The sequence below is a fragment of the uncultured Parabacteroides sp. genome (assembly GCF_905196875.1).
GTDB lineage: Bacteria > Bacteroidota > Bacteroidia > Bacteroidales > Tannerellaceae > Parabacteroides.
Genome location: NZ_CAJJWO010000006.1, coordinates 1 through 115,343, shown reverse-complemented (window position 1 = coordinate 115,343; position 115,343 = coordinate 1). Strand labels below are relative to the sequence as shown.

Here is a 115,343-nt window from a genome sequence, read left to right as displayed (position 1 = left end):
TGTCATGCAGAAGCTGTACGATCTGGCCGCTTGTTTCCGGGTCGAGATTACCGGTCGGTTCGTCCGCCAGTATCAGTTTCGGATCATTCAGGAGTGCTCTTGCTATGACGATACGCTGCTGTTCGCCACCCGACAGTTCGTGCGGCATTTTATATCCTTTATTATGCATGCCGACCTGGTGGAGCACATCGTCGATACGCTCTTTTATTTCGCTCTTCTTCTTCCATCCGGTAGCCCGCAAGACGAACTCCAGGTTTTTGATCACCGAGCGGTCGGTAAGCAGTTGGAAATCCTGAAAAACAATCCCCAGTTTCCGCCGAAGATAAGGTATATCCTTCCGCTTCATCTTACAGAGGTTGTAATCCATCAGCCAGGCTTCGCCCTGGCCGATCGGGATCTCGCAATACAAAGATTTCAACAGACTGCTCTTTCCGGAACCCACTTTTCCGATGACATAGACAAACTCTCCGTTACGAAGCGTAAAAGAGGCATTATGCAGTATGACATTTTCATCGCGGCAGATCTCTACATCTTCCAGTCTGAGCAGAATTGTATCTTCCATAGTAATTTATGCTTTATGTCTTTTCTTTAATTCACGTGCCAGGTCTTCCAGACGGAGGCCTTTGCTTGTAAGTAATACGATCAGATGGTAGACCAGGTCGGATGCTTCATAGATAAAGCCTTCTTCTGTTCCGTTTGTTGCTTCGATCACTGTTTCGACAGCTTCTTCTCCTACTTTCTGAGCCATACGGTTCACCCCTTTCAAAAACAGGGAAGTAGTGTAAGAGCCTTCCGGCATTTCCTGACGGCGCTGTTCGATAAAGTCCTGAAGATATTTCAGGAACATGATGTCTTCAATGTTCTTTTCACCAAAGCAGGTATCGGCACCCGTATGGCAAACCGGACCGGCCGGATTCGCTTTGATCAGGATCGTGTCGTTATCGCAATCTACCATCATACTAACCACCTGCAGGGTATTGCCGCTGGTTTCACCTTTCATCCACAAACGATTCTTGGTGCGGCTGAAGAATGTCACCTTTCCGGTTTCTTTTGTTTCCTCGTAGGCTTCTTCATTCATGAAGCCCAGCATCAATACTTTGTTGGTATTGTTATCCTGAACGATTGCCGGGATAAGTCCGCCCATTTTTTCAAAATCTAATTTCATCTTATTCTAATGATTATATTCTTACATTGATTCCTTCCGCATGAAGGTATTGTTTTAAATCGGATATAGCTATCTCACCGAAATGAAATACGCTGGCAGCCAAGGCGGCATCCGCTTTCCCTTCTGCGAATGTATCACGAAAGTCTTTCATCTTTCCGGCTCCCCCGGAGGCTATGACCGGAATATGCAGCTTACCGGCCAATGTCGATAATGCGTCGTTGGCATATCCGTTTTTCACGCCGTCGTGTGTCATACTGGTGAACAGGATTTCTCCGGCTCCCCTATTTTCCGCTTCAGTAGCCCATTCGTACAGGTGCTTCTCCGTCGGGATACGCCCCCCGTTCAGGTAACAAATCCAGTCGCCATTCTCATGATTGGCATCGATTGCCACCACACAGACCTGGCTTCCGAAATTCTTCGCAATCTCTTCGATCAACGAGGGATTGCGTAATGCTGCCGAGTTGATCGAAACCTTATCGGCTCCGGCACTCAACAGGCGGTCCACATCTTTCAATTCATTAATTCCGCCACCTACCGTAAACGGAATACTGATATTTGCGGCCACTTTCTTCACCAATTCGGTAAATGTCTTACGTCCTTCGTGTGAAGCGGTTATATCCAGGTAGACAAGCTCATCGGCTCCCTCCCGGCTGTATTGTGCCCCCAGTTCAACAGGATCTCCTGCATCACGAAAGTTCACAAAATTAATTCCTTTTACTGTTTTTCCATCCTTGATATCCAGACAGGGTACTATTCTCTTCGCCAACATACTTTGATCTCCCTTAATTATCAGGTAAAACGAAGCAGATCCTTCAAATCGATCTTTCCTTCGTATATAGCCTTGCCGAAAATTACCGCCGGTATTCCCGCCTCAGCCAATTTTTCTATATCTTCAATAGAACTGACTCCGCCACTGGCTATGATATATATAAAAGGTAGTGCATCCCGTATTTCCTTATACAATTCGATAGCCGGTCCCTGCAACATTCCATCCCGGCTGATATCCGTACAGATCACTTTGGTGATGCCTTTGTCGTAATATCCCTGAATAAAAGGTATCAGTTCCTCTTTAGTTGTTTCTTCCCATCCGCTGATCGCTATTTTTTTATCCTTCGCATCAGCACCCAATATAATCTTTTCACTTCCAAACTTGGTTATCCACGATGTGAATACCTCCGGATTCTTTACGGCAATACTGCCACCTGTCACCATCTGTGCCCCGCTTTCGAAAGCAATCTCCAGGTCATCTTCCTGTTTCAGTCCGCCTCCGAAATCAATTATCAGCGAAGTACGCGTAGCCAGTTTCTCCAGTACACGATAGTTTATGATCCGTCCCTGACGTGCTCCATCCAGGTCAACCACATGCAGGCGGCGGATACCATGTGCTTCGAACATCTTCGCTACTTCAAGCGGATCTTCGTTATACACTTTCTTCGTGTCGTAATCGCCTTGCGTAAGACGTACACATTTGCCGTCAATCAAATCTATAGCTGGAATAAGCTCGATCATATATCTTTATAGTTTTAGAAAATTCTTTAGAATCACTTCACCGACAGAACCACTCTTTTCCGGATGAAACTGCGTCGCATAGAAGTTATCCTTATGCAACGAAGCACTGAACGGAAGAATATAATTAGTGGTTGCAGTCGTATACTCATTAACCGGTACATAATAACTATGTACAAAGTAAACAAATTTGTTCTCCAATTGTGCGGTAAATAAACCTCCTTTAACCTCCGTGATCGTGTTCCACCCCATATGAGGAACCTTGTCTTCATGACGGTGAGGTATGAATCGCTTCACTTCCGTATCGAAAATCCCCAGGCAGTCTGCATCCCCTTCCTCAGAATGACGACACAATAATTGCATACCCAGACAAATACCCAGTACGGGTTGTTTCAGATCCTTGATAATAGCATCCAGTTTATGCTCTTTCAGATAATCCATTGTAGTGAATGCTTCTCCTACGCCCGGGAAGATCACTTTATCCGCTTTATGCAATAATTCCGGATCGGCTGTAATCACAGGACTTACGCCCAATCGTTTCAGTGCATAGCTCACTGAGTAAATATTTCCGGCATTATACTTAATAATGGCGACGTCCATTTTTTATTCCGTTTTTATATTGAGTTGCAAAAGTAACAAATTATCATAACATATTCCCCTTTGATTAATGAAAAGTTGCCAAACAGAGTGTAAATGTGACAAACCTGTTTTAAATCGCCTTATGAAGAACTCCGGTCGTTCTAAAAACAGCTAAAAAAAAATCAATTCTTAATCTCCTGCATATCAGGTACGATTAAAAAAAACGCATATTTTCTTCCCATGAAGTATTGCAAGATTAAAAATAATACTTACCTTTGCACCGCAATCGAGAGAGATTGATATTAAAAAGAGGTTCGGTAGTTCAGTTGGTTAGAATACATGCCTGTCACGCATGGGGTCGCGGGTTCGAGTCCCGTCCGGACCGCCTCTTTTAATTATAATTTCCTTTATTTGTTTTGGTTCGGTAGTTCAGTTGGTTAGAATACATGCCTGTCACGCATGGGGTCGCGGGTTCGAGTCCCGTCCGGACCGCTTTCGAAAGAAGCAAAAGATAGTAAAGCTCTGTAATTTAATAATTACAGGGCTTTTTCTTTTTCCTCACTTTGGCAAAAAATGGCAATTTAGAGTAGTTAGATAATTTCATTTCGGTTGCCAAGGTTTATGGAGTATTTGTCCTATATAAGTAATAGCGACCGTTAATGTTCGAATCTGAATTGATTTACCAATTATTATTAGAATTACAGCTATTAGTATCATCATAATGCCAACAGCCAACCGTAGAGTGAATATTTCTTTGAATATAGTAATACCGATAACCACCGCAGTGAGTGGTTCCAATGCGCCCATGACAGCAGTAGGTGTTGAACCTATTTGGCGTACTGCAATTACCATAAATACTAAGGATATAACAGTAGGAACCAATGCAAGCATTATAGCAAACATCCACATAGAAGAGGTTGTAAGTAACTGTAAATGGTTGTTGCTGTCAAAAAATGATTGAACCATGATAGTTAATGTACAAAATAGCAGAACATAAAACGTTAACTTTATAGATGACATTCTTAAAGAGGATTTATTTACAGCAACTATATAAAGTGCATAAGAAAGGGAGGATAGCATAACAAGCGATACTCCCGTTGCATTTAACACGCTACCATTATTCCCTTTGTATAACAGTCCTATGCCCCCAATAGCCAAAAGAATAGATATAACCGTAATTAAAGATGTTTTTTCTTTAAAGAAAATAGCCATGATGACAGTTACAATAACAGGATATACGAACAGAATTGTAGACGCTATTCCTGCATCCATGTAGTGGAAACTTAGAAACAGGGTCAGCGAAGATACCGCAAACAAAATCCCTAACCCTGCCAAAATCCCTAATTCTTTTCGTGTAACCCTGAACGATTTATTTTGTATAAACATTAACCCACCGAGAAAAAAAGTAGCAAGTAAGAAGCGGTAAAATAATACAGAGTTAGCGTTTATTCCGGCTTCATAAAGAGATAATGCCCCAAGTGGATTTGTACCATAGCTGATTGCTGCAATAATCCCACAAATTGAACCTTTAAATTTAGCATCCATTTTATTATGTAATTTATCTATAAAATTAAAGCCAGTGCAGGGATTAATATACCTGCTAATAATTCAATTCCCCCTATTCCGAACAAACCTCGTTTACCTTTATTCATTAGAATACCGCTTATACATATCAATATAAGGCATACCGCAGATAGGTCTGAGAAATATGTCCACCATGTTCCCGGGTTATAATGGAGAAATGAGAGTTGATAAAAAACTGGTCTTTTCTTTATTCCTTCATAAACAACATTTCCTGTTTGAGTATTAAGAACATAGAATGAACCACTTTTCAAGAAAACTTTCACCGTTGAGCTATTCGGATAAAAATGTTTGATATAATTATCTTGCTCGCCTACTTCTTTTAACAACTGTATTATTTCATTTTTATTAAATTTATGGGTGGTAGGGAATGTTCCCTTCACCGTATAATTGTTTACAGTCATATAGTATTTCGGATTAAAATCCTTTAAATGATTCATCGTTATGCCGGATACTGCATAAATAAGAATCACTCCCATAAAGAAAAAAGATAGATGAAAATGAACCGTCCTGCAATACCGTCGGAACGAATTACGTGTAACTAATTTATTTTTTATTTCTTTATCCATATACTGGTTATTTCTGAAATAAAGAGTTGGTGTTTAGAAGGCTCGTTGTTATAAGATTCTTCCATAATTTTCTCTTTATAAGGTTGAGTCAAATTTGTATAGTCCATCTCTTGAACGAACATTTTCTTACATTCTATAATCATTCGAGCCTCTTCAAAACTCATTAGTCCGGAAGGGGTTTCCAATGGGGTCAACCCCGCTTCTGACACTTTATCAGTATCTCGTCCCGATTTTGTTCCACAAATTCTAAGTGCTCCCCGATATTCTTCTGTAAAAAAACTTAGTGTAAAACTTTCTTCTCGTTGCAAAAATTGATAAGTATGCCTTGAATCACGGACTACAATAAAAGTAGATGGTCTGCTCCACATATCGCCAATCGCTCCCCACGATGCTGTCATTGTGTTATAAGAACTTTTATTCCCTGCTGTCACCAGCATCCATTGCTTACCTATTAAGTCTATTACGTTATCAGGAAGGTCGGTTGCTTCCATCCGGTCATAACGAGATTGCCAACCTGTGGTACTCGTGCTATCTTCATTCTGTGTGAAGACTACTTTGTCTGATTTTTTACTGCTTTCCATACATGAAGTAATTAAAAATGTACCTAAAATCATTGAAAATAATGCTATCTTTTTCATTTTCTGTTATTTAGTTAATGATTATTTTGCAAAGGTAGACGGAAATAGGATTAAAATACTTGTATTTTAATTGCATTATTTTGTATATTTGCGCTATGAGAAAGTGCAGCCAGTTTGAATCATTAAAGATTATAGATGTAATTGAGGAAGAATATTCTTGCGAATTACATGCCCAAGACCATTTTGAAATCATCTATATTCATTATGGGTGTGGGGGGCATGTCTTTAATGAAGTTACAATTCCATATGAAAAAGGGGATTTATTTCTGCTTGCACCCGGTGACCGCCACTATTTCACAGTAAAAACTGTAACGCGCTTTACCTATATTAAATTTACTTCAAGCTATTTTGAGACTTATAACCGCTCCTATAAGTCCTTTTCACGAGAAATAACTCCAACTTCCATCATGGAAATTCAATGGCTGAAAGAGGACAAGATAACGGTGAGTGAACCTTGCCAGACTATATTGAAGAACATTTTTGAGAATATTATCCTATATAATTCAACGATTAACGTACTTCGTTCGTCTATTGTGTATTATCATATTCTTTCCATTTTCGGAATGATAAAAGAATACATTGAGAACCGAAATATTGAATTAAAGAAGAAAACTCCAACTAATGCTCATATAGCAGCATACATTCAAGAGAATATATCTAATCGTGACTGTATTTCCATCAATATGATTGCTAAGAATTGTAATATTTCGCCATCTTATTTCAGTACTTATTTCAAGCGGAATTTCGAGATAAGTTATAGAGAATATATCGAAAAGATGCAATTACAACTCATCAAGCGCAGATTAGAAACCGGAGAAATCAAGTTAAAAGAAATAGCGGATGAATTTGGTTTTACAGATGTAAGCCATTTATCCAAATTTTTTAAAAGGCATGAAGGTATTAACCCTTCTGCTTATAAAAACGTAGGAAAATAGGAGATTGTATTCCATATAGATATAATGATATTTCACATTGTTGAACTTGATGTATCTTACTATAGGTGTGTTATGTGTTGATGTTTTTGGATTATTTAAAAAGACAGTAAATTCTGGCACTGTTTCTTTTTTATCCGAATATCCATTTTGAAGCCTTGGGAATCAGTCGGTAGAAAAGTGCGACAAACGCCCACGATATAGCAAATACCATGACTGCCGTTACCGGTATCTTTATCGAAACGGGTATGGATAACGCATTGGCAATAGCATAACCAAGCCCGACAACAAAATAATGTACCAAATAAATTCCGAGTCCGCATTTGGTGATATTCGCAAATAGGGCTACATATTTTGCGGAGCTGAATTTCACTTGACGAACCAACAGAAACAGCGCAACAGTCATCAGTACCACATTAGGAGAACAATACAAAAAGAAAAGCTCCATCTCCTGCTCCGTACAGTCGGGATTCGCAGTCATAAATTTGAAGCCGATATAGGTGACTACATAACCTATGGCAAACAAGGGGAGCGCAACCGCAATTGTTTTACTCCAGCTCCATGGCTTCACGTCTTTTGCCAGATAATACCCTAGCAGCAAATAGCCGTTAAATCCTGCAAAGTAGTAGAATGTCCCAAATGTATTCCACGCACTAAGCCCGAATAGCTCGTGCGAAAAGAAAGTGTAAGCATAAGGCATAAAGAGAGTAACCGCCCAAATGGAAAGGAATATCTTTTTTTGCGAAATAGTCGCTTTCTCGACCCAAGCCGAGAAGAAGGGCATATACAGATAGAGCCCGATAAGCATATACAAATACCACATCGGCACGGTGTAGACATTAAATTGGAAAGGAATGAGCGCAATGTTTTTCATCGCGTCGCTGAATGATTGTGAGGCATCGGATGAAGCATACGCAAATACATCCGAGATAATCGTCGGTGACAATCCCAACAAACCGGTTACCCACGGGAAAAGGTTGTACAAGACAGACCATATCAGAAAAGGCACTGCAATTCTGAAAAGCCGTTTTTTGTAGAAGTCACCTATGGATAGATTCACGGGTAATAGCAACAACCCTGTAATCATAACAAACAACGGAACACAAGGGCGGAGAAATGAACCGTAAAGAGAACCCCAAAAATTGAATTCAGGATTGGAACGAGCTTCGGCTGAGACATTAAAAGGGTCGGAACAGTGAATGCAAATCACCATAAAGATGGCGATAAATCGAAGAACATCCACCCAAACGATTCTGGATGGTTGGATTAAGTGAGTTTTTTGCGACATATCTTTGTTACTTATGTGAAAATATCCACAAAGGTACAAAATTGCCTTTCGCGACTTTTTTAACTACTTAAAGAAAACGTATTCATTTCCTTAATGCACACAATGTGACATGTGACATTCCAAGATAAGAAGCGATGTAGCCTAAATTGACACGCTGAACCAGATCCGGATTTTTCTCCACAAAATCTTTGTAACGTTCCTCTGCCGACATATACAGGCGATAAATGAGCCTTCTCTCCATCTCGACAAACGCTTTTTGGTGCAATATGCGCAACCAATTTGCAATGTCGGCATCACTTGAACACAGATTTTCGAGTTTCGCTATCGGAATATAGTAGAACAGGGAGTTTTCAAGCACTTGTACCGCTTCGTTTTCGTACCCTGGAGTTTTACCGTAAAAGCTATTTGTCGAATAGATTAGATCACCCTCTTTGCTAAACCAGGAAGTTACCTCCTTGCCTTCAACCAGATTATATGCGCGAGCGATACCTTTTTCAATGAAATAGACATTCGTGTCTTTTTTATCAGGAGCAATCAGTATTGTCTTTTTCGATATGTTGATAGGGTGCAAACAAGAGGTTAACTTTTCGATAGCATTTTCACTAACATTGAAAGTTTGCTTTATTGAGCTAATGATTCTGTCCATAGTATATATAACTGCCTAATATATAGCGCAAAGGTAGAAAAATAAGATTTTATTTTTATAGCAGAGCTACACCTTGAATTTTTTCGTTCTTTCCAATATATAATCCTAATTTTATTTCTTAAGTATTCTCATTAAGCTGGCGACATCCTGTAATAAATTCACCGTCTCAAAACGTCCTTTATAAAACACCGCCCAATTGTTGAAAACACAAGGCAGCTCCTTTGCTTTTTGTAACGTATCCACCTGGATGAAAGATACAGGAACGTCATTCATTTCACAATGTTGTCTGATAATCCCGATTTTTTGATCGATATAAGGACATTGCATATCATAATAAATTGTCAGCTCTTCGCTTTCAATCACTTCTTTCCTGGCATTCTGCGCAAACACCGGCTTGGTTCCGTCAAAAGAAAGCGCAAGCAATTCATATCCACTATCGGTCACATCTACAACCTCAAAACCGAACTTCTTTGCAAACGACTGGTCAGAAAGCCAGGATTTTTGTTTTTTTGCTCCGAGCATACAGATACCGGATTTACCCTTCTCTTTGGCATCGGCTATACAATACTCCATCAGTGATTTCCCATACCCTTTTCCTTTGTAACTACCCAGAGTCCATAAACAATAGAGGTAATAATAGTTATCACCGGTTATGGGAACCCAGGCTGTTTCCAAAGGGGCATACTCGATAAAAACCGTAGCCTTTGCTTTTAATTTCCTAAAAACATGCCCTTCATTCAGCCGCTCAGAAAGCCATTGCCGCTTTGCCTCAACACCGGGATGGGGCTTTTTAGTACGGATAATGCAGCACAAATGCTCATCTGCAAGGTTCTCCGTTGTTAAGTTTATAAAATCAGTATCCATGTGTTTATTCGTTTCAAAAGTGTAAATGTAGTAAATTTATACAGATTCTGCCATTTACCTCAAAAAACATACAATTCGTCAATCTTATTTGAAACCCGCTTCCCCACCTCATAGCTTTACCGAGAAATTATTAAACGAAAAAGATATGAAAACGAGAAAGATCATTCGGATACTGCTTCTATGTTTACTGACTTACCCTTTATATGCACAGCAAACCGAAATTAAAGTTTCCGGTAAAGTGACAGCTGTCAACAAAGTGCATACAATGATAGAATCCGAATCGAAAAAAGAGGAAGATATATATATCTTTATAAAAACAGAGAAACTGCTAAAGAAAATCTATCTCAAAGAAATACTCTTCATTACTCGACACACTCCCTGCAACTTCCTTTATGCAGGTGCACCGTTCATTCATAGTAAACCTTTCCCACATACAGGCTATCGAAGGCAATCAGTTAGTTATCGGAGAACATAAAATTCCGGTATTCCGCCCTATGCGGGAAGAGGTGTATAAAGCGATTATCAATAATCAGTTGATTACGAAATGACTTGGTCTATAAAATCTACCAAGCATTTCGCCTAATCTCCAATTTACCCAATCTGGATAAAACAACAGTATCACCAGCAAAAGCATCCCCCTGATAAACATCGTTCAGGTATATTCGATTATCCCTTTCTTTGAAGGTGTAAGGCCCCGATTGGAAAGTATCTCCACTATCATCTGTAAACCCGCTGATGGATTGAGGGGTTACGAAAACAATATCTTTGTATATCAAAGATGTTTTCATTCTATATGGCTTAATAATAAGCGACTTTTTAGTAAACAGGTTTCCCTTTTTAAATATTATCGTATCGCTTTCCTGTATATGGCCAACAAAATCATTATTCAGAAACAAAGATCCTTTATGCTCTCTGATCAAGTCTTTCCCAGCCCTGATAAAAACGGTATCATTATTTATACAACTTCCATAACCGGGAAGTCCACGGGGAAGCTGTACCTCAAATCCTCCGGTATTGTCTGTTACAAAATTCATTTTCATCATTTGCTGTGCGTTACATTTGGTGCCGACTGTATACAAACTAAAACCTATAGCCAGACATGCCGTTGTTAAAACTGATAATTTTGCCATTCTGTGTACTTTTAAGTTAAACAAATCTTTCAAAACAGATTTGAATGACAAATGAACCGGGAGTTCAGTTTTACCAATTTCCTGAACCTCCGGAACAGCTAACAAGTCACAATCCAACGCAGTAGCAATTAGCCTCAATGTATAACTTCTTGGTACCACTTTCCCTGACTCGATACGTTGCAAAGTTCGGACACTAATATTACATTTACTGACCAACTCTTCCTGGGTTAACCCTTTTGTTTCCCGAAGCCCTGCAATGTACTTACCTAATTCCGGTTGTTTCATCTTCATTCAAATTTTCGACAAGATTATGCATAACTCAAATATTCAACAAATAAAGCAGCGAACTTTCACCCGACATTTACCCGACATTTGGCTATAATGCGGTTTATTCATACAAAGTTAATAAAACATCAGGGGAAAGAATATTCTTCCTCCAATTACACCAACAAAAAAAATACAACTCTCTATTTTTCAACCCATTAAGCATATTTCATAACGCCGACAAGTTTAATAAATTTTGATATTAGCGCTTGATTACGAATGTACAACACCAACACTCTGGTTAACAAACAATTAACATACGCTCATATTAGACTTCGTTGCCGGCTATATTTTTCTCTTTAAATATAGAAAGAATATTCTTTATAAAGAATTATAAGGCTACCGCCCTTTTTCAGTTTTAAAAAGATTCAAAAAACGCACTTCATTTTGCTTGTGGTAAAGATAGGCTATCTCCGTATCCTCGCATTACCGAAAACGGCCTGTTTTATTTCAGTATTTACACAGACAATAGTTTTCAGTTACAAAAACAATTGTATTTGATTTGAAAAACAGTTGTATTTGAACACAAATACAATTGTTTTTATAGATGTAAATCAATTAAAAAACTTCCGGAAAGTTGACAATTATTCCCATTGGGTTCCATCCGGATCATTCGCACCATATCCTCCGCATATCTTTGTAAGCAAATAAGAGAAAGTATGTACAGTGAACTATATAAAAAATCAGGGAGTGATATAATCCGGGAATTAGGGAAACGGTATAGTGACTACCGAAAACGGATGGGGTACACACAAAAAAAGATAGCCTGGATGAAATAGAGAAACTTTTGCCGGAACTACCGGAAAGCCCACTAAGCTTATTAAAATTATCTTAAAAGCCCATACAAATTGACATTTAATTCATTGATATGCTATTATCTTATGTATATTTGCATACAATCAATTTCATAGAGGCCATGAAGAATATAATCGGATCGCTATTTTTACTATTATCTGTTTTTTGTTTATTTGCGTGTAGTAAAGACGAAGAACTAATCGAAGAAAAACAATATGAATTTAGTTCTATCATGTGGGCTTTGCAGGAAGGTGACGGAGAAGAACTTTTTGAAATAAAAACACCTGAACAGGTTTTCCGTAATACAGGAAATACAACAAAAGACATCGTTATTAATTCGTCTGAAAAAGTAGAAGAATCCTCTCAGTTTTTCATTGACGAAAATATATTGCCTTATTTGCCGGAAGAAGAGATAACGGTCGCTTTCCCTGATGTATTCGAATTGCTATCTTCTGATTACAAATATTTCGTTGGAGAAAGAAAAGCACCTTTCAAAAATGAAAAAACACCTCTCCCACCAAATAGAACAATTACAGAAACGATGTCGTTAGCCCCCTCATGTGAGTTACGAAACAGCTCTACTTTTACGATGAAAAAGATAAAAGCAACATATCGAATTCGTTTTGTTGAGAAAGAAGGTTTTGATAGCTATGAGAAAGAAGGCAAATGGGAAGGTGTATTTATCGTTTTCGAAAGCAGCAATACTGTTATTAATGAAATAAAATAACCGGCTTGATCTGTTCTATGAACAAGCATTACATTCCAATTGTTATAAATAGAAAAACAATATGGAAACTTTCAAAGATATTATAAACGGAGACAAACCAGTATTGGTTGACTTTTTTGCAACATGGTGCGGGCCTTGCAAAGTAATGAGTCCTACGATTGAATCTCTGGGAAAAGAATTAATCGGACAGGCACGTGTTCTGAAAATCGATGTTGATAAAAATGAAGCAGTAGCCAATGAGTACCGTATTCAGTCAGTACCCACATTAATCATATTTAAGAAAGGAGAAGCCGTTTGGCGCACTTCTGGTGTAATGGAAAAAGGTGTTCTCTTAGGACAGATAAAAAAGTTTATCGATTGATTATAAACAAAAAAGGAGCTCGATGAGCTCCTTTTACATAAACTTTTACTTCCTTATTTATTCGTTTCTTTATTGATCATATATGAAAGAACTTTTGACTTAGCCCATGTAGCTTCTGTCGTGTCTTTATTAAATTCTTTGATATAGTTAATTCTGAAATTGAAAGTCTCACTTCCTTTTGCTTTCTCTTTAGCTTCTAACGAAGAGATATAACTTCCTGCACGAATTGCATAGTTAAATACAGAAGTCCCAATTGTATTTTTACCATCTGCCTTCTTAACTACACGCAAAAAGAAATCATAAACATTTTTACCGTCTACAACTTGCGGTTCCTGAGAAGGATCAATCTGCAGAAAATACTCGTTTGTTTGATCGTTTGCCGATTTCTCATGACTAGAACCCAGGAATAAAAAATCTTTTATAGTAGCACTATATGCTCCCCCTGCAACGATCCCTGCATCAACAGTTGCTAACTCTCCTTTTTTGATTGCTGTCGGGGACGTCTTGGCTGTATCAACAGCTTCTACCCTACCGCTATTATCCAACCTGGCATATTGAGAAACAGTAGCTGTCAAATATTTCTTTCCAGAATTAGCTGGATCATCATAATTAATAGTATATGCAAAATAAATACATTCATCAGTTAAATTACTAAACGCTGAAGCATACACCGGAACATTATCACCTGTATAAGCAACATTTCCCATAGCATCCATAGAAAAACCTATTACACCATAAGTAAAACCCGATTGTTCATTACTTCCCCCATCCAAGCAAGAGGTCAACAAAACTGTAGCCATAGCTACCGCACCTAAAAACTTAAGTTTCTTCATTTTTTCTGTTCTTTTTATTTTATGTTATTAGTATTTGTTTTATTTAAAAGCCCAGACGGAATCCGGCCTGAAGACTTACATTAAATGGTTTTTCGGAACGTACGGTTTCAATTGTACTACCGTTATCGAAATAGTAGTCTACTCCTGCCTCAGCATAAAGGCTTACAAAACGAAGCAACGGGTAGCTTACACCTGCACGGGTGTTGACAGACCACAACCATTCCTTCATACGAATATGTTCGCTCTCCTTTTCGTACAACTCTTTACCTGAGTATTTTTCCGTTACCAGCTTTCCTGACACATTGACTTCCGTCATAACACCAGCTGCTGCATATACCTGGAAACGGTTCCATTCTGCAATTTTATAGGACAGAGAAACCGGAATACCGATAAAATGGAGCTTTTGGGCTGTCTTATTATAATAAACCGGAGCATCCACATCCCAGGTAGAAGACAGAAACGTATAATTCAATCCCGCTGACAATGCAAACCGGTTATTCAAATAACGACTTACTGAAAAACCTACCGAAACAGGAGTCTTATGATGTATGTTCGTCTTCGGATAAGTATTATTCTCAAAATTAGCAGCATTCAAAAATAACAACTCCTGATCCGTCAGCATTGTATTTTTCAAAGCATAAGTGTTCAAAGAGTTATTTGTTCCGGTAGTCACACTACCGCCTCCCATACCAAATCCCCACTTACGCGGAGCAGCCTCTTTTTCGACTTTACCGACCGGAGCAGCATCAGCTATCAACGACCGGGTATCAATAGAACCCACTTCCGGATGATCCTGTACAACCTCTTCGCTATCAACAACAACAGAGTCTTCATCCGGGGGTGTTATTTCAATAACAGCAGGTTCAGTATGAGCAACCTTTACAGCTGCTTTATATGTTGACCGTACCACAGCTGGCTGTTGCACTGCTGCCACAGGAGATACGGTTATGTTTTCCTTTATCGGTTCTATCGGAGTAACCGGAACTTCGACTTCTTTAGCGAGCTCCGTCTCCACCTTCTTTGTTTCCTTTTCTATCTTCTCTGCGATCGGAGCGACCTCCTTCTCCGACTTGAACATATAAACGCCTCCCGTTATCATCAGTAATGAAACGACTGCCGCAGCAGCCCAGTAACGGAGCGTTCGACGGAAAGGTACCGGTGCTTTTACCGGTAAACGATCGGCAATAGCCTCCCAGTCTCCCGGCATCGTATCCACTTCGAAATCCTGCAACTTCGAGCGGAACATATCATCAAATGTATCTCTTTCCTTTTTCATTCTTTCCTTTCAATACAAAGCGTTAATCCTCTTCTGTAACATCTGTTTGGCGCGCGTAAACTGTGAACGTGACGTACTTTCCGTAATATTCAACATCTCACTGATCTCTTTATGAGAATACCCTTCAATTGCGAACAGGTTGAATACCGTACGGAAACCGGTTGGCAACTCATGTACCAACGTCATCAGCTCCGCTGCCGACATACTCGATATAACCGAACTGTCCGGCTGGATCAATTCCGCCGTATTATCCAGATCGGTCGATTCGCGCAATACATCTGACTTACGCAAATACTCCAATGCACAATTTACAAAGATCTTTCGCATCCATCCCTCGAATGAACCAGCTCCCGAATAAGAGTCCATACTGGTAAAAACCTTTACAAAACCATCCTGCAACAAATCGCGGGCAGTCTCCCTGTCGTTCACATAACGCAGACAAACTCCCATCATTTTGCGGGAATACCTCTCGTAAAGCTCTTTCTGAGCCAGCCTGTCCCCCTTCCTACAACCTTCTATTAGTTGTGACTCGTCCATTACAAATATAATGATGTTATTCACGTACAAAACGCTGCATGTTTCATGAACTTTTTTTTCATAAAAGAGGCGGACACATAGATCCGCCCCATACAGGTATGTTTTGCAAAGATAAGATGTTCTAACGAATTTCCGTGTTAACGGATATAGACTGCTTAATTTTTTTTCGCAGGATTGACCGGACAGCCGGCACCGTCGTCGACAGGCACTGCTTCCATTCCAATCTTTTTAAAGGCTGAAGCCAATTTGGTCTTGGAAGTCTTATCTGTCTTATAGGTTACGTTTACCGTGCGAGTTTTCAAATCGCACTTCAGATCGGTTACCCCTTTCTCGAAAGCAATATTCTTTTCTACCTTTTTCTGGCAATTAGCACATTCCATTTCTTCTACGAAGAAAGTTACCGTGTCTTTTTTCTTTTTTGCATCCTGTGCATAGGCCGTAGAAAGCGTAAATACGGCACAAATCAATGCTACAACTAACTGTTTCATAATGTATTTGTATTAATTGGTGAATAATTTATCTTGTTATTTAATCGCGGCTGATGTTGAAACGCAAGCCGGCATATATCTTCCGTCCGTGAACAGGGCCCCACACCATCGAACCGTCGAAGTTATCTCCCCGTGGGTTCTCCGCATCGATGATCGGGTGAGACTGCTTGTAATCGAACAGGTTTTCCGCTCCGATATAGACAGACCAACGACGGAAATAGCGGGTGATCTGTGCATTGACAACGGTATAGGCATTAAAGTTCGATTCCCACAGCGGATTCGTCGCATCCGGAGTCGGCATACGTCCTCCTCCGTTAAACTGTCCGGTCAGGTCGAACTGCCACTTTTTCAACGGAGTCTGATAAGAGGCCGTTACCAGCCCTTTATAGTCGCTGACCAACGGTTTCTTCAGTCGTTGCGTTACACCTTCTGCATTCCGGTAATCCGTCTTGGCATCCGTGTAACGATAAGCCGCAGTCAGGGTAAATCCCCGGAAGAAAGGATAAGTCGCTTCCACCTGGAAACTGTTGGAATAAGATTTCCCATCCAGATTATAGAAACCCACAGCATGCGGATCGCTATCCATATCGACAACCACCTGCTTCAGGAAGTTGGTGTAATACCATTCTCCGTTCAAAGATAGTTCTTTTCCGAACAAAGGGATATAAAAAGACAGGTTCAGCCCCGTATTCCAGGCCTCTTCCTGATCCAGGTTGTCGGCGATATTCATTTTACGGCTACTCGACAAAAGGAAGTTATTCTCTGCCAGAATATTGGCCGTACGGAAACCTTTCCCTGCCGAAGCACGGACATGGAACCAGTCGAAGGGATTATATTTAATATGTACGCGGGGCGTAACAAAGAAATCATACAAAGAGCTGTAATCGGCACGGATACCTCCCAGAACGATCAGCTTATCATTCAGATTGTAAGTATACTGTACATAAGCTCCGGGGACAACTTCCGTACGGTCGAAGACCTTGCGCGTACCATCCTGCAACAGGTTTTCATTAAAACCGTCATAATTCATGCTCAGGCCGGTGCTCAGGCTGTGTGCGGGAGAAAACTCCTTTTCATACAGCAAACTGGCATACACATTATTCTGATACACATTATAAGGCGTACGGTCGTACATGGATTTTTGTTCATGATAAGAGCCGGAAAGGATCAGCGCCACGCTCTCCACTTTTTCCTTATCGATGATATAAGCCTGTTTCGTATACAGTTCAGCACGGTTCGTTTCCAGATGAACCTGATACGGATCAGCAAAATCATGATGTTTGGTAGCCTGTCCGCCGGTACGGTTTTCATGCAGGTAGCGGGCTCCGTACTGGGCTACATAATTATCCAGTTTATGATACCAGCGGTTCATCAGGTTCACCTGCTCCTTTAGCGGGGTATCCAGAAAACCGTCATCGTTGCCGTCATGCTGCTTTTTATCATTGGAATAATGAACCAGCAAACCGGTCGATACCTTATCGTTGATATGCCACGAAGCGTCTGCATTTCCTTCATAACGTCCGGCATCGCTTCCGAACAGGTTCACAGAGAAAATATCAGCCGTAGGAGGCTTTTTAAATTCCACATTGATCTGTCCGGCAAGGGCTTCATATCCGTTTTTGACAGAAGAAGTTCCTTTGGATACCTGTATACTTTCCATCCAGGCACCGGGCACATAGTCCAGTCCGTACAAAGAAGCCGCTCCACGGAAGTTCGGATAATTCTCGGTCAGCATTTGCACATACGTTCCGGCGAGTCCCAGCAACTTGATCTGGCGGGCTCCGGTAGCCGCATCGGCATACGATACATCGACAGACGGGTTCGTTTCGAAACTCTCGGCCAGGTTACAACAGGCGGCACGGCATATTTCATCATAGGTGATCTTCTGCGTCTGCAACACACTGGTGCGGGAGGCGATCGTTCCCATTTTACGTTCGCTGATCACGACTTCTTCCAGAGCTACTTCCCCTTTCAGGGTAATTCTCAACAGCTCATCAGGATTAGTCACCGGCATCACGAAGGTGGTATAACCGATATAACTCACGACCAGGTTATTCGTACTTTTTCTTGTTTTCAGCTTGAAAGCGCCGTCCACATCGGTCGTTGTCCCCTGCTGGGTTCCTTCCCAATACACATTGGCACCGATTACCGGCTGGTTATTATCATCAAACACATGCCCTTTTACTTCTTCCGCCCGGGCAGTGATGGCGGAGAATAATATAAATAGAGTAATATAGAGTTGTTTCAACATTGCTTTACATTTTGATTCAATAAGTATTCCGTTTTAGGATTAGCACTATAGTCCTGCACCTATCAGCACTAGTATGCTAAATTATTAGCACCATAGTGTGAGTTGGGCTAACACTACTATCCTGTTTCCATAGCGGACACAGGCTGGAAATACTCTACTAAATCAAAAGCGTAGTAAGCAGGTTCAGGTATATGCGCGGACAGACCACAGGGGGGCCATCCTGATCCTGCGCAATGTATTCTTTTATGGAAGGAACCGGGACGAGCGAGGCTATTGGAGAAGCAAACGACAAAAGGTCGGTCACTGCCGGTTGTAATTCTACTATCGGATTATTGGAACTGCTCCAGTCGAAACTGACCCGTTCCAGATCACAGCATTCATCTTCGCAGCAGCCGGAGTGGCAAACCGAAGATTCATCGGTGGTGCTGCAACAGCTATGCTCGTGCACTTCGCAACAATTATCATTCAACAATACTGCAACCCCTTCCGTGCGGCAATCACCGCAGCAATAGGTAATAAGGTTTACCCCGGCACCTCCGTAAAAAATAAGAGTCGCCAGGAAAACGATAAACAGATATGTTACAGCATTTTTCATTCGACACAAAGATAATGCTTTCGTCTATCCGCTCCTAACCGTTAATATTATTTAGGAAATTCGGAAAGATAATAATAAGTATCAGGCGATACAACACTTTCGATATGGTAACGGGTGGAAGCCGAAACGCTGAAGCTATATCCTCTCTCCGCATTCGGAGCAACCGGAAGATAAAGAACCGTATCCCGCACTCCGGTAGCCAGAATAGATTTAGCCGACAACGTATCGATAGAGTCCGTCAATGAATAATAAACCGTATAAGTCAGGTCTTCCTTTTCCACCGGTGGTTTCTGCCAGGACAGTTTCAGGTCGCTTCCCTCCTTCTCCACATGGATCTCTGCCGGAGCCGCAGGCACCCTATCGCTCAACCAGGTGAGAGGCAATAACTGTGCCGGGTATTTATAATAATTATCTTTCAACTCATTATAAAGTCCTTTCGAATTATCCAATACATTCTCGCAACGGAAAAAGGTACAGCCTGCACCTCCATAATAACGGCTGTAATCTATCTGGTCAGTAATATCGTTTACCGTCCAGTCCGCTTCATTCTTCTCCATGCGGTAAGCTCCCAGTCCCGGCACGACCAGACGTCCGTTACAATTCTCCACCCAGTTGTCTACAAACGGGAAGAAGTTTTCATGCAGATAATACATCATCGGAACGATCATGTCCTGCTTTCCCTTCTGCATCCACATCTTGGGGTCCTGGAAGACACTTTCATAAGCTGTCCAACCGGCATTGGGAACACGTTCGATCCGGTTATACTTACCCAATGGCGAACTGCTGACCTGCACCCAGGGCTTTGCCTGTTTCACCCAGTCATAAATACGATAGACCATCTTGTTGATATTCTCGCGCCGCCAGTCAGGCAATTTCTGCGATTTACCGTATTTATTATGAACGGCTTTATCCGGGAAACTCTTGGCCTGCTCCGGATAACGGATATAGTCAAACTGGATCCCGTCGATATCATATCCGTTCACCACCTCCTTTACCAGAGATAAAATATAATCGGCAGTCTCCGGCACACCCGGATCGAGATACCATTCCCCGTTATGACGTTTACACAGTTTCGGATGGCGTTTTACGACAGACAATTTCCCCTGTTCTTTGACAGCCTTCTCCGTACCAACAGGAAATGTCACAAACCAGGCATGGCATTCCATCCCCCGTTTGTGACATTCTTCTATCGCAAAAGCCAACGGATCGTATCCGGGCATTGTTCCATATTTACCTGAGAAAGTTTTGGATGCCGGTTCTATTGCCGAACGATAAATAACATCCCCCCGCAAACGAACTTGCAGAAATACGGTGTTGAAATTCGCATCAGCCAACCGGTCGAGTATATTGCATAACTCCTGTTGCTGGGCCTTTCTTCCCGCTTCCGTTGTAGCCGGCTTTTTAGGCCAGTCCAGTCCATAGACGGTAGTTAGCCAGACAGCACGTATCTCGTGCTTCGGAGATTCAACTGCTCCAACCGGATGAAGCAATAAAAGGACCAGGAATAACAGGCAATACTTTCTCATTTCCACTTATTTATTCAGCGGGGCAAAGGTAGTACTTTTTCGTTATTTTCCAATTTCCGACAAATACCGCTCAGCCTCGATAGCCGCCTGACAACCTGTTCCGGCTGCTGTAATAGCCTGACGGTAATGAGGATCGGCAACGTCGCCTGCGGCAAAAACTCCGGGCACTTTTGTACGCGGTGTTCCGGGTACAGTCTTGATGTATCCTACTTCATCCGTATCGATCCACGGTTTAAATATATCCGAGTTCGGTTTATGTCCGATAGCGAGGAAGAAACCATCGATGGCAATATCCACTTTTTCTTCATCCGATTCACCCATCCGTTTTACCAAGTGGGCACCTTCCACACCATTTTCGCCAAACAGGCCGATCGTGTTGTGCTCAAACAGAACCATGATGTTCGGCGTATTGAATACGCGTTCCTGCATGACTTTCGACGCACGCAAGAAAGGTTTACGGACAATTAGGTACACCTGCTTTGCCAATCCGGCCAGGTAAACAGCTTCCTCACAAGCCGTATCTCCACCTCCCACAACAGCAACGACTTTCTTACGATAGAAGAAACCGTCGCAGGTAGCACAGGCAGAAACACCCATTCCGGCATATTTTTGTTCATCGGGAATACCCAGATACTTGGCTGTCGCACCGGTTGCAATGATCAGGGCTTCCGTTTCAATTACTTTTTCACCGTCGATCGTCACCTTGTAAGGAGCAGCGGAAAGATCGGTTTCCGTAGCAATTCCAAAACGGATATCCGCACCAAAACGCAATGCCTGCTGCTTCAGGTCTTCCATCAGTTCCGGGCCGGTGATGCCTTCCGGATAACCGGGGAAATTCTCCACTTCCGTTGTTGTCGTAAGCTGTCCGCCCGGCTGAATACCTTCATACAATACGGGTGATAAGTTTGCACGTGAAGCATAAATTGCTGCTGTATATCCTGCAGGACCGGAACCTATAATCAGGCAACGGACCTTTTCATTTGTTGAATTGCTCATAGCGTTTATTTATTGATAATTGATAATTAATTTAAGGAATCACTCTATTGTCTTTTAACGGAGATCGATCACCTCTGCATCCGGATAGTCACCTTCCTTAAAAACAAAAAAGTCGTCCGGTTGGTTTACACCCGTTTTCAGTTTACTGATATGGATCGTATTGGTAATACCGTTTTTTGCCTCGACTTTGATTGCAGCCGGGAAGTTCGAGAACTTTTCGATCTGCAACTCCACCCGGATGATATCTCCTTTCTTCTTTGGCGTCAGCTCTATATCGTAGGCCGCTTTTCCGTTTGCAGCCGTACTTTCCCCGATATATTTAGGAGTAAAACCCTTCTTATATACACGTAATAAAATGGCGGGATTGGTAAACTGCAATTCTTCTCCGGAAGGGGTACTGACATTCACTTCGTCGTTACGTTCCACGTAGCTCCATTGCGTCTTTCCATCAAACCAGGTAATCATATCCGGAGTGACCAAGGTAAACTTATCCCCTCTCATATTAATCGTTCCTTCGAAACTTTCCGACATTTTCTGCATATCGGAACGGGTATTCAAAGCAAAGGAAGCAGAGATACCATTGGAATTCTCATAGGCAGAAGCTGCCTTATCGAGAATCGATACCGGATTTTGTGCCCTGCTTATCACTCTGACACCGAAAAGGAGACATAACAGAAGACCCACAAAAGCAATCCCCCGCCATATTCTGATTTTCTTTTCTCTTTCCATAAATAACACTTGCTGGTTAATAGATTTATTTCAAGGAGTTCAGCAGTTGTTCCAGATTATACTCGTCCTGGATCAATACCTGACGCGCCTTACTTCCTTCAAACGGTCCTACGATTCCGGCTGCTTCCAACTGGTCCATCAGACGTCCGGCACGGTTGTAACCGATCGCGAACTTACGCTGGATAAGCGAGGTGGAACCCTGTTGCTGGATAACGATCAGACGGGCCGCTTCATCAAACAATGGATCGCGATCCGACAGGTCGACAGAGCCCGGAGCTTTATCTTCGCCACCCTCTCCCACATATTCAGGCAACAGGAAGGCGGTAGCATAACCGGCCTGGCCGGAGATATAATTTACGATCTGTTCTACTTCAGGCGTATCCACAAAAGCGCATTGAACACGATTCGTTTCCCCACCCTGCGAGAACAGCAAGTCACCACGACCGATCAACTGGTTGGCACCGGGTGCATCCAGGATCGTACGCGAGTCGACCATCTGCATCACACGGAAGGCCATACGGGCCGGGAAGTTCGCCTTGATAATACCGGTAATGATATTGGTAGACGGACGCTGCGTAGCAATGATCATATGGATACCGACGGCACGTGCTTTCTGTGCAATACGGGCAATCGGCGTTTCAATCTCTTTACCAGCCTGCATGATCAGGTCGCCGAACTCGTCGATAATCACGACGATAAACGGCATGAACTTATGTCCCTTCTCCGGATTCAGGTGACGGGAGATAAATTTAGCGTTATATTCCTTTATATTACGCACATGCGCTTTCATCAGCAACTCATAACGGTCGTCCATTTCTTTACAAACGGAGTTCAGCGTCATAATCACCTTCGTGCAATCTGTAATCACCGCCTTGTCAGCATCAGGCAATTTTGCCAGGTAATGACGTTCCAGGTCGGAATAGATTCCGAACTCTACCATCTTCGGGTCGACCAGCACAAACTTCAGTTCAGACGGATGCTTTCTATATAATAAAGAGGTTATCACCGCATTCAGACCGACTGACTTACCTTGTCCGGTAGCACCGGCCACCAATAAGTGAGGCATCTTACACAGGTCGAACATAAATATCTCGTTGGTAATCGTCTTACCCAACACAACCGGCAGGTCATATTTGGACTCCTGGAATTTACGGGAAGCCACCACCGACTGCATGGATACGATCTGCGGGTCTTTATTCGGCACCTCGATACCGATCGTTCCCTTACCCGGCATCGGGGCAATGATACGAATACCCAAAGCCGACAGGTTCAGGGCAATATCATCTTCCAGGTTCTTGATCTTCGAGATACGGACACCGGTATCCGGGATTACTTCATATAATGTAATGGTCGGCCCCACCGTCGCCTTGATAGAAGAGATACTGATACCAAAACTTTCCAATGTCTGCTTGATACGTTTCTGGTTGGCCATCTGTTCTTCCATATCGACCTGATGTTCGCTCACATCATATTTTTTCAGCAGTTCGATCGGCGGGTTACGGAAACCGGACAGATCGAGCTTCGGATCGTATTCACCCAGTGAAGAAGCATCGTATACCTCATCGTCGCCAGCGGGAACTTCCACCGTAAAACGAGGATCTCCCGGAAGGTCTTCCGGATCATCGGGTTGATTTCCTGCATCCGGAATATCATATGCTTCTTCCTCTTGAGGGACTGTTACCTCAAATGTATCGTCGTTGGATATATTCGAATAGGTTTCAGTACGCGGTTCAGGCTTACGATAGCTTTCCACCTCGCCGGCAGACTCCATTTCTTTTGCCGTATCAAAAACAAAATCATCTGTTTCCGGTCGTTCGTCCGGTTGGTCGGCAATAAGATGTTCGGATGCGGTATCGTCTTCCGAAGTCGTATCGTCTTCCGTATCTTCTTTCTTTTCCCTTTTCAGACGGTTCTTCAACCAACCGAAAGAAAGCAGGCTTTGCAGGAACGGTATTGTTTTCTTGCTGCTGAATATGGCTATGATCAGGAACACTCCGGCCAGCAGCAGGATCGTTCCGGGAATACCGATATTGGTAATCATCATTTCAGACAGGTAATATCCATGTTGACCGCCTAAATAAATAAAGGTATCTTCATATCCGGTGATAAAAACAAAAGCAAAAAACAACGATCCCCAAACCAGCATAGCGGCACTGAACAGGAAACGTTTCAGCAAGGATACCTTGCGCAGGTTCATCATCTTTGCCCCGACCGACCCCAGGAAAAACAGGATCATAAAAGAAGAGATACCGAACCAGCGATTCATCAACAAATCAGCCAGGAAAGCACCGCGTACTCCCGTCCAGTTCTCCACCGATCCTCTGTTAGTCAAAAGATCCGATAGCGGAACATTCTCTATTTTGCTCTGATCGGCCCCTCCCGTAAAGAAGAAAGAGATCAGGGATAATCCGATATAAATAGTGATAATAGCTATCACCAGTCCGGTAATAAAACGGGTACGTTCACTACTGAAAAAGGCTTTCATTGCAGCGAATTTACCAGGCTCGCTGTTACTATTTTGTTTTGTTGCAGTTGCTTTCTTTGCCATATAAATCCTCGTTATAACTTGCAAATATACGGGATTATCTTCAGTCAACCAAAGGAAAAAGCGAGTTATCCGATTTGATAAATTAATCCGGATTATGTTTACCGAACAGAGTTACTTCTCCCATACCTGCGCGTCCTTCCGATACGCTATTTATAGTAATACGAAAATATTTTACATGAGTACAATTTAACTCGACTGGCTTAAACTCCCAACCAGTACATTCCTGTTCATAAACCAAAGTCCAGCCTGAGCCATCAGACGATACTTCTACTTTATGCCCATACAAGGAACTATCCTTTTGAAAAAGAATACGGCTAGCCTTGATATAAACCGGTGTATCAAAAGTAAGAGTCACCACCTGAGGAAGAGAGTCTGTATCCGCAATCCACCAACTACTGTCATCCCTGTCTACAAGATTTGTTACAGGATAAGAAGAATGGGAGCTGGTAGCCGTTACTTTTTGGGGTAGTAATACCGGAAGATTCAATAACTTCCTTTCCTTTACATTCATTCTTTCAACTACACCATCCTCTTCGTTACCTTTAAAAGAGGCATGAATACCATCCGGCAATAACTGTCCCTTATAAGGTAGGCTTTTTATAGTAGATGTACCTCCGAGTAAACCTTCAGCTTCCGCCTTAACAATAATATCTCCAGGGCATTTACTTGTCCGGATAAAAGCAAAACCAATTCCTCCTTCAACTTGTTGGCGGCTAACACCTATCCGCTCGATATCACCACCAATAATATCTCCCTCTCCATCTATCGACAATGTGATTATATCAGCAGAGTTATTTACCAATGTCCCGTTTTCATCACAAACCCTTATATAGACTGGAATCATATCACTTCCGTCCGCAATTGGCACAATATTATTATGCCGGAAAAAGACTTCCAGATGATGAGGTTTACCAGGAGTATGTACCGTATGCGTGGTTACCACCCTACCTTGCGAAATACCTTCGGCCATCAACTCGCCGGGTTCATATCCATCGAGCCGAAAAGAGAATTCCGGACTTCCTCCCTTTTTTACGATATTTGGACGAAGTAAAGCACGTTCCAAACGAGTCTGTACCGCTACAAGCTGCCTGTTTCTGTAAAGTTTCACTGCGTCGCAGTTAGAAAAAACCGTTATTTCCTGCACCGAATCTTTTCTCTCCGGTGGTGTATTCCGGGAAGCGATAAAAACCATCGGACCTTCATATAACCCTTTCTGACTAACGTTCTTATCACGCATGCTTTGCATCATATAATAACTAAACTTCGGGGCACGGTTCACATCCACAACTCCGCAATACATTGTCGTTTCTTGGCTTCCCCGATTATAATCATTATAGCTCCACAAGAAATGTCCTCCCAGACGTTCATTGGCATCCAGCATACACCAATCAAAATATCCTTTTCCTTCCAGTTGTTCATAACGGGTATTGCATTGCTTTACCTGTTCTTCTTCATTTTCGGTTATACTTACACGAGGCTTTTCTCCCGCTCCGTCTCCCCATTCGCGAGTCAGTAAGGGTTTAACGACTACCTGATCTTCCGGATAGTTACTCATGACATTTCCGTCTTTCGGGAAACGGGATACTTGCTTATAAAAAACATCATAACAATCCACAAGATCCGTATGACCGAAATAATCACCGGCAGTATACATCTGATCACCGGGATACTCCTCATGAGCTATCTCATAAAGTTTCCGAGCTATTTCTTTCGGATAACGGGTTTCATTCAACGCTGTTTCCCACAAAACAACAGAAGCATGATTCCTGTCACGTCTGATCATTCTGCTACCAACTTCGTAAACCCGGTTAATAAAAGTCGTATCAGTATTAAAATACTGCCACCCCGGAATACATTCGATAACTAACAGACCATGTTTATCGCAAGCTTCAAGAAACGCGGGATCATGCGGGTAATGGGCCGCACGCACAGCATTGTATCCTCCCTGCTTCATATCAATCACCTCTCTCTCCTGCATCGAATTTGATGCTGCATCACCAACATATGGATAAGCTTGGTGACGATTCACTCCACGCATATACAATTTTTCTCCGTTAATAAGAAAACCATCATCTGTCGTATATCGGATAGAACGTATCCCTATTTTCCGGGAAACTTCATCTACGACTTTATCGTCAATTCTCACTTCGGTTTTTAATTCATATAAACAAGGATTATAAGGATGCCATAGAGACGGTTTTTCGATCAGCAAATCTTGCTCCAAATGAATACCGGTACCGGCTTTTAACGAAAAAGGGATTTGTTTACTGACAATTTCTCTGTCATTTGAATCGACCAGACGGGTCAGAAGATATCCTTTCCGGGACATATCATACCGATTCCTGACATGTGTCTTAACATGTACCCGCGCCCGTTCTTTTGTCACTTCGGGATAAGTAACGAAAACACCACCTCCGGCCACTTCATTCTCTTCCAAAGGATCTGTGACATGCAACTTATCCGAAATTATCAGATCCACATCCCTGTATATACCACTATAATAATAAAAATCCAGACCTTCCTGAGGTTTTCCCGGAGGTGTCAACGGATCATATTCGGCTGATACCCGTACCGCCAACACATTGTTTCCGTCAAAATTCACTTTATCTGTAATATCTGCAACAAAACCGATATATCCTCCTTGATTTTCAGTTATTTCACAACCGTTGATATACACTTTGCACGAGGTCATTACACCTTCAAACGCAACACGGATATTTTTATTTTTATATGCTGAACTGATTGTGAAATAACGACGATACCAGCCTATTCCATCATAAATGACATCTCCCCCGCAATGTTTCCTTTCCAACTGCATGATGTGGGGAACGGAAACCGGTATCCAAAGAGAATCGGCTAAAACCGCCGATTCTCCTCCTTTTATATCTCCACGAAAAAAAGCCCAGTCAGTATTCATAGAATAACTAATCCGGGCTGCATTCCCCGCATAAGTTTCCACAAATGAAAACATAAATACCATCCAATAGAAAAGTAAGCCACATAAATGCTTACAGGTATCTCTTTTTATACTCATCATAATAATATACTGCAATTGTTTTATGAACGAATTAGTGCTTAGGCATTATGGCTATTTCACCGATTAGTAATGATTCATCACAAAGAGAACTTAAGGCAATACTGATATTACCTAATAATGATTCTCCCGGATTCATTCGGAGTGTGATCCATTTTCCTTTTTGCGGAATACTATCGAAAACTGTTTCCTTTCCATTAAAAAAAAGAGTTCCTTTTCTCTCTTTTTCATCGGGATTACATAATAACAATTTTATCTCCCCGCTAAAATCAAAGGGAATCTTCAAATCCAACTGTATCTTTTTACCTTGCCATGCCGAAAATGACTCATTCACAATTATATGATCACAATGAACACGATATCCATATTTATCTGTTTCATAAAAAGTAGAAGCATCCTTTTCAAGTGCCCACTCCGTTGTCCCATTTTGTTCCAGACGTCCTCCGGCTTTTACATAGAGATACGCTTTTTCAAATTCTCCGGGAGCTAAGTAAGGTGCATTTATATCGTATAATTCACGTTTCATCCAATCGTAGTCAATACTTTCACGCGGCTGAAAATCAGAAGAAGATACATATTGCATCAGACTATTTTTCAATGCCTGCGCTGCCGGTCGTTTCTCCAACGAATCCACCAAGTTATAACCACAGATTAAAATCTTACCTCCTTCTCTGCCAGCAAATTCCATAACAGCACCTAATTTCCGGTTAAAATGAAAATCATGAATCGGTTGCACAATGGGACGTATTGTATGAGGAAGTCCGTCCAGATCGAACCCACGGCCTCCTTTACAAATATCAAACCACTGGAAATCCAGATAATTATCTGTAGGGAAATCTTTGAGTGCCGGATGTGTATTCCTGATGACAGCTCCGTTTGTGAATCCTTCATTACCCTGGTTTCCTGCCTGCCAGAACGTAGGTTTCCACTGAGCATATCCCGCATTCTTGCTACTACCTAACTGATGCGCCCAAAGAATGACAGTCTTTCCTGCCTTCAAATATTCAAGAGCGTCTGTCACCGAGGTTGTTTCTATCACAAAATTATTTTTCACTTCCTTCTGTTTGCAGAAGACCCATAAATGCCAATCATTCTTAAAGACAGTACCCCGAACAGAAACTTCCAGCAAAAGTTTTTGTGAACGATCTATTTTTGCCAGCGAAACCGATAACTGCCCGACTTTATTCAACGTTGCATTTTTAATATCATAATGATCAAAAGTCCCTTTATCCCAAACGTAACCATCATCATTTCTTATTCGCCAGTCAATCTGTGCATTCTTTATATCTTTGTCGGCAAAATGTAAAACTTCGATCCCAATTTTCAATGTATCGGCAGATGTATAAATATAGGAAGGAGTCCGCATAAGCGGAACCGTTGTATTACACCAATTTTTGAACCTTTCCGGTGTAACAATACCTTTATTGTCATAAAAAGAATCCAGCCAACCTATCAAAGCAACACCTTGTCCGGGAAAGTCTTGAATACTCAGCAACTGGAACCCTCCACAATAAGGAGTTCTTAATAAAGATTCTATATTTTCTTTATACAGTGCCATAGACTGAAATCCGGATGACAATATAAATTCCTTATTCTGCTCATATACACCGCGTTGCCAGGCCAGTTCTCTGTAAGACTCCATTGACCGTGCTCTAAGGTTTCCCGTGTATTTATTTACTTCATTCCAATCAGGATAAAATACCCATTGTCCTACTTCATGTTGAATAGAAGGCAACGGAGATGCATCTCCATACCAAGGGGCATAATCCCAATTTGTAGACAACCGTCCCTCATTAATAAAAAGTAACGGATAGGGAGACGACAGATCTCCCTGAAAATTTATATCCGAATTTGTTGTAACAGGCCGTCTTACAGATGCTGTATAAAAATGCCGGGGATCATGTTCTTTCACTTCTTTGATCCAGGGATCCAATTTGTTTCTATCAAATCCCCCCAATTCATTTCCCATAGCCAGCATAACCAGAGACGGATGGTTTCCATAAGCATCGGCAATCCTTCTCAATTCCGGACGAAGGAAAGGTTCTACCTCTTCAATATCCAATGCTTTTCCCATCCATCCGTCCCGCCAAAATATTTCACTTAATACATACAAGCCCAATTCGTCTGCGGCTTCAAATGCAGCCTTAGGAGGAGTCCATGAATGGAAACGAACATGATTTAATCCATAATCTTTATAGGCCTGAAAAATACGGAGCCAACTCTCTTTATCTGTGGCCGGATATCCAGTCAGTGGAAAAACCGCACAATCAAGATTTCCTCTCAAATAACGTTTTAGACCATTTACCGTTATATAATCATCTGTTCTCCCAATGGAACGGAATCCAAAGATAACAGGCTCATAAGCATCTTTTCCAAACTTGCTTTTCGCCGAACATGTTAGTTCATACAAAGAGGGTGAAAACTCGTCCCAAAGATCAGGGTCAGAGACTTTAAGGGTTTTAACTATTACATTCTTTCCGGAAGATGCTAGGTAATCAGAATGCAATTCATCAACAACCGTTCCTGTTTTTCTGTCTTTCAATTCAAAGAACAATTCCAGTTTCTGCTTTTTTTCCGTTCGGTTCAAAACAGAAACCTCTACATCCAGTTTTCCCGTATCATCAGGAAAAGTACGAACCAACTCAATTTGTACATCCGGATGAGATGACATTTCCATTTTTCCGATTATCCCATTCCAGATAATCTGTGTTTGATCGCCATAACTATGCCCCCATTCGTTACCGATCGGATAAATTTCCCTATTGTCAATACACAAAGTCAGCGTGTACGTACCCGGAGATAATTTACCTAAAGAATAACAATGAGGAGTCAATAATGATTCCCGGCTATCGATATATTTATCATTCAACCACAATTGACTTTTCCACATGACCCGTTCAAAAAAGAGAGACACGTTTTTATTTTTCCAGTTTTTCGGTATGGTAATATCCATTTGGTACCATGCCTTTCCTATATATTTATGCAACCGGGATAATTTGCCTGTTTCGATCACATCTTCTCCATAACCTCCTTCATCGGTAATACCCGGTAATTTAATTTTATTAACCAATGTCTTTGTATACCATAATTCTTTTTCTCCGACATCAGCCGAGTCCAATGCAAATCTCCAATCACCAGTCAACGATATACGTTCCGGATTTTGGGCTGCCAGAAACAGAGGCAGTGAAAAAAGCAAGAGAATATAATAGATTATTTTTTTCATTATAGATGATATTTTACCTGTTTGAGAATAAGCAGCTTCCCCTACCTTTTTTCGTTTGACCTATCAAAAAAGGAAAGAAGATTGAGGCAAAACTGAATGATAGTTTTGCCTCAATGAATTATTTATATAATATATTTATCAGTAACCCGGATTTTGCTTTATCGCCGAAGCTGCATCAATAGTTGTCTGCGGGATCGGCCACAAATAGTTTTTTGCAGAATCAAAGATCCTTACTTCCGTTTTGATTCGCTCTTCCGTCAGTTTCAACTCTCCCGTTTCCGGATTCACTTTACCCAGACGACATCCGTACACCTGTCCGGGCATCACTTCTTCACCAATCTTCCAACGACAAACATCAAACCAGCGCAAGCCTTCCAAAGCCAGCTCGACCCGGCGTTCACGGCGTACCAGTTCTCTCATTTTAGTTTGACCTGAATAGACCGCTTTATCCACTTCCTGCATACCGGCACGAGTCCGGATTTCATTCAGAACATCATATACAGACGCGTCTATCTGGCCTAATTCCACTTTACATTCTGCATACATCAATAAAACTTCCGCATAACGCATAGCAATAGCATTCATAGCTGTATTCCACATATCAGAATAATCACTTAAATTATCCACATATTTACGAACCAGATAGCCTGTTTTAGAACGCCCGTAAGGAGCATAATAATCACCGTTGGGATCAGCCTGGTCTATCGGATCATAATATTTTCCTTCATACAGATCACCCGGACACAATATACTGGCGCTAAGACGGGGATCACGATTTTGATAGGGTTGATCCGGATTATAAAGAGGAGACTCTTCTATCGTTTTCCCATCCGTACATTCATAGACATCTACTAAACTTTGGGTCGGATTAATCGAGCACCATCCTCCGTTACTGGCCGGAGGTAATATACCCAATATTCCATTTTCATACAAATTTTCTACATACTGAACATCCATTATTACTTCCTGATTATTTTTATTAGCGATCCGGAACAGACCCCTATAATCCGGAAATAAGGAATATCCCAACTGCATAATTTCTTCACATACTTTCAAACAGTCTGCATACTGATTATTGAACAACAATGTTCTAGCCCTCAGTGTTAATGCAGCACCTCTGGTTACCCGACCAACATCACTGCCGGTATATTTAATATCCAGTTGAGGAGCAATTTCCGTCAGTTCGTCCAAAATAAATTGTATAACCTCGTCTTTCGGATTACGCGGTTTATTGGCATCTGTTATAGGCAACACTTCCTTTACCAAAGGAACATCTCCGTAAAACAGTACTTTCCAGAAATAATCCCATGCACGCAAAAAACGGACTTCGGCAGTAAGTCTGGTTCTTAAAGTTTCATCCATTGCCGGACGATGAATATTTTCCAAGAAATTATTGTAACGAACCATCTTGTCATATCCAAAATAACTCGTTCCCGGATCAGAGGGGGTCGCATACCCTGACGCCTGCACCGACCATCCTTCCCATGGAAACGGATCATGTGCATTATCAGAAGTACAATCCAAAGAAACGACTTCAGTCATTGAAAACCAGCCATCATAACATCCAAGAGCTGCTGCCATAGCATCCTTTTCTGTATTCCAGAATCCCTCATTGGATGGTTGATCCAATGGATTTCTTTCCAAAAAATCGCTGCTACACGCCGATAAAAGCAGCATAACTATTATCGAATAAATTATATTTCTCATTTTTTCACTGTATTAAATTAGAAAACAATATTTACACCAAATGTATGGGCTCTCAACAGAGGATTAGTTCCGCCATCTGTATAGGTTCTTTCCGGATCGAATCCTTTCGGGTATTTTGTAAAAGTGAGCATATTCTGACCACTGTAATAGAACCTGACCTTTTCTATGTTAAGCATTTTCAACCATTCTCTTGGAATCGTATATCCAACCTGAAGATTTTTCAACCGCAGGTAAGAGGCATTTCTCATCCAAAATGATGAATTATAATATATACTGCTGTTTTGTGACCAGGACGACAAGGGCCTCGGGAATTTCCCATCGGGATTTGTTTCTGCATCCCAGGCATCCCGAAACAAAGAAGATGGTTTCGTTTTATCTCCCATCAACTCACCTATTGCCCATGAATGCAGATAACCTTTTACATCAGCTGCTCCCTGAAAAAACAAAGATGCATCCAGATTTTTCCATGTAGCAGACAAATTCAGTCCAAATATCCATTTAGGAGTACTGCATCCTAAATAAACGCGGTCCTCTGCATCTATAACACCATCCTCTTTTATATCTCTATATTTAAAATCACCGGGGCCGGCATTTGCTCTGTTTATTACTGCACTATTTTTTACTTCTTCTTCATTTCTAAAGATACCATCTACAATAAAGCCACCATATGAATCAATAGAATATCCTTCTTGTAAAAAGGTGTATCCGTCCCAGATCCGTGCTCCGTTATTTTTTAAGTCAATAATTTCATTTTTATTGTATGCTGCATTTCCTGTAACATCGACTGTCCAATCTTTGTGCATATATTTGTATCCTATTTGAAATTCAACACCAGTATTATGTACTTCACCCGCATTTTGATAGGGAGCAGACAATCCATAAAGAGGACTAACCGGCAATTTCATTAAAATATCGTACGTCTTTTTCTTATAGGCATCTATTGAAAGAACAAACTGATTGGATAAAAAAGCCGCATCCAAACCTATATTGATTGTTTCAGTCGTCTCCCATTTAATATCTTTATTTGCTCCATCCACAGGTGCAACACCTTGATAAACAGTCCCACCTAAAACGTAATTCTTTTGTGCAAGAACCGATTGGTAAGGATAATTGGCTATCGCCTGATTTCCTAATCTCCCCCATCCACCACGAAGTTTTAAATCTGATAAAATATCTTTGGTTCCTTCCATGAACGACTCATTGATAATTCGCCAGGCAGCAGAGAAAGAAGGGAAATTTCCCCATCGTGTGCTTTCTGCTATACGGGAAGTGCCATCCCGTCTGATATTAACTTCCAATAAATATCTGTTGTCGTAAATATAACTCAAACGTCCGAAAAAAGAACGAAGAGCTATTTCGTAAGCAGAACCGGAGGCTTGCTGACCATCCGGAGAACCTGCATTCAATTCCCACAAGTCATTATTAAGGAAATTGATCCGGTATCCTTTTGTCCAGTCATAACGAGTATATTCCTGTTCGAATCCGGCCATAATACCAATATCATGAAGTCCGAAAGTTTTATCATAATTAACCAACGTCTGCAAATTAACACGCAATTGATTGCTTCGCTCATCGGTTTGACTGTTAGGACCAATATACATACTCGGATCTTCAGTTTTCCAATTATAAAACTGTTGATCTTTTTTGAAACACTCCGCCACATTAGCTTTATATTCAAACCCAACATTTTCCTGAATACTCAATCCTTTGATAGGTTCATAAGTGATATTACCTACAGCACGGCTTGAATACCATTTTTCATTATTAATATTATTAATATCCAAATTGGAAATAGGATTTCCATCCGAATTATAACCATAATAACCATTTGAATATTTATAAGGGACAAAGGGAGCGATTGTATTCACCATAGTAAATAAAGAGCCCGTCGAACCTGTTTTTGCAGAAATAGGCTCTTTCATATCTCCATACATAAGAGACAGATTTACACCGGCTTTGATCACATTGCTTATTTTCGAACTGACATTTCCTCTTATTGTATACCGATCGTATTCTGAGTTTTTCACAATACCGTCTTGCCCTAAATAACCAACCGAAAACATATAAGATGTTCCACCGTTCCCCCCACTAATTTCAGCTCTATGGTTTTGCATAAAACCTGTTTTATAAAACAGATCGTGCCAATCCGTATCTGGATAATTATCAGGATCTGAGCCATCCCTGAATTTAGCAATCTCGTCAGCTGTATATCTCGGAGCTTTTCCTTCATAAACTAATGCTTTATTATACAACTCAGCATATTCCGCAGAAGAAAGATATTCCGGCAAACTAATTGCATCCTGCCATCCGACATATCCGTCATACTTTAAACGAGGAGCCCGGTCAGAACCTTTTTTGGTGGTAATGAGAATTACACCATTAGCAGCACGGGATCCATAGATGGCAGCAGACGAAGCATCTTTCAATACAGACAAACCTTCAATATCATTCGGATCTATATCACTGATACCGCTTACCGGCATTCCATCTACCACATACATCGGATTTGAGTTATTCAATGTACCGGTACCACGGACACGAAGAGTAGGATTATCACGTCCCGGCTGACCTGTGCCGGAAGTGACAGACACCCCTGGCAATAAACCTTGAATCGCATTGGAGATATTAGTTACAGGCCTGTTTTCAATCGATTCCGAATTAACTGCGGCCACAGCTCCGATTACATTCACCTTTTTCTGTACGCCATATCCCACAACAACAACCTCATCAAGAGTCAGTAAATCTTCCTTTAAATAGATACTGATATTACTATTTTTAGGCGTTACCGATTGTGTCAAATAACCTATATAAGAAATTTCCAGAGAACTATTCTGTCCGATAGTAAGCGTAAATTTGCCATCAATATCCGTCACTGTCCCATTCTGAGTACCTTTTTCAACAACATTAGCTCCAATAACAGGCTCACTATTCTGATCATAAACAATTCCCTGCAACTGCTTTCTGTTCTGCTGGGATATCATTTCTTCCCGGTTCGACAGAATAATATAATTATTCACAAACTCATATTTCAGATTATGACCATTTAAAGCCTCTTCCAGATACTCAGAGACTTTCGCTTTCTTTTTTGTTAAAGACAATTCGAAATTTGAACGGACACCAGTTGTACTATATATGACAAGATAGTCGGTCTGTTTTTCTATTTCCTTAAATAGTTCCTCTATCGAGAGTTTATTAGATTTCAACTCGATGACAGCATTCTGTGCTTCAGTTTTAGCAGCAAACAACTGACACGCACAAACAAACATGATAAAAAAGGATAGTTTCATAATTCTGAATGTCTTTTGGTAATTTTTTAGACATAAGAAATGCGTTAACAAAGGATTTATTTTCATATCTTTGTTTTGTTAAGTAAATACTAATTTATTAATCACAAATGGGGTTACTTTTCGTCTAAATCGGTAGATGGGCCAACATCTGCCGATTTTTTTAATTTTTCATGGACTCATATTCTGACTAAATTTTAAGGTTAATAATAAATTTACTTGCTCAACACTATCTGGTTTAATTCATCATCTTTTTTAATATTGAATTTATGTATCCGCTGGATCAACCTGAGTATTTCCAATACGCCATCCCTTTGACGGAATTTTCCGACATACTCATAATTCAGTATCTCCTGATCCTTTACGATTATTTTTACATCATAATATAATTCAAGCTTCTTTATAATGCTTCCCAACTTTTGCTTTTTAAAAGTATAAATGCCTTCACGCCAAAGTAACTCATCCGGATCCATTGTCGATAATTGCATTTCTTTTCCTCTTTGAACCAGATACTGCTCCGGTGAAAGTATGACACCTTCAGTTTCCGATGTCGGGAAATAGGCTTTCACCGAACCTCGCTGAAGATAGACACTGGTATAGTCGCTTTCCGGATAGCTGAATACGTTAAACTGAGTACCCAACGCCTTGACATCTATTGTCCGGGTCGAGACGATGAAAGGAGCTTTTTCATTTTTGGCAACATCGAAAAAACCTTCTCCAGTCAAAAAGACTTTTCGCTCCTTTGTAAAGAATGAAGGATACGATAATTGAGATCCTGCATTCAGCCAGACTTTTGTTCCGTCGGGCAACGTGATTTCCGCACGTTGTCCGGCCGGAACCACCAACTCCTGTTGAAATGCGATCAACTCTTGTTGTTCCATACTATTCCCGGAGAAATAGTAAGACGCTAACATCCACGCAGACACAAAAGCGATCACTAATATTGCTGCATACCGGCCAAACGAGATCAACCACACTTTTCTTTTTTGAGAATCCACCAGTCTTCTAAAGTACCTATATTTCTCGCGTCCCTGCAGGGAATCAGCTTTTTCCGGAACCAACTCCAACATACTATGCAAATGTTGATAGTCTATGATCTGAGATTTCAGTTCAGGATCATTATAAGCTTCTTTTAAAAGCTGATCCTGTTCCTGCTTCGGTAATACTCCCTGACAATATTTTATGATTCTTTCATCCATTATTCACTGTTCTTTATATAGTAAACGAACAGAAAAAATAATCCCCCTAAAGAAATCTGATTATTTTTCTCATTTTTCTTAATTTTCCGGGAAAGACTAATTACTGTATGCCGTATTTATCATTCAATCAGCTCAAAATCATACTTTTCAAACTCATTCCCATTGATTATTACAGCAACCTGGTGAAGTCCGGGATGGAATTTCCTGGTTGTTACCACGCGAAAAGAGTGTTTTCGAGTAATTTGTGTTGTAGAATTTTCGGCGTACTCCTTTTCGCTGATCTTGTGAACTTTCTTTGTCAACGTTCCATTCGCTTTTTGGTAGTAAATTCCGTATTCAAGCCGTATTTTGGTTCTTTTATTGTTCTTATTCAATAAGTTAAAACTAAATTCCAACGAGTTTCCAACTTTAACTTTGGGTATTGAAATTTGAAAATTCTCAATGTGGACACTTTTTACTGTAGAATTAAAACCAAACAGTTCCATCATCTCCGGGTTGCCTTGTTTTAAAAGTGTCCGGCTACCGTGTTTGATAATCCAATCCACTTCCTTCGACTCTCCTTGCCATCTTTTCACCAAATCAATCACAGTTTGAGGATTATCTTTCGCTATATCATTCAAGTTATTAGCAACACTCAAGCGCACAAATCTCGCCGGATCGTTTTTAAGGTTTTCCAGAATTGGAATGATCGGGGCAGGATTTTCTTTCAAATTCGGCAAAGCCATCGCCCAGGGAAGACGCGGACGACACCCTTCTGACGCAAGCCGTCTTACTCCCCAATGTTCATGCTTCGACCAAACTAACATTTGCTGCATCATTTTATCCGGATATTTTATAATAAAAGGATGAACAGAAAATTCACAACTTGTAAACTGGGTGATTTTTTCTATCGCTTTAACAGAGGTTTCGTAATCGTCCAATCCGTATTGTTCTACATAATTATCTAAAACCGGACCATACTCCAATGTTAAGCCAAACTTCGTATCATCTATTTTTGAAAAATCAGGTTGTGTGTTTTTTACATAATCCAACAGTTCAAGTATTTTGGTGATTGCCTCTTTATAATCTGCCGGTAAAAACTTTTTCAGAATTGTTGTAATGTGCATACAACGTTGTTTAAGCTCTCTGTTTTCCCATTCATTATCCATTATTTGGGATACAAACTCACGAGCATCAAAATCTTTGATAACAAGTTTCAAATCTATCGAAAATCTATCGAAAAATTGCTCGTTGTACATGTTTTTAAAAGGTTCTGCCATATTTTTAATTTTTACGCCTTATCAAAAGGACAAAATAAACATCAATAGCGGTAAATAGTTTTTTAACTCCTCTCTTAATTTTTTATAAGCGATAGTCATCTGTGTTTCAATGGTTTTTACAGACACATTCAATTCTTCTGCTATCTCTTTCTGCTTTTTTCCTTCCAGTTTACTTAATATGAATATTTCCCGGCACCGTTCGGGAAGTGCGTTAAGTGCTTTTTCTATTATATCCTTTATATTATCCTCCGAAAGCCCGTCCACATCGAACGCTTCCAAAGAATCAAACTTCATACGGAAGGACAAATCAAAATCTTCCTGCATCCTCGAAGCTGCTTCCTGCTCCAATAGTTTACGACGCAGATAATCGATACATCTGTTCTTCACAGATGTAAATAAATAAGCTATTACGTTTATATGAAAATCCAGTGAATCTCTCTTTTGATAGAAATCAAGAAAAACATCTTGTGTAATGTTCTCTGCTTCTTCTTCAGAAAGGACATAGTCGCGTGCAAAGTGCTTAACACGCGAGTACCATGTTATATAAAAACTCTCGAAATCCATCAATCTCCTTTTAATGTCTTACGGTAAAATCCTTATCACAAACAAATGTAGATAAAAAGATTAAATACGCAAGACATGACCAGTAAGATATTAACAACGATATGAAATTCCATTCCGGTTTCATGTACCTCACCACCAGAAGCATTCGTTATCAATCAGGGAGAACCTAAATGGTCATTATGAAAACATATCCAGACGACCTATATTGTTCTCTACAACCAGTTGTCGTTCGAATGAGTTATCAAAACCTTTATTTTCGTTCAAAAAAAGATCACTACCTTTCTTAAAAATATTATCTTTAATTATAACATTACCTTCAAATTGGCAATCAAAAAAACTAAAGAAACCATTAAAGATATTTCTTTCTAAAATAAAGTCAGCAATGTTATGCCCACCCATTTGGTAGTCAATATCAGAAAGAACTATATTATCAACAAAATGCAATCCTCCTTCAAACCAACTAGAATGAATCACTAATTTGTCAATTATACAGTTACAAATATAAACCTTCTTCGAAAAAATTAAAGAAGTAAAATTTATCTCATCAATAATTGAGTTAGATATATTAATATTCTCATTATTATCTATTGAAATTGAATCAATTCGGCGAGAAGATATATTATTTATATTAATCATATTTTTCACACAATTGCACGATATGTTTCCACCACGTATAAATCCACAGTAGAATAAAGCAAAGAAATATCTTTAATAACAACCTTTACTTCCTCCCAATGCAAACCGCCAAGCCCTGCACCTATCGCTGGCAAAGCTATTGATTTTACATTTTGAGAGACTGCTAATTTACACATCACATTCAAAGCATTTTCGATATATTCTATTTTTGCTTGAGTTCGCCAAGATACTTGTGTTGCCAGATTATAAACATATCCTTCACCATAATTATAGTCAAAGACATCACCAGGATTAAATTGCCCACATTGACACAACAGCTTATACTCCTTATACATAGCTGGATATCTATTTCTAAATTGCAATGCGATACCCTTTCCCATAGCACCTGCACAATTACAACCATGAGCATAACTTGAAACACCTTTTAAAGAGAAAATGTCTCCTTCTTTAATAAAATGAACCATTACTTTCTGTTTTTAAAATTTCATCTTTATCATCTTTACAAAAAAGAAATACCAATACATGCTCTGTTGCGTCATTCCAGACCTTAGAACTTTCCTCCAGTATCTTCATATATACATTTAAGTCCATCGGCGATAATCCAGGTAAAATCCAGAAATAAATCAAGCAAAGCGTCCCAATTATAACCGAAATAACCAGGAAAATTCAAAGCTGTAGACAAATTCTTAAACAAATCATCCTTTGTATTTACCGATGGAACCCATACAAAAAAGATATCTTTAGTTACTGGTGGTTCATACGATTGCAAAAACAAAAAATTATCCATATACCACTTTTTACAAAGTTAGTTTCTATCAAATACAGTCCCATATATAAATCTGGTATTACAACATTCGTTTCAGCAACAAGACAGGAATGGTATAACCCAATATTTATCTAGCTTTATTCCTCCAAAACTACGACATCATTTGCTGATATTATCTTTATAATACCCCCTGTTGTATAAATAGAATAACACTTCAACTCATTAAATATATCTATTGGAATAATCTTATCCATTCCACTTTTATATTCTATAAGAAAAGGATCAGTATCACTAATCTCTGAAGATAAAATAAAATAATTGCCTCTAACATTCTGGTATAGATTAACACTTGATTGATGTACTTTTTCGAATATACATTTCAGATCCTTAAAATATTCATAATTTTCGGAGCCAATATCTTCATCGCTATCAAGTTCACTATTATCTAATACAAATGATAGTGAATTCTTCCCATCAACTTCATTTAAATTATAAAATATACTTTTTATCATTACATCATGATAAAAATAATCAAAAAATAATTTCATATAAATCATTATTTACAAATAAAAATCATTACACACATTAAATGAGATCAAATATAACAATTAAAACTTAATTTTCACTCCAAATCCAGGGTCTGACTTTCCTCCAGGCATATAATGTCTACCTTTCATATTTAAATGATAGTGACTTTGACTTGGTCCTTTCATCCCTGGCGGAGTCGCTGCATCTATTCTCAGTTTTTCAATAAATTCTCCATTTTTCATTATTCCATATGATGTTGAATTAGGAATATTCGCTTTGGGATTCACTACGTAATTACTCGGTATCTGATATTTTACATCATTAGGTAAAACAACCCCCTTATCAGTTACTGCATATGGCAAAGATCGAGTTTGTTCCGTTTGATCTTTAATAGTAGAGGCCAAATTACTTAACTTATCATTAGCAGCTCCAACCGCCGGTTGTTCTACATTTAACGAAGGAGTTGGTGCTTCCAACAACCTCATCTCTGGAGCAGGACGAGTCGCAGTATTGTTAAATGAAAAAGTTCCTCTCCCAAATTGTACCTCTTTGCCAGTCCAGAAATTATTTCCCTTTAGAGCAGCTATACTTCCATTTGCGATTCCACCTGTTAAAGCTCCACCGGCTATACCTATTGCATAATCTTTTAATGACATGAACGGATCACCAAAATACAAACTATTACCGGCACTTTGAACAGGCATCATAGCAGCTGTCCCCGCAGCACCTCCGGCTGCCCCAGCCAAAAATCCTCCTATTCCGCCAGCTGCACCACCAGCTGCTGCAAATGCCAGTCCTCCTGTTGCAGCACCTAGTCCACCGGCAGCTGCTCCAATTCCAAATGCGACAAAGCCATCTTTAAAACTATGCAATTGACCTGATACTGCTTTATAAATCAAATTTACAGTTCCTCCAATAATTGCACCGATAATTATATGTATAAATTCTCCATTTTCATCCACATAGCGGAGCGGATTATTCATAGCATATGCGTACCTATTAAAGTTTTGTGAAAAATCAGGAGCCTGGACATAAGGGTCCGGAGAAAGAAATCGCCCAACGACAGGATCATACAACCGAGCATTCATATTAACAATACCAAACCAAGGCAGATGCTCGTGCCCTGTGTATCCTCTACCTAAAAACAAATCCGGTTCCTCATCCGAAGCATAGACAACGCCTGTAACCGGATCTCGTAGTCGTCCCCATGCGTCATAACTTAATTCCTGTTTCAAAGTTCCATCAGAAGAAACAACCTGCATAATACTTCCCAAATAATCCCGAAGAATATAATAAAGATTGCCTCCGGAATTATCTTTTATATACACAGCTGCAGCGTTGTAATAATCACCAAACAGATAGAGCCTTTCCGAGGTTGAAGACGAACTTTGCTCCAATTCATAACACCCACCCATGTAATAGCGGGTTAATGCATGACTACCATTTTTAGCCAAAGACATTTTTACCCGATCATATTCCCCATTATAAGTAAATGCTGCTACATAGTTATTTTCACTGATTGAATTTGGACGCCAAAATGAGTTATAAGTTACCTCTTGATCTCTTGCTGGAATTCCACTCTCAGCCACAGCTCCGGATATTGCATAAGGCTTTTGATCATTCGTATACTCAAAAGTACCAACATCACTTTTACTCAAAAGATTACCTTTAGCATCATAAGAAACTAACTGATTTGTGTAATTAGTCAAGCGATTCAGATCATCATACTCAAAAAATTCAGTTTTACCTCGGGGAACATCTTTCCTATTTAACAAATTGCTAGTTGTCGGATCAAATGTATAAGCAAAATTCTGATAGGTTTTCGAAAAACCACTTGAACTTCTACCTGAAGGTAAACCGTAGGCTGTAAAATCATACTTACGAGTTATTCCACCGGTCACAACTTCTGTCGGCTGTCCATATGAATTTTCTTTAGACAATTTATAAACGGTTGTCTGACCATTCAGTTTCATTTCACTTAGGTGACCATAAGCATAAATATAATTCTCCGTAGCTAAAACACCCGACTGTGACGTGTATTTTATAGAACTAATATTTCCATCTGCATAAGTATATATTTTTTGAAGCCACTTATTATCTACTGCACTTTCTTTCCAGGTTGTCAATCGCCCGGCAACATCATAGGCAAATGTTTTTGCAGTCCCATTATTTGTCGATATACCAGTTAACTCATCCTTTTCATTATAAGTATAAGTTGTAACAAATTCCGGAGTTGTAACCGATTTCAACCGATTATATGAATCATATCCGGACTGAATGATTTTACCATCAGCATGTGTTTCTTCATATACATTTCCGGAAGTATCATACTTATAGATTGTTCTCCCTTGGCTAGGGTCATCCATGCTAGTCCGTCTCCGATATTTATCATATCCAAATGATGTCGTGACATTACCGGGAGCCACGATGGATATAGGTAGACCGTCTGCATATAAATTATAGGTAATCGTCCCGGCTGGGTCTGTTACCGAAATGAGATTATTTTGTACATCATAATTTCTTGTAGCAGATATTTTATCTTCAACAGTTGTCACGCTATTACCGTTATAACTGTAAGTTGTTTTCCTACCGGATGCTTCTACATAAGAAGTTATCCGATCAAAGTTATCATATGTATATGTATTCCATATAGAAGGGCTACTTCCGGGGAAGGGTAAAGATACTTTTTGCAAATTACCATAGGAATCATATAGTCGATCAGTATTAATAACTGTTCCGTCAAATCGGGTTTCGCTATTTCTCACATTGCGATTTAATGCATCGTAAACAGTCCGCAACACAGGTTTCCCCGTACTCGATTTTTTGATAGAATAAAGACCATTCACTCCTTCTTCCGACCATTGATAATCAGTAGTAAGAGTTGTATTATCAGGCATTGTCACTGATTTTTCTCGCCCAAATACATCATAAATATATGAAGTAGAGCCACCCCGATGATCTTTTATGGACTCTACCCTTCCTGTTGAATTATATACATACTTATTCTTTAAACCTAGAGGATTGGTTACTTCAGATAAACGGCCATAAGTATCATATAAATAAGATGTCGTCAAAGAATTCGTTGATGAATAAAGTTTTGAAGATTCCGATGTTACATTACCCTTTGCATCATATATAAATGTCTGATATTTTGACTGATTTCCATCCACATAATATATCCTTGTCAAAGGAAGCCCCGAAACATGCGAAGAAATGCTCATGCGCTCCGTATAAGTAGACGCTCCACGAGTTACCGCCACTGTCTGGTCTGTTAGAAAACCCAGATAATAACCATCACTGACTTCTACTTTTGAACTGTACACATTTGTTTTTTTTATACTTATATTCCCGGTATATGCAGTTATTTCTTGCGTTGGATATCCATAAGTATCATAAATAAACGATTTACTGGCAGAGGTTTTCTTCAACAAATCCTCCTCTACTTTACTATTTAGTCTGATTTTTACAATTTTATCTGTTTGTACATCAACAGCATAATTATAGGTTTTCTTAAATTCAGGTGAAATTTCACTTTTCAAAACACTATAACGATAAGGTTCGTAGGTCTGTACCAGACTTTGCCCTCTTTTGTTATAACATGTTATAGTTTCAAATCCCCGAAAACCTAAACCTTGACGGTGAATAACAGCATTACGATAAAGAAAACGACTGTTATCGATTTTTTCTTTATTCATATATGTTTCAAAAGAGGCTAAAACTGCTATCGGTTCGTGAATATTCACGTAAGGAAAAACAGCACCTGTTCCTTTTGAATAAACTCCAGAACCTATCCCTTCTTCATTGATTAACTGATATTTATTCTTTTCAATAACTCCCAAGCTATTTACCATACCTGTAGCCAAAACTTCCTTGCTATCATTTCTTGAAAAAGAATATTTAGTTACTTTTCCCTCCTTTAAACTGATCAACTGCGTAAAATAGCTATGTGTATTTATATTCGTTGGAACCAATATTGATCCTGTTGAAGGAAAACTTTCATAACAGGTAGAAATACCCACACTATTGTTTTTTGCCAAATACGTAAAAAATCCACTTGAACTGTATTTCACAAGATCAGTCATACCATCTCCATTGATATCCTGCATGATAAATCCCTCTTTAGCGGAACTAGGATTATAAGTCCCGCTAAATGTTGATTTGTCAAACTGACCATTACCTGTTGAGTTATAGGAAGTCCATGTATAAAGATTTGCTGCACCCGTTTCATTTGAAGGAGAAACAAGTAAATCCATCAAACCATCTCCGTTTATTTCACCTAACAACAAAGCTCGATTTGCTAAATCTGCTCTTTTTAACCCCGTATAAGTGCCTATTTTACGAGAAGACCAAGAAGTTCCTGATACATCAAATGTATAAATACTAACTCCGTTTACACCAACGTGGCAAATATCACTTTTCCCGTCACCATCATAATCCATTACAAAAAGTTTATCAGTATTATTTGCTGCAACTTTTGGATCAGTCTGCTGCGTCCCTACAAAATCAACGGAATAAGGGAAAACATGATTTTGATAAAGAATACGATTACCAGCTAAATCAAACAAATAACATGTAGAAGGTTTACTGGTATCTCCAAATGGTTGATGACAAGAGACTGCTAGTATTTCCATTTTCCCATCACCATTAAAATCTCCTGAGTAATAGTATTTTGGTTGGATACTTTTACCATCATCTGCATCTGTATAAACAGTTGGAAAACTGAAAGTTCGTGTATACTTCTTACTTAAACCAGAGTAAAGATTCGAACGATATACATGGAATGTAACCTGATCCTTATCATTCACAACCTGATTATTGATTTTAATCACATATTCTTCCTGTTGTCCTTCTATATCTGCACAAATAATATCTACAAAACCTTTTTCCGTTAATAAATTAGGCATCGGACTTGCCATATTATCGGTCAAACCTGCATACAAAAAAATCTTTTCATCTCCGGTATAATTATTATCGAATCTATTTTGAGAATGACGGAAGGAAGTTGAATGACGATAATGCTTCCAATAGGGATTTTGATTTGGCAACGAAATCAATCCATCAGCTCCACTGTCATAATCAAATTTTCCTTTGGCAACTTTGATCATTGCCGGATCATCAGCCTTATACCACTCAAGTAATTGAGTTACAGATTCAGTATAGGTATTCGCAATCACTCCCTCTCCATAATAAAAAAGCAAAGGATTATAAGAATTGCCATTCGCCCTATAATCGATTTTTGTTAAAAGTGACAAGTTGTTTTGAGTTGTATAAGACAATGCATAAGTACCTAAAACAGATGAACCTAATTTACATACAATATTTTGTAATAAATTTGTTTCATTCACTTTCAGCCCTCCACTGTAAAAAAGAACTGGATCAGGGCGAGATGTCTGATATTGAAATTCGATAGAAGCCCCATTATACACAATCTTAGATATCCGATAATGATTATCTACATAAGTATATGAATAATCGATCTTATTTCCTTTTAAGTCTGAAAGAGAAATTATTGGATAAAATAAATTGTTCACCGTATTTGCCGTAAAGCCAAAAATTCCTTTATTTCCGTCCGGATAAAAGACTTCGAAGTATTTTGTTACATTTCCTGAAATGTAAGACTTTACCTTTATATTTCCTTGCTCCGATTCATATATAATATTACTGGTTGTTTCACTTTTCTTAATTAAATGAACACCATTTAAAACAAATATATCTTCCTTATTTAATTGAATACCCTGCGACTTACCATCATAATATACAGATTTTCCACTTCTGGATATCATTGGAATACCAGATAAAGACCATCCAATTCCTACTACATTGTTTCCTTGCTGGCTATTATAAAATAATGATAAATCCGGATTAAATCCTTTCATTCCGGGATATACATCAATGGGGATATTATATGTTTTTGCACCTGTTGATGTCGTCCCTGATTGAATAACAATTTGTCCGACAGCTTTAGTCTTATCTAATACAACAGAATTAGGAACATGCATATTATCCGTCAACAAAGGAGTTATTGAAGTTCCCTCATTTGATTCACCCTGATTTCCCAATATAACAGTATCCATTTTTTGGGCAATAACCGGCGGATATAGTGATGCAAAAACAGAATCTTCATAAACTCGATAATCTTCATCTGTCCAGCCAATAAATCTGTTATTAATTACACTGTTGAGTGGATCTAATAAAGTTTGAGCTACCCCTGTGAAACAAGTGTAGATAAAAATAAGTATGTAATATATTGTATATTTATTCATAACTAAGCAAATTCTTTAATAATTAGAAGGTTACACTTAATAAACAACCCGCCTTAAAATTCTATTGCCGGAAGCATTGTAAATAAACTCAACAATTGAAGCCTCTTTCTTTTTTATATTCAAGACACCTCCTAATTCTGCTTCAAAAGAACCATTTATTAAAACAGCATCCGGTGCGGATAATGTCAAATCTCCATTATTAGTAATTGTTACATTCTTTACAATAAGAGTATTACACCCCTGAACTGAAACCGTCGAAGAGACTGTCCGGTTTTCAAACGTATTGACACATGAACCTGTAGCAAAGACAGATATACTGTCTGAAAGTTGCTCTGTTCTTAGACTATCAGATACAATCCGACCTGAATTATCACTTAGTTCTTTCCCGTTTTTTAAATCTTTCGAAGATAAGGAATTCACAAATCCAAATAACAAGAAAGATAGCATACATATCTTTATGTATGCCATAAACATATTTTCTCTTTTCATAGAAAAATCAGTTTACAAATTTCTTCAATGTATCTGCTTTCTGTCCGTCCACATACAACGCATAGATAAACGTTCCCAAACCGATCTCGGATGGATTTATTTCCAGAGTATCACTTGTGGTCGTCAAGGTTATTTTCTTTAACATTCTTCCAGCAATATCAAACACCTGCAAATATGCATTGGAAAAAGTAGAAGGCAATGTATAAGAAACTGAGGTTCCGGCTCTATTATATAATTTTGCTCCTTCAATAAGGATATTACCTGTAGATGTTGAACGCAGTAGCGATCTACTTTCCTCAGGCAAAAGGCTCTGCAAAATATCTATTTCGTTCTGCTGTGCCTGAATAGTCTGTTGCATTTCTTTGAGGCTTTCTACGATCAGAGGTATAAAACCTATATAATCGATCGACTTGACTCCATTTTCGTCTGTCTGTACCAGCTCCGGCAAAACTTTCTCTATATCTTGTGCCAAAAAACCGATTCTTTTGCGACTGGCATCTTCTGCTTCTTTCCTATCAACTGCATTCTGATAAAGTCTATCATCATTCTCTTTACCTGTCAATGGGGCATTTGAAGAAACATTTGCACCATTCTGCATATTCTGAACTTCAGTAAACTTTGATGCATCCTGTTCACGATATTTATTAATTTCAGAAAGTTTATAATTATAACTAACCCCATTTAACTGACTTACAACACTTAATGGATTTTGAAGTGTCTGAACATTCTCTTTCAACCGGGCATCCGAAGTTATATTCACACCATTTACCCGAAGATTCGTATTAAAAATAAAATTACTATTGGATGCCGGAGCGTAATATGCTACAATATTATTTGCTTGACCACTTGTAGTTAAATAGATACCTCTTTTCCCATGTAACCAAAGTTGATCCGTATCGTCCGACCCATATTCCCCGATAAAGACATTCCACCCTTGATTGGGATATTGTCCAAAATCACCGAATGTTAATTTTGAACCGGAACGCATATCACCATAAGGTCCAAATACCTGCATGGTTGTTACATTCAGAGGATCTTCTGTCGGATCTGTTCTAAGTGTCCCCACCTGGACACGTCCATTTTGCAATAATCTCAACTGGGCATTTGAGGTAAAACACAAACAAATAATTAAAACGGTTAATAGGTAAATCTTCTTTTTCATAAAAACATTTTTCATTTTATCAACAATTAAATACATAAACAGCAGAACATGGAAAATAACCAAAGGCTTTTCTATTCAATAAATCACTAAAAAACAAGCACTTATAGACCTCATAGCACTCTCTTTCAGACTTAGCTGATTATATATATAATTTCAAATTAGACAAACTAATATAAATTATAATTCCATTCTAAATCCTTTGGGCTTCGTGGATAATATTTTTTTACAGCAGAACCTTGAGGAAAAGTACAATCAACATATATTAAGTGAGTTGCAAGAACAGTAGGATTACCTATACTACGTATTGAATAACCCATATGATCATAATCAGTATCCTCTTTACCATTTACAACAACAGGCATTCCACCACAATTCCAAGAAGGATATGAAAAAAACTTCTTTCCCTCAGTATCTATATCTGCTTCTATTGTTAAGTATTGTACAGAATAAATCGTAGAAGAATTAACACCTATCTTATTCGCCATATCCTTCCCAAATTGCATTTTGGGCAAACTTTGTCTTACTATCTTTCTTGAATACCCCTTAACACCTTGTGCTAAAAATCCCTTAGAAGAAATATATGGAGAATGATCATAATACTGAAAAACAGATTCCTCTCTTCCTTTTATAAAAGAGTTAAAATCATCCAAAGAGTTAACAATTAACACTTCACTATTCTCTGCACTCGAAGAAAACTCTGTAAAATACATATTTTCAAATTTATCTTCTGCACATGAAGAAATAAAGATCATAAAAATAAAAAGACAAATAACACTTTTCATAATAAACATATTTCAATAATAAATAAAAAATCAACGGGTCAAATAAAACGCCAAATTTGTATTATATATATTAAATTTACCACATTCATCTATATCTTTTTCATCCCATGCAAAAAATATATGTTCTAAATCAAATAGTTCTTCATCATTATAATAACCCTTTGCTCTAATCACCATTGAATCCTTTTTACTCTCTCCTATTTTTATAGCTGTCAATTCGAATGATAGAAAAGTAGCATCATTATCAGTATAATATTTTGCAAAAGATTTTTTATTATCTATTTGACCAACTTCATAAATATCATTAAATAGTTTTCCATCATTATTATAGAAATGAATACTATTACAATTCCCTGCACTAACAGTAGAAGATATTGAAAAATCCAAATAAGAACCTGACTGATATATCTCAATCATATACTTTCCTTTTGGACCAAGATTTAAACAATTACTATCACTTTCCCCACATGAAATCATAGGAGTCAACAAAATAAACATCAACACTTTTAACCTAACGCATATCATATAAAAAAAATTAGCACTTATAAATATAACTAAAATCAACTACCAAATTATAAACAACGTCCTATAGGCCTTACAGACCATAAACATTATTTGTAAGGCTTAACTTCATTCAACACAATTAAAGAGTTAAGATAGAATAATTAAATAGATATTCAGATTTTTCTTCCCTTGGCCACCAATAATGAGTAAAACCAGGATTAAATATATCATCACTATCCAAAAATTTTATTTCTAATACATAAGATAGCATACAAACATTACTACCACTAGAGGTCTCGTAAGCCTCATAATCTCTATAACAATTCCATAATTGTTGACGATTTGAGGGTTTTAAAGCGCATTTAGGAGATTTAACAGGACTAAAATACTGATTTACGCCAAGTTTAACACCTACTTCCAGATATCTCCAAGCACATATATACGTTTTATTTCTTTTTATAGGATGAAATGAAGAACCACTGTAAGCATTATTTATAGCATCAGCTAATTCTGTATACATTTTAATTTTAACATAATTTTGCCCTTCAACTATCCTATAGTAATCTTTACCATAACTTGCATGATATGTAAAATCATCAATACTATAACGTGGTTGTATATGTGTTAAATTTTCTATTTTCATATACCCCCTTTTATTCATATTCACAGTAGTTACAGAATCAAGTCTAGAGAATAGTTCATCAATATTATTTTCATCATATACAACATCTCCTGCTTTTTCTCTCATCTCATCCATTGTTAAAGCATTAGAATCAATACTATTACTTGCTGCAGAATTAAAACTCATAACTCCCTCTTGCTGACAGGAAAAAAACAATAAGGAGATTAATAGATAAACATTTATTCTAAACATAATGATTTTTATATTATTTATAATAGTATATAATTCCACTCTAATTTTTCAGGTATTCTTGGATAAGCTTTCCTTACTGCTGAACCACTAAAAGATCCAGAAATATAGTAAAGATGAGTTGACAGTGTCGTTGGATTTCCTATTTTTTGTATCCGATATCCTAGTTTATCAAAATCACTAGTTTCTACATCATTACTTCCCATTATCGGTTTTGCCCCACAATTTGGAGATTCTACAAGAAAAAATCTTTTCCCTTCTGTAAAAACATCTTTCTCATATCTATCTAAGCTTACAAAATAGATAAGATAAGGTTCTACACCGATTAAAGCTGCTAGATCAGGACCAAATTGTGTTTTCTGTTCCGGTCTTACAGTGTACTTTCTTGTAAATCCTTCTTTTGTTTGGATAGGAGGATTAGCTTTTGTACTAGACAGAAATGATTCTGTCAAAATATCTATACCCATAGTATTATCATAGCCAAATAATAAATCAAGTTCTCCTAAAGAATTCACAATAGGATAGTCGTCAATTAATACGTTGGTCATTTCCTGAATCTGTTCTGATTCTAATTTATCAGAACAAGAAAAAGCAATTAACACAAATAAAAACGATAAAAAAAAAATTAATAATTTTCATATTCATATTTTTACAATTTTACACGATCACAAACATAACAGACTCACATATTATAATTATTATTCAAGATCAAAAATCCTTCATATAACAAAATCACCCAACAGCTGAGATCCTTCAGTATCTGTAAATACAATCTTATATTTTCCCTCTGAATAATTACTCATATCTATAGACAAATTCATATTATCTAAAAAAGATACTACATTATTATAAAGTATCACATTACAACTATTCATAATAGTAATATCTATTTTACCTAAATCAGATAAAAAGTAAATCTCTAAAAATGTTCCATTCAAAAAAGCCTGTACAGGTGATATTCCACGAGACGTTGGTGTAGACAAACGACCATTCAAAGAAATCGGAGAAGAACGGGCACGATTATATTTCTTTTCAAAAGAAATATATTTTTTTCCCTGACTATGAGTAATCATTAGGTTACCCATAAGAATAATTAAACACAATAGCACTTTTGTCATACTTGATAAATATTTATAAAAAACAATATCTTTTACGACAAAAGTATACATATCGATACATCTGCTCAATAGTACATTACAGATATATAACTTTTAAATAGATCAAAAAATAAATATATAGCTGATAATAAAGAGTATAAACAATAATGAATACAATTCCTTTATAAACTTTTGAACTGTTAGAAATAATCATTTATTCAATCTCTCATTCAAAAAATCATTCAAATTTCCAAAAGACTCAACCCCCAATCTCTTCCGTATCGCTGAACGTTTGGTATTAATCGTATTTACGCTAAGGTCTAAAATAATAGCGATCTCATCACTAGAGAATTTGGTATAAGTTAGACAAATAATACGAAATTCCGTTTCATCTAATTGAGGATACAATTCCCTCAACTTAATAAAAAAATCTTCGTGTAACTCATTCATTACACCATACAATACATTCCAATCCAAAGACTCCCGTCCATAAAGGATTTCATTGAATTTTTTGGGCCAAAAATCACTTTTTGCAGAATTACCTTTTTTTATATAAATTTCCAAATTAGCGGTCTTTTTTAAAATATTAAAATGACGAAGCAAATAGGATCTAAATGTTTTTTCCTTTTCGTCAAAGCTTTCAGTCATATTTTTCAGCTGTTGAAATTTTTCTTCTAATTCAGTCATTTTCTTTTTATCAGAATTATTCCTTTTATAAAAAACAAATATCACAACAAATATTACTGATAAAGCAATCACTAAATTAATTATAAGGTAAGTTCTATTCAATTTTAGCTGAACATTATGTAAACGAACTTTTTCGTAATCATATTTTTTCTGAAAATCCAATAAATTATTATTAACTTTACAAGCAAATATTGATAAAAGATTATCTGAATAGTTTTTATGACTTTCTAATGCAGCGAAATAACAACCTTGTTGTTCTTGGATACTTGAAAGTATTTCATATAAAGAAGCTTTAACAGAGAGATCTTTTATATTGTCTTTCTTTTGCAAAGATTGATTGATATAAATATAGGCTGAATCCAATTGACCATTTTGTGCATATACCTCGGCTAAAACATTATATGTTTTTATCCGATTTTCTTGATCTGATTCATAAAGTAAAGCTTCCTTCAAATAATTAACAGCTTTTAGATACTCGCCATTTCTGGAGTATAAAACACCAATATTTTGTCTAACATAAAATTGCTCCTTATACATCTTTTTCTTATCAATCAGATTTAAACACTTCACATAATAGTGTAAAGCACTATCTGGTTTCTCCAAATACTGATAACAATCCCCTATTTGAATATACGAATTAGCCTCATTCTTTATATCGATCGCCTGTTTATAAAAATCTGTTGATTTACGGAAATAACATATAGCATCTTCTATATCAAGCTGATTCAATAAAATATTCCCTATTGCACTATGTATTAAACCTTTCAACTTTGAGTTGTTGTCTTTCTCTGCATAATCTAAAGCAAAAAGATAATTTTTCAATGCTTTTTCTTTATTATCACATTCATTGTAATAGCAGCCACAATAATAAGCAGACAATGCTATATTATGAATATCCTTCTTTTTCAAATAATACTCCTTTACTGAAAGGATCGTTGAATCGGATGTAATATCCTGATACGATTTATATTCAGCCTGAATTTTCAATAAGATATATCGATTATATTCCTTCGTGTTTAATTCTTCCGGATAAAGGATAGAGCCCAATACTGATAAAGCACTGTCAGGATCAGTTTCCAAAAGAGATTCTGATTCCGAAAATATCACATCATATTTTCCAGATATGCAGGAAATGCATAAAAACATCTGAATGAATAAGATAGGTAGTATATATTTTTTCATAACTGTATATATTATTTGTGTTGTCTCTTTGTTTTTTCCAACATTCTCTCTAATCGCGAAACTACACAAATAAAATTGTTCAAACAATATATACAGCCGTTATTTTTCAATAAGATTTTCCCTTTCAATCATAATTGTCAATCCTAACAACTTATGGCATTGTTTTCGGAATGTCGAAGCCTAAAACAGTTCTTTCGGATTCATCCTTAGAAAGTCGGCATAAGGTATTCCCCCCGTACCGACTAACAATACTTTTTCAGGATTATATTTCTCTGCAAAGATTTTCATTCCTTTATTATCTGCATGTATCCCGCTCTTTACTTCTAAGGCAATCACCTTACTTCCTTTCTCGATAATAAAATCGACTTCGTTATTACCTTCACGCCAATAATAAAGCCCATAACGCTCCGATATAGAATGATTAATCAGATGAGCACCGATAGAAGACTCTACTAACCGCCCCCATTCTTTCGGATTCACAGTTACCTCAGAAAACGAAGTATCGCTTTGAGCAGTTACTAACGCATTATTATAAACTTGAAATTTAGGACTCGACGAACGTTTACGGATTATATCGCCTGCATATTTTTCCACTCCGCCCAAAAGACCACAATCTGACAATAAATTCAGATAATTAGCCAAAGTTGTCGTGTTGCCGGCATCCTGCAATTGTCCGACAATCTTTGTAAAGGAAAGGATTTGCCCGGAATATAAAGAGCCTAGTTCAAACAGACGTTTCAACAAAGCCGGCTTATCCACTCGCGTGAGCATCAAAATATCTTTTGATATACTGGTTTCAATAAGCGCATCATTTATATAATTCTTCCAACGACTTTCATCTTTTATCAATGAAGCGGAGCCCGGATAACCGCCAAAATACACATATTGTTCAATGCTCCAACCAAAAGCAACCTGCATCTCAGCGAACGACCAATGCCCCAGATAAAGAGTTTCAAAACGACCGGCTAACGACTCGGTTAACCCTTTTTGAATCAACAACCGAGAGGATCCTAACAGAATAACTTTGATATTTATCCCCTCATGTGTGTCCCGATCCCATTGCTGCTTAACAACTTCACTCCAGTTATCTATTTTTTGTATTTCATCGATAACGAGCAGATATTCCGAAGCTCCGGACATCTTCATTTGCAAGCGGGCAGTCTCCCAAACCTGTAGCAACCAGGTAGAGTTCGTAGCCAAAACAGCATCTGCCGATTCAAACAGGTATGGAATCGATATTTGAGATAACAACTGCGTTATCATCGTTGTTTTACCCACCTGACGAGGGCCAAGAATCACCTGAATGAATGTTCTTGGCTCTGATATTCTACCTTTAATCTCCTGTAAATAAGACCGTTCAAACATACAATATAAATTTACTCAATAAACTGAGTAAATTTACTCAATACTCAAATATAAACAAAATAATCTCTTAAGTTTTTCAAAATCCCATCCAATACAAATCAGCACACTGTGTCCTTTAACCGATCATCTCTCTCATTACTATTCATTGTTCGCCAACAAATACATCACCTTATTCCGGTATCCGACCCTGACAAGCACACCTTCCTCCACAAATTTTTTCAGATCAGTTTCAGCCCGATACCGGGAGCAACCGACAGCTTCCGCATAGCCACGCGGGCTGATACTGTCCCAGGTAGCAATATAACTCAATAGTTTCTTTTTACGCTCCTCCCAACTATCCGGTTTCTTTTTTTCCTTTACATACGTCAAATCTATTCCACGCAATTTTTCCCGTAAAGAAGTGGAACAACGATAGTTGATCCCGTCTACGTAAACCGTATTCTTGGTTCCATCTTTCTTACTCGGAACAGTTTTCAGTGATGGTGAGAAATATCCCAGATCATCCAACTCCACATGACAACCATCTTCCAGAGCCAGTTCGATCACCCAGGCAAATGAATCCAACACACTTTTCACCTCCGCCGAAGAAACAGCCGAACGTTCGCTTATCAATTTGCAGACTTTTTCCAGATTATAAGTGCCCTGGCTGATTGCACGTGCATGGCTCAACTTACTTCCTTTCCGACTGTTGGGTTTCGGTGTTGAATAAACTTTAAATTTTATAGCCATAGTATTATTTATTAGGTTACGTACTATTTTCATTTATATGCGATACTAATTGAAATTAGTATCGCATATAATCAGTGGTTGACAACCGTCCGCCGTATGGCTGATAATTATCGACCATACGGCTTACAACCATCAACCATACGGCCGATAATTATCAGCCATTGATTTTTCCCTGTTCAAAGATACGAAAGAATAAGGCGAATTATCCTATTGAATACTTATTTTCTATAGTCTCCCACCTCTTTTACAAGAATATTCGATTTTCAGCAGTTGAACTGCTTTTTCCAGAACAGGATCTCTCTCCTGAATGAAACTTTCAACAGTTTCTTTGACTTCAACATCCGGTATGATCCCAACTCCTACAAATATAGAACCATCAGGATATGTATCTTTTTTAGTACATATCATAGCGTGAACATCTCCCGGCAAAGTAATTTCCATAGGATTACCAGTGCTTCCACCGGTAGTCGCCCCTATCAGTTTTCCTCTTTTCATATTGCGAAATGCGACACAAAAATCTTCTCCAGCAGAAAATGTACCTTCATCCGTTAAGACAACAACAGGATTTGAGTAAATGTCTTTACCTTCAATTGGATGTATGACCGTAGCTTCGTGCCAGTCAGTCTCTTTACCCGCGGAATAAATAGGAGGCACATACGTGGAGATAGCCCATGAACTTCCCTGAAAAGACTCACGGGCAAGATGCTGCAATATATACATACCCGCTCCAGTATTACCACCGACATTTCCACGGACATCAATAATCAGTGCCGATGAAGACTTCAATTGCTTATATATACGATCAAATTGCTCCCTTAAATCTTCTCCTCCCATAAAAGAACTTATACGCAAATAAGTAATATTATCATCCAGTTCTTCATAATAAAAATAATCTTTCAGCTTTTCATCCAGATAGTCCAAAGAAGCAACAAATTTAGGATGATTTATAAATGAATCAAACATTCCTCCTTTATAAGCATTTAGAGGGATGTATGTTTCAGTCATACGTCTGGATATCGTTTCATCGAATATTCTGCCATTGGCATCTTTGAAAGTGATCGTAACAGGTTCATCAATAAATCCCCTGGTCAACTGACTGTTGAAAGCAAGCATTTTCCGCCATTGTTCTGTGGATGAAGCAATAAAGGGATACAATTCCTTTTCTGCATGCGAATGAACATCGATATTATTTATTTTCAGTATTTCCAAACCTCTGACAATGCCCCTTTGAGTAAGCGTATCATTCCTGACATCACGCACAAAAACCCAATTATCAATCAATTTTGTACGTAAAGGTATTGAATGGTTATAGATATTATAAAACTCCGGGGGAAGCAACACATCCGTATGCCCATCGTTCATGTTAACAGCAAAACGCTGCAACTCTCTATAATATGCATAATCAGTATCACTGTTCAAAATACGCGACAATGCTTCATTATAAAGACTATCATAATTTATCGGTAACTGATCCCAATAAACAAAATTATATCTTATTTCAGACCATAGCTTAGATAGGCCATACACTTTTTCATTTACTGTAAGTTTTTGTTCACTTTTTGGCTCACTCTTACAAAACACCGAAAGACTCACTAGCGATAAAGAGAATACTACGATAAAAATTCTTTTCATACTTCACTTCTTTATATTATTCGTCTATTCGACTATTTATTTCTTTTCATGGTTACAAAGAAGTAGAAGGATTTTCTCTTATTTTTGAAAAAATCACTCATCAGTAGACACATCACCTTATTTTTACACTATCAGTCGATTGGCTCACAAGCATTAACCACTGATTTTTTCACCAGTATGATAAGGTAAGGTAAACCAGAACTCTGAACCGACACCGACTTCAGAAATAACGCCAATCCGTCCACCTAGCTTTTTCACCAATGTATCGCAAATGGAAAGTCCTAACCCTGTACCCTGAACAAAGTCATCCAGTTTTACGAATCTTTGGAAAATAAGCGCGCGATCTTTCTCAGGAATGCCACAACCGGTATCGCGTACATAATATGTCATGCCGCTTTCGTCTTCTGCCGGTTTGTACCCTAATGTAATCGCACCTTCTTGTGTAAATTTTAATGCATTGCTCAGGAAATTATTGATTATCTGCGATACGATACGACGATCGATCAGCTGCTGGCAATCCACCAAGCCATCTTCCAGTTTAATAGTGAGATTATGAGACAGGTCGATATGAGACATACAGGAAAACTCCCTGAATAAATCCTTGAGATTCACTTCCTCATAAACAGGAGTTATTTCACCGGATTCGATACGAGAGATATCCAGAATGTCATTGACCAGTTGAAGCAGAAGACGGTTATTATCACGAACGATTCGCATATATTCCTGTTTCTCTACCATAGAAAGGTCTTCTTCCATCAATATCTCGCTGAAACCGATAATCGCATTCAGAGGCGTACGAATCTCATGACTCATATTAGCCACGAATGCCGTTTTCATCCGGTTACTTTCTTCTGCCTGGTTCTTGGCTTCTAACATATCCATCAGTTTTTTCTCCGACTGTTTATGCCGCTCGATACAACTTGCAGTACCAATCACCTCTATTATTTCATTGCTTACAGGATCATGGACCGGTATAAACAAGAATTCAAACCATTCATATACACTCTGGCCAGAAATGGTTGTACGGACACGCACCTGCACACTCTCCTCTGTTCCTTTCCGAAAAGAGTTTGTGAAATATTTCCGGAAAATAATCGTATCATCCGGATAAATAAAATTATAAAACTCCTCGGCACTGAATAGTTGTTGTTCCCTCTGAGAATAGCCCAGACGACTTAATAACAATTCATTATTATAAAACCTGTGGGTTTTTATATCATAGATCCAAGAATATATCTCACTCTTCTCAAGAGCCAGCGAAGTCAACATCTGATGACGTTTCAACTCTGTCTGTATCGATATCCGTTCCAAGCTGATCGCAGTAGCTTTGGCAAACAATTTAGCCAGTGACAGTTCGGCATCTGTCCAACGATTTTCATTTCTTTGACGAATAATAATAAGCACGCCCCACAATTTACCATTCGATACAATTGGTTCAGACATCGAAGCGGTATATGGTATTTTATTGGTGACAAGATAATTGAACATATCACATAGTAACTCTTCTTCGCCGAAATAACCGATACGGGTAAATCCCTGTTTATAACGGTTTATAAACTCCGGGATCGTTGAAACCAAAAAACCTTTTGGCAATAGGATCGTAGATGATTCACTCGAAACGATCTCTTTCAGACACATTTTACTGATCTCCTCATTATAAGCCAGATAGCAACATGTATCCGAATCATAATGTTCATTGATCAGTCGAAGTATACTTTGTACATCGATCGTGTTATTCTCCTGCACCATCTCCAGCATACAACTCATTATACGTTGGCTGTTCAAATCGTCATTCCTTATTTTCTCACGAAGAGACAATAACTGATTGGCTATTGCATCTTGTTTTTCATCCGGATAACAATAACCTGTTATATACCCCAAATGACCATTTCTATCAAAAACACCTATGGCTGACCAGAGATAAGCTCGTAATACACCATCCTCAGCAAGATGATGTATATAAAATTTAAATGACGGATGCTCCGGTGTCAGCCCACATATAGAGTCACGCAACACATCCGCCCGGTCTTCCGGGAGAAAATCATAAAGACAAGCATTCTCTATTTCCTCTATCTTTTTATTAAAGATGTCACATACAGACTTATTTACATTTGTAACAATTCCGTCCGGAGTCATCTGAACACAAGCCAACGGAGCTTCCTCATACGAAAACGAAAGAAACTTATTCCGTTCTTTTAAGTGTTTTATTTCTTCTTTCGACTCCTCTAATTCTTTTTGCTGATTCTGAAATAACCGGATCAGTTCATTGTGTGACAAAGTATCGTAATCCATTTGTTATGCAATTTTTATCTGGAAATAAATATCATTATGCAAATAAACAACATTTCCCGGGAATAAGCACCCGAAAACACCATAATTTTCAACGCATTTCATTCATACGACACAAATAAACAAAGATTGCCTTTTACTACGAGACCTTAATAAGAATTAATAATTCTGATTATCGCAATATATTTCTTACTTTTGCAGGTTAGAAATCTTAGGTACACCATAAGAAGTAACATGGAAAAGGAAAACAACCCCATATACGAACGTAACACGCTGGAGTTTGTAACTGTAGCACTGGAGTTTTGTACATTTGTTGAAACAGCCGCAGACAAAGGCTTTTTCGACTTTGTGAACAAAGCAGTCAAACTATTGCCGTTACTTTATCTGAAAGCAACACTTTTACCGGCAGTAGAACCGGGTGAAGATGACGAACCGGAACTAACCGTTACGGAAGATATGTACGAATCTGTCCGTCTGCGGATTGCTGGACTGCTGGGAGAAAAAGATTCCTATCTGGAAACCTTTCATCCGGACATGCAATATAGCGATACGCCTATTGCAGCTTTTATCTCCGAAAATCTGGCTGATGTTTACCAGGATACCGGAAATTTCGTTTCACTTTTCCGTCAGGGAAACGAAGAAGTCATGCTTCAGTCTATTGCCTTATGCCGTACAAACTTCCAGGAGTTCTGGGGACAGCAACTCCTCAACGCGCTGAAAGCACTTCACGCAGCCCGTTACAGTGATGATGAAATTTTTGAAACGAACGAGGAATGATGACACAATATACTCACACAATAACAAAAGAAGAAATATCGCTTCTTGAAATAGAAGAATTCTCAGGACGGATTATCGTGATCGACACAGAAAAGGACACAGATAAAGCTGTCAGCTATTTATCCGGATTCGGAGCTGTAGGTTTCGATACGGAAACACGTCCCAGTTTTAAAAAAGGAACGCGCTATAAAATTTCCCTAATGCAAATCTCTACAGACGAGGCCTGTTTTCTTTTCAGGTTGAACCGGATAGGTATTCCGCAGTCGCTGGAAGATTTTCTTGTGAATGACAAAATACTGAAAATCGGGCTTTCCCTACGTGACGACTTTGGTGCCATGCGGAAACGGACTGACATCAAACCAGCCAACTTCCTCGATTTGCAGAATTATGTCGGCCAATTCGGAATTGAAGATGCCAGTTTGCAAAAGATATATGCCATCCTTTTTGATAAAAAAATATCGAAAGGGCAACGCCTGAGCAACTGGGAAGCCGACGTACTGACCGAACAACAAAAGAAATATGCAGCCCTCGACGCCTGGGCTTGCCTAAAAATATACAACCAATTGAATCAAGATAAATAAATGAGTTACTGTAAAGTTTTTCTCAAACCGAAAAAGGAAGAGTCATTGCTACGCTTTCATCCGTGGGTGTTCTCCGGAGCTATCCAAAGCATTGAAGGTAACCCGGAAGAGGGCGACCTAGTAGAAGTGTACGGAACAAATCAGCGTTTCCTGGCTATCGGACACTATCAGATCGGCAGCATTGCCGTACGCATTTTATCGTTCAAACCGATCGCCATCGACGCGAACTTCTGGGAAGAACGCATTCGTGTCGCCTACACGCTCCGTAAAGAACTGGAACTGGCAGAAGTGGAGAACAATGATACCTACCGTCTGATTCATGGTGAAGGAGATAACCTGCCCGGCCTGGTGATCGATATATATGCTCATACAGCTGTTATGCAGGCTCATTCGGTGGGCATGCACTATGCCCGTCACGACATTGCCGAAGCATTAAAGACCGTATTAGGAAAAAATTTACAGAACATTTATTATAAATCGGAAGCGACTCTTCCCTACAAAGCCAATCTCGGAAGCGAAGATGGTTATTTATATGGAGGAGAGGTAGAAGATATTGCCACAGAGAACGGGTTGAAATTCTGTGTAGACTGGCAGAAAGGACAAAAAACCGGATTCTTTGTCGATCAGCGTGAAAACCGTTCGTTGCTGGAAAAGTATGCGAAAGGTCATTCGGTATTGAATATGTTCTGCTACACAGGCGGCTTTTCTTTCTATGCCATGCGTGGTGGTGCTGAAGTGGTTCATTCGGTAGATAGTTCAGCCAAAGCGATCTCGCTGACAAATAAGAATGTGGAACTGAATTTCCCTGGCGATCCCCGGCATAAAGCATTTGCCGAAGATGCGTTCAAGTATCTGGAAAAGATGGGAAGTAATTACGATCTGATCATTCTCGATCCTCCTGCATTTGCCAAGCATAAGAATGTATTGCGCAACGCTCTGCAGGGATACCGCAAACTGAATGCGATTGCTTTTGAAAAGATCAAACCGGGAGGTATCCTGTTTACTTTCTCCTGTTCGCAAGTGGTAAGCAAAGAAAATTTTCGTCTGGCTGTGTTCAGTGCAGCCGCACAGTCAGGACGTAGTGTACGCATCCTGCACCAACTGACACAACCGGCCGATCATCCGGTTAATATTTATCATCCGGAAGGTGAATATCTGAAAGGGCTGGTTTTATATGTAGAATAAAAAATAGATTGATTTTCTTATTCTACTTAAAACAAAATCAAATATATCATTACCCAGGTTTACGGTACTCAACGTATTCCTGGGTAATTTTTATATATAAATATACGAAAAATACTACAAATATATCATTACATTTGTAGCATTTTGTAGTTAATAGTTAATCAAAATGTAATATCCGGGAAAAGGAGTAATAGCTATATTTGCGGCATTTTACAGCGAGTGTATATTGAAATAACCCAGGAGAATGTATCAAAAAACGGATGAAATAATATGGAACCTTTGTCTTAAAGGAGATCGTAAAGCTTTTGAAGTTTTATATAGGAGATATTATCCCATATTATATAATTACGGGAAGATATATTCGAAAGATACCGATCTCGTAAAGAATTGCCTTCAAAATTTTTTCGTTAAACTAATGTGCAACTACTCTAGCTTGTCAGAAACAGCTTCCGTACGTTGTTATTTGCTGAAAGCTTTCCGGTATGCCTTGTATAACGAATTGAAATCCGAACAAATCCGTAACGGTAAACTGGTTTGTTGTCCCGATGAGATCTTAACTGTCAGATCAGATCAATTTTTAGATGAAGAAGATCTGTCTCCCCGGAATGAACTTATAAGTGCTGCCTTCAGAAAGCTGTCTTCCAAACAACAGGAGATCCTGTACCTCTATTATATCAGGGAATTAACTCATGATGAAATTTCCAATTTACTAAATATCAATTATCAGTCCAGCAAAAATCTTCTTTTCAGATCAATTGCCAAATTAAGGGATTTACTTCTCTCCGATCCTTCCATAAATGAAAAATAATACACTTCATATTAACGACTACTCAACAAGAAATGTTAAACACAGTCGTTCGAGTGTTAAATCGCAGTTTGATTGAGTACCGTCGGAGCAGACAAATTGTAATTAATATAAAAAGCACTGCTCGTATGGCTAAAAACAAAATACCAAAGACAGAGTTCGACAACGAGATGAAGCAATTCATTTCATTAGTCAAGAAACACGAACAGGTTCCCGATATGGAAATAGAGGAAGCGTGGGCAAACGTGAAAGAATTGTCATCTGCCGGGTCCATAGGAAAGGATAAAAAGAAAACCCTTCGATATGTTCTTGCCGGATTATCTGTTGCTGCATCGATAGCCATTCTTTTCCTTATTTCTATTCTTTATAATAACCAACCACAGGAAGAATCCTCTTTTCTTACTGAGCTGGAAAAAGCTGCACCTATCGATAGTTTAAATCAGATATACCTCGTCCTTTCCAAGAATCAACAAGTTAAATTAGAGAACGAGGCTTATGTCAATTATGACAAGAAAGGTGGCGTAACCGTTAATAACCAAACCCCAGAAGTTGCAGAAGATCAGGCAACCGGAGTAAATAATCTGAACCATATAATTGTTCCCAAAGGAAAACGCACCCACATAACGTTATCAGACGGAACAAAAATGTATGTAAATGCAGCCAGTCATGTAATTTATCCATCGGTTTTCAGTGATGACAAACGGGAAATAGCTGTAGAGGGAGAAGTGTTTCTGGAAGTGGCGCATAATCCGAAAGTACCTTTTATCGTGAAAACAAAAGGGTTGGATGTAAAGGTGCTGGGTACTGTTTTTAATGTAACAGCCTATGAAGCAGATGATATTTCAGTCGTATTAGTAAACGGGCGTGTAGAGGTAAACTCATCTGCAAAAGAAAAAATGATTTTAAATCCTTCCCAGATGGTTAACTGGAAAGATGGTATAATGAAAAAAGAGAAAGTGGATGTAACAAAATATATCTGCTGGAAAGATAATGTCATGCTTTTAGAACTGGAAACCGTTTCAAAGGTTTTGGATAATCTATCCCGCTATTATGGAGTGCCTATTTGGTATAATAAGAATATAGCCAACCGGAAACTCTCCGGTAAACTCGACCTCTGTGAATCCATCGATGAAGTACTGGAAATCGTAAAGGTTTCAGCCTCATTAAACGTCGAAAAGATAAATGGCGGAGGATATCATTTTTACGAATAGGGACAAAAGGGAGAATAAAGACAGATAGTATTAACAAATAACAGATTTGCCTATGAAGAAGTAATAAAGTAGAAATAAAAAAGATCGGACACTGTTGGCGCAATTATCCGATCTATTTTGAGAAATAATCCTTAGTTGTTTAAAAGATTAATATACAAAGGTATGGAAAATATCACAGCAATTAATCGAAAAAAGACTAATTACATAAAATTAGCATGTTTATTGATATCTTTAATATCATTTCCTGCGTTACTTACCCATGCATCAACTTCCTCCGAAATCTCTGGGGAAATATTAACTGTTCAGATGCAGAACAAAACATTGAAAGAAGTTTTTTCATATTTAGAGAAAAATAGTAACTATGTGTTTATATATGAAGAAGCCGTAGATCTTGGAAAAAGAATCAATGTCAATATTTCAGACAAATCCATTGAAGATATTATAAAAGAAGTCTTCTCTTCAAATGGTTTTTCTTATATTATCAAAGGCAGGCAAGTAATTGTAAAAAATGAAAAGTCGACTGGTCTGATGCCGGCACCTGTTACTGCGCAAGACGGTATTGTTGTACGAGGCATTGTGACAGACCACACAGGCATGCCGCTTGTCGGAGTGAACGTAGTCGTAAAAGGAGCAACGATCGGAACCGTAACGGATATCGACGGTAACTTCGATCTGCCGAATGTTCCGAAAGGAGCTACTCTTCTATTTTCATACATAGGTTACAAAAGTCAGGAGGTGAAAGCACTGGAAAAACTGACAGTTACCTTAAATGAGGATAACGAATTGCTGGATGAAGTAGTCGTTGTCGGCTACGGCACACAAAAGAAAGTCAATATGACCGGTGCGGTTTCTTCTGTAAAAGTGGATGCCCTGGATAATCGTCCCGTAACAAATGCAACCAATGCATTAGCAGGTTTGGCGGCAGGTTTGTCCGTTACTAATACAGGAGGTGGTACACCGGGGCTGGAAAGTCCGACGATCCGCATTCGTGGGCAGGGTACTTTGAATAATTCAGATCCGCTTGTCGTGATCGACGGTATGGCAGGCGCCAGTATCAGCGATATCAACCCGCAGGACATCGAGTCTATTTCTATCCTGAAAGACGCTGCCTCATCAGCCATTTACGGCTCCCGAGCCGCCAACGGTGTCATCCTGATCACGACTAAAAAAGGATCGGAAGGATCCGCCAGAATCACTTACAGCGGAAACGTCTCGTTTGAAAAAGTAGCCAAACGTTTGAATCTTGTTACCGATTATGCCGATTTCATGGAAATTCAGAATGCCGGTTTACTAGCAAACGGCCAGGCTCCCCGCTTCTCACAAGGTAAAATCGACGAATGGCGGAACGATGCAGGTAGAAATCCTACGATCTATCCTAATACCGACTGGCAAGACCATATCTACCGTAGTCCCTCGGTAGTTCAAAATCACACTGTTACAGCCAATGGAGGTTCCAAGACAGCCCGCTATAACCTCTCTTTCGGTTATATTAACAATCCGGGCATGATTTACCACTCGAACTACAAACGTTACCAGATGCGTGCCAACGTGGATGTCGACATTAAACCCTGGCTGACAGTCGGAGCCAACGCATACGGTTATGTAGATTACAACAATCCTTCTGCCGATACTGCCGCCGACGGTGGTGATGTTATATGGGGCTACGGTGCATTCAATACGGTACCGGGTATGACACTCTATGATCCGGAAACCGGTTTTTATGGTGGTATTCAAAACCCGGAAGAAGAAAATGTCAGCAATGCTAACCCCTATCGTCGTATGTGGTTCTACAAAGAAGATTTCCCTACGATCTCCCGCCGTACCGTAGCTAAAATGTATGGACGCGTCACTCCGGTCAAAGGCCTGACTATCGACGCTTCATATACTTATAATGCATGGGATCGACGTATAGAACACCATTTAACAGACCGCGACCTGTACCGTTTTACAGCGGACGGACCGGTTTTACTTCGTGCCGGAGTTGTTCGCACGTATATCAGAAGATACAACTATCATAATGATTTCCGGGCATCGGATATAACCGCCCGTTATGAATTCAAAGTTGATAAACTCGATGCGTCTGTTATGGCCGGTGCCAGCCAGGAATATAATAAGTATGATACTGATTATTATCTGAAATATGACCTCGTGGATGAGTCGCTGACGGCTCTCGATGCTGCATCTACGCTTGGACGTATTACCGGTAATTACAACGAATGGGCTATGCGTTCCTATTTCGGCCGTATCAATTTGGTATGGGACGACAAATACATGCTGGAAGCCAATTTACGAGCCGACGGTTCTTCCAGATTCGCACCGAACAAACGTTGGGGGTACTTTCCATCGGTATCAGCCGGCTGGCGTATCACACAGGAAAAATTCATGGAAGATTATCAGGATTGGCTGAGTTCATTGAAACTTCGCGTATCCTACGGTTCGCTCGGAAACAATGCAGCATCAAACAATTATATGTATCAGTCGCTTTACGCGGCAACGAATTACGTGTTGGGAAATGCCGTCACCGGAGGTCTTTCACAGACCACATTATCGAATACTTACCTGACCTGGGAAAGTACTTATGTGACCAACGTCGGTATCGACTACGGCTTTTTCAAGAACCGTTTAAGCGGCTCTCTGGAATGGTTCAACAGAGATACGAAAGGTATTCTGATCTCACTCCCGGTTCCATTGGAACACGGTACATCCTCTGTGCCGAACCAAAATGCAGGCGAGGTTAACAACCGAGGTATCGACCTGGAAATCAACTGGACTGACCAAATAGACAAATTGACCTACTCTGTCGGCTTCAATATGGGCTTCGTGAGCAACAAGGTTACAAAATTCCAGGGCGATATCGCCTCTATCAGCGGGGTTAAGAAGCTTCAGGAAGGTAAACCGATCAATCAGTATTATGTGCTCGATGTTGATCGAATTGTCCGTGATCAATCCGATCTGGATTATGTACAATCGCTGGTCGATAAGAACCCGAATTATTTCGCGACTTATCAACGTCCTGAACTCGGAGATTTCCTGTTTGCTGATGCTAACGGCGACGGTAGCCTGAATGCCGACGACCGTATTGAAGTCGGTCACGGCGACAGTCCGAGACTGACCTTCGGTGCAAACCTCAGTTTAAACTGGAACAATTTCGATTTCAGCATGCTTCTCCAGGGTGTAGGCGACTATAAGGTGTACTATAACAATCAGGCTTTCCGTTTCACAACCGTTATGGGACAATCGCTTATCAAGGACATTACCGACAATGCCTGGACTCCGGAAAATCCATACAACTCCAAGTATCCGATACTGCGTAACAGCGCGAACAGCAAGAATAACACAGCCAGTACTGCTTTTATTCATAATGCGGCCTATCTTCGTTGTAAAAACATCCAGTTAGGTTATACGATTCCTAAGGATATCTCATCGAAGTTCTTTGTCGAAAATTTGAAGATCTACACCAGTATCGACAACTTGTTCACCATTACCAACTTCCCCGGGTTGGATCCTGAAATTGCAGCAACTGTCGGATATCCTGCAGTTCGCCAATATTCCTTAGGTCTCAATGTTTCATTCTAAAATCAGAAAACGATGAAAGCTAAAAATATAATTTCCGTTTTTTTGGGTTCAGCCCTCTTGTTCAGCAGTTGTGAAAGCCTGGACTATACTCGTCCGGATCAGTTGTCGAGCGTTACATTCTGGAAAACAGAAGCCCATGCCAAGCAAGCTGCTGTCGGTCTGTATGAGGCTATGATGCAAACCTGGTGTTTCGGTCTGGAGTTTGCATTCGATATGTGTACGGATCTGGCTGACGGGACCAGTCCTTTTGCCGATATTTCGCGTGGGACATCGTTTGCGTCGACCAGCGGCGCCGTACAAAACCACTGGCAATATCTATATGAGTTGGTTCACCGTTCGAATACTGTGATTCGAAATGTCTCCACAATGGACATCGATAAAACCATGATCGATCAGATAGTAGGTGAAGCCAAGTTTCTCCGTGCCATGGCTTACTTCCGCATGCTCAACTGTTGGGGAGGAGTACCGTACTACGATGAAAGCTGCATTATCGAAGAAGAATTTGCAACCGTGACCAATCCGCGTAGTTCTGCTGAAGAGATCCGTCAACATGTTATCGACGACTTGACCGATGCTATCGCCAAGCTGCCTGTCAGCTGGGCTAGCAGCGACTACGGGCGTGTTACTAAAGGGGCCGCCTATGCACTTCGTGGCAAGGTTTATCTCTTCAACAAGGAATGGACTAAAGCTATTGCAGACTTTGAAGAGATCGCATACAATAAAAGTAATAACTACGGTTATGCGTTGCATCCTGATTATGAAAATCTGTTCCGCCTCTACAACGGTGCACGTAGTAATGAAATGATTTTCGCCATACAATCTATCGATGGGAATGTAGCCGGTTATGCATTGAATATCGTCGGATATTTTGGAAACAAAGCTACCATGCGTCTGATTGCCAGTAATGCTATTGTGCCTTCGACTAATTTAGTCGACTTGTATGAAAAGCCTGATGGTCAAAAATTCAATTGGGAGGAAGTGTTCCCGGGTTTCAATAACGGCAATTCGGAATTTCGCCGCAAATGCCTGGCTGTTGCCATCAATGATGCCAGTACTGAAATTACCAGCACGCTGGACTGCGATACGGCAAAAGTTTCTGCTGCGTACAACGATCGCGATCCACGTCTGTGCTGGAATGTGATCACCCCGTTCTCTCATTATCTGGGTACGGATGCCGGTTCAGTCCCAAGGGATAAACAGTTCGTAATCGTTGATCCGACAAAGGGCGGTGCACCGATGGAAGCACAATCTTTCATCCGCAACTCTGAAGGTTGGAACTCTTACTTCTGGCGTAAATGGATTCCTACGGGCAATCTGGATGGTTATTGGGGGGAATACAGCCGTACGCCTTATGAATTTCCATTGCTCCGCCTTGGTGATGTTATCCTGATGCTTGCCGAAGCTTACAACGAAAATGGCGAAACAGATAAGGCTATCGCAGAAGTCAATAAGATACGTGCCCGTGTCAATATGCCGGGACTAAACTCCGGTCCTAGCTGGATGGCTGTCAACAGCAAAGACGAGATGACACAACGTATTCGCGATGAACGGGCCCGTGAACTGGCCGGCGAAGGCCAACGTTACTGGGATTTACGCCGTTGGGGCATCCTTCAGTCGACCGTTAAGGATGCCACCGATATCCTCGGCGATCTGATGTATGAACGAGCCTATCAATCACGTCACGAAATCTGGCCGATACCGTTTGTTGAAATGGAACGCAACCCGAACCTGACTCAAAACACGGATTGGTAATTGGATCATAGACACATGATGAAACAGGCCTGTGTAATAAAACCAGGCCTGTTTTTACTTTCTAATTAGAGAAATATGGATGGAATAATAAAAATAAGGTTACTTGTCGCTTTACTAACAAGTTTACTGTTAGGCGGATGTTCCGGAAAGAGCAGACAAGAAAAAATAAATATCTATCCGATTCCCCAGGAATTGGTATTGTCAGGCGATTGGATAAAGGTACCCACGACCGGTTATCGGCTGGAAGGGATCAACCATCCAGATACGGATGCCGTGAATTTATTAAAACAATCCTTCCCGATTACAGAGCAGGCAAAACAGACAATCACTATTCGGCAGTTGGAAAAGACAGATAATGAAATACTACGTTCGGGAGCTTATACTCTGAGTGTTACCGGAAAAGGTATCCAGATCGGAATCTTCGATAACCGTTCCCTCTTTTATGCGGTACAAACGTTATCCCAGCTAATCAAAAGCGGAAAAAAACTACCTGTTTGTTCGATACGGGATTATCCGGATATTCTTTTCAGAGGAGTTGTCGAAGGCTTTTATGGCACTCCGTGGTCTTTTGAGAACCGGGTGGAACAGTTACGTTTTTATGGACGGATGAAGATGAATACTTATATTTACGGTCCAAAAGACGATCCTTATCACCGTTCACCCTCCTGGCGTGTACCCTATCCGGAAGATCAGGCTAAAAATATCCGTGAGTTGTTGGCTGTAGCAAAAAGTAATAAAGTCGATTTTGTATGGGCTCTACATCCAGGAATGGATATCCGCTGGAATGATACGGATCGACATGCTGCTATAAAGAAACTGGAGAGTATGTACGACCTGGGAGTTCGGGCATTTGCCGTCTTTTTCGATGATATCGAAGGCGACGGAACGGATGCAGCCAAGCAGGCCGCCTTTATGAATTATCTGAAACAGGAATTTGTCGACAGGAAAGGCGATATCCAACAATTGATCCTCTGTCCTACTGAATATAATAAGGATTGGGCAAAAACAGATTACCTGGATATTCTGGGGAAACATCTGGACCCTTCTATCCATATCATGTGGACAGGAGATAAAGTGGTGAGCGACATCACGCATGAAGGACTAGAATGGGTCAATAAACGGATAAAACGCCCCTGTTACGTCTGGTGGAACTTTCCGGTAAATGATTACTGCCTGGCCCATTTATTAATGGGGCCGGTATATGGACTGGATAAAAATACGGCTTCCGACATGTACGCATTTGTATCGAACCCGATGGAGTTTGCCGAAGCAAGCAAAGTCGCTCTTTGGAGTGTTTCCCAATTTACTTGGAATATGAATCGATTCGATCCGGAACAATGCTGGAGTACGGCTTGTGAATCTCTTGTTCCTGAAGCACCTGAGGCATTCCGTCTTTTCTGTGAGCATAACGCGGATATCGGTCCTAATACATGGATGTTTTTCAGGGAAGAGTCTTTCAATTCGAGCGATCTGATCAACCGATTCGAACAATCATTATCTTCCGGAAAATATTTGAAAAAAGAAGCTTTTGAGATAGCGAACTTGTTTATGCAGATAAAAAAGGTACCAGGAACCATCAAAAATTGTGCGGCAAATAAGCAATTGATAAAGGAAATCGATCCCTGGCTGACACAAACCATAAATGTCGGAGTGGCAGGTATAGCAACAATGAAGATGTTGGATTTGGCTGACAAACACGATGCTGATGGATGCCGGAAAGCATATAAAGAGGTAAAAGAAGCCTTGAATACGATTGCTGTATTCAGCCGGCCTTATCGCCGGGGAGAGCAGGATGGTATAAGAAGCGGTTCGCAGGTTTTGTTACCTTTTATCCATCAGATGCTGCAATATGTAGAGAATTCATTGCTGACAGACGAAAAACCGAAAGAGATACCTGAAGTTCTGGCCGGTTCAAAAGAAATGGGAGAGTTATCCTGTTATTGCGAAGACGATGTAGTGGGTTTGACTCCTCATTTTCCATTGGTGACTATAGCTCCCGGGGAATACTTCGGTTTCCGGGTAGAGAAAAGCAAACAACCTGTTGCACTGGTCTATGATTTACGTAAAAGTAAATCCAAAGAACGTGCTTTCCAGGGCTCTATCGATGGAAAGGTGTGGTTCACATTCCTAAAAGCAGGGGCAGACCGGATGGATACTATTCCTATCCATGAGCCACGCATCCGTTATATTCGCTGCCTCAATCAATCGCAGTCGGATATGTCGGTAGGAATCGGTAGGTTTGCTGTATTGACAAAATCCGATACACTCAGTCACAAGCAAGAATAACGTTTTACTTAATAACTAATTACGATATGAAAAAGATATTCTGTACACTTTTAGGCATGGGAGGTTTCTGTGCCTCTTTATTAATACCCGGAGGTCTGAAAGCTCAGGAAAAGAACGCCATAGAAAAGAGTGCCTTCTGGGGTAATTCGGAAGTATACCTGAATAAACAGGCTTTCCAGATGTTCGGCCTGATCGATCAGGCATTAACGGAAAACCCTCCGGTTCCGGGTGCCCCGATGATCAGGAAACTGGCTCTTTACAACCTGGATGCCATGCTTCACGAGACCAGATATGACGATAGCGAACCACTCTATGGCTTCATCGCTTCACGGGTAAATAAGGTCATTGCAGATCTTTCCAATCCGGTCAAGCAAGGGATGAAAGTTTATAAAATCTACAATGACGGCTTTGTTGCCCGTACCGGTTCGGTCACCCTGGCGTTCGATGTTGTCAGGGGAGCCTGCAAAGGAAAAATTTTGATCCCTGACGCTTTGATTCAACAAATTGTCGACCATTGCGACATTTTGTTTCTTACCCATAATCATGGCGACCATGTCGACCCGGTTGTTGTCGAAATGTTCCTGAAGGCAGGAAAGCCGGTTGTTGCACCGACAAATATATTACCGGAAAAGAAAGATATACAGCACGAACGTTCCGACAAAATGATCGATAAAAAGATGAAACTGGATAAAAACAAAAATATCCGGGTGAAAATATTCCCCGGATACCAGGATGAGTTGATGAATAATATTTATGTGGTAACGACGGATGAAAAGAAGACGGTCACCCATATCGGGGATCAATATAATAAGGAGGATATGGAATGGATTGTCAACATCAAAAAAGACATCCCCCAGCCGGATATATTGATCGTGAACTGCTGGACGCATCGGATGAGCGATCTGGTCGACGGCTTCAATCCCAGGTTGGTCGTTACCGGACATGAAAATGAGATGGGACATACGATCGACCATCGGGAAGCTTTTTGGCTGACCTTTCAGAAAATGGAAAAGATCAGCAAAGATTATCTGGTCATGGGTTGGGGCGAATGGTTTCAATGCCATTGACAGGAGAGAATGATCAATCAGAGATAAAAATAATCATAACTATATTATATGACAAAAATAAAAATGAAACTAATAGGATTCGCGGCAGCAACTATGGTTGCTTCTGTTTCCGTTAGTGCCAAGGTTCCCAAATTGAAAGTAAACAATATCGATGCGGTTATCAAAGCAATGACCATCGAAGAGAAAGCGGACCTGATCGTCGGAGCCCGTATGTATCATCTGGATGAAAATGCGGCACCTCATATTAAAGAGTCCTGGAAAGTTGTTCCCGGTGCTGCCGGACGTATTAACCCGGTACCACGTGTCGGAATCCCTTGTGTAGTTCTTTCGGACGGACCTGCCGGTTGTGGCATTTTGCCGGTCGAAGGAGAGGAAAATTATTTCTGTACCCACTTCCCTATCGAGACTTTACTGTCTTCAACCTGGGATATCGACCTGGTCAGGAATGTAGGAGAAGTGATCGGCAACGAAGCGAAGGAATACGGGGTAGACGTGCTGTTGGCTCCTGCCATCAACATTCATCGCCATCCGTTGTGCGGTCGTAACTTCGAATATTTCAGTGAAGATCCACTACTGGCGGGAAAAATGGCTGTAGCCTATGTAAACGGGGTACAAAGCAACGACATAGGAACTTCTGTAAAACACTTTGCAGTCAATAACCAGGAGACCAACCGTATGAACAACAATGCTATCGTCTCGCCCCGGGCACTGCGTGAGATATATCTGAAAGCTTTCGAGATCGTAGTTAAGGAGAGTCAACCTTGGACCATCATGAGTTCGTATAACCGTATCAACGATGTATATGCTTCGGAAAGCCCGGAACTGATCACTACTATACTTCGCGACGAATGGGGATATAAAGGTACGGTGATGACCGACTGGTGGGGAGGAGCCGACGGAGCAGCCCAGATGATTGCCGGAAACGATATGATCGAACCGGGCACAAAAGAACAGGCAGCCCACATCATAGAAGGGATAAAAAACGGGACGCTCGATGAAGCCGTGGTCGACCGCAACGTCAGGCGCATTCTGGAATTGGTAGTCAGAACTCCCCGTTTCAAAGGATATAAATATTCCAACAATCCCGACATGAAAGCTCATGCCACCGTTACCCGGCAATCAGCTACTGAGGGTATGGTTCTTTTGAAGAATGAAAAACAGACTCTTCCCTTGTCTCCGAAAGATAAGAATATTGCTTTGTTCGGTGCTGTTTCTTATAATTTTTTCTCGGGCGGTACGGGTTCGGGCGATATCCACCGCCCTTATGTAGTGTCGCTGCTGGACGGATTGAAAAACCAACAGATCGTTGTCGACGATAATATCAAAGCGATCTACCAAGCTTACAACAGGCCTCAAGAGCAAGGGGAACAAATGCGCATCAGCGAGATGCCGATGGATACAGCCATCATCAAGTATGCCGCGAAGAACAATGACATGGCTATCATCACATTCGGCCGTATCTCCGGTGAATATATCGATCGTGTTTCTTCCGACTTCTTCTTGTCGGATACTGAGCGGGAATTAGTGAAAAACGTTACCCGTATCTTCCACGAGGCCAATAAGAAGGTCGTTGTCGTACTCAATGTTGGCGGTGTGATCGAAACTCAAAGCTGGAAAGAGATGCCCGACGCAATCCTGCTGTCATGGCAGGCCGGACAGGAAGGCGGAAACTCCGTAGCCGATATCCTTACCGGCCATGCCAATCCTTCCGGTAAGCTTCCCATGACCTTCCCAGTGACTTTGAGTGATCACTGGAGCTCGTTGAATTTCCCGATAGACCAGAAGATCGATCGCCGTTGGTCGGTTAAGACGGGATTAACCCATGAAACGAAAAATGTAGACTATACCATCTATGACGAAGGTATCTATGTCGGTTACCGCTGGTTCGACACCCGGAACCTGCAGGTGAGCTATCCTTTCGGCTACGGTTTAAGCTACACGACTTTTGAATATGGCAAACCTTCGGTGAAACAGGACAATGGAAAAGTAATCGTTGAAGTAACGGTAAAGAATACGGGAAAAGTTGCCGGAAAAGAAGCGGTTCAACTCTATGTAGAGGCTCCTGCCGGCAAATTAGACAAACCCATTCATGAGCTCAAAGCATTCGGTAAAACCGGGATATTACAACCCGGAGAAAGTCAGGTAATAACACTCGTTGTCCATACAGACGACCTGGCTTCGTTCGACGAAGATGCCTGCGCCTGGGTTACCGATGGCGGTAGATATAAGTTTGTCGTAGCTGCCTCGTCACGCGATCCACGTGGCGATGTGATGGTCGATGTCAGTCCTTCGACACGCAAGGTTAGCAATGTACTCAATTTACCTGCTGCATTTAAAAAGTAATCAGCAACCAGCAGGCAATACAAACAAAAAAGGGAACCGGAAGGTTCCCTTTTTTACATGACCAAATAACCACAGAATGTTTATTTGGCAAACAACTCCTTATTTATAATTTACAGGATACCCTGTGCCATCATTCCTTTTGCAACTTTCATGAAACCTGCAACGTTTGCACCTTTCACGTAGTTGATATAACCATCCTTAGAACCGTATTTTACACATTGTTCGTGGATAGATTTCATGATACCTTTCAGCTTTTCGTCTACTTCTTCTCTCGTCCAACTCAGCTTCATTGCATTCTGAGTCATTTCCAGACCTGATACAGAAACACCACCTGCATTAGCGGCTTTACCCGGAGCATACAGGATCTTTGCTTCCAGGAATGCATCGATAGCATCCGGAGTAGAAGGCATGTTTGCTCCTTCAGAAACAGCGAAACAACCGTTAGCCAACAATGTCTTGGCATCGTCTCCTGTCAATTCATTCTGGGTTGCACTCGGCATAGCGATATCGCATTTTTCACCCCAGGGACGAGCACCCTGTACATATTTGCAACCATATTTTTCTGCATATTCACGAATACGTCCGCGGTACAGGTTCTTCAGCTCCATGATATAATCCAGTTTTTCACGGTCGATACCTTCCGGATCATAGATGTAACCGTCAGAGTCTGACATTGTAACCGGCTTAGCTCCCAGTTCGATCAGTTTTTCAACTGTATACTGAGCAACGTTACCTGAACCGGACACGGCTACCACTTTACCTTTGATATCTATATTACGAGTCTTCAACATTTCCAGCAGGAAGTAAACGTTACCGTAACCGGTTGCTTCCGGACGGATAAGTGAACCACCGAACTCGATACCTTTACCTGTGAATGTACCTGTATTTTCACGAGCCAGTTTTTTGTACATACCATACATATAAGCCACTTCACGACCACCTACACCGATATCACCGGCTGGAACATCTGTGTCCGGGCCAATGTGACGCCATAACTCCAATACGAATGCCTGGCAGAAACGCATGATTTCAGCATTTGACTTACCGCGCGGGCTGAAGTCGGCACCACCTTTACCACCACCCATCGGAAGTGTTGTCAGTGAGTTCTTGAAAGTTTGTTCGAAAGCTAAGAACTTAAGGATAGATTGATTTACCGAAGCATGGAAACGGATACCGCCTTTGTACGGGCCGATCGTGTTGTTATGCTGGATACGGTAACCCATGTTTGTCTGTACCTGTCCTTTATCGTCTGTCCATGTTACACGGAAAGAGAAAATACGATCGGGGATACAAAGACGTTCGATCAGGTTGCTTTTTTCGAATTCGGGATGTTCGTTATAAGCTTCTTCGATTGTGCCTAAAACTTCGGCAACTGCCTGATGATACTCGGGTTCGTTAGGAAATCTTCTTTTTAAGTTGTCTAAAACTTCATTTGCCTTCATAGAACTGTTTATTTAGAATGTTATACCAATTTGCTATTTTGCGCTGTTCTTTTAACAACGTCGCAAAGGTAAGCCATTTTTTCACACTGGCAAATATTTGAAAGAAAAAATGATAAAAAAATATCATTTAGATATTTTAAAGAAGCAAACGTGACTAAATGCTATTCATTCCTGCGCTTTATATTCTTATAGACAGGAACGAACACAATGATAGCTGATGCCACCAAGGCAAAAATAACATCAAATGTTATCTTTTCACTGTATGTAAGCAGCATATAGGCCAGAACACCCCATAATAAAGTAAGACATACCGCCTGACTATTTGTTATCTTTCTACGCGCCATTAATTACATTTGTTTAGTTAGAAGAGAGTTTTGAACCAAAAAAGATTAATAATGCCAAAAACACAGCTATAATCAGAAATAAGATGACAATTTGCTTTTCAAACGCAAAGTTTCGCAGAAAAGGGATATGACGAGCCCAACCGGCAGCCATACGTATCTGCTCGGGTTCTTCATCTTCTGTCGGGATATCATAACCACCTTCTTTCATAATTTCCAAAGCTTGAGGAACATCGCTTTCAAGTATTTCCACACGGGCACCGCCGACGTCTACGTAGCCAGCCATTACCTGACTGCTATATTCGTTACGAAGATAACATTCGACCCCTTCCGATTTGAGTAATGCCATCAATGTTTGTGCCTCCGCCGGATATTGAAACCGGGCAATTTCTACCATCTTATCCTTATTATCCATGAGCTTATCTTTTCTGCAAAGGAAGTGATTTTGACTTACATAAGCAAGCTTTCTGCGATACCCGTTGCCTGGCGTATACGATCCGCCATTCCGATGCCGCCTTTCATATTACCGGCCAGGATCAATCCCGGGTATTGTGCTTCAAGCTTGTCTATCGTAGCAAACCGCTCGCCGCTACTCAACTCATACTGAGGGATGGCACGGGGATGGCGGAAAATACGGATCATATCCGGCTGCACATCGATCGGGAATTTCAGCATGTCATGAAACTCACGGATGATTAAAGTTTTCAATTCGTCATTCCCTAAACGGGTAAGCTCCTCGTGCTTCACACCTCCGATAAAAAATGAAAAGAGCGCGCCTTCCTTCGGGGCACGGTTATCAAAACAGGCGGCAGGGAAAAGAATTCCCAGAACATCTTTCTGCTCACAGGAAGGAACCAGCCCACCAAAAGCGTTAAAGTAAAGCTTTCCGGTGTTCCGAATGCACACACTTGCCTGCACGACCGGTGCATATTTCAGATTGCTGATCTTATTCATATCTTCTTCCGCGATAAAAGGAAGAAGTTCCGGCAAGGCGTATGCTCCGGTTGTCGTTACTACCTTACCGGCACGGATCGTTTGTTCGCCGTCGGGGGTGGTGTAGCTGGCTATCCATCCTTTTTCTGCCGGACGGATCGTTACGCCGGAAGCAGACAAGGTTATGTTATTTTTGCCGATAGCCTGCGCCATTGCCCGGGGCAGGTTATCGAGTCCTCCGGCTGCAGAAAATACTTTTTTGGAAGCCAGACGGTCGCGATCGGTCTTAGGCTGACGGGCTTTCGCTATAGTACCTTTGATAAAACCACCGTATTGCTGTTCCAGGTTATAAAGCTTGGGCAAGGCATAACGGGTGATCAGTGTCATCGGATTTCCGGCATATACGCCGGAGAGGAACGGATCGACCGCATAGTTCAGAAAGGATTTACCTAACCGACGGGCGGCCAATTCGCCAACCGACTCATCCGGATTGGTTCCTTTCGCCCGGAAAGGTTCACCCAGGATACGGAATTTATCTCCCAGGGTAAACAAAGGGGTAGTGACTGCACTGAAGAGACCGGAAGGAAGTTCACGAAAAGAGTTGCCTTTCCAGATCAGACGGCGCTTTGCTTCTTCATGGGCAGTTTCCAGTTGGCAGTCCGGAGACAAGGTCATGAACAGCTCCGCCACCTCAGGATAAGACACCACGCCGGTATTCGGTCCGCTTTCAAAGATAAAACCGTCTTCACGGAAAGTGTGGATCTGCCCTCCTACACGATCGCTGCATTCCAATACGTGCACCTGTTTTCCTCCACGTACCAAATGAAAAGCGGTAGTCAGACCGGTCAGGCCGGCGCCTATAATCAGGATATCTGTATTCAATTGTCCCATATCAGACAGGTTTAGAGAATGTTTTATCAGAGTGAAGCATCAGTTTATCCAGCGAAGCGGCTACATTGCGGACAAAAAGACTGCCTTCCGGAGTGATGCGTATATGATCGGTATCGTATTCGATCAGACCGTCGGAGGCAAATTCGCGGAGACGGTCCTCATCATAAGCAGTAGCCGCTTTTACCTCATCGACGGAAAGGGACAGACGGTCAGCCAATTCCTTCCAGTTCAAAGAATAGTTACACATTAGCGTCTCGATCGCTTCACGGGTAATCTGTTCGTCGTGATTTAACGTATAGCCTTTAGAGATAGCGAAAGATCCGCTTTCTATCCGTTCAATATATTGGTTGATATCTTTGCTGTTTTGCGTATAGGCGGAACTCAGCTGGCTGATACCGGTCACACCGAAGGCATACACCTGCCCGGTCGTACGGCGGGTACAGTATCCCTGGAAGTTACGATGCAACTGCCCGTTTTGCATAGCGGTATACAACTCGTCGTCTTCAAGGACAAAGTGATCCAGTCCGATTGTCTTGTATCCGGCTGCACCTAATATTTCTTTTGCAGAACCATACATATGGCTTTTCTCTTCACCGGCAGGAAGTCCGGCTTTTTCCAGGATAAGCTGTTGCTTGTTTACCCAGGGGACATGCGCATACGAGAAAGTGACCAGCCGGTCAGGACGCAGGGCTGCCGCTCTCGTTATCGTTTCCGAAAAGCTGTCGGCTGTCTGGAAAGGCAGTCCATAGATGAAATCCATATTGATACGCGCTCCTTTCGAGCGAAGTATCTGAAAGATCGTCTCCACAGGAAGCAAGGCGGGACGGCGGTTGACAGTTTTCAGCACCTTTTCATTGAAATCCTGCACACCAAGACTGAAACGATTGAAGCCCGCTTCGGTAAGCGATTGCCAGTAGGCCTCATCCAGATAACCGGGATGACATTCGACGGCAATCTCCGGCCGTTCGATCGTATCAAAGCCATCAAGCAAATGCTCATTCAGTTCTTTCAGATAGTGCGCCGGCAGAGCTGTCGGGCTTCCTCCCCCGTAATGGATCTGGGAGATCTTACGCCCCGGAGCCAGACGCTCCTTTACTTTATCTATCTCCTTATGCACAGCCAAAATATAACGTAACATTATATCCGGCTTCATCATCGGGAATGAGTTGCACCCGCAATAATGACAAAGATGGCGGCAGAACGGGATATGTACATAAAACGAAATATGTCCGGGCAACGCCGTATTAGAGGCCTCTATGGCCAACTCATATTCCTTACTGGTAAACGCATCCGTAAAATAGTTTGCCGGAGGATAGCTGGTGTATCTCGGCACCGGCACATTATATTTTTGTAATAGATCCTGTATCATAATTATACTATTTCTTTCTCCTTTCTGAATACGATCAATATATAGATCAACGATAAAGCAGCCAGACTGGCTTCAAAGAAAAACAATCCGTGATAGCCTGTATGATCGGCAATCTTTCCGCTCAGTATAGCCATCAGCATTCCGCTCAGATGGGTGATGACGGTCTGTATCGTAAAGTCCGTTCCTTCGCGTCCGGGACGTACACAATCCATCGCTGTGGTATAGACCACGATCGTAGCCATTCCGTAACTTCCCCAAAGCAGGGCTATTCCGGCATAGAGCAGTTCCGTGGTAGGCATCGTGTAAGACAGCCCCAGAAAATAAAGCGTCGCCAGCAAGACAAATACGGAAAACAACAGGCGTCCCCGATGGCGTCCAATGCGGCGAACAATCAATCCTCCTGCAAAGGAAGCCAGGAAGCCGCAGGAGGTTCCCACCACCCCACTCATCACCCCGATCTCTTTCATCGAATAACCCAGATCGACCAGGTAAGGCTTCAACATAGCCAGCGTCCCGATCAGTCCCGAATAATACAGGAAGAGGAAACCGATCTGTTTCCATATCTTCCTTTGCGTGAAAAAGTAGAGGACATCGGCTTTCTTTGCCCGCTCATGAGGCTCCTTGGGCTGGATCACGATACCCTTGTTAAAGAGCAGCGGAAGCAAAGCCACAATAACGAACAAAGCCACACACGGCAACAAGCTGTTCCATCCCAGTTGCTTGAACAACAGCAATAGCACCCCGCCCCCGATCATCGAGCCGCCGAAACTTCCCATCTACTGCATACTATTCGCCAGACTTTTGTCTTTCCGGCTAAAAGATAGAACAGCCAAAGCGTCCGTCGCAATATCCTGCGTGGCGGAAGCTACAAAGGAAATAATGATCAGAGCAATGATCGTATAAAAATCTGTTTTAAAATCGAGGAAGGCCACGGCAAAGATCAGGACGGCATAGATCAGCTCCGAAGAGAATATCCATCGTTTGTAATCGCCCGTCGTCGTCGCATGGCGGTCTACCATCGGCGACCATAGGAATTTCAGTATCCAGGGTAACTTGATCAGCTGAAGAAGTCCGATGGCGGATAAGGAGAAGTTCTCCTGCCGCATCATGACCGGGATGACGGTGGAGAAGAAACTCATCGGAATAGTCTGTGCAATGTAAAGACAGAAGAAGGTTCCGAGGTTGAATATTTTATTTTTTTGCATCATTCGTCTTTCATATTTATCAATTTCATCGGAGACCTCCGAAGATATCAAAACGATCGTCGAGACCGTTTCGGAAGCCTACGGAGGTATCAAACGACCGTCGAGACCACTTCGGAGACCTACGAAGGTATCAAAACGTCCATCGAGACCATTTCGGAGACCTACGAAGGTATCAAAACATCCATCGAGACCATTTCGGAGACCTACGGAGGTATCAAAACGTCCATCGAGACCATTTCGGAGACCTACGGAGGTATCAAAACGATCGTCGGGACCATTTCGGAGGCCTACGGAGGTTTTATCCATCATTTTTTCACTTAAAAAGTTATCGCTACACTTCCTCCGATCGTAAACGGCCTGCCCAATTGCGCCAATCCTTTTCCTCCCGATTCAAAATAGAAAGCGTTATATTGGGTATTCGTGATGTTTTTAGCCCAGATTGCAAAGGTAGCAAATCCTTTGGTTGCAGAAACTTTTCCGCTCAATTGTCCGTAATAAGATTGAGAAACTTTATTGTCTTCCTTCCAATAAATACGACCGGTACCGGTATAATTCAGGCTGACCATAAAACGGTCGATATGAGTACAAGGATTAGAAATCGTATAATCGGCTCCGACGGCAAAAGTATGCGAGGGAACCATCGGCAGGTAATTGCCGGAATAATCGATGTTTTTCTTTTCATCGACATACTCTTTAAAAGTGGCATGCGTAAAGCCGTAATTCACCTGTACCATCAGGCCATTCACCGGGTTTCCCTGCAAAGAGACTTCCACGCCTTTACTTACGCTGCGCCCGGCATTCGTCAGCATCGATCCGCGGCCGGAAGGAAGCGTCTGACTGATCTGCTGGTTCTTCCAGTCGATCCAGAAAAGGGCGATCTCGGCACGCAGGCGGTTGTCGAGGAAAGGATGCTTACCGCCCAACTCATAATTCCAACTGCTTTCAGGACGGAAAGAGCGGTCTTCCTCACGCTCGAAAGAGGTGTTGAAACCGCCGGTCTTGTAGCCCTTCGTCACTGTAGCATACAGCAGGCCGGTAGAGGGAAACAGATATTGCAGGGCGATCTTCGGAGTCACCTGACTAAAGTTCAGCTTGCTGTAAAAAGCGTCTGTCCGGTTGCTGCCGCCCTCTGCATCTTTATATGCCAGGTAGTCGGTCGAAGCCCGCTCATAATCATAACGTAACCCGAAAGTGAGAGACAGGCCGTCCGTCAATAAGCTATCCAAAGTAGACTGGTGATAGAGGGCAAAGCCATAAGTAGGGGTATCATATAATTTCCGGGTACTGTATTTCGCAGAAAGATAATCGAGCGTCACCGTATTATCGATACCCTGCCAGAAGCCGAAGGCGCCGAACAACCATTTATAACGATTCGCCGTGGTAGACTTGATGTTAAACTCTTCCGACAACATCTTCTGCTTCTGATCCTGCCGGGCAAAATAAATGCTTGCCGTAGAAAAGTCCTGGTCGATCCCCTGATGATCTGAAAGGTATTGGAAAGCCGTCTTGCTGCTCAGGCTGTAGCCATTCCCCCGATACTCGACTGTCAGGCCAGTAGTGGACATAGCTCGTTTATAAAAACTATAATCATTGTAATTGACATCGCCCGGTCGATGCGTCAGCGAGTCGCAGACGGCGTAAGGATAGCCGCCCTGTTTGGAATAATCGTACGAACTCATCAGGCCCAGCGACAACCGATCCGTCGGTTTCCATTCGAGACGGATGCGACCGGAACCGCTTTTCTGATCATCTGCTTTCTTATCGGTAAACAGGTTGGTGAAATATCCGTCGCTCCGGTTATAGTTGGCGGAGAAAGCATAACCGAAGGTATCGCCGATCTTCGCGTAACGTGAAAGGGCGTAGTCGCGGTTTCCATAGGTTCCGTTAGAGATAAAGGCGTTCGTCCCCTGATACTTCAAAGGCGATTTTGTATATACATTAATAATCCCTCCCATCGTGTTGCGTCCGTAAAGTGTTCCCTGCGGACCTCGAAGTACTTCCATCCGGTCGATCTCGGTGAAGTTAAAGTCGAAAGCCGACTTTTCGAAATAAGGGATACCGTCCACATAAAGCCCTACCGAAGGGGCATTGATCTTCGAACCGATCCCACGGATATAGACAGGGGAAGTCAGCTTCGAGCCGTAATCCGGCATAAACAGGTTAGGTATGAAGGAACTGAATTCCTTGATATCGGTGATATTCTTATTTTGTATCGCTGTCCCCGTAACAGCCGATGCCGACAGCGGCTCCAACCGCAAATCCCTGTTCTGCTTAAACGACTGAACAACCACTTCGTTCAGATCCACCTGACGGACTTTCACAGTATCCTGATCTTCTGCCCTGACAGACAGCACGACAAGAAAGAATGAAATGAGTAAGAATAATATCTTCATATATATTATTATTAGAAAATAATATGCCAATGTGCCAATATGCCAATAATTGAACCTATTGCTATCCCCATTGGCAGATTGGCACATTAGCAAATTGGCTCATTATTGTCAATATCCGAATTTAAAACGCCACCGCAACCTCCGCTCCTATCTGGAAGGGTTTGCCTTTTTGTATGAATGAGTTATTGAATGATTCGAAATAGAAGGCCTGATAATCCGTATTCGTTATATTACGACTCCATACATTCAGATTAACAGCTCCTTTACGTACACCGGCTTTGCCGTTCAGCACTCCGTAGAAATTCTGGCTGATGTCGTTTCCTTCTGTCCAGAATATCTTCCCGGCCCCGGTGTATTGGGCAGACACGGTAAACTGGTCGAACCAGCAGTTGCGGAACAATTTCGTATATTGTAATCCCAGACTTACGGTATGACGCGGAGTGTATGGGATAAAATTATCTTTATAGTTCGTCTCCACCTCGTTTTTATCCAGGGTTGCATAATCGCGGAAGGTCGCACGGGTAAAGCCATAATTCAAGTCGGCGGTCAAACCCGTTGTGATCAGGCTGCGAAGACTGACTTCCACGCCGTAGCTATCGGCTTTACCACCGTTTGTTATCATACGACCGCTACCATTCGGGGCAAATGTAGTCAGCTGGATATCCTGAATATCCATGTAGAACAAAGTTAATTCTGCATTCAAGCGATCTTTAACCAGTTCGCTACGCACACCGACCTCATAGTTCCAACTATGTTCAGGCTTAAAAGCAGCCACATCCGAAACCGGAGGTAATGCGGGATTCTTTATAATAGCTTCTCCCATTCCCGGAGGCATCAGTTCTTTCATCGCTTCCTTCAGGTCATATTGGGCTTGTGCCTGAACCAGATCACCGAACATTTGCACATTATATCCTCCGGTTTTATACCCTTTCGCCACTGAAACATAAGTAAATGTACCGGGTGTACACTGGTAACGTAAAGATACTTTCGGCAGAACCTGTAAGAAATCCTGCTTTTCCTCTCCCACCAGATGGGTAGTCACAAGAAAATCCTGATTGATATTCGGCATATTACCTCCCATGCCCGGCATAAATATATTCATCGTCATGCCTTCCACCGAAGAGTCATAATTTAACTTTGCATGTTCATAATCCAGACGAATACCGGCAGTAATAGAAAGGCCGGGGGTAAACAGATCATTGTAAGTAGACTGGTGGAATAAAGCCAATCCATAAGTAGGCGTTTCAAAATAGCCGGGAAAATAGATTTGATTATTCTCGCCTTTAACCGTAATCTTCGGCATGGGAATTTTATCGAATTCTGCCTGCAAAATATCTTTTATACCATCCTCCTTAAACATCACCGGCCCATCCGTCTTCAAGCTATTATAGAAGCCATAAGCACCGAAGCTCCACTGATAGTTCTTTTTATCATTCGACCGGATCGCCACTTCTTCGCTCCAGGCATATTGCTTCTGTTTCTGGTTGAGCGTAAAGACAGACTTTTCGGTATAGTCCTGATCCATCTTCATATCATCCTTCAGATATTGGTAAGCGGTGGTTGAGGAAAGCAGGAACTTATCGGTTTTCCATTCCAGATAAAGACTATTGTTCAACATATTACGTTCATAAGAACTCGGATCATTGATACGTATAGGCTCAACCACTCCTGTTTCTTTATTATACAGTCCATACGGGAAAGCCCGCTGATTGACATAATCATAATTGAAAGTATACTGTGCCTTCAGGTTCGAAGCGATCAGCCAATCCAGCTTGAAACGTCCGCCGGCCGACTCCTCCTTATCTGCCCGGGTATTATCGTATTCATTTACAAAGAACCCATCATTACGATCATAGTACCCGCTAAGGGAAAGTCCGACCTTCTCACTTAATTTCCGGTAGTGCGCAGCCTTTGCCTTGAAAGCGCCATAATTCCCTCCTGAAAGGGAAAGCTTCGTACCTTGATAGTTGAAAGGTGATAACGTATAAATATTAACGATACCTCCCATCGCATTACGTCCGTACAACGTCCCCTGCGGGCCACGCAGCACTTCGATACGCTGAATATCGTTCAATTCAAAATCGAACGTACTTTTATCGAGATACGGCACATTATCCACATAAAGTCCGATCGACTGCCCGCTGCTTCGTGCACCGATACCACGGATATAGATAGCCGAAGTCATCTTGGAGCCGTAATCCGGCATATACAAGTTAGGGACAAAGGAACTGATATCTTTCAATGCATCGATCTGACGTCCGGAAATGGATTGCGGAGAGAGGATAGACACGGAACCGGGCAGCAAACGCAGGTCGTTCGTTTCCTTCGTCGACGAAGTAATGATAACCTCATCGATGTTATACGTCTTAATAGTATCATTTTTATTTACATTCACCTCATCGGCGCTCACCGTTTGCAAACAGAAAAAAGCCCCTGCAATCAGGACAGACAGATAGCGTTGTTTCATTGTATTCGAACTATTAGTATTTCACGATTGCAAAGGAACGGGAAAGAATCAAGGCTGTCAATCACTAGATGTAGTGATTTTAAAGATTATGAACCTGTAAGAGGCGGCCTTACATCAAGATCTGTCCAATCACCAATACCGGTATTAATATGGTGCAGAGGATTATCTTTTTGCAAATCATCCAGAATCTTACCATAATCGAGTTCATTCCAGGGTATAGTTTCTGCTCCTACGTTCTCTATTTTTCCGAACACCACATCGATAGTCTTCATGGTATTCCAATCAATAACGGCCGCTTCGATATTGCCCAGCTTCGAAATCTCCCCGTTGATCCTGTATATAAAGTTCCGGTGAATATGGCTGTTGGTTCCGGACAGGTTATATTTACCGTAGTTCAGGTGATATGTCTTATGCTCCAAAACCGAACCGTCGCTCCTTCTCACTTCCCATTCGACCGCAAGGCTCAAATCCGAAACATCGGCAGAAGCATGATCGCCGATATAAGCTTCAAACAGACAGATGCCTTTATCTGCCGAGGTCGTAATCTCAATCTCTTGCGGAAACTCTTTGGGAATGGTTCCATACTGTGGAGTCCCGTTTTCACGTGTGGTAAGCGAGGTGTTGAGGACAGCCCCGTTCAGAACAAAGTTCGTACCTGCTTTGATAAACACTTTCAGACCGTCATCCTCATACTCCTTCGACTTCTTCAAAAAAAGCTCCACCTTAGCGACAGAGCGATTGATCAACACTCTGGGGTTATTCGTTGATGACGACGAAACAGTCGTTTCAAAAAAACAGCTCATAGGCAAACCGTATTGGAAAGCATAGGCATTCACATTGCCGACATCGATATGACTTAGCTCTTCATATGAATAAACATCGTCCAGCCCTGCCGATATATCCGGAGAAGTATTGGCTATGACCGCTACATGCTTTTTCCCCTGTGTAACGAGCATTCCGAGAGAATATTCGTTTCCATTGACCGAATATTCAGTGCTCATACTTTCTCTTTGTCCGTTTTTAAAACAATACGCCCTCAAATTATTGATTTGCGATTCGAGATCTGCCGAAGACAAAGAACGGCTATCCGGTTCGGGCGTAAGGCGGTTCACCGGAATAGTGATCTGTAGCATACGCTCCCGGAAATCGTCCGAATCGTCGCAAGACACCCATCCGAAACATAAAAAGACGAATGAAAAGAGGATTGATTTTTGGAACATTTTATAATTCTTCATTTGATTTGTAAACCACCCAGTCGTTAATCACTATTTGCGATGCCGACCAACCATTTTCCAACGAGCTATAGAAAAAAACAATCAGATACCGGTCCTGCCTGTCAAGATACTCCTGGGCACTCCAATCGTTCCCCTCCATATTGGTCAACAAGACGTAATCTCTCAACGAAATATCAAAAACCTTTTTTGAGTCTTTCCTGCGAGTAACTACAAACCTGAAGTCTTCATTGGCAAACAAGCGGTTCGTATTGATTTCAACCCATCCGCCACTATGTATGCCGGCACTGTCGTAAGGTGTGTAGTTTATAATATCGGCTCCTGCCCTTTCGTTTAAATGGTCGAGGGTTCCGTTGGCCGAGAGTAGCTCGAATGTATAATCACCGAGATGAAAACCGTCCGCCCGGGTTTCCGCATTGTATTGCTGGAGTACAAAGCGTATCTTGTTTGTATTCTTGGTCAGAAATAACACATGCTTCTTTTCGTCCGATTCCAGAAGAACGTTTTCAAGTATTCCATGATATAATTCATCCAGTTTAGCAGAGAATCCCTGGATTTTGTCACGGCTACCGGAAAGTTGCAGCTCTACCTCCTCATAGCGAGTTTCTCCCACTTTCAGATCGGAAACCCGATAGGTTGAGTTCGCTCCGCACCAGGCAAGAAATGTATATGTTTTATATTTCGGCAATCCCAGTTCGACCGTGGAGCCATCGATTAGGCTGTTTTTGTTTGCTGTTATGGTTTTCAGATACTTGCCGCCTTCATCAAATACGTAGAGGGTTACTTCCGATACCTTTTCAACAAACAAATCCCCCGATTGCATATGTTTATCATACACAAAAGTGATGAAAGTACGACAATCTTCATTCTCTTTCACACAGGAAGAAAGGATGAAAAGGCTTATAATAAACAGCATTTGCTGTAACATTTTGCTCATTCAGTAGTCACGTTTTAGCGGTAATCGAAAAGAGGGATGTGTCGAACGTAATGCTTTCGACATCCCCCTTTTCGGATCCGGACGGTTTATAATTCTTCTCCGTATTCATAGACCCCCCACGGGTTTATCTCGATTGTCGCATTGAGATATTTCTCTTCTACTTCCAGATTCTCATCATCAGGATCGGGAATGACCGGAGAGCCTATATTTAAAATTTTATTTAATGTTATTACGTATGAGCAGTTGCGTACTACACCAAATTTCCCCAATTCATTGACAGCACCCGGTGTGCCTGCATGGAAATCATGCTTGACAGGCAGCGAGTAGTAACTCATTGACTCATGGTAAAAATTGATTTCGATATTGTTGGGCACATCGATCCACTGCCCACCTTTTTTGTAATATTCGGCATTATCAAAAGCATCTCTTACAATACGAGCCTCGTTCTCCGCCGAACTCCCGGACGGGATAGATGTGGGAATCGTAACTGCGGTAACTTTCAAACAATTAACCAGGTAAGCATTCAAAGCATCCGTATATTTTGTTACATACGTCGATGGATCGCTATTGCTCAGTTTATTAGTTACTTCCGCTTCAATGGTATTGAGTAGGGTTGTCTTTGAAAACAAGATTCCGTTAATGGAGAAAAAGCTATCTCCTGGATTCAGCGCTACCGACGAGCCATCTACGTCTGTCACCGTCTTAGGGGTCCATTCAGCCATGATAAGCACCTGGGTGGCATAGGCTTTTACATTATCCTTTTTGTCTTGTGTATTCTCCAGGCAATAATCCGCCACACCGGCATCTTTGGCTGATGGCAGATCGTCAATCGTTCCGGTATGGATCGTATAATTATCTTTTTGGCTCGCCAGGGTTTGTCCGGTATAGTTCGGGTCTATTCTGTACGAGCCAAGGTGATACGGGTCATTGGTACTCCAAACCCAATTATTGGCCAAGCCTTCAAAATAGGTCTTTGTACGTTTAGACATGAGGTAATACTTCTTGTTCAATACATTCAAGTCCCATTTCTTCAAGGCCACATAGGCATTCCCCACATCGGTAGGAATACCAGCAGTGGCAGCTTTTACCACTACTTTCGATACCACACGGTCTATCCTTACCTTGAGCGTGTTTCGTACGGCTGTTGCCTCGTCGGCATACAGTGTCAATTCTTTATCCGAACCGTTGCTCAGGGAAGGTTCCAAGCCACCTTTCGAGTTGGTCATGATAAATGAGTTCTTACCGGTTCCACCGATTAAATCACTCACATTGTCGGCTGTAAGAACCCTGTTAATCGACGCCAACGTCATTCCGAGAGCAGGCGTTTCGATGGCATTTGCCACCACCATCATCGCCTTGGCTGTTACCGGGACAGAATGGGTTCCACTGTAAGGCGTATTTTTAGGATCGATATCTTTTATGGCAACCACTTTAGCGTTATCCGAAAACCCGTCAAAGTAGTAAATCTGCAAGGTATTTATATTATTCTCATCAGGTGTACCAGTATTCACCGCTTTAGTATCCGAAACGGAGCGTCCGGAACTTTGCTGAGGATAAGTGATATTCATTGAAACATACCCTTTACCTTGTGTTTCCTCTGCATTAAGAATCTCATCCGAGTTGTTACAGCCAGCCAGTACGGCTGCTGTCAGTGCAATGCTAAATAATGTTTTTATCTTCATGTTTATAAGTTATTCGTTTTTATTATTCACTCTTTGTTTATTTCCAAGGCTAAGGGTTGTAGATGGCTCGAAGAGCTCCATAGGATTCATTAGACACTTGCTTGGCGGGGTCTTTACCGTCATACCAGTCAATTGTATACGTACCGTCATCTGCCCATTTTACTTCATCGGGATGTACCTGATAATCACCCCAATGAAAGCGATACATTGTGATTACTCTTCCCTGGTTATCTACCTCTACGGTGCTACACCATTCTGCTTTAACCAAGTTTTGATAGCTAGAAGATGAATTCCCCTGTGCAGTAGCAGCTACAATTTTCCCAGAAATAGCTAATGGTTTTATCAGCTCCTCATATTCGGTTTTCGTCGGGATTCTGAATCCGGCAGGGGATGGATCAGCCTCTCCGGGTTCGGGCAACAGCTCGGTTCCTTTGTTCCATGCTGTCGGATTTGTAAGTTCGTGAACCCCGGTGTTTGAAACATTAGTTCCCCAATAAAATACGCCCGGGTAGTAGGGTGAAGTAAAATTTTGATGTACACCTTTAAATATATAAAAATACTTACCACTTGGCAAAATGTTCAAAGTGACTAATGTATTCCCGCTATTCATCTGAGAGCCTCCTATAATAAGCATTGGATTTTGAACATATAAATAACCTTTTGAAATAGTTTTCCCCGTAGCAAGTTCTTTTGCATGAATCACTGTTTCTCTGAACACTTCAAAAATCTGATAATATGAAAAATTATACTTTATCGAAGTATTTGTCTTTCCAATACCGCCTTCAAGCCCGCTTGAGGCATCCCGATCAATCCACTTCTCTACTTCTGCCTTACCTAAGTCCAAATACCATGGGACATTCGATAATATCTCAAAGTTATTGTACGCTACATTGGTTCCAGAGTGCCCACTTATCAATATCTCCGCAGGAAAACTAATAGACGGCGCAGTTTTTCTGGCTTGCGTTACCGGGACATGGAAAGTGGAGCGGCCTCTGTCCGGATCGTTGATAGAAATCACGACGATACCGGAGCGAAAAGACTCCGCTTCGGGAAGCGCATCCATTTCAAGCATTACCTTATTGGCGTTGGATGCCAAGGGAATATCCGTCGGCGATTGGCCATCGAGTGTCTTTACCCGCAACCAATCTTCATTATTTATAGATGGGTAAACGGTGTACGTACTCTTCGCTATATCCACACCGCTGAGGGGGGTAAACGCAAGGATCTGCTCCGGCAGCGGAGACGTTGAAGGGGAATAATCGGGCAACCCCTGCTTATCCACATCAAAACGCTTGGGATCTAAATCGATCGACACTTCCGAAGTGTATTTGCTTTGATTGACCTTTATGTATAACTTCAACTCGCCGGCAGCCACCGTAACAGTCGCTTCGCGTGAAATCAGGTTGGAGGGCAATGCGGAAGTCACCAGTATATCGAACTCTCCCTCGCCGGTGTCGCTACGCAGTATGCTGTTAGCAGGTATGCTAACCCAGTCATCGCTGGAACTCACCGTCCAGCCACTGGCCGGAATACTCGTCGTGTGGGTAAGTTTGACCTTATGCACCATGTTGACTTGTGTCGGACCTACCGCGATCACGGTTTTATCGACAGCAAGGCCTTTGGAGCCGTTGAATACGATATTCGACATATCGGAAGTGTTCCATACGGTGATATCGAAATCCACATTCTGGGCTTCGTTCCTGTAGGCATCATCCTTGGTAGGATATCCCTGTCCCTGGACGTCGGATATATTGATATTATATTTATGATTTCTTTTTACCTTGTATTGCCAATCGCCGGCTTCAAGATAACCTATATCAAGACGATAATAGGTGATAGAACGCCATTGTCCGCCCTCATAATACTGTCCTCCAATAATCAGACAGGTTGTTTTGTCGAGCTCCGGTTTCTTCTCCGTATTGTTTTCATAGGCATACAGTTTCTGAGTGATTTGATTGATGGGAATATTGTTTTCATCTTTGTCTCTGCGGTCGGTGCTTTCATTCAGATAGTTTTCGAGCGAAGAGGATGCCGGAAAAGTTACATCAGACAAATTGCTCTCTTTTTTGAATATATACGAAGAGCCGCGGGCATTACGCACTTCGGCGGTCAGCACTCGGAACTTCGCTTCAACGTTTTTTGCATAAATATCGAATCGGGCAACATTGCGTTCGAGCTTGAAGTCGAGTACATGCGATTCGGAAAGCAATGTCACCGTATTTCCTTCGTTCGTAAAGCCGCTCATCAGAAAATTAGAGGTCGGCATATTCGGGCCTGTCTCTTCACTTATCAACTCCGTATAAAGAGCATCGATGGTTTTCCCCGACAGTTGCTTATCGAACTCACTGTCTTCCTTTGCGCTGTTTGCAATAGCAGCAATCTTAAAGGTATTGTTGCCCCCTTGTGTAAAAGGCAAGGCGATTCTCGTTCTGGCCGTACCCGCGGAGGTGTTTATTATCGACCCCGAAGAGGCGGCACTATGATAGCTGAATACCCCGCCATTTTCCTGAAAAAAGAGCAAGGTTATTTTGGAAACGGATTTTTCCCTACTGTCGTCGTTGCTTCCCCTGGTTTGAATTAACATCGGTTCGGGGACATTGAAACTGATGTTATACTCTTGTGTGCCGGAGGGACCTTGGCCTCCGCTTAACACATCTTCATCCGTACACGAAAGCAACACACAAGTCGACAGTACGAAGAAAAAATAAATGACAAATTTCATCCTTTATCTATTGTTTAAATTTAGTATAAAAAAACAGTTTATGTGCTCAAAATAATCTTCTATGCCTCGATCCGAATCGCGACACGAGCTTGCGGATTAATCCCCATAAATCTACGGCACATAATCCACATTCGTATCTACCCCGACCTCATTAAACCCTCTCACCGTTACGGTAAAGTCATAATGATAACCACGCCTGATGTTATAATCGCTGTGATTGTCTTCTCCCAAATAGATATAAATCTTAACGCGCTTAGAGGTGCCCGAAGATGTATGTGTGGCATTAATCATAATGGCAGTGGCGCGTTCAGGACTATACCACGCCTTACCCCTGGAATCCTGATCACCAAAAGCCATACCCTCATAAGGAGTGTCAGGCAAATCTTTGTCCCGACGGTTGCCCCGACGATTTTCCAACAGATAAATAGTCTGGGTAAACGTTTTATTCTGCTGATCGAATTTTTCAAACGGATGACTTCCGGATGTAACCCAATACTCACTCTTATTATCCTTATCCGGATCGGGATTCGCATCCAAATTACTGCCGAAAAGAAAACTTCTGGCAGGAGCGTCAAGGATCGCCCAGTCGGATATGGTTACTTCTCCGTCAGGCATAGCATCCACAACCCGGAGTGTGAGCTTGGCTACCAAAAACCGGAGTTTAACAGCCTCCGTTATTGTGCTTGTGCCGGGATAGATATCCACACCTTCTCTAACAGCAGTCATAACCAAAGGCAGGGGCATATCAGACCCGTAGCCAAGTTCAGCGGATGTTACCATCACTTTTTCAAGTTCATCGTAGCTGACAATATCATCAAGGCGTCGGTCGATTTCATCATTGCTGATATTAGCAACGATACAAAACTTACGCTTACTCCCCGAATAGGTTTCAATCCGGAGAGATTTTCCGGGATCACTCGAATATTTTTTATTGGTCACTATATCACCTTGATCATCAAAGATCAACACCCGGAGGTTTGCGATTTCAGCCTCCTTATCTGAAGTCACCGACTGGCTCTTCAGACCATCACTCATAGCGGCCCCGTCTATTCTCAGGTTCACTTGTGCCAATTCACCATTCCGCATATTACCGGACTGGTCTATAAGTTCTTCATTCGTGCAACCCGGCAGAAGCAGGATAGCCAGGAGCAGAAGGATAGTTATCTTTTTCATCCGTATGTTTCTTTAATGTTTAAATTCTTTCCAAATTTCAATTTTATTCCAGCCGGTCACTTTCATTTCCACGCTAAGCATTTCCTGAAAGTTGATAAACACATTGAGTAATTTACCTTCAACAACACGCAACGGTTTCCCTTCGCTATCGGAAGAAACGGTAGCTTTCAACACATTCTGATGATAAATATCGATCTTAAGTTCCGAATCTGTAGGAAAAATATTGAAAACAGGAGAAACCAAATCTCCAATCTCATTGAACGTCGCCGGAGGTGTATAATTTACTTCATCTCCCCCAGGCCTGCCATAAAAGTCTATTTTATCATTTTTTTTGCGAACCACATAGCGAAAATCCCCCTCGGCATATCCCACATACCCTTTCAGGTTGCGTGCAGTGATAATCACACTGGATGTCTTGCGTTTGATAGGTAACACCTTTGCGGGAAATTCGTTCGCATGTATATCTATAGAGCCATAGAACAGGTCGTCGGGAGAACCTGCCACAGACAATTTATTTCCTTTTTTAATAAGTGAGACAAAAGCTGTCTCCAGATGTTCATTTTTTTTAAGCGCAGGCATTTTCTGATTTCCCTGCTTGCTGTTCCCCCATGCAACCACAGTTAAGCTATCATGGCCGGGATAATCCAACATCACTAACTCTTGCAAAAAAACCTCGCAAGTATCTAAAAACAATTTGTTCTTGTCGAAAATATAAAGTGTAATATCCTTTACATATTCACTGGCAAGCTCTTGATTGTCGGCATCAAAGGCCTTTACCTGTAAGGAAAATCCGGGCTTGCTACATTCGGATAAATCCTCTTTTATACAACTAACAGATACAAATGCCGTAAGCAACAATACGGACAGCATTTGTAAGCAGCTACGGAATTTGCTCTTCTGCATAATTTCAGACAATTAATTATTTAGCATGAAAAGGCGTCATCCGGATAATGCCACCTTTTTTAGTTTATTCAGAATCAGTATTAGTTTTGTCCGAACCTGTTTTGAGGTTTGTTTTCGAGAATATTGACCCGCAAATGAACCTCAAAACAAGTCGACAAAACTACTCTTAAAATTTATTCAAGGATAATTTAAACAAATTCAAATAGAAATGATCAATGTATCTCTTTATCGATTACTTTCGAAGTCCATTTAGCAGCCTCTATAGTAACAGTCACATCTTTAGGACTTGTTAGGGACTCCTCCGGATTCTGTATTCCCTTGTCATCGTCGTAGTAACCCGATAAGGTCATTGTTACAAGATAGTCATTCCCAGGTTGAATTCCGAAGCCACTACTGATATTTTCATCCACAAACCGAACCGGATAGTAGCGTGTTATCGTTTTATTGTTATACTCGCAAGATGTTGCAACCATAATAACAGTAGGTCTTTTGAATCCGTTATTTCCAAACGTATAGAAGTAATGGGATACATCTCCGTTAATATTTTCATCAAAATTTTGTGACGGTACATCACGCATAGCCTCCGTAAAAGTAACCTCTGCAGGCTTTGGATTACACCAATCGTATTCATGTCCTGCATAAAAGTTTGTCTGATGTACAGAATTAGAACTTTTTTCGAAAAACTGACCATCTTTTCCGGCATTCAATAATGCAACTGCATAGTCCTTAATGTTTTCAACGCCTATAGTAGACACAGAACGATTATTTTTTACGACAAGTCGGATTCTTGCAGCAAGAAAACTGAGTTTTACGGTTACAGAGCCATTCTCGATAATCCCTGTACCCGACATCCATAGATTGTCTTTAGTCTGAGTACACACATCAGAGACCACCAAGTCACCTTTCACATTATTTAGGTCGCTTCGGTTTTTAACATTTTCAAATAGTCCACCCTCGAATGCTCCTGTATTAGCCACCACATAGGCACTGACTCCGGCTGTAGTAGCCTTAATCGTAGCCTCTGCGCTAGAAGCACTATAGTAAGGATCGCAATCCAAATCACCACTACTGCGGAAAATAAACACAATGTAATCGTTTATCTTAGTATCTTCATTATTCACCACATCTCCTACCACTTTTGACATGGGTTGTCCATTTCCATCACCAGTCAACTTAACAGTTACAAGCGTGGGTTCTCCTGGCTCACCGTTACCTGGAGTTACTGCTTCGTCACGCGAACACGAGAACAAGGTTAAAGCCACAAGGGCTACAGATAAAAATTTAATTGCTTTCATAATTTCTCTGAGTTTAAATTATTAATAAATAGTTTATTACTTTATGATATAAATAAGGGAAACCGCAGCCTTTGTTGGCCCCCAATAATTATTCTTTTCACTCCCCAGCTTTTCGCCACAGGTTTTGCAATCATACCGGTCGTACCCAAAGCGAATAAACCCTAGCCCCAAGGAAGTCTCCAGCCCCCAGCGATCGTTCAGAAGCCAGCTATACCCATAACTGAATCCGGCTCCTGCCATCCATCCCTGATAACGGTTACCCCCTAATCCGGAAGCGGAAGGTTTGATCCCAAACGGCAACATTCCTCCGAAGTTATATCCGCCCCCGATCAGATGGGCTCCCCCAAAATGACCGGCAAAACTGCGGTGCATCCAATAGCGGGCTTCGGGTTGGATCATCCAATGCTTCATCTTCCTGTTGCCCGAAAAATTCCACGGGTTATAATTTGCTGACAGATCCACTGTCCACTGGGAAGACAATCCGACCTCGCCTCCCAAATTCAGTGTAGAAGTCAAATCGTACAGCAGATTACTCTTTACTGTAAACTGCTGAGCCGAAACCGGTGCAGATAAGACAACAAGTAAAGCAACTATAAACATCGCCATATTCCTTCTCATACTTCTTTTCTTTTTCATGCTGCAAAAATAAAGGCTGATTTGGAATGCTTAGTTATCCAAATCAGCCAATTAGTTACTCTTTTGCCAGACAATGTATTTTTTTCAGCCAGCTTCTTTTTTACTTTCTACCATTTGCTTTTTCAACTCGGAAGGAGTACATCCGAAATTGCTTTTGCAATACTTATTGAAACTGGCTGCGGAGGAAAAACCGAATTCATACATGACATCCTTGATCACTGCCGACTCGCGACTAAGCCAGGCAAGAATTCGTTTATTCTTTTCTTTACGCAGCCAGGCATAGACCGGCTCACCAAACTCCTGCTTAAACTTGCGTTGAAGGTCCGAATCGCTCATCCCCAGCAACTGGGCAAGTTCTTTTTTGCTATTGACGCGGTCTTTGTGTTGCAAAACCGAAGCTTTGAAGTCGACCTTCATCCCCATGATGGGATGAAACAGCCGGAGTATCTCAGCTTTCGTATAGGCAGTACGGAAAATAATGAACAGTTCGCGTTCTTTTATTTCGTGTAGGAATTTGCAGTTTACTCCCGCACGGAGATAAATTTCCATCTGTTTCAAAAACATATCCAACGGCTCGCGCACGGCAAGGGGTTCGAAGAAGAGGGAGGTCGTCGGCTCCTTTTTCCAATAATGACTCAACATATACTTATCGCATAAAGAGATACTGTCATGAAAGAAAGCCAGGTCAATATAGCTTCCCCCTTGGCTCACCACCCCGACATAGTGGGACGAAAGAGGGATAAAAACGAACTCTCCGGCCCGTACCGTTGCACTCTCCTGTTCATCTTTTGTGATATTTACCGCACCCGACAAAAGAAATATCAAGTGATTGGCTTTTATATCCTGCTTATGGTTATCGAAACGCTCCCCCTGAAGAGCGGATCCCAGCGAAAAACCGTCATACTTTCTCGCTTTATAATTTATGCATGAAGTATGCTCATGTATGCAATTCAGTTTCATTTCGTATATTCAATTAAAGTCAATCTTCTTCCATCCTGTCTACCTAGCTCTTTAGTAGTTCACTGGAGGTTGTTTTTCTATTTATTTTCGTTGAGTGCTTCCAGAAATCCTTTTCCGGGGCGGAACTTCACAGTGAAACGAGAACGAATCATCTTTGGTTCCCCCGTTTTCGGATTGCGCCCGGGACGTTCATTCTGCCATATCGGCCGATAGGCTCCGAAGTTCAGTAATGCCACAGAATGGCCTTCTGCCAGTGTTTCTATGGTTGTTTGACAGAAACAATCGATTACCAGACGTACTTTCTGTTCGCTAAGTCCGGTATCACCGGCCAGCTTCTGAATGAGTTGTTGCTTGTTCATTTTTGTTTTGTTTAATTAGTTTATAAATAAATTGGTTTCCGACGATGCAACCATCCTTTCGCGGCATCGGGAACGCTCCGGTTCCCACAGCAGGAACACTTCGGTTCCCGTTGCCGCGAAAACAACGGTTTGTTTATTCGATTACCGGACGATCGTCGTCGTCATCGCTTGCACTCTTGACAAACACGGAAGTCGATACGGAACGGGGAGATTTACGCAATGCGTTCTTGCCTTTCATGTATTGGGTAGTGATAGTCAGTTCGTATTCGCCCTCAGCCAGCTCAGCCGGGACGATGAAGATTACCTTGCCGGGATCGTTGGTGCTGAACATATCATTGCCGAGTTTCACCACACTATCGTCGGCGGTATTGCGGAAGGTGATTCCTACAGCTTCGTTATCACCCACCACACGCAGATAGGCGCCAAAAACAGCAAAATTGCGTCCTGGCGTCATGCTACCATCGATCATATTATTGCTACGATCTTCCACACCGGTAATATACATCACGTCGGCTTTTTCGCCTTCTATTACTATTTCGGTTTTTGCAATCTCTTCACGGAGCACTTTATCCTGGGTAAAAGAGACATAGATTCCGTTTTTTTCGGGGTTCCAGACGCCTTGTTCGATAATTCCAGTAAAACGGGGTACGGCATGGTAGAGTCCGGTATTGACATTGAAGCCGTTCATCAGAAAGCGTGCCACAATACGATCATAGAGCGTAACTACATGTACAATAGTCTCTTGCCTTAGACCGGTATCTTCTTCACGCATTTCTTTATAGATTTCATCAAGTCCTGCATTGCCTGCGGATTCGAGTACCAGAATCCGATCTTTCGGATTTGTCGTTAAGCTATTATCAGCCAGCCATCCTCTTAATTTGTTTTGCATACTAGTGTGTTTTTTGGAGTTTTGTTAAATACCCTATTAATATTCGATCATATTGTCAAAAAAATAATGACTAGAAAAAACGATCCTTTTTTCTAGTCATTTTGCACAATTGCTGTTTTTCTTGACTAATAGCATTGAAAACAACTGATTATTAAGTAATAATAAACAAATTAAAATTTGGTCGGTATTAAAAAAAAAACTAGTTTTGTAGACTAAAAAAAACGATCGTTTTCACTAGTCAGTTTGAGAAATAATGCTTCCATAAACCACAACGTACTAATCAAAATATTATTCTTTTAATCTGTCATCTTTTTTATTACTCCCCAATTATAATAACCATTTTAAACTTATTTTTTCGAAATCACAACTCTATATCATCCCCGGAAATAATCCCATTCATGATGGCGTAGAAGGTTAGGCCGGAGACGGTCTTGATGCCGAGTTTAGCTGTGATATTTTTGCGATGGGTAAGGACGGTATTCAGGCTGATATTTAGTTTGTCGGCTATTTCTTTATTGGTAATACCTTTTACTATCAGTTGGAGAACATCTGTCTCACGGGTGGATAGGTCTTTGTTGGTTTCGCCGGAAAGATTGCCGGAATTATCATTGGCCATCAACTGCTGCAATTGCTCGATGATGATCTCTTGCGGAGCCTTTATGGTGATATGACTCGTGGTAGAAATACCGCCTGCTCCTTCCACTCCATCGATCAGCACGATCGTTTTACTACGGCGAGGAAGAAAAAAATCAGCATTCAGTACCAGGCTCTCAGGAGAGGTAAAATAGTAGTCGAACGTATCGTTGCAACCAGCCGTATTAAAGGTGTCAAAGGTAGGGAACCAGCATACCTCCACCGGCGGAAAATAGTCGGTAAGTAAGCTTTGAAGACCAATGCTTTGCAAAGTATCAGATAAAATGATTGCTATTTGCCTGGTTCTGTGCATCGACAAGGATTATTTACATAGTTTCTCCATAGCCGAAACCATCGGAGTAAGAATACGGTAGCGGATACGGTTGTGCTGCTTGATATCCTTCTCCAGGCTGCTGATACCAAAGATCACGGCATAGCACAGGTTTTCATTGTACTCGCCCGACAGATGCTTGACCATGATACCTTTCAAGTCTGACAGCAGTGCTTCGATAGGATCTTCCAACCGTTGCTCGCCGCTAAGTTGAAGTACTCCGGTCTCGTCCGAAGCCTGGCAGCCGTTGATCTTTTCGCTTAAAGACAGGCAATAGGGGAACCACAACTCGTCATCTTTCCGAATGCGGCTGGTCAGTTCTTCCTTAAAAGAGGAGAAGAATTTACCGATCAGGTTCAACGTATTGTTTCCCGGTGTGCTCATAGAGATAAAAGAGGTAAGATGCCGCTCTATGTTCGGCAGTTGGTAACGCAAATAATACTGATTGGTCTTGGTCAGGTAATCGATGATCTGCGATGTATGGAATGTTTGCAATTTCCTTTCCGGGAAATACTCTTCATTCAGAAACGTGTTGATAACCGTCAGCAGAAAGTCGGCATCCAGCTGATATTCGTCACAGATCGTCTTCACCGATTTATCACCCAATCCCAGACGGATACCAAACCGGTTGATTACAGGAATGAGCGAGGGATGTTCTTCCACCACCTCGCTCATTTGCATATTAGGATATACTAAAGGCATAATTTATGCTTCTTCCCATTGTTTGCGTAATAATTCGACGGCGGCAGGAAGAACCGTGTTACGATCGCCCTGGCACCCACATTCGAAACTTACGTATTTATCATAACCCAACATTTTCAGGCCTTTAAAGCCGTCTACATAGTTATCCGCATCACCGTCTTCGCCCGGCATGCTGCGTCGTTTGCGGCTTGCCACGTGTACGTGTTGCAGATAGTCGCCCGCCGAGAGGAACGCTCCCATATCAGAAGTTTCTTCCCAGGTCATGTGCCAGAAATCACCCATGCAACGAACGCCCGGATTATTGATGTCCCGGCATACGGAAGCGGCATCGGCCACCTGACGCATATAGAAACATTCTTTCCGGTTCAATGGTTCAAAGATAACGGTCGTTCCGTTCTGAGCCGCATGGTTACCCATTTCGTTGAACTGCTCGCAAAGGAAGTCACGAGTTTCCTGGTTGTGAGGAAGCGCCGGTACCTGTCCGTTGAAGGCCGGAACGATGATAACGCCTGTCGAACCCAGTTCGCCGGCTGCCGTGATGATCTCTTTCATCGTATCCATACATTTCTGGCGGATAGCCGGATCGGTAGAAAGGATAAATCCTTCGAAACCTGCACAGATGGCACTGACTTTGATATTACGTCCGTTCAGGGCCTGCTTGATCTCGGCCACACGGTCTTTCAGTCCGCGTCCGCCCGGTTCAAAACCTACGATACCCATCTTTTCCATGTAGTCGAACTTCTCGTTAAGGTTTTCACCCGGAGGAGTTCCTTCCTGGAAAGAAAGGTTCAGCTTAGCCTTGCTGTTACAGCAGGATTTAGTCTCCGGACATTTTTCATCCGAAGAAGCCTTGCCGGCACAGGAAGCCAACGCCCCGGTACTGACAGCAGCGACTGCAGCACCGGAAAGGGTTGTTCTTAAAAAGTTTCTTCTATTCAGAGTCATATCTTATTTCTTTTGTTCAAGAGGTTTACCCGGAACAGGAACAGTAAACGAACTCATATCCATCTTACCCAGGTTCAGGTCTTTCGGAGTATAATCCAGCGGAGAAGCCGTCATGGCATCCCAGGTTGTTTCAGCACCTGTATAAGCCGATTCGCGTCCCATGATGGCAGCCATATTGGAAATGGCTGTTTCAGAAGCCTGTTGAAGCGGTTTGTTTCCACGAATACTGTTGATCCAGTTCACGTGTTCCAATGTATATGGATCATTCTGCTTGAAGTTTGCTTTTTCTGCTTCAAAGTCGTATTTCCAGACAACATTACCGGCAAGGTCTTTAATCTCCATTGTAGAGCTATCCCATGAGCCTTTTGTTCCCTGGATAAATTCGCTTACGTTATTCACGCAACCGTCTATCTGGCGGCACATACTGTGCATGTGGATACCGTTCTCCATCGTGAAGTCGATACTGAAGTTGTCGTACTGATCGCCTGTAACACGACGATGACGAGAACCGAAGCCCACGGCTTTCACCGGTTTCAGGCCACTGAACCAGGTAAATACGTCGATATTGTGTACATGCTGTTCAACGATATGGTCACCTGATAACCATTTCCAGTTTACCCAGTCTTTGATCATATATTCGCAATCGTTCCAGTCTTTCTGACGTTCACGGAACCACAGCATATTCTGATTCCAGTAAACCGTACCACCGGTGATTTCACCGATCATGCCTTCCATAATCTTCTTGTAAGATTCTACATAAGGACGCTGATGGTGGCGTTGTGTACCTGTAATCACACGCAGATTTTTAGCGTCAGCCTGTTTCGCAGTAGCCATGATCGTACGATAACCAACCGGGTCTACACAGATCGGTTTTTCAAGGAACGAATGTTTTCCTTTTTCGGTTGCATATTGAAAATGTACCGGACGGAATACGGGAGGAGTGGCAATAATCACTACATCCACACCGCTATCTATTACTTGCTTATAAGCATCCAGACCTACAAAGCGCTTGTCGGCTGGAATGTCGATATTCTTATCTTTTTTCAGCTTTCCAGCCAGATCATCCACTCTTTCCTGGAAAGTGTCTCCCAATGCAACGATTGTTACACCGTTAGCGGCATTCAGGAAGTTGAAAGCTGCACCGGAACCACGTCCGCCACAACCGATAACACCGGCTTTCAGTTCCTGTCCGTCTGCTGCCAGATCGGGCAATTCGGGAACATAATATGTTCCGGGTTCTTTCAACGGTTTCAAAGCATTCGCTTTGCTTCCACCGTCACAAGAAGTTAAAACACTAGCCGCGCTACCTGTACCGATTGCACCCAGTGCACCAGCCATAGCCGAGCTTTTTAAAAACGATCTTCTACTGATACTGTTTTCCTTTTTCATGATATAGCAAATTTAAAGAATTGATATTATTTTTACACTAGTCCACTATTTAATCGATGCATCCGGCTCGCATACCACACGGAAACCAATTCCTCGTATGTCTGAATACCACCAGATACTCTTAGGTTGCTGCGGGTCTGTTTTCAACCACGCATCATGTTTGGTATAGTCGCGGGCTGCCGAACGAACATCTGCTGCGTCTGAAGTATAATTACCTCCGCGCACTACCCATTCCGTACCTTCAGTCACCAACGGATTTGTAACAGCATTGCCACCCTTGCTATAAGCTTCGGGATCGTATTTATCTGCACAATATTCCATGACATTACCCAACATATTCTTTAATCCGAACGGATTGGCTTTCACCAGATCCGGTTCTTGTGTCTTGTTCTTACTGTTCTTGCTGTAAATGACGAACGAACTGATACTGTCGGTCTTTGCATCGAAGAACTTACGCCAGAAACCCTGATCCGAGAAATCTTTCGGACTACCAGAGAAGAAGTAAGGAGTTTCCGTACCGCCACGGGCTGCATATTCCCATTCGGCTTCAGTCGGCAGACGGTATTTCTTGCCGGTCTTTTTCGACAGCCACTGGCAGAATGTTTCAGCCGCATAATGCGTCATCGTAATAGCCGGACGGTCGCCGCCACCCCATCCCTGGTCGGGGAATCCGAACGGAGGAGTCGGACCGGAGATTGCATCTACATCCGGATTGCTGTTGTTTGCATATACAGTTTCGGGAGGTGTACGTCCTTCACTCATCGTGCTGCCGTAGAATGCCCAGTACTGATCCCAGGTCACTTCCAGTTCAGCCATAAAGAACGGACTGACAGTTACGTCACGTACGGGTTCTTCATCCGGTTTATGGAACGGTTCTTTCGAGGTACTACCCATCTTGAATGTTCCACCCGGGACTGCCACCATTTTAAACGACACCGGAGTGCCGGGGATTTGTTCCTTATAATCGGTAAAAGACGTTACCGCCGCCGGTTCTTTAAAATACAAGCTTGTATCCACCGCTCCCGAACCGGAAGCCATACCCGGTACACCCGTCATCTTCGAGTGATTGTAGTTCGGGTTATAGTGTCCTGCATCCAGGTGACAGCTAATACACTGCAAGTCCAGTTTCTTTTCATTCTCATCATAATAAAGGTGTGCCGTGATACCGTCGTTTGTAATTCCTTCCGGGAACAAATTCTGGTGACACTCTTTACATGATTCGTTGGGGATATACTTTACGGCATGCTCCAGTTCTGATTTTGCATTCCAGTCAAAATCGACGCTGTCCTTTGTCATAAAAGACCATACATCTTTCAGACCCAGCTTTGCTTTCGCCGTATAATGGTTCCAGGTGTCGTTTTTAGGCGGGAGGTGACAGTCTACACAATGCACTTTCACTCCACTACCGTTATTTACGTGTTTAGATAACTTCCAGCTATTTTCAACATGCGGATGCACATGGCACATCATACAAGACTCGTCGGATGAAAAATAAACAGAAGTATTATAAGCCAGAATCATGACTCCGGCACCAAAGATTACTCCCAAAAGAAGCATAAAGGTCTTTCCCTTAAAGAAGCTCTTCTTTTTTTGGTCTGATGAATATCGATTAGAATTTTTGTTAGTAGCCATCTGTTTTATGGTATTCAAATTTTACACTTAGTCTAAGATTAGATTTAAAAATCGGCAATAAAAGTAGTATTTTCCTTAATATAAAGAAAGCATAACCGACCTATTTAACGTTATATGTAAGTCGGTTATACTTTTTTTAATAATATTCAGAACCTTATAGGTTTGACTGGATAGGTGTCATAATAAAAGTAAATTCATAATCACCGTAAGGCAAGCGATATTTTTCCAGAGGAAGTGCTCCCCAACTGTTCACACAACCCAGCCCCATCTGTACTTTATCGATGCACAGATTTGTATAATCAACCTTTTGCACCAGTTCAGAGTGTCTCTGATCTTTCTCTGCACCGTCGTCGAGCGACTCGATCGAATAATTCAATGCAGAAGCAGAGAACGGAGCCTCGGCAACGAACATCAAACCATTGCCGCCTTTATTGGTTTGTTTCCACCAGCGGATATCGGTCTTCGTACCGGTTTCCTGCGGACGGATATAAGAGTAGAACTGTTCGTCGACCGTCTGGCAGAACTGACCGAGATCAGTTACATTATTACGGTCTGAATAGTTTTCCCATGGGCCACGTCCGTAGTATTTGATCTGTGCCATTTCTTCCGGCATCTGCATCTGCATACCAAAACGGAACATGTCAGATACTTTGGCTGACTTATCGGCAACCATCTTCTGTGATACTTTCACGGCACCTTCGTTATTGATCGTATAAGTGATATACAATTTGGCAGAAACAGCATCCATTGTATATTCAGCATTAACAACAGCCTGACCGTTTTCGATCTTATTGGTCAACGAAGTCAGTTTCAGACCCGGTTGTTTCCAGGCAGCATATTTATTCTGCAGTCCGGCACCCATATCGTTATCGGTCGGGGCACGCCAGAAGTTGGGTGTCAGTTTGCCGCCTTCATCCATCATAGCCTGTCCTTTCACATCATACTTGCAAAGGAAGCCGTCATGTTTGTTGAATTCGATACGGAAGTTCTCACCCTGTACGATCAGGTAATTGTAATCGTTTTCCTTTATAGTAGGAATAACCGTTGCAATGTTTACTTTTTCAACATTAGCCAGCTTCAGTTCCGGAGCTTCGTACGGACGAACCACCAGCTGATTCTTTGCAACTGTATAACCGGCCGGAAGCATTGTTTCCGCTTTCTTCAACTTGAATGCCACATTCAGCAGGAGTTCCTTGCATTTACAAATACCGTCCGTACTGTAATTCAGTTTAACTGATTTGGTTTGCTGCGGAGCAACTTCCAAATCCTTGATCATACCTGTCTGAACCACTTCTCCGTTAGCCAGCAATTCCCATTCAGCATAGTAGCTACTCAAATCACGGAAGAAATTTTCGTTATACACATTCACGACGCCATTAGCCAGGTCAGAAGGAGTTACCCAGATAGACTGGTAGATATGGCCAACTTCGTGCATATGCGGATTTGGTTTACGATCCGGGCTGATCAAACCGTTATCGAGGAAGTTATTATCGGAAGCATCATAGCGATTGAAGTCGCCACCATAACCGTAAACTTCCACACCATCCTTTTTCATACGTAATGACTGATCCACGAAGTCCCAGATGAAACCGCCCTGGTATTTCGGATATTTGCGGATAATATCCCAGTATTCTTTAAATCCTCCCTGCGAGTTACCCATTGCATGAGCATATTCACATTGAATAAGCGGTTTGTCGATATCACCTTTGCAATACTCTTCACTTCTTTCATACCCCAGATACATCGGGCAATAGATATCTGTGAACTCATTCGTACGAGCTTGTTCGTACTGAACGGCACGGCTCTTGTCTTCGTTCTTGATCCAGGTATAACATGCTTCAAAGTTCGGACCGAAACCGGCTTCGTTACCCAGCGACCAGAAAATAATAGACGGATGATTGAAACCACGTTGTACATTACGCTGGTTACGTTCCATGTGTGCTTTGGCATACAGCGGGTTCTTAGCCAATGTTTCTTCACCGTATCCCATACCGTGAGATTCTACGTTAGCTTCTGCCACTACATATATACCATATTCGTCGCACAGGTCATACCACAGATTGGCATCCGGATAGTGACAGGTACGAACCGCATTGAGGTTGAATTCTTTCATCACTTTGATATCCTGCAACATACGCTCACGTGACACCACGTAACCACCGTCCGGATCCATTTCATGACGGTCTGCGCCCTTAAACAATACAGGCTGGCCGTTCACCAGTATCTGACCGCCTTTCAGTTCGATCTTACGGAAACCGACTTTTACAGGAATCACTTCCAAATCTTTACCGCCATCCTTCAAAGTAGCAACCAAGGTATACAAATTCGGTGTTTCAGCCGTCCATTTCAACGGATTGGCAACAGCCATATCGGCAGATACTTTACCTGAGCCTTTCAATGTTGTTGTAGCTACCGAATTACCTTGTTTATCCAGCAATTTCACATCTACAACACCACTACCTTTCAGGTTCAGTGCTATATTTAATGTAGCATCCTTATACTGTGCATCCAGATCCGGAGTCACGCGGATATCCTGGATCTGTTTCGGATTGCGGGCATACAGGAAACAATCCCGTCCAACTCCCGACAGACGCAGGAAGTCCTGGTCTTCCAGATAAGTACCGTCGCACCAGCGGAATACCTGGAATGCGATCAGGTTCTTCCCGGGTTTCAGATATTTGGTCAGGTTGAATTCTGCTTCCAACTTACTGTCTTCACTGTATCCTACGTATTGACCGTTCACCCACAGATACATATTCGATGTTACAGAACCGAAATGAGCGAAAATCTCTTTGCCTTTCCAGTCTGCCGGAACAATAATTTCCTTACGGTAGGAACCGACATGATTGTTTTCTACAGGAACTTCGGGAGGATTATTCTTGAACTGGTTTCTCCACGCATATCCTACATTTACATAAATAGGATCACCGAAACCATTCAGTTCCCACACACCGGGGACAGGCATATTCGCCCAACCTTTGTCGTTAAAATTCACCTGATAAAAATCAGTTGGACGGGCATCCGCATCCTTCACCCAGTTAAATTTCCAGGTTCCGTTCAGGGTCATAAAATTTCCGGATGATTCTTTACATCCTTTTAACGCTGCATCCTCCGTTTCATACGCAAAATAATTGGTATGCATCGGAGCACGGTTTACCTCATTAACGTTGGGATCCTTCCACTCATTCTTTTGAGCGAATGCTGTCACTCCGATCAGGGAACAACAGCAAGCTAGCATTTTTAATTTCATTTGATATTAGGTTTTCAATATTTGTGCACGATCAATCTACCCACTTCTGCCATTTCACATTCTCATTGTAACCGGCTTCCACCATTGTTTCAATGAATTGCATACCTCTTACTCCATCGTATACGGTCGGGAAATCCAGACATTCTTCACAGGGCTGCTCTCCTTTCTTGATACTCATTACGGTATGGGCGAAGTTTCTGTATATATTGGCAAATGCTTCGATAAAACCTTCGGGGTGTCCGCCTGGTGTTCGGGTATTCATCTTGGCTGTATCGCTTATAAATCCATTGTTCCCCATCCGGATGACCTCTGTCGGCTTGTCGGTCCATTTAGCAAACAAAGTGTTCGGTTCCTGTTGCTGCCATTCCAGACCACCTTTGTCTCCATAGATACGGATACGGATATTATTTTCTTCTCCGGCAGCAACCTGTGAAGCTGTCAGCGTACCTACTACCCCGTTCTCATAGCGCATGAAAGCGGCACCATCGTCATCGATCGGACGTCCGGGTACAAAAGCATTCAGGTCGGCACAGACTTCCTGCACTTTAAGACCTGTTATATATTCACTCAGATGCCAGACATGTGTACCGATATCACCGATACAACCGGCTTTACCCGAGCGTTTAGGGTCTGTACGCCATCCGGCATTATTACCACCTTGCAACTCGATACGGTCGGATAGCCACCCTTGCAGATATTCCACATACACGCGGCGCAATTTACCCAGATCACCTCTGGCAATACGGGCTTTCGCTTCTTTCACAGCGGGATAAGCGGAATAAACATGGGTAAGAGCCAGCACGAGTCCGGTTTCTTCCACTTTCTTCTGTAATTGTTTGGCTTCTTCCAATGAGAAGGTCATCGGCTTGTCCACCACAACATGGAAACCTCTTTCCAAAGCCATCATAGCCGGCTCGAAATGCCAACGGTTGGGAGTCACTATAGTTACAAAATCCATCCGTTCTCCTTCCGGCAAAGTCATTTCATGCTCGAACATTTCCTGATAAGTACTGTAAATACGGTCTTCCGGCAAGAAATAAGAGAGTCCGGAACTTTTAGATATTTCAGGGTCTACGCTGAAACATCCGCAAACTAATTCAATCTGATTGTCCATAAAGGCCGCACGACGATGGATAGCTCCAATAAAAGCATCGCTACCACCGCCTACCATGCCCATTCTTAGCTTTCTGTTTTTCATGATAATACTATTTTACGAATTACGAATTGAGAGATTGCCCAAAGTTACAAAATGCTGTAATATGTACAATAAATTTCGTAATATTAATATTTGATATTGATCTATAAACAGCTATTGCTCCGCTTCCTTTACCTACTCAATTGTATACATGGCACGCTGATACCACAGAGTAACCTGCGTGATCAACGTGCCATAATAATACTTTAATAGACCTTTATGTTGCTATTTGAAACCCGGATTCTGCTCCAATGCCGGATTACGTAATGTCTCCTCCAGTTTGATAGGAGCAAAATACATTTTGTTATCCCATTTACGTTTCTCAATGTAGTTCAGATTGAGGACGGTCCAGGTATAGTTATAAACATCTTCATCATGTACATAAGGCAACGTTGCAGTCTTACCCGGTTTCAAACGACCTACAATAGTGATACCCGTCAACTTTTTACTGCTTGTTTCCGGAGCTATCATCCAACGACGTACATCGTAATAACGAGATTCTTCATAAGCCAGTTCGACACGACGTTCCCGACGTAAAAACTCACGTAAGTCGTTCTGATTGAAAGTCTGTCCACGAACGGCTAAAGTAGCCTTTGTATCAGGACGCCCGATACGCCCACGGAGTGCATCCAGATAAGTAGACGCTTCATCCAGCTTATTCAATTCAATGCAGGCTTCAGCTGCAACCAAGTACATTTCGGCCAAACGGATATACGGCATCGGATTAGTCTGGAAGTTATGTTCAGTCGCAGAAACAGTACCATCAATCAATTTCTTTTCCAAATAACCTGTGTATGTACCGTTCCAGTTTTCTATCTGCGACATACGGGTATCTACACCAGTCATTCCGTTAAATGACTGTGTTTTGATCGGGCTATTCTCGTCATCCACAGATTGTATAGCATCGACTTTTGAACCACCGCTACTTAATTCATAATAACCGAATTGCAGATTCCCCAACGGAGTGGCATCAAACACAGCTCCATCGGCAGCTCTGGGACGTCCCCATTCTGCTCCGTCATAACCGATTGTCGCATAGAAACGTGGTTCACGGTTTGTATACGGATTTATAGTCGTTTCATCTCCTGCTTTTAGCAGAGTATTTGGAAACGTTCCGTCTTCTGTTTCAAACGCCATGACCAGATCATGCGTAGGAGCAGTTCCAGCCCAGTTGTGGTAACCGTTCGGACCATGCAATAAGGCGACACGGTTACGAACCCAGTTGTCAGCATTCTGATCTTTATTTACATACTGTTTTGCCCAGATCGTTTCATCATTGTTTGTGATAATGATATTGTGGAAATTGTCTGCAATTTCCTTGATGGTACCAGCATTACAGTCAATCAACGAATAAGGGCCATTATTGATTACTTCTTTTGCCGCATCTAGAGCCTGTTGATACAAAGCTTGGCGATCGCCTTTATACTGGTTACATTCCAACGTATTGACAGAGCGATCCGCAAATAAAGGACTGGCAACGTGTAGCAATACACGAGCCTTTAAAGCTTTGGCAGCTCCCTTTGTTGCACGCCCCAAGTTTGCACCGGTTTGTTCTTCCGGAAGCAAACTAACGGCCAACTCTATATCCTTTAGGATAAAATCCATAACATCAGCGACATTCGCACGCGACAAGCTCAGGTCGGCAGCCTCTTCGATAGAGTACACCTTATCTACGATAGGTACCCCGCCGAAGCCACGGAGAAGCTCCGTATAAATATATGCCCGGAGAAAATAAGTTTCCCCTTTCAAAACATTTAGGTCTACACCTGTTTTTTCAGGCACATTGTCGATATTCTCCAACACCAGATTGGCTCGATAGATACCTTTATATTGTTTACTCCATTTGAATGGACAGTCATCACGATCATAAGCAGCCAGATTACTTGGGGAAACGGTAGCTTCGTTTATATCACGACATCCATATACATGCGTAAAGAAAGCATCATCCGACCAGGCAGAAGTATTCACTTCTTGTGCGATGTCACATACATACGAGTAGACATCATTCACAACGCTTTTAGTCAAATCCGCATCCGCCCAAACGGCAGTTTCGTCATATTGGTCTTCCGGTGTCAGTTCCATAAAGTCCGAACATGAAGTGAGTGAAAATGTCAGTCCGACTACTGCCGAAAGACAAATATATTTTAGTTTCGTCTTCATAATAATTACGTTTTAAAATGTTGCTTGAACTCCGAAGTTGATAATTTTTCTTAAGGGATAACCACCGATACTACCATCACGTTGTTCCGGGTCGGCATCCTTTACACCATCAATAGTAAACAAGTTACTACCGTTCGCATAGAGGCGTAAATTTGAAATACCCGCTTTCTTCAATCCTTCGAAACGGAAAGTATAACCGAGTTCAGCATTTTTCAGGCGCAAATAATCAGCGTTTCTCAGGAAATATGTATTATCATTGTTAATCCAGTATTGGTTTTCACGATCCCATGCACGCGGACCTTCCGAGTTCGGATTCTCCGGTGTCCAACGCTTTTCGTAATCACTCTTTAGGTAGTTTCCGACCAAACCAGACCAAGTTTCGATATAAACCTGAGCACCTGTCGCCCCTTGGAATAACAGCATCACATCCCAGCCTTTCCATTTAGCCGTCAGCGTCAGACCAGCAACGAATCGCGGCTCCTGATTCTTATCCGGACGAACACGATCCAAACCGTCGATCTTACCATCCCCGTTCATATCTTTGAAACGAATATCACCCGGAACTGTATTGTCTGAGTATAATAACCCTTTAGCCCTCGCCTCATCTATTTCAGCCTGGTTACGGAAAATACCATCCGCTACATAGTATAACAAATTACGGCTACCTACGGGTCTACCCGTCGAGAACTGATATTCAGGCACGTTCTGTACTTCATCCCAGAAAGTGATCTTGTTTCTTGCATAAGTCATATTCAAAGCCACCCCATATTCTACCTGACCTATCTTATCCTGCCAGCTAACTAAAGATTCGAAACCACGGTTCTTCATTTCACCTAAGTTTTCACGAGGCAGAGTAATACCGGTGATTTCCGACAGGGATGCATTACGTGATATCAACATATTTGTACGTTTATGATAAAAGATATCTGTTTCCCAACTTAAACGGTTCTGCAAGAATTTAAGATCCAGACCTACATTGTAAGTTGTTCCTACTTCCCATGTGATATTCGGATTCGGAGTACGACTTGGATATAGACGTTTATTCTCAATTCCTCCAAATGTTGTACCTGCATTGTTGAATGCATATGTCGTCAAATATTGAATAGAATGATCATAATTACCATCTGAATCCACAAGAGCATCATTACCTGTCTGCGAAACAGAACCACGCAGTTTGAAATAGTCTATGAAACGAATATTCTCCTTCCACCATCCCTCTTCAGATGCACGCCATGCCAACGATACACCAGGAAAGAAACCGTAACGTTCATCTTTCGGGAAACGGTAAGAACCATCGACACGCCAAACGAACTCAAATAAATAACGTTCTAAATAGTTGTAAGACACACGGCCAAAATAGTTCAAACGAGTTTCTTTCCAAGAATAACCGTTTGCCATTTGCCCTTCTTCACCACCAAGATTCAGCTCAGGTTTACTATCAGAGATGAAACCCTGGCGATAAGCTAAAGTCTCCTCATATTGTTTTTTTTGACCTTCCATACCGAACGTTACACCGAGAGTATGCTGTCCAAATGTGCGATTGTAGTCGATCAAACCGTTTAGCATCCAACCTAGTTGCTCGGTATGCTTACGCTCTAATGTCGGTGCATCGATCCACTGCTTGGAAGCATTCAATCCTTCACTGCTCTCGTTCACTCCATCCCAAGAATACAGGTAAACCGGTTTTTGCATTTTTCTACGATTCATAAAATGGATATCATAAGAAGCATTGCCACGTAACGTCAAGCCTTCAATCCAGGGAACTTTAACATTTACAGCCAAGTTGTTCTGGATATACTGGTTTTTATAGTGGTCGAAACCTGCCAGATCCGTACTTGTTACGGCTGGATTATCACCACGTTCAATAGCCGGACCCGGCTCTCCTGTCGGCCACCAGGCCGGTTGATCCGGACGGGTACGACGTGCACTACCGAAGATATCACCGGCACCTTTAGCCGGATATTTGGTATCCTCCAAGCGGGCAGTTGTTCCAATCTGGAAATCAACATACTGACTAGTTTTAACATCCAAGTTTGTACGTAAACTATACTGATCGTAACGGTTAGCGGAGTTTTTATACAGACCGTCTTCGCCATTAGCTCCGAAGTTGACATAATACTTTACTTTATCCGTACCTCCGGATACACCTATATCAGCCCGGTACAGAGGAGAAGCTGGTTTAACAATTTCACCAAACCAATCTGTATCCGGATATCTCCATGGATCAGCGTGTGTACGGAAGCCTTCGATTTGTTCATCAGAGAAAGAACCAGGAAGCACTTCGTTCAGCATTGTAGCATATTCATAGGAGTTCGTCATCTTTGGTAAACGAGTTGGTTTCGAGAAACCGGCACTTGCGTTGAATGAAACAACTGGCTTACCTTCTTTACCGCGCTTTGTCGTAATTAAAACCACACCATTGGCAGCACGAGCCCCATAAATAGCAGCGGCAGCATCTTTCAAAACAGAGATAGATTCAATTTCAGTCGGATTCAAACGGTTCATACCTCCATCACGATCAGGAACACCATCGATCACTACCAACGGGTCATTACTTCCCAGGGAATTAGTACCACGTATACGGATTGTTGTTCCGCCACCGCCCGGTTCGTCTGCTGTTTGAAAGCCGATAACCCCAGGCATACGACCAACCATACCGTTTGATAAGTTTGTTGTCGGAGACGCTTTTAGCTCCTCCCCCGAGACACTGGCAACAGCACCTGTCACCGTTACCTTTTTTTGTACTCCATAACCGACTACTACAACCTCGTCCAGTTTCTGAGTGTCTTCTTTTAATGTTACATTGATCGATGATTGAGTACCTGCCGCAATCTCCTGCGTCTGGTAACCGATATAAGAAAAGACAAGTGTAGCATTGGCCGGTACTTCCAGTTGATATTTACCATCCATATCAGTTATAATACCGATCGTAGTTCCTTTTACTGAAACATTTACACCGATAAGAGGATCACCTGAGGCGTCTATAACAGTTCCCCTGATATTTTTCTGTTGAGCAAATACAGTCGTTGTGCATAATGCAAAAAGCAATAAGGTTAACATTCTGAGTAAATTGCTTTTAGCACGACATTTTTCTAAATGTACATCTAAAATAGATTCTTTCATTTTTGTCTGTTGTTAAATGAATATAAGGTTAAAAAACACAATGGATACTATTAGATATCCGATTCTAAACATTGGATTTAAAAATTCATAATCATAGGCAATCTATATTAAAGTGAATACTACCGAATCATAAAAAACTTAGATTTTATCATCCTCATAACTTAACAAAGTGCAATCTTTATTACGAAGAGACAACAGGAACATTCTTTGCAAACCACATTATCGGAAATAACCTACCCGTTCATATTAATATCAGGTAATCAATCCTACAAGCCAATGCAACTCGCTATACATCAATATCATATTCAGACATCTTTGGTTAACAATTAGACTTAATAGCGAAATGTTTCAAAATGGGAACATACGGTCTATTAAGAGAATTCATTAGTGTCCCGTTAAAATCGGGACGAATTAATAATTAATCAAACCATCCCG

The 115,343-nt window shown here is 41.3% G+C and carries 88 protein-coding genes, 2 tRNA genes and 1 pseudogene (1 of these 91 running past the window's edge); 16 read left to right on the top strand and 75 right to left on the bottom strand.

Features of this window, described 5'->3' with window-relative positions:
- The 5 genes in view from QZ076_RS03985 to hisH are tightly spaced (at most 20 nt apart) and all read right to left on the bottom strand, a layout consistent with a single transcriptional unit that may run on beyond the window.
- A protein-coding gene (locus QZ076_RS03985) for an ATP-binding cassette domain-containing protein (protein WP_293710547.1) crosses the window boundary here: on the bottom strand, positions 1 to 562 show its 5' portion. It extends 116 nt beyond the left edge of the window; the window shows 562 of its 678 coding nt (coding positions 1-562); it begins with the start codon at positions 560 to 562; its stop codon lies off the left edge, out of view.
- A gap of 6 nt (positions 563 to 568) precedes the next feature.
- Positions 569 to 1,165 (bottom strand): bifunctional phosphoribosyl-AMP cyclohydrolase/phosphoribosyl-ATP diphosphatase HisIE, encoded by a 597-nt coding sequence (gene hisIE / locus QZ076_RS03980; protein ID WP_293710546.1) that lies wholly within the window; start codon positions 1,163 to 1,165, stop codon positions 569 to 571.
- 13 nt (positions 1,166 to 1,178) lie between these two features.
- Positions 1,179 to 1,934, bottom strand: a complete 756-nt coding sequence (hisF, locus tag QZ076_RS03975; RefSeq protein ID WP_293710545.1) for an imidazole glycerol phosphate synthase subunit HisF — start codon at positions 1,932 to 1,934, stop codon at positions 1,179 to 1,181.
- A gap of 20 nt (positions 1,935 to 1,954) precedes the next feature.
- Positions 1,955 to 2,674 (bottom strand): 1-(5-phosphoribosyl)-5-[(5-phosphoribosylamino)methylideneamino]imidazole-4-carboxamide isomerase, encoded by a 720-nt coding sequence (gene hisA / locus QZ076_RS03970; protein WP_293710544.1) that lies wholly within the window; start codon positions 2,672 to 2,674, stop codon positions 1,955 to 1,957.
- 6 nt (positions 2,675 to 2,680) lie between these two features.
- A complete protein-coding gene (gene hisH, locus QZ076_RS03965) occupies positions 2,681 to 3,271 on the bottom strand; it encodes an imidazole glycerol phosphate synthase subunit HisH (RefSeq protein ID WP_075556374.1) in 591 nt (196 codons plus the stop codon).
- Between the two features lie 290 nt (positions 3,272 to 3,561).
- Between hisH and QZ076_RS03960 the strand changes: the two genes are divergently transcribed.
- Both QZ076_RS03960 and QZ076_RS03955 read left to right on the top strand, forming a co-directional pair.
- Positions 3,562 to 3,635, top strand: a tRNA-Asp gene (locus tag QZ076_RS03960).
- Positions 3,636 to 3,668: 33 nt separating this feature from the next.
- Positions 3,669 to 3,742: transfer RNA gene (locus QZ076_RS03955), tRNA-Asp, on the top strand.
- A 108-nt stretch (positions 3,743 to 3,850) separates the two neighbouring features.
- On the opposite strand, the gene QZ076_RS03950 is transcribed toward QZ076_RS03955, so the two are convergent.
- Genes QZ076_RS03950 through QZ076_RS03940 form a run of 3 tightly spaced genes read right to left on the bottom strand, consistent with a single transcriptional unit; the run spans position 3,851 to position 6,038 of the window.
- Entirely contained in the window at positions 3,851 to 4,795 is a 945-nt protein-coding gene (locus tag QZ076_RS03950) for a DMT family transporter (protein WP_293710543.1), read from the bottom strand.
- A 17-nt stretch (positions 4,796 to 4,812) separates the two neighbouring features.
- A complete protein-coding gene (locus QZ076_RS03945; protein ID WP_293710542.1) occupies positions 4,813 to 5,400 on the bottom strand; it encodes a PepSY-associated TM helix domain-containing protein in 588 nt (195 codons plus the stop codon).
- Positions 5,385 to 6,038, bottom strand: a complete 654-nt coding sequence (locus QZ076_RS03940) for a flavin reductase (RefSeq protein ID WP_293710541.1) — start codon at positions 6,036 to 6,038, stop codon at positions 5,385 to 5,387. Before QZ076_RS03940 ends, QZ076_RS03945 begins: the two co-directional genes overlap by 16 nt.
- Positions 6,039 to 6,133: 95 nt before the next feature.
- Between QZ076_RS03940 and QZ076_RS03935 the strand changes: the two genes are divergently transcribed.
- Positions 6,134 to 6,973 (top strand): AraC family transcriptional regulator, encoded by an 840-nt coding sequence (locus tag QZ076_RS03935; protein WP_293710540.1) that lies wholly within the window; start codon positions 6,134 to 6,136, stop codon positions 6,971 to 6,973.
- 130 nt (positions 6,974 to 7,103) lie between these two features.
- Here QZ076_RS03935 and QZ076_RS03930 read toward each other — a convergent pair whose 3' ends face one another.
- The 3 genes from QZ076_RS03930 to QZ076_RS03920 all read right to left on the bottom strand — a co-directional run bounded on the left by QZ076_RS03930 (position 7,104) and on the right by QZ076_RS03920 (position 9,768).
- A complete protein-coding gene (locus QZ076_RS03930; RefSeq protein WP_293710539.1) occupies positions 7,104 to 8,258 on the bottom strand; it encodes an acyltransferase family protein in 1,155 nt (384 codons plus the stop codon).
- Positions 8,259 to 8,340: 82 nt separating this feature from the next.
- The gene (locus QZ076_RS03925; protein WP_293710538.1) at positions 8,341 to 8,904 is read right to left on the bottom strand and encodes a cyclic nucleotide-binding domain-containing protein; all 564 of its coding nucleotides are present in this window, start codon (positions 8,902 to 8,904) and stop codon (positions 8,341 to 8,343) included.
- Positions 8,905 to 9,015: 111 nt separating this feature from the next.
- A complete protein-coding gene (locus tag QZ076_RS03920) occupies positions 9,016 to 9,768 on the bottom strand; it encodes a GNAT family N-acetyltransferase (protein ID WP_293710537.1) in 753 nt (250 codons plus the stop codon).
- A 392-nt stretch (positions 9,769 to 10,160) separates the two neighbouring features.
- Between QZ076_RS03920 and QZ076_RS03915 the strand changes: the two genes are divergently transcribed.
- Positions 10,161 to 10,316, top strand: a complete 156-nt coding sequence (locus QZ076_RS03915) for a LytTR family transcriptional regulator DNA-binding domain-containing protein (RefSeq protein ID WP_293710536.1) — start codon at positions 10,161 to 10,163, stop codon at positions 10,314 to 10,316.
- A 15-nt stretch (positions 10,317 to 10,331) separates the two neighbouring features.
- On the opposite strand, the gene QZ076_RS03910 is transcribed toward QZ076_RS03915, so the two are convergent.
- On the bottom strand, positions 10,332 to 11,183 hold the full coding sequence (locus tag QZ076_RS03910; RefSeq protein ID WP_293710535.1) for a helix-turn-helix transcriptional regulator: 852 nt from the start codon (positions 11,181 to 11,183) through the stop codon (positions 10,332 to 10,334).
- A 955-nt stretch (positions 11,184 to 12,138) separates the two neighbouring features.
- Between QZ076_RS03910 and QZ076_RS03905 the strand changes: the two genes are divergently transcribed.
- Complete coding sequence (locus QZ076_RS03905) at positions 12,139 to 12,744, top strand: hypothetical protein (RefSeq protein WP_293710534.1); 606 nt, start codon at positions 12,139 to 12,141, stop codon at positions 12,742 to 12,744.
- 61 nt (positions 12,745 to 12,805) lie between these two features.
- Complete coding sequence (trxA, locus tag QZ076_RS03900) at positions 12,806 to 13,105, top strand: thioredoxin (RefSeq protein WP_293710533.1); 300 nt, start codon at positions 12,806 to 12,808, stop codon at positions 13,103 to 13,105.
- Between the two features lie 53 nt (positions 13,106 to 13,158).
- Here the strand turns inward: trxA and QZ076_RS03895 are convergent, their stop codons facing one another.
- The 34 genes from QZ076_RS03895 to QZ076_RS03730 all read right to left on the bottom strand — a co-directional run bounded on the left by QZ076_RS03895 (position 13,159) and on the right by QZ076_RS03730 (position 60,139).
- Complete coding sequence (locus QZ076_RS03895; protein ID WP_293710532.1) at positions 13,159 to 13,938, bottom strand: hypothetical protein; 780 nt, start codon at positions 13,936 to 13,938, stop codon at positions 13,159 to 13,161.
- 43 nt (positions 13,939 to 13,981) lie between these two features.
- Positions 13,982 to 15,214 carry a porin family protein gene (locus QZ076_RS03890; protein ID WP_293710531.1) on the bottom strand — a complete coding sequence of 411 codons (1,233 nt, stop codon included), beginning with the start codon at positions 15,212 to 15,214 and terminating at the stop codon, positions 13,982 to 13,984.
- A gap of 9 nt (positions 15,215 to 15,223) precedes the next feature.
- A complete protein-coding gene (locus QZ076_RS03885; RefSeq protein ID WP_293710530.1) occupies positions 15,224 to 15,751 on the bottom strand; it encodes a sigma-70 family RNA polymerase sigma factor in 528 nt (175 codons plus the stop codon).
- 155 nt (positions 15,752 to 15,906) lie between these two features.
- Positions 15,907 to 16,239, bottom strand: a complete 333-nt coding sequence (locus tag QZ076_RS03880) for a heavy-metal-associated domain-containing protein (RefSeq protein WP_046148473.1) — start codon at positions 16,237 to 16,239, stop codon at positions 15,907 to 15,909.
- Positions 16,240 to 16,279: 40 nt separating this feature from the next.
- Positions 16,280 to 18,490: a TonB-dependent receptor gene (locus QZ076_RS03875; protein ID WP_293710520.1), complete on the bottom strand. Its 2,211-nt coding sequence runs from the start codon at positions 18,488 to 18,490 to the stop codon at positions 16,280 to 16,282.
- 157 nt (positions 18,491 to 18,647) lie between these two features.
- Positions 18,648 to 19,085: a hypothetical protein gene (locus tag QZ076_RS03870; RefSeq protein WP_293710519.1), complete on the bottom strand. Its 438-nt coding sequence runs from the start codon at positions 19,083 to 19,085 to the stop codon at positions 18,648 to 18,650.
- A gap of 47 nt (positions 19,086 to 19,132) precedes the next feature.
- Complete coding sequence (locus QZ076_RS03865; RefSeq protein WP_293710518.1) at positions 19,133 to 20,611, bottom strand: family 10 glycosylhydrolase; 1,479 nt, start codon at positions 20,609 to 20,611, stop codon at positions 19,133 to 19,135.
- Positions 20,612 to 20,653: 42 nt separating this feature from the next.
- Complete coding sequence (gene trxB / locus QZ076_RS03860) at positions 20,654 to 21,607, bottom strand: thioredoxin-disulfide reductase (protein WP_293710517.1); 954 nt, start codon at positions 21,605 to 21,607, stop codon at positions 20,654 to 20,656.
- A gap of 54 nt (positions 21,608 to 21,661) precedes the next feature.
- Positions 21,662 to 22,336 (bottom strand): LolA-like putative outer membrane lipoprotein chaperone, encoded by a 675-nt coding sequence (locus QZ076_RS03855; protein ID WP_293710516.1) that lies wholly within the window; start codon positions 22,334 to 22,336, stop codon positions 21,662 to 21,664.
- Between the two features lie 25 nt (positions 22,337 to 22,361).
- Positions 22,362 to 24,884: a DNA translocase FtsK gene (locus QZ076_RS03850; protein ID WP_293710515.1), complete on the bottom strand. Its 2,523-nt coding sequence runs from the start codon at positions 24,882 to 24,884 to the stop codon at positions 22,362 to 22,364.
- 82 nt (positions 24,885 to 24,966) lie between these two features.
- A complete protein-coding gene (locus QZ076_RS03845) occupies positions 24,967 to 27,801 on the bottom strand; it encodes a glycoside hydrolase family 2 TIM barrel-domain containing protein (RefSeq protein WP_293710569.1) in 2,835 nt (944 codons plus the stop codon).
- 151 nt (positions 27,802 to 27,952) lie between these two features.
- Positions 27,953 to 31,141: a sugar-binding domain-containing protein gene (locus tag QZ076_RS03840; RefSeq protein WP_293710514.1), complete on the bottom strand. Its 3,189-nt coding sequence runs from the start codon at positions 31,139 to 31,141 to the stop codon at positions 27,953 to 27,955.
- Positions 31,142 to 31,279: 138 nt separating this feature from the next.
- Positions 31,280 to 32,848: a RagB/SusD family nutrient uptake outer membrane protein gene (locus QZ076_RS03835; protein WP_293710513.1), complete on the bottom strand. Its 1,569-nt coding sequence runs from the start codon at positions 32,846 to 32,848 to the stop codon at positions 31,280 to 31,282.
- Between the two features lie 17 nt (positions 32,849 to 32,865).
- On the bottom strand, positions 32,866 to 36,135 hold the full coding sequence (locus QZ076_RS03830) for a TonB-dependent receptor (RefSeq protein WP_293710512.1): 3,270 nt from the start codon (positions 36,133 to 36,135) through the stop codon (positions 32,866 to 32,868).
- A 212-nt stretch (positions 36,136 to 36,347) separates the two neighbouring features.
- A complete protein-coding gene (locus QZ076_RS03825; protein WP_293710511.1) occupies positions 36,348 to 37,331 on the bottom strand; it encodes a FecR domain-containing protein in 984 nt (327 codons plus the stop codon).
- A 119-nt stretch (positions 37,332 to 37,450) separates the two neighbouring features.
- The gene (locus QZ076_RS03820) at positions 37,451 to 38,590 is read right to left on the bottom strand and encodes a DNA alkylation repair protein (RefSeq protein ID WP_293710510.1); all 1,140 of its coding nucleotides are present in this window, start codon (positions 38,588 to 38,590) and stop codon (positions 37,451 to 37,453) included.
- A gap of 21 nt (positions 38,591 to 38,611) precedes the next feature.
- Positions 38,612 to 39,154, bottom strand: a complete 543-nt coding sequence (locus QZ076_RS03815) for an RNA polymerase sigma-70 factor (protein WP_293710509.1) — start codon at positions 39,152 to 39,154, stop codon at positions 38,612 to 38,614.
- Between the two features lie 177 nt (positions 39,155 to 39,331).
- On the bottom strand, positions 39,332 to 39,790 hold the full coding sequence (locus QZ076_RS03810) for a hypothetical protein (protein ID WP_293710508.1): 459 nt from the start codon (positions 39,788 to 39,790) through the stop codon (positions 39,332 to 39,334).
- Positions 39,791 to 39,795: 5 nt separating this feature from the next.
- Positions 39,796 to 40,254 (bottom strand): macro domain-containing protein, encoded by a 459-nt coding sequence (locus tag QZ076_RS03805; RefSeq protein WP_293710507.1) that lies wholly within the window; start codon positions 40,252 to 40,254, stop codon positions 39,796 to 39,798.
- 83 nt (positions 40,255 to 40,337) lie between these two features.
- Positions 40,338 to 40,577 carry a barstar family protein gene (locus QZ076_RS03800; protein ID WP_293710506.1) on the bottom strand — a complete coding sequence of 80 codons (240 nt, stop codon included), beginning with the start codon at positions 40,575 to 40,577 and terminating at the stop codon, positions 40,338 to 40,340.
- A gap of 116 nt (positions 40,578 to 40,693) precedes the next feature.
- Positions 40,694 to 41,104, bottom strand: a complete 411-nt coding sequence (locus tag QZ076_RS03795; RefSeq protein ID WP_293710504.1) for a hypothetical protein — start codon at positions 41,102 to 41,104, stop codon at positions 40,694 to 40,696.
- Positions 41,105 to 41,164: 60 nt separating this feature from the next.
- The gene (locus QZ076_RS03790) at positions 41,165 to 47,347 is read right to left on the bottom strand and encodes an RHS repeat-associated core domain-containing protein (RefSeq protein WP_293710502.1); all 6,183 of its coding nucleotides are present in this window, start codon (positions 47,345 to 47,347) and stop codon (positions 41,165 to 41,167) included.
- Positions 47,348 to 47,383: 36 nt separating this feature from the next.
- Positions 47,384 to 47,836, bottom strand: coding sequence for a hypothetical protein (locus QZ076_RS03785; RefSeq protein ID WP_293710500.1), 453 nt, complete (start codon positions 47,834 to 47,836; stop codon positions 47,384 to 47,386).
- 7 nt (positions 47,837 to 47,843) lie between these two features.
- Positions 47,844 to 48,998 carry a tail fiber domain-containing protein gene (locus QZ076_RS03780; RefSeq protein WP_293710498.1) on the bottom strand — a complete coding sequence of 385 codons (1,155 nt, stop codon included), beginning with the start codon at positions 48,996 to 48,998 and terminating at the stop codon, positions 47,844 to 47,846.
- A 167-nt stretch (positions 48,999 to 49,165) separates the two neighbouring features.
- The gene (locus QZ076_RS03775; RefSeq protein ID WP_293710496.1) at positions 49,166 to 49,780 is read right to left on the bottom strand and encodes a hypothetical protein; all 615 of its coding nucleotides are present in this window, start codon (positions 49,778 to 49,780) and stop codon (positions 49,166 to 49,168) included.
- 30 nt (positions 49,781 to 49,810) lie between these two features.
- Positions 49,811 to 50,278: a beta-barrel fold lipoprotein gene (locus tag QZ076_RS03770; RefSeq protein ID WP_293710494.1), complete on the bottom strand. Its 468-nt coding sequence runs from the start codon at positions 50,276 to 50,278 to the stop codon at positions 49,811 to 49,813.
- A gap of 145 nt (positions 50,279 to 50,423) precedes the next feature.
- Positions 50,424 to 51,158 carry a hypothetical protein gene (locus tag QZ076_RS03765; RefSeq protein ID WP_293710492.1) on the bottom strand — a complete coding sequence of 245 codons (735 nt, stop codon included), beginning with the start codon at positions 51,156 to 51,158 and terminating at the stop codon, positions 50,424 to 50,426.
- A gap of 17 nt (positions 51,159 to 51,175) precedes the next feature.
- A complete protein-coding gene (locus tag QZ076_RS03760) occupies positions 51,176 to 51,703 on the bottom strand; it encodes a hypothetical protein (RefSeq protein ID WP_293710490.1) in 528 nt (175 codons plus the stop codon).
- Positions 51,704 to 51,874: 171 nt separating this feature from the next.
- On the bottom strand, positions 51,875 to 52,273 hold the full coding sequence (locus QZ076_RS03755; RefSeq protein ID WP_293710488.1) for a DUF3244 domain-containing protein: 399 nt from the start codon (positions 52,271 to 52,273) through the stop codon (positions 51,875 to 51,877).
- A 189-nt stretch (positions 52,274 to 52,462) separates the two neighbouring features.
- The gene (locus tag QZ076_RS03750; RefSeq protein ID WP_293710487.1) at positions 52,463 to 54,121 is read right to left on the bottom strand and encodes a LuxR C-terminal-related transcriptional regulator; all 1,659 of its coding nucleotides are present in this window, start codon (positions 54,119 to 54,121) and stop codon (positions 52,463 to 52,465) included.
- Between the two features lie 180 nt (positions 54,122 to 54,301).
- Positions 54,302 to 55,486, bottom strand: coding sequence for an ATP-binding protein (locus QZ076_RS03745; RefSeq protein ID WP_293710485.1), 1,185 nt, complete (start codon positions 55,484 to 55,486; stop codon positions 54,302 to 54,304).
- Positions 55,487 to 55,624: 138 nt separating this feature from the next.
- Positions 55,625 to 56,215 carry an HU family DNA-binding protein gene (locus tag QZ076_RS03740; RefSeq protein WP_293710483.1) on the bottom strand — a complete coding sequence of 197 codons (591 nt, stop codon included), beginning with the start codon at positions 56,213 to 56,215 and terminating at the stop codon, positions 55,625 to 55,627.
- Positions 56,216 to 56,440: 225 nt separating this feature from the next.
- Positions 56,441 to 57,847 (bottom strand): S41 family peptidase, encoded by a 1,407-nt coding sequence (locus QZ076_RS03735; RefSeq protein WP_293710482.1) that lies wholly within the window; start codon positions 57,845 to 57,847, stop codon positions 56,441 to 56,443.
- Positions 57,848 to 58,000: 153 nt separating this feature from the next.
- Positions 58,001 to 60,139, bottom strand: coding sequence for an ATP-binding protein (locus QZ076_RS03730; protein WP_293710480.1), 2,139 nt, complete (start codon positions 60,137 to 60,139; stop codon positions 58,001 to 58,003).
- Between the two features lie 231 nt (positions 60,140 to 60,370).
- Here QZ076_RS03730 and QZ076_RS03725 point away from each other — a divergent pair, with 231 nt between their 5' ends.
- From QZ076_RS03725 to QZ076_RS03680, 10 genes are all read left to right on the top strand, one after another.
- Positions 60,371 to 60,913: a DUF5063 domain-containing protein gene (locus QZ076_RS03725; protein WP_293710478.1), complete on the top strand. Its 543-nt coding sequence runs from the start codon at positions 60,371 to 60,373 to the stop codon at positions 60,911 to 60,913.
- Entirely contained in the window at positions 60,910 to 61,494 is a 585-nt protein-coding gene (locus QZ076_RS03720) for a 3'-5' exonuclease (protein ID WP_293710476.1), read from the top strand. Before QZ076_RS03725 ends, QZ076_RS03720 begins: the two co-directional genes overlap by 4 nt.
- Positions 61,495 to 62,679: a class I SAM-dependent rRNA methyltransferase gene (locus tag QZ076_RS03715; RefSeq protein WP_293710474.1), complete on the top strand. Its 1,185-nt coding sequence runs from the start codon at positions 61,495 to 61,497 to the stop codon at positions 62,677 to 62,679.
- 244 nt (positions 62,680 to 62,923) lie between these two features.
- A complete protein-coding gene (locus QZ076_RS03710; RefSeq protein WP_293710472.1) occupies positions 62,924 to 63,487 on the top strand; it encodes a sigma-70 family RNA polymerase sigma factor in 564 nt (187 codons plus the stop codon).
- Between the two features lie 125 nt (positions 63,488 to 63,612).
- The gene (locus tag QZ076_RS03705) at positions 63,613 to 64,695 is read left to right on the top strand and encodes a FecR family protein (protein ID WP_293710470.1); all 1,083 of its coding nucleotides are present in this window, start codon (positions 63,613 to 63,615) and stop codon (positions 64,693 to 64,695) included.
- A gap of 363 nt (positions 64,696 to 65,058) precedes the next feature.
- Positions 65,059 to 68,271: a SusC/RagA family TonB-linked outer membrane protein gene (locus QZ076_RS03700; RefSeq protein WP_293710468.1), complete on the top strand. Its 3,213-nt coding sequence runs from the start codon at positions 65,059 to 65,061 to the stop codon at positions 68,269 to 68,271.
- Between the two features lie 12 nt (positions 68,272 to 68,283).
- Positions 68,284 to 70,023: a RagB/SusD family nutrient uptake outer membrane protein gene (locus QZ076_RS03695; RefSeq protein WP_293710466.1), complete on the top strand. Its 1,740-nt coding sequence runs from the start codon at positions 68,284 to 68,286 to the stop codon at positions 70,021 to 70,023.
- A gap of 75 nt (positions 70,024 to 70,098) precedes the next feature.
- On the top strand, positions 70,099 to 72,309 hold the full coding sequence (locus QZ076_RS03690) for a beta-N-acetylglucosaminidase domain-containing protein (RefSeq protein ID WP_293710464.1): 2,211 nt from the start codon (positions 70,099 to 70,101) through the stop codon (positions 72,307 to 72,309).
- Between the two features lie 26 nt (positions 72,310 to 72,335).
- On the top strand, positions 72,336 to 73,376 hold the full coding sequence (locus tag QZ076_RS03685; RefSeq protein WP_293710462.1) for an MBL fold metallo-hydrolase: 1,041 nt from the start codon (positions 72,336 to 72,338) through the stop codon (positions 73,374 to 73,376).
- 63 nt (positions 73,377 to 73,439) lie between these two features.
- Entirely contained in the window at positions 73,440 to 75,719 is a 2,280-nt protein-coding gene (locus QZ076_RS03680; protein WP_293710460.1) for a glycoside hydrolase family 3 C-terminal domain-containing protein, read from the top strand.
- Positions 75,720 to 75,829: 110 nt separating this feature from the next.
- Here the strand turns inward: QZ076_RS03680 and QZ076_RS03675 are convergent, their stop codons facing one another.
- The 29 genes and pseudogenes from QZ076_RS03675 to QZ076_RS03535 all read right to left on the bottom strand — a co-directional run bounded on the left by QZ076_RS03675 (position 75,830) and on the right by QZ076_RS03535 (position 114,845).
- The gene (locus QZ076_RS03675) at positions 75,830 to 77,161 is read right to left on the bottom strand and encodes an NADP-specific glutamate dehydrogenase (protein WP_293710458.1); all 1,332 of its coding nucleotides are present in this window, start codon (positions 77,159 to 77,161) and stop codon (positions 75,830 to 75,832) included.
- 161 nt (positions 77,162 to 77,322) lie between these two features.
- On the bottom strand, positions 77,323 to 77,505 hold the full coding sequence (locus tag QZ076_RS03670) for a hypothetical protein (protein ID WP_046148455.1): 183 nt from the start codon (positions 77,503 to 77,505) through the stop codon (positions 77,323 to 77,325).
- 13 nt (positions 77,506 to 77,518) lie between these two features.
- Entirely contained in the window at positions 77,519 to 77,917 is a 399-nt protein-coding gene (locus QZ076_RS03665) for a DUF2007 domain-containing protein (protein WP_293710456.1), read from the bottom strand.
- 35 nt (positions 77,918 to 77,952) lie between these two features.
- On the bottom strand, positions 77,953 to 79,326 hold the full coding sequence (gene hemG / locus QZ076_RS03660; protein ID WP_293710454.1) for a protoporphyrinogen oxidase: 1,374 nt from the start codon (positions 79,324 to 79,326) through the stop codon (positions 77,953 to 77,955).
- A 1-nt stretch (position 79,327) separates the two neighbouring features.
- A complete protein-coding gene (gene hemN, locus QZ076_RS03655; RefSeq protein ID WP_293710453.1) occupies positions 79,328 to 80,695 on the bottom strand; it encodes an oxygen-independent coproporphyrinogen III oxidase in 1,368 nt (455 codons plus the stop codon).
- A gap of 2 nt (positions 80,696 to 80,697) precedes the next feature.
- Positions 80,698 to 81,903: pseudogene (locus QZ076_RS03650) on the bottom strand (MFS transporter).
- A 75-nt stretch (positions 81,904 to 81,978) separates the two neighbouring features.
- Positions 81,979 to 82,206, bottom strand: a complete 228-nt coding sequence (locus QZ076_RS03645) for a hypothetical protein (RefSeq protein WP_293710451.1) — start codon at positions 82,204 to 82,206, stop codon at positions 81,979 to 81,981.
- 11 nt (positions 82,207 to 82,217) lie between these two features.
- Positions 82,218 to 84,293, bottom strand: a complete 2,076-nt coding sequence (locus tag QZ076_RS03640; protein ID WP_293710449.1) for a TonB-dependent receptor — start codon at positions 84,291 to 84,293, stop codon at positions 82,218 to 82,220.
- 121 nt (positions 84,294 to 84,414) lie between these two features.
- On the bottom strand, positions 84,415 to 86,760 hold the full coding sequence (locus QZ076_RS03635; RefSeq protein ID WP_293710447.1) for a TonB-dependent receptor: 2,346 nt from the start codon (positions 86,758 to 86,760) through the stop codon (positions 84,415 to 84,417).
- 86 nt (positions 86,761 to 86,846) lie between these two features.
- Positions 86,847 to 87,980 carry a fimbrial protein gene (locus tag QZ076_RS03630; RefSeq protein ID WP_293710446.1) on the bottom strand — a complete coding sequence of 378 codons (1,134 nt, stop codon included), beginning with the start codon at positions 87,978 to 87,980 and terminating at the stop codon, positions 86,847 to 86,849.
- Between the two features lies 1 nt (position 87,981).
- Complete coding sequence (locus tag QZ076_RS03625) at positions 87,982 to 88,929, bottom strand: FimB/Mfa2 family fimbrial subunit (protein ID WP_293710445.1); 948 nt, start codon at positions 88,927 to 88,929, stop codon at positions 87,982 to 87,984.
- An 86-nt stretch (positions 88,930 to 89,015) separates the two neighbouring features.
- Complete coding sequence (locus QZ076_RS03620) at positions 89,016 to 90,611, bottom strand: Mfa1 family fimbria major subunit (RefSeq protein ID WP_293710443.1); 1,596 nt, start codon at positions 90,609 to 90,611, stop codon at positions 89,016 to 89,018.
- A 49-nt stretch (positions 90,612 to 90,660) separates the two neighbouring features.
- On the bottom strand, positions 90,661 to 93,333 hold the full coding sequence (locus tag QZ076_RS03615) for a BACON domain-containing carbohydrate-binding protein (RefSeq protein WP_293710441.1): 2,673 nt from the start codon (positions 93,331 to 93,333) through the stop codon (positions 90,661 to 90,663).
- A 111-nt stretch (positions 93,334 to 93,444) separates the two neighbouring features.
- A complete protein-coding gene (locus tag QZ076_RS03610; protein ID WP_293710439.1) occupies positions 93,445 to 94,506 on the bottom strand; it encodes a DUF4906 domain-containing protein in 1,062 nt (353 codons plus the stop codon).
- Between the two features lie 12 nt (positions 94,507 to 94,518).
- The gene (locus tag QZ076_RS03605) at positions 94,519 to 95,409 is read right to left on the bottom strand and encodes a FimB/Mfa2 family fimbrial subunit (RefSeq protein ID WP_293710437.1); all 891 of its coding nucleotides are present in this window, start codon (positions 95,407 to 95,409) and stop codon (positions 94,519 to 94,521) included.
- Positions 95,410 to 95,621: 212 nt separating this feature from the next.
- Positions 95,622 to 96,704: a fimbrial protein gene (locus QZ076_RS03600; RefSeq protein WP_293710435.1), complete on the bottom strand. Its 1,083-nt coding sequence runs from the start codon at positions 96,702 to 96,704 to the stop codon at positions 95,622 to 95,624.
- A 36-nt stretch (positions 96,705 to 96,740) separates the two neighbouring features.
- Entirely contained in the window at positions 96,741 to 97,322 is a 582-nt protein-coding gene (locus tag QZ076_RS03595) for a DUF3575 domain-containing protein (RefSeq protein WP_293710433.1), read from the bottom strand.
- Between the two features lie 102 nt (positions 97,323 to 97,424).
- Positions 97,425 to 98,300 (bottom strand): helix-turn-helix domain-containing protein, encoded by an 876-nt coding sequence (locus tag QZ076_RS03590; RefSeq protein ID WP_293710431.1) that lies wholly within the window; start codon positions 98,298 to 98,300, stop codon positions 97,425 to 97,427.
- Between the two features lie 77 nt (positions 98,301 to 98,377).
- Positions 98,378 to 98,659, bottom strand: coding sequence for an HU family DNA-binding protein (locus QZ076_RS03585; protein ID WP_293710429.1), 282 nt, complete (start codon positions 98,657 to 98,659; stop codon positions 98,378 to 98,380).
- A gap of 133 nt (positions 98,660 to 98,792) precedes the next feature.
- Positions 98,793 to 99,548: a DNA-binding domain-containing protein gene (locus tag QZ076_RS03580; RefSeq protein ID WP_293710428.1), complete on the bottom strand. Its 756-nt coding sequence runs from the start codon at positions 99,546 to 99,548 to the stop codon at positions 98,793 to 98,795.
- 361 nt (positions 99,549 to 99,909) lie between these two features.
- Positions 99,910 to 100,494, bottom strand: a complete 585-nt coding sequence (locus tag QZ076_RS03575) for a response regulator transcription factor (protein ID WP_293710426.1) — start codon at positions 100,492 to 100,494, stop codon at positions 99,910 to 99,912.
- Positions 100,495 to 100,503: 9 nt separating this feature from the next.
- Positions 100,504 to 101,193 carry a helix-turn-helix transcriptional regulator gene (locus QZ076_RS03570; protein ID WP_293710568.1) on the bottom strand — a complete coding sequence of 230 codons (690 nt, stop codon included), beginning with the start codon at positions 101,191 to 101,193 and terminating at the stop codon, positions 100,504 to 100,506.
- 24 nt (positions 101,194 to 101,217) lie between these two features.
- Complete coding sequence (locus tag QZ076_RS03565; RefSeq protein WP_293710424.1) at positions 101,218 to 102,159, bottom strand: TIM barrel protein; 942 nt, start codon at positions 102,157 to 102,159, stop codon at positions 101,218 to 101,220.
- Positions 102,160 to 102,162: 3 nt separating this feature from the next.
- Positions 102,163 to 103,548, bottom strand: a complete 1,386-nt coding sequence (locus QZ076_RS03560) for a Gfo/Idh/MocA family oxidoreductase (RefSeq protein ID WP_293710422.1) — start codon at positions 103,546 to 103,548, stop codon at positions 102,163 to 102,165.
- Between the two features lie 45 nt (positions 103,549 to 103,593).
- Positions 103,594 to 105,180, bottom strand: a complete 1,587-nt coding sequence (locus QZ076_RS03555; RefSeq protein WP_293710420.1) for an SUMF1/EgtB/PvdO family nonheme iron enzyme — start codon at positions 105,178 to 105,180, stop codon at positions 103,594 to 103,596.
- Between the two features lie 154 nt (positions 105,181 to 105,334).
- Entirely contained in the window at positions 105,335 to 108,430 is a 3,096-nt protein-coding gene (locus QZ076_RS03550) for a glycoside hydrolase family 2 TIM barrel-domain containing protein (protein ID WP_293710418.1), read from the bottom strand.
- A gap of 31 nt (positions 108,431 to 108,461) precedes the next feature.
- The gene (locus tag QZ076_RS03545) at positions 108,462 to 109,628 is read right to left on the bottom strand and encodes a Gfo/Idh/MocA family oxidoreductase (protein WP_293710416.1); all 1,167 of its coding nucleotides are present in this window, start codon (positions 109,626 to 109,628) and stop codon (positions 108,462 to 108,464) included.
- A 222-nt stretch (positions 109,629 to 109,850) separates the two neighbouring features.
- Complete coding sequence (locus tag QZ076_RS03540; RefSeq protein ID WP_293710414.1) at positions 109,851 to 111,785, bottom strand: RagB/SusD family nutrient uptake outer membrane protein; 1,935 nt, start codon at positions 111,783 to 111,785, stop codon at positions 109,851 to 109,853.
- A 12-nt stretch (positions 111,786 to 111,797) separates the two neighbouring features.
- A complete protein-coding gene (locus QZ076_RS03535; RefSeq protein ID WP_293710413.1) occupies positions 111,798 to 114,845 on the bottom strand; it encodes a TonB-dependent receptor in 3,048 nt (1,015 codons plus the stop codon).
- Positions 114,846 to 115,343: the final 498 nt, after the last annotated feature.

What these genes read in the sequence shown, in the direction of transcription:
- hisIE (WP_293710546.1), bottom strand. Translation starts at nt 1,165, where the DNA reads ATGAAATTAGATTTTGAAAAAATGGGCGGACTTATCCCGGCAATCGTT.
- QZ076_RS03870 (WP_293710519.1), bottom strand. Translation starts at nt 19,085, where the DNA reads ATGAAAAATGCTGTAACATATCTGTTTATCGTTTTCCTGGCGACTCTT.
- QZ076_RS03855 (WP_293710516.1), bottom strand. Translation starts at nt 22,336, where the DNA reads ATGGAAAGAGAAAAGAAAATCAGAATATGGCGGGGGATTGCTTTTGTG.
- QZ076_RS03740 (WP_293710483.1), bottom strand. Translation starts at nt 56,215, where the DNA reads ATGGCTATAAAATTTAAAGTTTATTCAACACCGAAACCCAACAGTCGG.
- QZ076_RS03640 (WP_293710449.1), bottom strand. Translation starts at nt 84,293, where the DNA reads ATGAAGATATTATTCTTACTCATTTCATTCTTTCTTGTCGTGCTGTCT.
- QZ076_RS03625 (WP_293710445.1), bottom strand. Translation starts at nt 88,929, where the DNA reads ATGAGCAAAATGTTACAGCAAATGCTGTTTATTATAAGCCTTTTCATC.
- QZ076_RS03535 (WP_293710413.1), bottom strand. Translation starts at nt 114,845, where the DNA reads ATGTTAACCTTATTGCTTTTTGCATTATGCACAACGACTGTATTTGCT.
- QZ076_RS03585 (WP_293710429.1), bottom strand. Translation starts at nt 98,659, where the DNA reads ATGAACAAGCAACAACTCATTCAGAAGCTGGCCGGTGATACCGGACTT.
- QZ076_RS03800 (WP_293710506.1), bottom strand. Translation starts at nt 40,577, where the DNA reads ATGGATAATTTTTTGTTTTTGCAATCGTATGAACCACCAGTAACTAAA.
- QZ076_RS03565 (WP_293710424.1), bottom strand. Translation starts at nt 102,159, where the DNA reads ATGACTCTGAATAGAAGAAACTTTTTAAGAACAACCCTTTCCGGTGCT.
- QZ076_RS03635 (WP_293710447.1), bottom strand. Translation starts at nt 86,760, where the DNA reads ATGAAACAACGCTATCTGTCTGTCCTGATTGCAGGGGCTTTTTTCTGT.
- QZ076_RS03925 (WP_293710538.1), bottom strand. Translation starts at nt 8,904, where the DNA reads ATGGACAGAATCATTAGCTCAATAAAGCAAACTTTCAATGTTAGTGAA.
- QZ076_RS03835 (WP_293710513.1), bottom strand. Translation starts at nt 32,848, where the DNA reads ATGAGAAATATAATTTATTCGATAATAGTTATGCTGCTTTTATCGGCG.
- QZ076_RS03560 (WP_293710422.1), bottom strand. Translation starts at nt 103,548, where the DNA reads ATGAAAAAGGAAAACAGTATCAGTAGAAGATCGTTTTTAAAAAGCTCG.
- QZ076_RS03730 (WP_293710480.1), bottom strand. Translation starts at nt 60,139, where the DNA reads ATGGATTACGATACTTTGTCACACAATGAACTGATCCGGTTATTTCAG.
- QZ076_RS03935 (WP_293710540.1), top strand. Translation starts at nt 6,134, where the DNA reads ATGAGAAAGTGCAGCCAGTTTGAATCATTAAAGATTATAGATGTAATT.
- QZ076_RS03950 (WP_293710543.1), bottom strand. Translation starts at nt 4,795, where the DNA reads ATGGATGCTAAATTTAAAGGTTCAATTTGTGGGATTATTGCAGCAATC.
- QZ076_RS03865 (WP_293710518.1), bottom strand. Translation starts at nt 20,611, where the DNA reads ATGAGAAAGTATTGCCTGTTATTCCTGGTCCTTTTATTGCTTCATCCG.
- QZ076_RS03745 (WP_293710485.1), bottom strand. Translation starts at nt 55,486, where the DNA reads ATGTTTGAACGGTCTTATTTACAGGAGATTAAAGGTAGAATATCAGAG.
- QZ076_RS03905 (WP_293710534.1), top strand. Translation starts at nt 12,139, where the DNA reads ATGAAGAATATAATCGGATCGCTATTTTTACTATTATCTGTTTTTTGT.
- QZ076_RS03770 (WP_293710494.1), bottom strand. Translation starts at nt 50,278, where the DNA reads ATGTTTATTTTGTTGACTCCTATGATTTCATGTGGGGAAAGTGATAGT.
- QZ076_RS03765 (WP_293710492.1), bottom strand. Translation starts at nt 51,158, where the DNA reads ATGTTTAGAATAAATGTTTATCTATTAATCTCCTTATTGTTTTTTTCC.
- QZ076_RS03685 (WP_293710462.1), top strand. Translation starts at nt 72,336, where the DNA reads ATGAAAAAGATATTCTGTACACTTTTAGGCATGGGAGGTTTCTGTGCC.
- hisH (WP_075556374.1), bottom strand. Translation starts at nt 3,271, where the DNA reads ATGGACGTCGCCATTATTAAGTATAATGCCGGAAATATTTACTCAGTG.
- QZ076_RS03755 (WP_293710488.1), bottom strand. Translation starts at nt 52,273, where the DNA reads ATGACAAAAGTGCTATTGTGTTTAATTATTCTTATGGGTAACCTAATG.
- QZ076_RS03785 (WP_293710500.1), bottom strand. Translation starts at nt 47,836, where the DNA reads ATGAAAAGAGAAAATATGTTTATGGCATACATAAAGATATGTATGCTA.
- QZ076_RS03805 (WP_293710507.1), bottom strand. Translation starts at nt 40,254, where the DNA reads ATGGTTCATTTTATTAAAGAAGGAGACATTTTCTCTTTAAAAGGTGTT.
- QZ076_RS03820 (WP_293710510.1), bottom strand. Translation starts at nt 38,590, where the DNA reads ATGGCAGAACCTTTTAAAAACATGTACAACGAGCAATTTTTCGATAGA.
- QZ076_RS03720 (WP_293710476.1), top strand. Translation starts at nt 60,910, where the DNA reads ATGATGACACAATATACTCACACAATAACAAAAGAAGAAATATCGCTT.
- QZ076_RS03880 (WP_046148473.1), bottom strand. Translation starts at nt 16,239, where the DNA reads ATGAAACAGTTAGTTGTAGCATTGATTTGTGCCGTATTTACGCTTTCT.
- QZ076_RS03580 (WP_293710428.1), bottom strand. Translation starts at nt 99,548, where the DNA reads ATGCAAAACAAATTAAGAGGATGGCTGGCTGATAATAGCTTAACGACA.
- QZ076_RS03555 (WP_293710420.1), bottom strand. Translation starts at nt 105,180, where the DNA reads ATGGCTACTAACAAAAATTCTAATCGATATTCATCAGACCAAAAAAAG.
- QZ076_RS03725 (WP_293710478.1), top strand. Translation starts at nt 60,371, where the DNA reads ATGGAAAAGGAAAACAACCCCATATACGAACGTAACACGCTGGAGTTT.
- QZ076_RS03875 (WP_293710520.1), bottom strand. Translation starts at nt 18,490, where the DNA reads ATGTTGAAACAACTCTATATTACTCTATTTATATTATTCTCCGCCATC.
- QZ076_RS03665 (WP_293710456.1), bottom strand. Translation starts at nt 77,917, where the DNA reads ATGGATAATAAGGATAAGATGGTAGAAATTGCCCGGTTTCAATATCCG.
- QZ076_RS03775 (WP_293710496.1), bottom strand. Translation starts at nt 49,780, where the DNA reads ATGAAAAGTGTTATTTGTCTTTTTATTTTTATGATCTTTATTTCTTCA.
- QZ076_RS03760 (WP_293710490.1), bottom strand. Translation starts at nt 51,703, where the DNA reads ATGACCAACGTATTAATTGACGACTATCCTATTGTGAATTCTTTAGGA.
- QZ076_RS03930 (WP_293710539.1), bottom strand. Translation starts at nt 8,258, where the DNA reads ATGTCGCAAAAAACTCACTTAATCCAACCATCCAGAATCGTTTGGGTG.
- QZ076_RS03715 (WP_293710474.1), top strand. Translation starts at nt 61,495, where the DNA reads ATGAGTTACTGTAAAGTTTTTCTCAAACCGAAAAAGGAAGAGTCATTG.
- QZ076_RS03620 (WP_293710443.1), bottom strand. Translation starts at nt 90,611, where the DNA reads ATGAAGATAAAAACATTATTTAGCATTGCACTGACAGCAGCCGTACTG.
- QZ076_RS03815 (WP_293710509.1), bottom strand. Translation starts at nt 39,154, where the DNA reads ATGGATTTCGAGAGTTTTTATATAACATGGTACTCGCGTGTTAAGCAC.
- QZ076_RS03895 (WP_293710532.1), bottom strand. Translation starts at nt 13,938, where the DNA reads ATGAAGAAACTTAAGTTTTTAGGTGCGGTAGCTATGGCTACAGTTTTG.
- QZ076_RS03610 (WP_293710439.1), bottom strand. Translation starts at nt 94,506, where the DNA reads ATGAAAAAGATAACTATCCTTCTGCTCCTGGCTATCCTGCTTCTGCCG.
- QZ076_RS03920 (WP_293710537.1), bottom strand. Translation starts at nt 9,768, where the DNA reads ATGGATACTGATTTTATAAACTTAACAACGGAGAACCTTGCAGATGAG.
- QZ076_RS03710 (WP_293710472.1), top strand. Translation starts at nt 62,924, where the DNA reads ATGTATCAAAAAACGGATGAAATAATATGGAACCTTTGTCTTAAAGGA.
- QZ076_RS03675 (WP_293710458.1), bottom strand. Translation starts at nt 77,161, where the DNA reads ATGAAGGCAAATGAAGTTTTAGACAACTTAAAAAGAAGATTTCCTAAC.
- QZ076_RS03825 (WP_293710511.1), bottom strand. Translation starts at nt 37,331, where the DNA reads ATGGATGAAAGAATCATAAAATATTGTCAGGGAGTATTACCGAAGCAG.
- QZ076_RS03615 (WP_293710441.1), bottom strand. Translation starts at nt 93,333, where the DNA reads ATGAAATTTGTCATTTATTTTTTCTTCGTACTGTCGACTTGTGTGTTG.
- QZ076_RS03885 (WP_293710530.1), bottom strand. Translation starts at nt 15,751, where the DNA reads ATGGACGAGTCACAACTAATAGAAGGTTGTAGGAAGGGGGACAGGCTG.
- QZ076_RS03705 (WP_293710470.1), top strand. Translation starts at nt 63,613, where the DNA reads ATGGCTAAAAACAAAATACCAAAGACAGAGTTCGACAACGAGATGAAG.
- QZ076_RS03540 (WP_293710414.1), bottom strand. Translation starts at nt 111,785, where the DNA reads ATGAAGACGAAACTAAAATATATTTGTCTTTCGGCAGTAGTCGGACTG.
- QZ076_RS03680 (WP_293710460.1), top strand. Translation starts at nt 73,440, where the DNA reads ATGAAACTAATAGGATTCGCGGCAGCAACTATGGTTGCTTCTGTTTCC.
- QZ076_RS03850 (WP_293710515.1), bottom strand. Translation starts at nt 24,884, where the DNA reads ATGGCAAAGAAAGCAACTGCAACAAAACAAAATAGTAACAGCGAGCCT.
- QZ076_RS03645 (WP_293710451.1), bottom strand. Translation starts at nt 82,206, where the DNA reads ATGGATAAAACCTCCGTAGGCCTCCGAAATGGTCCCGACGATCGTTTT.
- QZ076_RS03840 (WP_293710514.1), bottom strand. Translation starts at nt 31,141, where the DNA reads ATGAAAAAAATAATCTATTATATTCTCTTGCTTTTTTCACTGCCTCTG.
- QZ076_RS03750 (WP_293710487.1), bottom strand. Translation starts at nt 54,121, where the DNA reads ATGAAAAAATATATACTACCTATCTTATTCATTCAGATGTTTTTATGC.
- QZ076_RS03605 (WP_293710437.1), bottom strand. Translation starts at nt 95,409, where the DNA reads ATGCAGAAGAGCAAATTCCGTAGCTGCTTACAAATGCTGTCCGTATTG.
- QZ076_RS03600 (WP_293710435.1), bottom strand. Translation starts at nt 96,704, where the DNA reads ATGAAAGCAATTAAATTTTTATCTGTAGCCCTTGTGGCTTTAACCTTG.
- QZ076_RS03790 (WP_293710502.1), bottom strand. Translation starts at nt 47,347, where the DNA reads ATGAATAAATATACAATATATTACATACTTATTTTTATCTACACTTGT.
- QZ076_RS03590 (WP_293710431.1), bottom strand. Translation starts at nt 98,300, where the DNA reads ATGAAACTGAATTGCATACATGAGCATACTTCATGCATAAATTATAAA.
- QZ076_RS03795 (WP_293710504.1), bottom strand. Translation starts at nt 41,104, where the DNA reads ATGAAATTATTTTTTGATTATTTTTATCATGATGTAATGATAAAAAGT.
- hemG (WP_293710454.1), bottom strand. Translation starts at nt 79,326, where the DNA reads ATGGGACAATTGAATACAGATATCCTGATTATAGGCGCCGGCCTGACC.
- QZ076_RS03545 (WP_293710416.1), bottom strand. Translation starts at nt 109,628, where the DNA reads ATGAAAAACAGAAAGCTAAGAATGGGCATGGTAGGCGGTGGTAGCGAT.
- trxA (WP_293710533.1), top strand. Translation starts at nt 12,806, where the DNA reads ATGGAAACTTTCAAAGATATTATAAACGGAGACAAACCAGTATTGGTT.
- QZ076_RS03690 (WP_293710464.1), top strand. Translation starts at nt 70,099, where the DNA reads ATGGATGGAATAATAAAAATAAGGTTACTTGTCGCTTTACTAACAAGT.
- QZ076_RS03910 (WP_293710535.1), bottom strand. Translation starts at nt 11,183, where the DNA reads ATGAAACAACCGGAATTAGGTAAGTACATTGCAGGGCTTCGGGAAACA.
- QZ076_RS03595 (WP_293710433.1), bottom strand. Translation starts at nt 97,322, where the DNA reads ATGAGAAGGAATATGGCGATGTTTATAGTTGCTTTACTTGTTGTCTTA.
- QZ076_RS03810 (WP_293710508.1), bottom strand. Translation starts at nt 39,790, where the DNA reads ATGATTAATATAAATAATATATCTTCTCGCCGAATTGATTCAATTTCA.
- QZ076_RS03940 (WP_293710541.1), bottom strand. Translation starts at nt 6,038, where the DNA reads ATGAAAAAGATAGCATTATTTTCAATGATTTTAGGTACATTTTTAATT.
- trxB (WP_293710517.1), bottom strand. Translation starts at nt 21,607, where the DNA reads ATGAGCAATTCAACAAATGAAAAGGTCCGTTGCCTGATTATAGGTTCC.
- QZ076_RS03630 (WP_293710446.1), bottom strand. Translation starts at nt 87,980, where the DNA reads ATGTTCCAAAAATCAATCCTCTTTTCATTCGTCTTTTTATGTTTCGGA.
- QZ076_RS03570 (WP_293710568.1), bottom strand. Translation starts at nt 101,193, where the DNA reads ATGCAAATGAGCGAGGTGGTGGAAGAACATCCCTCGCTCATTCCTGTA.
- QZ076_RS03695 (WP_293710466.1), top strand. Translation starts at nt 68,284, where the DNA reads ATGAAAGCTAAAAATATAATTTCCGTTTTTTTGGGTTCAGCCCTCTTG.
- QZ076_RS03830 (WP_293710512.1), bottom strand. Translation starts at nt 36,135, where the DNA reads ATGAAACTATCCTTTTTTATCATGTTTGTTTGTGCGTGTCAGTTGTTT.
- QZ076_RS03670 (WP_046148455.1), bottom strand. Translation starts at nt 77,505, where the DNA reads ATGGCGCGTAGAAAGATAACAAATAGTCAGGCGGTATGTCTTACTTTA.
- hisA (WP_293710544.1), bottom strand. Translation starts at nt 2,674, where the DNA reads ATGATCGAGCTTATTCCAGCTATAGATTTGATTGACGGCAAATGTGTA.
- QZ076_RS03890 (WP_293710531.1), bottom strand. Translation starts at nt 15,214, where the DNA reads ATGAAAAAGGAAAGAGATACATTTGATGATATGTTCCGCTCGAAGTTG.
- QZ076_RS03780 (WP_293710498.1), bottom strand. Translation starts at nt 48,998, where the DNA reads ATGAAAAAGAAGATTTACCTATTAACCGTTTTAATTATTTGTTTGTGT.
- QZ076_RS03735 (WP_293710482.1), bottom strand. Translation starts at nt 57,847, where the DNA reads ATGAAAAGAATTTTTATCGTAGTATTCTCTTTATCGCTAGTGAGTCTT.
- hisF (WP_293710545.1), bottom strand. Translation starts at nt 1,934, where the DNA reads ATGTTGGCGAAGAGAATAGTACCCTGTCTGGATATCAAGGATGGAAAA.
- QZ076_RS03550 (WP_293710418.1), bottom strand. Translation starts at nt 108,430, where the DNA reads ATGAAATTAAAAATGCTAGCTTGCTGTTGTTCCCTGATCGGAGTGACA.
- QZ076_RS03915 (WP_293710536.1), top strand. Translation starts at nt 10,161, where the DNA reads ATGCAGGTGCACCGTTCATTCATAGTAAACCTTTCCCACATACAGGCT.
- QZ076_RS03845 (WP_293710569.1), bottom strand. Translation starts at nt 27,801, where the DNA reads ATGAATACTGACTGGGCTTTTTTTCGTGGAGATATAAAAGGAGGAGAA.
- QZ076_RS03945 (WP_293710542.1), bottom strand. Translation starts at nt 5,400, where the DNA reads ATGGATAAAGAAATAAAAAATAAATTAGTTACACGTAATTCGTTCCGA.
- hemN (WP_293710453.1), bottom strand. Translation starts at nt 80,695, where the DNA reads ATGATACAGGATCTATTACAAAAATATAATGTGCCGGTGCCGAGATAC.
- QZ076_RS03575 (WP_293710426.1), bottom strand. Translation starts at nt 100,494, where the DNA reads ATGCACAGAACCAGGCAAATAGCAATCATTTTATCTGATACTTTGCAA.